General features: G+C 59.2%; 85 protein-coding genes and 2 tRNA genes (1 of these 87 only partly in view). 41 read left to right on the top strand and 46 right to left on the bottom strand.

Annotated elements, in window-relative coordinates; genetic code table 11:
* Positions 1 to 136 precede the first annotated feature (136 nt).
* Positions 137 to 221 (bottom strand) — tRNA-Ser (locus HMPREF2692_RS09485).
* 82 nt (positions 222 to 303) lie between these two features.
* Here HMPREF2692_RS09485 and HMPREF2692_RS09480 point away from each other — a divergent pair.
* Positions 304 to 1263, top strand: coding sequence for an NAD(P)H-quinone oxidoreductase (locus HMPREF2692_RS09480; protein ID WP_070497508.1), 960 nt, complete (start codon positions 304 to 306; stop codon positions 1261 to 1263).
* 24 nt (positions 1264 to 1287) lie between these two features.
* Here HMPREF2692_RS09480 and HMPREF2692_RS09475 read toward each other — a convergent pair whose 3' ends face one another.
* A complete protein-coding gene (locus tag HMPREF2692_RS09475) occupies positions 1288 to 2544 on the bottom strand; it encodes an aminotransferase class V-fold PLP-dependent enzyme (RefSeq protein WP_070497506.1) in 1257 nt (418 codons plus the stop codon).
* 240 nt (positions 2545 to 2784) lie between these two features.
* Here HMPREF2692_RS09475 and HMPREF2692_RS09470 point away from each other — a divergent pair, with 240 nt between their 5' ends.
* From HMPREF2692_RS09470 to HMPREF2692_RS09460, 3 genes are all read left to right on the top strand, one after another.
* Positions 2785 to 3636: a galactan export ABC transporter permease subunit Wzm/RfbD gene (locus HMPREF2692_RS09470; RefSeq protein WP_061920156.1), complete on the top strand. Its 852-nt coding sequence runs from the start codon at positions 2785 to 2787 to the stop codon at positions 3634 to 3636.
* A 28-nt stretch (positions 3637 to 3664) separates the two neighbouring features.
* Positions 3665 to 4459 (top strand): galactan export ABC transporter ATP-binding subunit Wzt/RfbE, encoded by a 795-nt coding sequence (locus HMPREF2692_RS09465; RefSeq protein WP_061920004.1) that lies wholly within the window; start codon positions 3665 to 3667, stop codon positions 4457 to 4459.
* Between the two features lie 168 nt (positions 4460 to 4627).
* Positions 4628 to 5533, top strand: a complete 906-nt coding sequence (locus HMPREF2692_RS09460; protein ID WP_062036276.1) for a galactofuranosyltransferase GlfT1 — start codon at positions 4628 to 4630, stop codon at positions 5531 to 5533.
* Here the strand turns inward: HMPREF2692_RS09460 and HMPREF2692_RS09455 are convergent, their stop codons facing one another.
* The 4 genes from HMPREF2692_RS09455 to HMPREF2692_RS09440 all read right to left on the bottom strand — a co-directional run bounded on the left by HMPREF2692_RS09455 (position 5534) and on the right by HMPREF2692_RS09440 (position 7866).
* Positions 5534 to 5995, bottom strand: coding sequence for a GtrA family protein (locus HMPREF2692_RS09455; RefSeq protein WP_070823467.1), 462 nt, complete (start codon positions 5993 to 5995; stop codon positions 5534 to 5536).
* Positions 5995 to 6384: a GtrA family protein gene (locus HMPREF2692_RS09450; protein WP_061920154.1), complete on the bottom strand. Its 390-nt coding sequence runs from the start codon at positions 6382 to 6384 to the stop codon at positions 5995 to 5997. Before HMPREF2692_RS09450 ends, HMPREF2692_RS09455 begins: the two co-directional genes overlap by 1 nt.
* A 71-nt stretch (positions 6385 to 6455) precedes the next feature.
* Entirely contained in the window at positions 6456 to 7346 is an 891-nt protein-coding gene (locus HMPREF2692_RS09445) for a plasmid pRiA4b ORF-3 family protein (protein WP_070823464.1), read from the bottom strand.
* Between the two features lie 55 nt (positions 7347 to 7401).
* Positions 7402 to 7866, bottom strand: a complete 465-nt coding sequence (locus HMPREF2692_RS09440; RefSeq protein ID WP_061919995.1) for a hypothetical protein — start codon at positions 7864 to 7866, stop codon at positions 7402 to 7404.
* A gap of 34 nt (positions 7867 to 7900) precedes the next feature.
* On the opposite strand from HMPREF2692_RS09440, the gene HMPREF2692_RS09435 reads away from it, so the two are divergent.
* From HMPREF2692_RS09435 to HMPREF2692_RS09415, 5 genes are all read left to right on the top strand, one after another.
* Complete coding sequence (locus HMPREF2692_RS09435) at positions 7901 to 8179, top strand: hypothetical protein (protein WP_061919993.1); 279 nt, start codon at positions 7901 to 7903, stop codon at positions 8177 to 8179.
* 144 nt (positions 8180 to 8323) lie between these two features.
* On the top strand, positions 8324 to 9739 hold the full coding sequence (locus HMPREF2692_RS09430; RefSeq protein ID WP_061919991.1) for a decaprenylphosphoryl-beta-D-ribose oxidase: 1416 nt from the start codon (positions 8324 to 8326) through the stop codon (positions 9737 to 9739).
* 47 nt (positions 9740 to 9786) lie between these two features.
* A complete protein-coding gene (locus tag HMPREF2692_RS09425; RefSeq protein ID WP_061919989.1) occupies positions 9787 to 10545 on the top strand; it encodes a decaprenylphospho-beta-D-erythro-pentofuranosid-2-ulose 2-reductase in 759 nt (252 codons plus the stop codon).
* A 37-nt stretch (positions 10546 to 10582) separates the two neighbouring features.
* Positions 10583 to 12553: a galactan 5-O-arabinofuranosyltransferase gene (locus tag HMPREF2692_RS09420; RefSeq protein WP_070455680.1), complete on the top strand. Its 1971-nt coding sequence runs from the start codon at positions 10583 to 10585 to the stop codon at positions 12551 to 12553.
* A 30-nt stretch (positions 12554 to 12583) separates the two neighbouring features.
* A complete protein-coding gene (locus tag HMPREF2692_RS09415; protein ID WP_210385667.1) occupies positions 12584 to 15949 on the top strand; it encodes an arabinosyltransferase domain-containing protein in 3366 nt (1121 codons plus the stop codon).
* Positions 15950 to 16081: 132 nt separating this feature from the next.
* Here the strand turns inward: HMPREF2692_RS09415 and HMPREF2692_RS09410 are convergent, their stop codons facing one another.
* Together HMPREF2692_RS09410 and HMPREF2692_RS09405 are read right to left on the bottom strand one after the other, a co-directional pair.
* Positions 16082 to 17371, bottom strand: coding sequence for a PepSY-associated TM helix domain-containing protein (locus HMPREF2692_RS09410; protein WP_246823441.1), 1290 nt, complete (start codon positions 17369 to 17371; stop codon positions 16082 to 16084).
* Positions 17372 to 17619: 248 nt separating this feature from the next.
* Positions 17620 to 18453: an alpha/beta hydrolase gene (locus tag HMPREF2692_RS09405; protein ID WP_070823460.1), complete on the bottom strand. Its 834-nt coding sequence runs from the start codon at positions 18451 to 18453 to the stop codon at positions 17620 to 17622.
* 30 nt (positions 18454 to 18483) lie between these two features.
* Between HMPREF2692_RS09405 and HMPREF2692_RS09400 the strand changes: the two genes are divergently transcribed.
* On the top strand, positions 18484 to 18990 hold the full coding sequence (locus tag HMPREF2692_RS09400) for a CG0192 family protein (RefSeq protein ID WP_062036293.1): 507 nt from the start codon (positions 18484 to 18486) through the stop codon (positions 18988 to 18990).
* Here HMPREF2692_RS09400 and HMPREF2692_RS09395 read toward each other — a convergent pair.
* The gene (locus HMPREF2692_RS09395; RefSeq protein WP_070586928.1) at positions 18977 to 20914 is read right to left on the bottom strand and encodes a M13 family metallopeptidase; all 1938 of its coding nucleotides are present in this window, start codon (positions 20912 to 20914) and stop codon (positions 18977 to 18979) included. The two genes, HMPREF2692_RS09400 and HMPREF2692_RS09395, sit on opposite strands and share 14 nt — an antisense overlap.
* Positions 20915 to 20956: 42 nt before the next feature.
* On the opposite strand from HMPREF2692_RS09395, the gene HMPREF2692_RS09390 reads away from it, so the two are divergent.
* Positions 20957 to 21532 carry a hypothetical protein gene (locus tag HMPREF2692_RS09390; RefSeq protein WP_070823455.1) on the top strand — a complete coding sequence of 192 codons (576 nt, stop codon included), beginning with the start codon at positions 20957 to 20959 and terminating at the stop codon, positions 21530 to 21532.
* Complete coding sequence (locus HMPREF2692_RS09385; RefSeq protein WP_070586933.1) at positions 21529 to 22377, top strand: PrsW family intramembrane metalloprotease; 849 nt, start codon at positions 21529 to 21531, stop codon at positions 22375 to 22377. The genes HMPREF2692_RS09390 and HMPREF2692_RS09385 overlap by 4 nt, the downstream gene beginning before the upstream one ends.
* Before the next feature lie 4 nt (positions 22378 to 22381).
* Here HMPREF2692_RS09385 and HMPREF2692_RS09380 read toward each other — a convergent pair whose 3' ends face one another.
* Genes HMPREF2692_RS09380 through betA form a run of 8 tightly spaced genes read right to left on the bottom strand, consistent with a single transcriptional unit; the run spans position 22382 to position 27922 of the window.
* Positions 22382 to 22678 (bottom strand): MGMT family protein, encoded by a 297-nt coding sequence (locus HMPREF2692_RS09380; protein ID WP_062036301.1) that lies wholly within the window; start codon positions 22676 to 22678, stop codon positions 22382 to 22384.
* Entirely contained in the window at positions 22679 to 23473 is a 795-nt protein-coding gene (locus tag HMPREF2692_RS09375; RefSeq protein ID WP_070586936.1) for a VOC family protein, read from the bottom strand.
* Positions 23473 to 23760: an RNA-binding S4 domain-containing protein gene (locus HMPREF2692_RS09370; RefSeq protein WP_070497491.1), complete on the bottom strand. Its 288-nt coding sequence runs from the start codon at positions 23758 to 23760 to the stop codon at positions 23473 to 23475. Before HMPREF2692_RS09370 ends, HMPREF2692_RS09375 begins: the two co-directional genes overlap by 1 nt.
* A gap of 10 nt (positions 23761 to 23770) precedes the next feature.
* A complete protein-coding gene (locus tag HMPREF2692_RS09365) occupies positions 23771 to 24694 on the bottom strand; it encodes a CE1 family esterase (protein WP_070586940.1) in 924 nt (307 codons plus the stop codon).
* A 4-nt stretch (positions 24695 to 24698) separates the two neighbouring features.
* Positions 24699 to 25025: a YbjQ family protein gene (locus HMPREF2692_RS09360; RefSeq protein ID WP_062036309.1), complete on the bottom strand. Its 327-nt coding sequence runs from the start codon at positions 25023 to 25025 to the stop codon at positions 24699 to 24701.
* Between the two features lie 10 nt (positions 25026 to 25035).
* Entirely contained in the window at positions 25036 to 25389 is a 354-nt protein-coding gene (locus tag HMPREF2692_RS09355; RefSeq protein WP_062036311.1) for a DUF2218 domain-containing protein, read from the bottom strand.
* A 25-nt stretch (positions 25390 to 25414) separates the two neighbouring features.
* Positions 25415 to 26125, bottom strand: a complete 711-nt coding sequence (locus HMPREF2692_RS09350; RefSeq protein WP_070455692.1) for a LysE family translocator — start codon at positions 26123 to 26125, stop codon at positions 25415 to 25417.
* A gap of 21 nt (positions 26126 to 26146) precedes the next feature.
* Positions 26147 to 27922 (bottom strand): choline dehydrogenase, encoded by a 1776-nt coding sequence (gene betA / locus HMPREF2692_RS09345; protein ID WP_070455694.1) that lies wholly within the window; start codon positions 27920 to 27922, stop codon positions 26147 to 26149.
* 333 nt (positions 27923 to 28255) lie between these two features.
* Here betA and betT point away from each other — a divergent pair, with 333 nt between their 5' ends.
* Complete coding sequence (betT, locus tag HMPREF2692_RS09340; RefSeq protein ID WP_062036318.1) at positions 28256 to 30505, top strand: choline BCCT transporter BetT; 2250 nt, start codon at positions 28256 to 28258, stop codon at positions 30503 to 30505.
* A 45-nt stretch (positions 30506 to 30550) separates the two neighbouring features.
* Entirely contained in the window at positions 30551 to 32128 is a 1578-nt protein-coding gene (locus HMPREF2692_RS09335; protein WP_070823453.1) for an aldehyde dehydrogenase family protein, read from the top strand.
* An 84-nt stretch (positions 32129 to 32212) separates the two neighbouring features.
* Here HMPREF2692_RS09335 and HMPREF2692_RS09330 read toward each other — a convergent pair whose 3' ends face one another.
* Both HMPREF2692_RS09330 and HMPREF2692_RS09325 read right to left on the bottom strand, forming a co-directional pair.
* Complete coding sequence (locus HMPREF2692_RS09330; RefSeq protein WP_070823450.1) at positions 32213 to 32758, bottom strand: NADPH-dependent FMN reductase; 546 nt, start codon at positions 32756 to 32758, stop codon at positions 32213 to 32215.
* Between the two features lie 38 nt (positions 32759 to 32796).
* Positions 32797 to 33486: an alpha-ketoglutarate-dependent dioxygenase AlkB gene (locus HMPREF2692_RS09325; RefSeq protein ID WP_070823448.1), complete on the bottom strand. Its 690-nt coding sequence runs from the start codon at positions 33484 to 33486 to the stop codon at positions 32797 to 32799.
* A 150-nt stretch (positions 33487 to 33636) separates the two neighbouring features.
* Here HMPREF2692_RS09325 and HMPREF2692_RS12765 point away from each other — a divergent pair, with 150 nt between their 5' ends.
* Together HMPREF2692_RS12765 and HMPREF2692_RS09320 are read left to right on the top strand one after the other, a co-directional pair.
* Positions 33637 to 34104, top strand: a complete 468-nt coding sequence (locus HMPREF2692_RS12765; RefSeq protein ID WP_246823440.1) for a MepB family protein — start codon at positions 33637 to 33639, stop codon at positions 34102 to 34104.
* Positions 34105 to 34444: 340 nt separating this feature from the next.
* The gene (locus tag HMPREF2692_RS09320) at positions 34445 to 35155 is read left to right on the top strand and encodes an ASCH domain-containing protein (protein WP_070823446.1); all 711 of its coding nucleotides are present in this window, start codon (positions 34445 to 34447) and stop codon (positions 35153 to 35155) included.
* A gap of 94 nt (positions 35156 to 35249) precedes the next feature.
* Here the strand turns inward: HMPREF2692_RS09320 and HMPREF2692_RS09315 are convergent, their stop codons facing one another.
* Complete coding sequence (locus HMPREF2692_RS09315) at positions 35250 to 35579, bottom strand: hypothetical protein (protein ID WP_246823439.1); 330 nt, start codon at positions 35577 to 35579, stop codon at positions 35250 to 35252.
* 170 nt (positions 35580 to 35749) lie between these two features.
* Between HMPREF2692_RS09315 and HMPREF2692_RS09310 the strand changes: the two genes are divergently transcribed.
* Both HMPREF2692_RS09310 and HMPREF2692_RS09305 read left to right on the top strand, forming a co-directional pair.
* Entirely contained in the window at positions 35750 to 36415 is a 666-nt protein-coding gene (locus HMPREF2692_RS09310; protein ID WP_070823444.1) for a sugar O-acetyltransferase, read from the top strand.
* Complete coding sequence (locus HMPREF2692_RS09305) at positions 36416 to 38683, top strand: ATP-dependent RNA helicase (protein ID WP_070823442.1); 2268 nt, start codon at positions 36416 to 36418, stop codon at positions 38681 to 38683.
* Here HMPREF2692_RS09305 and HMPREF2692_RS09300 read toward each other — a convergent pair whose 3' ends face one another.
* Positions 38684 to 39466, bottom strand: coding sequence for a TSUP family transporter (locus HMPREF2692_RS09300; protein ID WP_083281314.1), 783 nt, complete (start codon positions 39464 to 39466; stop codon positions 38684 to 38686).
* A gap of 99 nt (positions 39467 to 39565) precedes the next feature.
* On the opposite strand from HMPREF2692_RS09300, the gene HMPREF2692_RS09295 reads away from it, so the two are divergent.
* Entirely contained in the window at positions 39566 to 40654 is a 1089-nt protein-coding gene (locus HMPREF2692_RS09295) for an AbrB family transcriptional regulator (RefSeq protein ID WP_070433352.1), read from the top strand.
* Here the strand turns inward: HMPREF2692_RS09295 and HMPREF2692_RS09290 are convergent.
* Together HMPREF2692_RS09290 and HMPREF2692_RS09285 are read right to left on the bottom strand one after the other, a co-directional pair.
* Positions 40651 to 42318, bottom strand: a complete 1668-nt coding sequence (locus HMPREF2692_RS09290) for a DUF885 domain-containing protein (protein ID WP_070455699.1) — start codon at positions 42316 to 42318, stop codon at positions 40651 to 40653. The two genes, HMPREF2692_RS09295 and HMPREF2692_RS09290, sit on opposite strands and share 4 nt — an antisense overlap.
* Positions 42319 to 42387: 69 nt before the next feature.
* Positions 42388 to 42957 (bottom strand): LOG family protein, encoded by a 570-nt coding sequence (locus HMPREF2692_RS09285; protein WP_062039239.1) that lies wholly within the window; start codon positions 42955 to 42957, stop codon positions 42388 to 42390.
* A gap of 96 nt (positions 42958 to 43053) precedes the next feature.
* Here HMPREF2692_RS09285 and HMPREF2692_RS09280 point away from each other — a divergent pair, with 96 nt between their 5' ends.
* On the top strand, positions 43054 to 44115 hold the full coding sequence (locus tag HMPREF2692_RS09280; protein ID WP_070455701.1) for an ROK family transcriptional regulator: 1062 nt from the start codon (positions 43054 to 43056) through the stop codon (positions 44113 to 44115).
* Here the strand turns inward: HMPREF2692_RS09280 and HMPREF2692_RS09275 are convergent.
* The 6 genes from HMPREF2692_RS09275 to amn form a co-directional block, all read right to left on the bottom strand.
* The gene (locus tag HMPREF2692_RS09275) at positions 44112 to 44597 is read right to left on the bottom strand and encodes a ferritin (protein ID WP_070433350.1); all 486 of its coding nucleotides are present in this window, start codon (positions 44595 to 44597) and stop codon (positions 44112 to 44114) included. The genes HMPREF2692_RS09280 and HMPREF2692_RS09275 overlap by 4 nt on opposite strands.
* A 248-nt stretch (positions 44598 to 44845) precedes the next feature.
* The gene (locus HMPREF2692_RS09270; protein ID WP_062036334.1) at positions 44846 to 45664 is read right to left on the bottom strand and encodes an HtaA domain-containing protein; all 819 of its coding nucleotides are present in this window, start codon (positions 45662 to 45664) and stop codon (positions 44846 to 44848) included.
* 103 nt (positions 45665 to 45767) lie between these two features.
* Entirely contained in the window at positions 45768 to 46415 is a 648-nt protein-coding gene (locus HMPREF2692_RS09265) for a biliverdin-producing heme oxygenase (RefSeq protein WP_070455702.1), read from the bottom strand.
* A gap of 102 nt (positions 46416 to 46517) precedes the next feature.
* On the bottom strand, positions 46518 to 47918 hold the full coding sequence (locus tag HMPREF2692_RS09260) for a SulP family inorganic anion transporter (protein ID WP_061919935.1): 1401 nt from the start codon (positions 47916 to 47918) through the stop codon (positions 46518 to 46520).
* A gap of 95 nt (positions 47919 to 48013) precedes the next feature.
* Positions 48014 to 48529, bottom strand: coding sequence for a phosphoribosyltransferase (locus tag HMPREF2692_RS09255; protein WP_061919934.1), 516 nt, complete (start codon positions 48527 to 48529; stop codon positions 48014 to 48016).
* Positions 48530 to 48572: 43 nt separating this feature from the next.
* Entirely contained in the window at positions 48573 to 49976 is a 1404-nt protein-coding gene (gene amn / locus HMPREF2692_RS09250) for an AMP nucleosidase (protein ID WP_070497478.1), read from the bottom strand.
* A gap of 319 nt (positions 49977 to 50295) precedes the next feature.
* Here amn and HMPREF2692_RS09245 point away from each other — a divergent pair, with 319 nt between their 5' ends.
* Complete coding sequence (locus HMPREF2692_RS09245) at positions 50296 to 51273, top strand: esterase/lipase family protein (protein WP_083291043.1); 978 nt, start codon at positions 50296 to 50298, stop codon at positions 51271 to 51273.
* Here the strand turns inward: HMPREF2692_RS09245 and HMPREF2692_RS09240 are convergent.
* The 5 genes from HMPREF2692_RS09240 to HMPREF2692_RS09220 are packed head-to-tail and all read right to left on the bottom strand — an operon-like array spanning position 51270 to position 56286.
* On the bottom strand, positions 51270 to 51518 hold the full coding sequence (locus HMPREF2692_RS09240; RefSeq protein ID WP_070433347.1) for a hypothetical protein: 249 nt from the start codon (positions 51516 to 51518) through the stop codon (positions 51270 to 51272). The two genes, HMPREF2692_RS09245 and HMPREF2692_RS09240, sit on opposite strands and share 4 nt — an antisense overlap.
* Positions 51519 to 51562: 44 nt before the next feature.
* The gene (locus HMPREF2692_RS09235) at positions 51563 to 52372 is read right to left on the bottom strand and encodes a heme ABC transporter ATP-binding protein (protein ID WP_070497476.1); all 810 of its coding nucleotides are present in this window, start codon (positions 52370 to 52372) and stop codon (positions 51563 to 51565) included.
* A complete protein-coding gene (locus HMPREF2692_RS09230; RefSeq protein WP_061919926.1) occupies positions 52369 to 53433 on the bottom strand; it encodes a FecCD family ABC transporter permease in 1065 nt (354 codons plus the stop codon). The genes HMPREF2692_RS09235 and HMPREF2692_RS09230 overlap by 4 nt, the downstream gene beginning before the upstream one ends.
* Positions 53417 to 54469, bottom strand: coding sequence for a heme/hemin ABC transporter substrate-binding protein (locus HMPREF2692_RS09225; protein ID WP_070497474.1), 1053 nt, complete (start codon positions 54467 to 54469; stop codon positions 53417 to 53419). Before HMPREF2692_RS09225 ends, HMPREF2692_RS09230 begins: the two co-directional genes overlap by 17 nt.
* A gap of 29 nt (positions 54470 to 54498) precedes the next feature.
* Complete coding sequence (locus tag HMPREF2692_RS09220; RefSeq protein WP_070455709.1) at positions 54499 to 56286, bottom strand: HtaA domain-containing protein; 1788 nt, start codon at positions 56284 to 56286, stop codon at positions 54499 to 54501.
* 91 nt (positions 56287 to 56377) lie between these two features.
* Here HMPREF2692_RS09220 and HMPREF2692_RS13000 point away from each other — a divergent pair, with 91 nt between their 5' ends.
* A complete protein-coding gene (locus HMPREF2692_RS13000) occupies positions 56378 to 56929 on the top strand; it encodes a hypothetical protein (protein ID WP_141740995.1) in 552 nt (183 codons plus the stop codon).
* Here HMPREF2692_RS13000 and HMPREF2692_RS09215 read toward each other — a convergent pair.
* The 3 genes from HMPREF2692_RS09215 to bioB are packed head-to-tail and all read right to left on the bottom strand — an operon-like array spanning position 56829 to position 59004.
* Positions 56829 to 57752, bottom strand: a complete 924-nt coding sequence (locus tag HMPREF2692_RS09215; RefSeq protein ID WP_062036340.1) for a Sir2 family NAD-dependent protein deacetylase — start codon at positions 57750 to 57752, stop codon at positions 56829 to 56831. The two genes, HMPREF2692_RS13000 and HMPREF2692_RS09215, sit on opposite strands and share 101 nt — an antisense overlap.
* Before the next feature lie 29 nt (positions 57753 to 57781).
* Positions 57782 to 58024, bottom strand: coding sequence for a biotin synthase auxiliary protein BsaP (locus HMPREF2692_RS09210; protein WP_061919918.1), 243 nt, complete (start codon positions 58022 to 58024; stop codon positions 57782 to 57784).
* Positions 58024 to 59004: a biotin synthase BioB gene (gene bioB, locus HMPREF2692_RS09205; RefSeq protein ID WP_070455713.1), complete on the bottom strand. Its 981-nt coding sequence runs from the start codon at positions 59002 to 59004 to the stop codon at positions 58024 to 58026. The genes HMPREF2692_RS09210 and bioB overlap by 1 nt, the downstream gene beginning before the upstream one ends.
* A 77-nt stretch (positions 59005 to 59081) precedes the next feature.
* Here bioB and HMPREF2692_RS09200 point away from each other — a divergent pair, with 77 nt between their 5' ends.
* The 4 genes from HMPREF2692_RS09200 (at position 59082) to HMPREF2692_RS09185 (ending at position 62916) form a co-directional block, all read left to right on the top strand.
* Entirely contained in the window at positions 59082 to 60389 is a 1308-nt protein-coding gene (locus HMPREF2692_RS09200) for a M20/M25/M40 family metallo-hydrolase (RefSeq protein WP_062036344.1), read from the top strand.
* A 106-nt stretch (positions 60390 to 60495) separates the two neighbouring features.
* Positions 60496 to 61638, top strand: a complete 1143-nt coding sequence (locus tag HMPREF2692_RS09195) for an HNH endonuclease signature motif containing protein (protein WP_070823441.1) — start codon at positions 60496 to 60498, stop codon at positions 61636 to 61638.
* 25 nt (positions 61639 to 61663) lie between these two features.
* A complete protein-coding gene (locus HMPREF2692_RS09190) occupies positions 61664 to 62203 on the top strand; it encodes a hypothetical protein (RefSeq protein WP_070455716.1) in 540 nt (179 codons plus the stop codon).
* 56 nt (positions 62204 to 62259) lie between these two features.
* Positions 62260 to 62916 (top strand): YdgH/BhsA/McbA family protein, encoded by a 657-nt coding sequence (locus tag HMPREF2692_RS09185; RefSeq protein ID WP_049151475.1) that lies wholly within the window; start codon positions 62260 to 62262, stop codon positions 62914 to 62916.
* Here the strand turns inward: HMPREF2692_RS09185 and HMPREF2692_RS09180 are convergent.
* The 3 genes from HMPREF2692_RS09180 to HMPREF2692_RS09170 are packed head-to-tail and all read right to left on the bottom strand — an operon-like array spanning position 62913 to position 64812.
* Positions 62913 to 63137, bottom strand: a complete 225-nt coding sequence (locus HMPREF2692_RS09180; protein WP_049062476.1) for a helix-turn-helix transcriptional regulator — start codon at positions 63135 to 63137, stop codon at positions 62913 to 62915. The two genes, HMPREF2692_RS09185 and HMPREF2692_RS09180, sit on opposite strands and share 4 nt — an antisense overlap.
* Positions 63138 to 63139: 2 nt before the next feature.
* A complete protein-coding gene (locus HMPREF2692_RS09175) occupies positions 63140 to 63961 on the bottom strand; it encodes an ABC transporter permease (protein WP_062036348.1) in 822 nt (273 codons plus the stop codon).
* Positions 63961 to 64812 (bottom strand): ABC transporter ATP-binding protein, encoded by an 852-nt coding sequence (locus HMPREF2692_RS09170; protein WP_070455719.1) that lies wholly within the window; start codon positions 64810 to 64812, stop codon positions 63961 to 63963. Before HMPREF2692_RS09170 ends, HMPREF2692_RS09175 begins: the two co-directional genes overlap by 1 nt.
* A gap of 93 nt (positions 64813 to 64905) precedes the next feature.
* On the opposite strand from HMPREF2692_RS09170, the gene HMPREF2692_RS09165 reads away from it, so the two are divergent.
* Together HMPREF2692_RS09165 and HMPREF2692_RS09160 are read left to right on the top strand one after the other, a co-directional pair.
* Entirely contained in the window at positions 64906 to 65301 is a 396-nt protein-coding gene (locus HMPREF2692_RS09165) for an NUDIX hydrolase (RefSeq protein WP_049151471.1), read from the top strand.
* A 97-nt stretch (positions 65302 to 65398) separates the two neighbouring features.
* A complete protein-coding gene (locus HMPREF2692_RS09160; protein WP_141761320.1) occupies positions 65399 to 65893 on the top strand; it encodes a hypothetical protein in 495 nt (164 codons plus the stop codon).
* 97 nt (positions 65894 to 65990) lie between these two features.
* Here HMPREF2692_RS09160 and HMPREF2692_RS09155 read toward each other — a convergent pair whose 3' ends face one another.
* The 4 genes from HMPREF2692_RS09155 to HMPREF2692_RS09140 form a co-directional block, all read right to left on the bottom strand.
* Positions 65991 to 66821, bottom strand: a complete 831-nt coding sequence (locus HMPREF2692_RS09155) for an alpha/beta hydrolase (protein ID WP_070823438.1) — start codon at positions 66819 to 66821, stop codon at positions 65991 to 65993.
* Between the two features lie 81 nt (positions 66822 to 66902).
* Complete coding sequence (locus tag HMPREF2692_RS09150) at positions 66903 to 68309, bottom strand: DUF5129 domain-containing protein (protein ID WP_168168031.1); 1407 nt, start codon at positions 68307 to 68309, stop codon at positions 66903 to 66905.
* Positions 68306 to 68947: a response regulator transcription factor gene (locus HMPREF2692_RS09145; protein WP_005530578.1), complete on the bottom strand. Its 642-nt coding sequence runs from the start codon at positions 68945 to 68947 to the stop codon at positions 68306 to 68308. The genes HMPREF2692_RS09150 and HMPREF2692_RS09145 overlap by 4 nt, the downstream gene beginning before the upstream one ends.
* On the bottom strand, positions 68944 to 69978 hold the full coding sequence (locus tag HMPREF2692_RS09140) for a sensor histidine kinase (protein WP_070823434.1): 1035 nt from the start codon (positions 69976 to 69978) through the stop codon (positions 68944 to 68946). Before HMPREF2692_RS09140 ends, HMPREF2692_RS09145 begins: the two co-directional genes overlap by 4 nt.
* Positions 69979 to 70089: 111 nt before the next feature.
* Here HMPREF2692_RS09140 and HMPREF2692_RS09135 point away from each other — a divergent pair, with 111 nt between their 5' ends.
* A complete protein-coding gene (locus tag HMPREF2692_RS09135) occupies positions 70090 to 70686 on the top strand; it encodes an ATP-binding cassette domain-containing protein (RefSeq protein ID WP_062036358.1) in 597 nt (198 codons plus the stop codon).
* The gene (locus tag HMPREF2692_RS09130; RefSeq protein WP_070823432.1) at positions 70670 to 71881 is read left to right on the top strand and encodes an FtsX-like permease family protein; all 1212 of its coding nucleotides are present in this window, start codon (positions 70670 to 70672) and stop codon (positions 71879 to 71881) included. The genes HMPREF2692_RS09135 and HMPREF2692_RS09130 overlap by 17 nt, the downstream gene beginning before the upstream one ends.
* Here the strand turns inward: HMPREF2692_RS09130 and HMPREF2692_RS09125 are convergent.
* The gene (locus HMPREF2692_RS09125; RefSeq protein ID WP_070823430.1) at positions 71850 to 72545 is read right to left on the bottom strand and encodes a hypothetical protein; all 696 of its coding nucleotides are present in this window, start codon (positions 72543 to 72545) and stop codon (positions 71850 to 71852) included. The genes HMPREF2692_RS09130 and HMPREF2692_RS09125 overlap by 32 nt on opposite strands.
* Positions 72546 to 72684: 139 nt before the next feature.
* Between HMPREF2692_RS09125 and HMPREF2692_RS09120 the strand changes: the two genes are divergently transcribed.
* Positions 72685 to 73926: an adenosylmethionine--8-amino-7-oxononanoate transaminase gene (locus HMPREF2692_RS09120; RefSeq protein WP_062036364.1), complete on the top strand. Its 1242-nt coding sequence runs from the start codon at positions 72685 to 72687 to the stop codon at positions 73924 to 73926.
* The gene (gene bioD / locus HMPREF2692_RS09115) at positions 73923 to 74570 is read left to right on the top strand and encodes a dethiobiotin synthase (RefSeq protein ID WP_070823428.1); all 648 of its coding nucleotides are present in this window, start codon (positions 73923 to 73925) and stop codon (positions 74568 to 74570) included. The genes HMPREF2692_RS09120 and bioD overlap by 4 nt, the downstream gene beginning before the upstream one ends.
* A 432-nt stretch (positions 74571 to 75002) precedes the next feature.
* Here the strand turns inward: bioD and HMPREF2692_RS09105 are convergent.
* Positions 75003 to 75087, bottom strand: a tRNA-Leu gene (locus HMPREF2692_RS09105).
* A gap of 189 nt (positions 75088 to 75276) precedes the next feature.
* Between HMPREF2692_RS09105 and HMPREF2692_RS09100 the strand changes: the two genes are divergently transcribed.
* The 9 genes from HMPREF2692_RS09100 to HMPREF2692_RS09060 all read left to right on the top strand — a co-directional run.
* The gene (locus HMPREF2692_RS09100) at positions 75277 to 76110 is read left to right on the top strand and encodes a DUF3662 and FHA domain-containing protein (protein WP_062036439.1); all 834 of its coding nucleotides are present in this window, start codon (positions 75277 to 75279) and stop codon (positions 76108 to 76110) included.
* Between the two features lie 28 nt (positions 76111 to 76138).
* A complete protein-coding gene (locus tag HMPREF2692_RS09095; RefSeq protein ID WP_062036441.1) occupies positions 76139 to 76591 on the top strand; it encodes an FHA domain-containing protein FhaB/FipA in 453 nt (150 codons plus the stop codon).
* Positions 76588 to 77931: a PP2C family protein-serine/threonine phosphatase gene (locus HMPREF2692_RS09090; RefSeq protein ID WP_070823426.1), complete on the top strand. Its 1344-nt coding sequence runs from the start codon at positions 76588 to 76590 to the stop codon at positions 77929 to 77931. Before HMPREF2692_RS09095 ends, HMPREF2692_RS09090 begins: the two co-directional genes overlap by 4 nt.
* Complete coding sequence (locus tag HMPREF2692_RS09085) at positions 77932 to 79284, top strand: FtsW/RodA/SpoVE family cell cycle protein (RefSeq protein WP_062036445.1); 1353 nt, start codon at positions 77932 to 77934, stop codon at positions 79282 to 79284.
* On the top strand, positions 79281 to 80708 hold the full coding sequence (locus tag HMPREF2692_RS09080; protein WP_062036447.1) for a penicillin-binding transpeptidase domain-containing protein: 1428 nt from the start codon (positions 79281 to 79283) through the stop codon (positions 80706 to 80708). The genes HMPREF2692_RS09085 and HMPREF2692_RS09080 overlap by 4 nt, the downstream gene beginning before the upstream one ends.
* A gap of 2 nt (positions 80709 to 80710) precedes the next feature.
* Positions 80711 to 82144 carry a serine/threonine-protein kinase gene (locus HMPREF2692_RS09075; RefSeq protein WP_070823424.1) on the top strand — a complete coding sequence of 478 codons (1434 nt, stop codon included), beginning with the start codon at positions 80711 to 80713 and terminating at the stop codon, positions 82142 to 82144.
* Between the two features lie 3 nt (positions 82145 to 82147).
* Positions 82148 to 84088, top strand: a complete 1941-nt coding sequence (gene pknB / locus HMPREF2692_RS09070) for a Stk1 family PASTA domain-containing Ser/Thr kinase (protein WP_061925611.1) — start codon at positions 82148 to 82150, stop codon at positions 84086 to 84088.
* A gap of 70 nt (positions 84089 to 84158) precedes the next feature.
* Positions 84159 to 84431, top strand: coding sequence for a cell division protein CrgA (crgA, locus tag HMPREF2692_RS09065; protein WP_061925608.1), 273 nt, complete (start codon positions 84159 to 84161; stop codon positions 84429 to 84431).
* 16 nt (positions 84432 to 84447) lie between these two features.
* Positions 84448 to 84802: the 5' end (the start) of a sensor histidine kinase gene (locus tag HMPREF2692_RS09060; protein WP_061925605.1), read on the top strand. Its footprint extends 734 nt past the window's final position; 355 of the gene's 1089 nt are visible here — the first part of the coding sequence; its start codon is at positions 84448 to 84450; the stop codon falls past the right edge of the window.

Here is an 84802-nt window from a genome sequence, read left to right as displayed (position 1 = left end):
CTGAATCACCAGGTTTCTGGCCGCTATTTACATATATCGGTACATGAAACCACGCCTGGCAATGCGAAGGGCGTTTGAAGGAAACAAAAATCTCGAGACACCATCCAAAGGAACGATGTCTCGAGACTTCACACGGCGGAGACGGCGGGATTTGAACCCGCGGTGGTTTGACCCACGCTGGTTTTCAAGACCAGTGCATTCGGCCGCTCTGCCACGTCTCCTTGTCTTGCGACCCACTAAGCCTACTAAACCTAGCGATGCAGATCATATTCGGCCTCGGAGTTTTCGTTAAGCTGGGTGGGCATGAAAGCTATCGTGCAGACCAACCCTGAAGATCCCGGCGCGCTGGAGCTAGGTGCCGTCGAAAAGCCGCTGCTCCACCCCGGAGAAGTTCTAGTAAAGGTCCATGCCGCGGGTGTGAACCGCGCCGACCTCTTGCAAGCGCGCGGACACTATCCGCCACCAGCAGGCGCTTCCGAGACCATCGGCCTAGAGGTGGCCGGTGAAATCGTGGATGCAAATGGCACCGAGTGCAAAGAAGGCACCCAGGTTGGCGCGCTGCTTGCCGGCGGTGGTTACGCCGAATATGTCGCGGTTCCAGCGGGCCAGCTGCTGCCCATTCCGAAGGGCTTTTCGCTTACCGATACCGCCTCAGTCATCGAGGTGGCCTGCACCGTATGGTCCAACCTCGCCATGGAAGCGAACCTGCACGCTGGGCAGACCATTCTCATTCATGGTGGAGCGGGCGGCATCGGCTTGTTCGCCATCCAGGTAGCCAAGGCGCTGGGCGCTACTGTTGCGGTGACGGCCGGCTCCGCGGAAAAGCTGGAGACCTGCAAGAGCTACGGCGCAGACATCCTTATTAATTACAAGGAACAAGACTTCGCCGAAGAGCTAAAGAACCAATGCGATGTCATCCTCGACATCATTGGCGCGAAGTATCTCAAACAGAACCTGAAGGCACTGGCTACCGACGGCCACATGGTCACCATCGGCTTGCAAGGCGGCACGAAGGAAGAGCTCAACATGGGCATCGTCCTAGCAAAGCGCCTCACCGTGCAGGGCACGACGCTGCGCTCCCGCAGCATTGAGGACAAAGCCGCAATCGTGGCAGACACCGTCGCCAACGTGTGGCCATGGCTGGAAGATGGCACGGTCAAGCACCATCTCCACGGCACTTACCCGCTGGCCGAGGCCGCCGCTGCGCACGAGGCACTAAACTCCGGCGCCGTCACCGGCAAGTTGGTGCTGACGGTGTCTTAAACGTCTTGTGTCTAAGCTACCGGCTTAGGCCAAAGACGCCACCACGCGCGTGAGGTGTTCAATATCGTGGCGGGTGTTGAACGGGCCCAAGGCCACGGTAACGGCGCCGCCGATTTCGTCGGCGCCCATCTCCGTAAGAAGCGGGGTGCGCAGCGCCAACGTCGTGACCAGGCCGTTGTCGATGAGGCGGCGGTGCACTGTTTCTGCCGGTACGTTCTGCACCGCGAAGGTAAGCCGCGGCAGGCGGTCCTTTGAAGCGCCGGCGGCGGCCTCACCCGTCACGCCCAAGATGTGGACGGCCGGCAAGGTCTCCAAGTAGGCGTACATGTCATTGGTCAGATCGCCCAAGTACTCATTCAGCGCCTCCATTGACTTGTGCACGCGCACACGGCGCGAACCAGCTTCACCGCCAGCCAACGCTGCCAAGTGATCAACTAGAGGGCCAACGCCACCGGCCAGGCCGGTAGATACCGGGGTCTCTAGTTTTTCCGCAGAATTAGAAGCCTTCACCGGGCTATGCGCATCGACGCGGCGGAACATCGCTTCATCACGGAATACTAGGGCCGCTAACTGCGGGCCGCCGAGCATTCCGATATCAATGCCGATGATGTCCGCGCCGAGTTCATCAAAGTCCAGGGGACGATAAGGCGCGAGCGCGGAGACATCGACAAGCGTCCACGCGCGCGAGCGCGAACGAATCTTCTCAATAATCTCCGCCGTGGGTGTTACCGTGCCCAACAGCTCATGCGCTGCGGAGAAAGAAACGAGGCGTGTCGAGCCGTCGACAAGCTCGGCGTACTGGAAAGTCGGCAGCTCACCCGTGCCCAGATCCGGCTGTGCCCAACGCACTTCTGCATCAAGCTCCGACAACGCGGAGTACAGCGCCGGCGGATCCAACTTGGACAGAACCACCGAAGAATTATGACGCAACATCGGGCGCAGGCTGCGCGCCAAGGTCTGGTACAAAGCCGGCAGCGAAGGGCCTAAGACCACGCGGCTGGCCTTCGAGCCCACGAGATCCGCAATCGCCATGCGCGCGGCGTCGTAATGCGCAGAGCCCTCCAACCGGCCCGGCGCGCTATTCGCGGAATGCGCGCCCGTGGCATCTTCCTGCGGGGCTACTGCTGGGGACATACGGAATGAGCGAGCCACGCCGGCCGCTACTCGTTCAGAGATCTGCGGCGCAGCATTCGCGTTGAGGTAGGTCCACCCGTCCGATAGGCCAGTGTAAAGACCTCGCACACTGGCGACGTCATACCGTGCTGGCAAGCCTAATGGCATGTATAAAACCTTCCTCTACGCCTTTCATTGGTACCCAAACGCAACGTTTGTAGGGGCCGCTGTGGGGCAGTCGACTCCCTACTCTATACGGCTTTGGGTTTGGTTTCCTAAAAAGGAATTTTTGCAGGTTACAGCCATTCCCCCAGTACAGACGGCGTGTAGATACCCGTTTGTCCAGCACGCGCGCTAGGGTGTTTTGACGTGCAAGATAACAACCAACTGCGCGCCGACATCGCCCGCATGACCTCCACCCCGGAGGAAAGCGCGGTACCGGCCTCCCAGTCCATGACCATGAAGGCGGCTTTTGCCGATCTTATCCAAGGCGCCAAACAGCGCGAATTGTGGTTCATGCTGGGCATTCAGGACATCAAGCAACGCTACCGCCGCTCGGTTCTAGGACCTTTCTGGATCACCATCGCCACCGGTGTGATGGCAGCAGCACTGGGCCTTTTGTACTCCATGCTCTTCCAGATCCCAGTCGCGGAGTTCCTGCCTCACGTCACCGTGGGCCTTATCATGTGGAACTTCATCTCGGGCGCAATCAAGGAAGGCTCCACCGTCTTCATTGACAACGAGGGCCTCATCAAACAGCTCCCGGCTCCCCTATCGGTGCACGTCTACCGCCTGGTGTGGCGCCAAACGCTATTCTTGGGCCACAACCTCATCATCTGGCTGCTGCTCATCCTTATCTTCCCGCGTCACCTGGGTTGGGAGTTCTTCCTCTTCATCCCGGCACTTGGCCTCCTACTGGTCAACGGCGTGTGGGTAGCAATGTTCTTCGGCATCGTGGCAACCCGCTATCGCGACATTGCACCACTGCTCGAGGCACTCACGCAGCTGCTGTTCTACGTCACGCCGATTGTCTGGATGACCAACACTTTGAAGGAGCAAGGCGGTGCCGTGGGCAACCGCGCTCGCATCGCAGAGATCAACCCGCTGTATCACTACATGGAGATCGTGCGTGCCCCCATGATCGGTGAGCCCGTCGCGGGCTACCACTGGCTTATCGTCATCGCGTGTACCGTCGTGGGCCTCCTCGTCGCCGGCCTAGCCATGCGCCAATGGCGTTTCCGCGTGAGCTACTGGGTATAGCGCAAGCTGCACGAAAGGATCTTCAACAATGGTTTCTATCGATACTTATAACGCTTGCGTGGACTTTCCCATCTTTGATGCCAAGTCCCGCTCCTTAAAGAAGGCTGTACTTTCCTCAGCCGGCGGTGCGATTGGCCAAAACTCCGACAAAACCGTCGTGGTTGAGGCCCTCAAAGACATCAACCTTCACCTCCGCGAAGGTGACCGCGTAGGTCTCGTGGGCCACAACGGCGCCGGCAAGTCCACGCTGCTGCGTCTGCTTTCTGGCATCTACGAGCCCACGCGCGGCACTGCCGACGTTCGCGGCCGCGTCGCCCCCGTCTTCGACTTGGGCGTGGGCATGGACCCAGAGGTCTCCGGCTACGACAACATCATCATCCGCGGCCTATTCTTGGGCCAGACCATCAAGCAGATGAAAAACAAGATGGATGAGATCGCCGAGTTCTCTGAACTGGGTGACTACCTCGCCATGCCGCTGCGCACCTACTCCACCGGTATGCGCGTACGCTTGGCGCTCGGCGTGGTTACCTCCATCGAACCGGAAATCCTGCTGCTCGATGAGGGCATCGGCGCAGTCGACGCCGCCTTCATGGCCAAGGCCCGCGTGCGCCTGCAGGAGCTGGTTAAGCGCTCCGGCATCCTCGTCTTTGCTTCCCACTCCAATGACTTCCTGGCCCAGCTGTGCAACACTGCGCTGTGGATTGACCACGGCACCGTCCGCTCTGCCGGCGAGGTCTCTGAAGTCGTGGGCCAATACGAAGGCCCCGAGGTAGGCGAATACGTCAAGGACTTGCGCCGCCGCTTCGACAACGAAGACGACTAAGCCCCAAGCATCTCCTTTAACTCACCGGTTACGCCTTCTACTTCGATGGTGTAGCCGGTGTCGCCGTAAAGCCACTGGCATCAATCCGCACAGCAAACGGCGGCCACATCTGTTCTAATTCCATGTCCAAAGCCTATCCCCGGCGCCACGGGTGGCAGAATAGAGCTCATGACTGCCACCTTGAACGCCGCCGGTTCGACGGCCGCCGTAATCGTCACCCACCAGCGCGTGGAACTGCTTCGCGCCTCATTGGAGCAGGTAGCGCACCAAACCCACCCTGTGCAGTGGATCATCGTGGTGGACAATGGGGCCGAGACCGCAGTCGAGGAATTGGTCAATGAGATTGCCGGTGACCGCGCCGTCTACGTTCCTTCCCAGACAAACCTGGGCGGCGCGGGCGGCTTCGCCCTTGGCTTCCTCACGGCTCTTTCGTTGGGCGCCGACGCCGTGTGGTGCGCCGACGACGACGGCCGCCCCGCCGATAAAAACGTGCTCGCAGAGCTCTACCGCGTGGCAGAAGCCAACGGCTTGCACGAGGTCTCCCCTGCCGTGTGCAACATCAACGAACCAGCCCGCCTGGCCTTCCCGCTGCGCCAGGGCCTCGTGTGGCGCCGCTACATGAGCGAGCTCGAGGGAGACTTCCTGCCAGGTATTGCATCGCTTTTCAACGGCGCACTGATTTCGGCGGAAGCCATGCAGATAATCGGTGTACCGGATTATCGCCTCTTCATCCGTGGCGACGAAGTGGAATACCACCGCCGCTTAGCAGGCTCGGGCCTCAAGTTCGGCACCGCGCTGACCACCAGCTACCTACACCCGGATGGTTCCGACGAGTTCAAGCCGATTCTTGGCGGCAAGATGCACACCCAGTACCCAGACGGCGAGTTCAAGAGGTTCTTTACTTACCGCAACCGCGGCTATCTACTCTGGCAGCGCGGCATGCGCAAGCTCCTGCCCCAAGAATTCGCGCGCTTTGGCTGGTTCTTCCTCGTCCAAAAACGCGATCCACAAGGCTTTGTAGAGTGGCTTCGCCTGCATAACCAGGGCCGCAAGGAAGACTTCCGCCGGCCCTAACTAATCCTCCACCACGAAGGATTTCCGGGTGCGGCGGAAGATTACCCAGCGCTGCACGAAGAAGTTGATGGTGGTGGCCGTGCCCTGCGCAAGAACATACGCCGCGACCAGCGCCAACGTGGATGACCAAGCCAGGTCCTCGTCAAAGAAGTTAAAAGCCCGGCGGTAGATCACCATGTTGACCAAATAAGTCAGGGCGTACGTCGCCGCCACTGCCACAAGGCGGCGTTTGGAGGCTTTGGCGTTGAACGTCCAACGGCGATTGAGCAAGTACGCCACGAGCGTGCCAAAGATAAAGCCAACGGTGCGGGCGCCATCTTTATCAAGCAGCCCCAAGCCCAGCTGCAGAAGCCACGTTAGGCCAGCATCAACGATCGCAGAGATTACGCCCGTAATAACAAACTTGGTTCCCTGCGCCTGCAGGGAATTCGAGCGTGAGAGCTTCTCTGCGCTAGTCACCATTAATCTCCCTTAAAGATGAAGATGCGCTGAATGGCAAAGTTGGTTACCGTAGCCACACCCTGCGCGATGACAAACGCGATGGTGTCTTTGACTGCTCCCTCAAAGCCCATAGAAATCAGCGGCTCGTTGAGCACCCAGTACAGGAAGTTCTGTACCGCAAAGGTCGAGGCATACAACGCCGCCACGGCACCCGCAGTGCGGCCGGAGACCTGCGCGCCGAAAGTCCAACGCGCATTGGCAACGTAAGCAGCGATGGTGCCAAAGACCCAACCGATTGCCTTTGCCGCAGAACGGTGCAGGCCAAAATGGGTCAGCAACAAAGTAAGTCCGTAGTCAATTGCCGCTGTGAACACGCCCACGAATACGAAACGGAAAAGCTGCGTCGCCAGCGAGGTGCGGCGCACCTCGACGTCGCGGGGCGCCGCGTCAGAAGGATTTTTATCAGTCACGGCTAAAAAGCCTACCTGCGCAGTAGGGCACGGTAAATGTCAAGACGATCCACCGGTGCTAGTGCCTCATCCCCATAGGCGCCCACGCTTGCAAGCACAGAAAGCGAAGCGCTACACAACTCGCGTATTTCTTCGCCTGTTAAGAGCTTGCCTTCATCAGAGACCCAACCCAAGGCATCCATCGTGGACTCTGCCACGGAATTGCTAAGCTCCCGCCCGCCCATGCAGGTCAGCGCTAAGACCATGGACCAAAACGAGTCCTGGCCTTCTGCGGTAACTTCCCGCGGCAAAGAATCTAGGACTGATAAAGGCGCGTTTGAATCACTGCGCTCTAAATCGAGCGCCTGCAGCAGCGGCACGAAATCAAAAAGCTTGCTGCGCTGGATGAGCGCACGCACCGGCGGGGTCACGATGTTGAGCACTTCATCGATGGTCTCTTGGCCAGTTAATTGCGCATTGATGGCAGTAAGATCGAAAGGCTGCGTGAAGGCGCCCGATCCGCCTACACACAATGATTCAGGGGTACCGGAATCGCGCGGGTAAATGTCAACCACAACCAGGCTAAAGTCCCACAACCCCCAGGCATAGTCCAGCTGCACGCCCTCACGCCACAAAAACTCGGAGACTTGATGCTTGGGATCGATGCGGGCCCCGCGGGCTTCATGGTGTTCAAAGAAGTGCCACGGCGAATCTTCATCGGGAAGCCCGAAGCAGACTTCGAGCACGTGGTGGAGTTGCTCAAAGGTAAGGGCGTCAGAAAACCCGATTTGGCGGTGGACTTCGACGTCCGCGCTCACGTTGGAAACCTGGCAGATGACGGTGAGAGGCTCGCGGCGCAGGGTCACGACAGAGTTGTCACGCTTGGCGCGTGCCGTACTCAAATCTGTGACCCCGAGGCTCATGAGCCCCACCATACGCAAAGTTGCGGGTCAAAGTTGTGGAGGCAAGCGCGTGAGGCTACGCCGCGCGCTTGGCGATGTCGCGTGCTTCCAGCTCGCTCACCACAAAAAGCAGGCCCGCGCCGATGGCCCCCAGAGTGGTCCATGGCTTCTGCACACCGCGCTTGCGCAGGGGCTTGACCATGGCCTGCGCAACCTTGACGTTGATGAAACCACCGGCGATGAGAACCAGTACCACGGCAACAAATGCTGCCCAGGCCTTCACGTCCATCTCTTGTTCTTGTGCCTGCACCGGCTGCTGTTCTTCCTGCTCGCGCTGCGCATTGGTCACCGCAACCAGCGCGCCGAAGCCCAGAAACGAGCCGATATAAGCGGCAACGAGTGCCTTCTTGTTCTTGATCCAATCTGGATAGGAGGTCATAAGGCCCAAAGCCAGCGATTGCGTTATGCGGCCAGACAGGGTGTCATCGAGTGCGTAGCGGTCGACGCGCTCGGTTTCTTGTGCGGAGTCTTGCTCAGTCATGGGGATTACTTTATGCGGCACTAAGCTAAAGCGCATGTACTCCTCAAAGAAAGAGCACCTAACCCCTGCCCAGCGCGCAGCCCAAGACGAACGCGCTGAAGACGACAAGTACAACGGCCACTTCCTGGCCACCGAGCACACCAATCTCCCGCTCGATGGGTTTATGACGCGCCTGATGGCTGAGGAGCTGCCTATCCTCGATTCCACTTCGCGCCGTCGGGTCTATGAGATTCTGCGTTCCTACAAGGGCCCGGAGATTACCTCCCAGGAGCAGCTCCCAGCAGAGATCCGCGAGCTCATGGATCTGTATTAGATCTGTTTTAGAAGGCCAAATCAACACATTCGGGCACGGCCGATGCCCGAACATGTTCCAAATATCACTAACGTCACGCACGTCACGTGTCCGTGTTGGTGAGTAGGCTAGGAACGACATATCACGTCGAGTAAAGAGTAAGAGATGGAACTACATACCACCGAAAAGTCCCTGCACGGCTGGGGCCGCACCGCGCCGACGACTGCCCACGTACTGTCCACCGAAGACGTCGAGGTCATCAAGAAGGCCGTCGCCCAGGTTGCAGAAGATAACTCCGACAAACCAGCACACCTGCGCCGCGGCGTCATCGCCCGCGGCATGGGCCGTTCCTACGGTGACCCTGCCCAAAACGGCGGCGGCCTGGTCATCGACATGCAGCCGCTGAACAAGATCCACTCCATCGATCCGGAAACCGCAATCGTCGACGTAGACGGTGGCGTAACTCTGGATCAGCTGATGAAGGCCGCCCTGCCATACGGCCTGTGGGTCCCGGTTCTGCCAGGCACCCGCCAGGTCACCATCGGCGGCGCAATCGGCCCGGATATCCACGGCAAGAACCACCACTCCGCCGGTTCCTTTGGCAACCACGTCACCTCCATGGAGCTGCTCGTGGCAGACGGCCGCGTACTCCACTTGGAGCCTAACGGTTCCAAGGATGATCCAGACGGAGAGCTCTTCTGGGCCACCGTCGGCGGCATGGGCCTGACCGGCATCATCCTGCGCGCGCAGATCCGCATGACCAAGACCGAGACCGCCTACTTCATCGCGGACACTGACCGCACCGAGAACCTGGATGAGACCGTAGCCTTCCACTCGGATGGCTCCGAGCACAACTACACCTACTCCTCTGCTTGGTTCGACGTCATCTCCCCAGAGCCAAAGCTCGGCCGCTCCACCATCTCCCGCGGCAGCCTGGCCACCCTGGCGCAGCTCGAAGAGCTCGCACCAAAGCTGGCGAAGGATCCGCTGAAGTTCAACGCTCCACAGCTGATGACGGTGCCGGATATCTTCCCGAACTTCACCATGAACAAGCTCTCCCTGATGGCCATCGGCGAGGCTTACTACCTCATGGGCGCGCCGGCTCGTAACAAGATCAAGAACCTGACGCAGTTCTACCAGCCGCTGGATCTCATCGGCGAGTGGAACCGCGGCTACGGTTCCAACGGCTTCCTGCAGTACCAGTTCGTGGTACCGACCGAGGCAGTTGAGCCTTTCAAGGAGATCATCCGTGACATGCAAAAGTCCGGCCACTACTCCGCACTGAACGTGTTCAAGCTCTTCGGCCCAGGCAACAAGGCACCACTGTCCTACCCAATGCCGGGCTGGAACGTCTGCGTGGACTTCCCAATCAAGCCAGGCCTCGGCGCCTTCCTTGATGATCTGGACAAGCGCGTCATGGAATTCGGCGGCCGCCTCTACCTGGCCAAGGAATCCCGTACCTCTGCGGAGAACTTCCACAAGATGTACCCGGGCATGGAGGGCTGGCTTGCCACCCGCAACGCCATCGACCCAACCGGCGTCTTCGCATCCGACATGTCCCGCCGCCTCGAGCTGCGCTAAACGTCCGCACCGAACACAACGCAGAAGATTTTTAAGGAATAACCCACATGCTCAATGCAGTAGGCCAAGCACAACACATCCTTCTCCTTGGCGGCACCTCCGAAATCGGCCTCGGCATCGTCGAGGAATTCTTGGAGCGTGGCCCGGCCAAGGTCACCCTCGCTGCCCGCGCACAGTCCCCGCGCATCGCCGATGCCACCGCCGCTTTGACCTCCCGCGGTGCTGACGTCGAGGTCATCGACTTTGACGCAACTGACTTCGAGGCCCACCCGGACGTCGTCAAGCAGGCATGGAACCGCGGCGACGTCGACGTTGCCATCGTCGCCTTCGGCACCCTGGGTGACCAGGAAGAACTCTGGCAGGACCAGGCCAAGGCCGTCGCTTCCGCACAGACCAACTTCACCGCCCCGGTCTCCCTGGGCGTGCTGTTGGGCCAGAAGTTCAAGGAGCAGGGCCACGGCACCATCGTCGCCATGTCCTCCGTGGCGGGTATGCGCGTGCGCCGCTCCAACTTTGTCTACGGCGCTTCCAAGGCCGGCGTGGATGGCTTCTTCATCAACCTGGGTGAGGCACTGCGCGGCTCCGGCGCCAACGTCCTCGTGGTTCGTCCGGGCCAGGTGCGCACCAAGATGTCCGCAAACGCTGGCGAGGCACCGCTGACCGTCAACGTTGACGATGTTGCCAAGGCCACCGTCAAGGCAATCTTGAACGGCACGCAGTCCATCTACGTGCACCCACTGTTCGAGTACGTCTCCTTGGCCTTCAAGTTCATCCCACAATCCATCTTCCGAAAGCTGCCTTTCTAATTCCAGCAATCCTCCCGAATGTGGGAAACTAGTGTGCATGACTAGCCCAGCAACCATGCACTCCATGCACACTGAACACACCCGTGCCACGGATTACAACGCCGACGAGCTTTCAACTAAGTCGGCTCTGCTGGGCATAGCGGCGGCTGCCCTTGGCGGGGCGGTCGTCGCTCTCCTCGGTTTTTATGCCTTCAAGACGGTCTCCCTGCCAGCTTTTAGTACCTCCATGGTCACCCGTGCACTGTGCACGGTCGGCATTGTTTTGACCCTCTTGCTGGTCGGCGTGCTCTGCGTGAAGTGGATTTATGACACCCACCGTCCTGCTTTCACACGGCCTAAGTGGCGCACGTGGCTGACCTACGCGGCGTGCTATCTCTCGCCTGCCTTGCTAGTGCTTTCTGCCATCGGTCTGCCGCTTTCCGCCTCCAAGCTGTGGCTGGACGGAGTGCAGGTGGACCAGGTCTTCCGCACCCAGTTCCTGACCCGCACCACGGATCAGATGGGCTACGCCGACATGAACTACGAGGGCCTTCCCACCTTCTACCCCATGGGCTGGTTCTGGCTCGGCGGCCGCGTGGCCAACCTTTTGCACATGCCTGGTTGGGAGGTCTTCCAGCCGTGGGCGCTGATTTCTATCTCGATGTGTGGCTGCCTGCTCGTTCCGCTCTGGCAGCGCTTGGTGGGCTCGCTTCCAGTTGCCACCGCAATCGCGCTCGTGACCACCGCCGTCACGCTCACGGTCAACGCTGAGGAGCCTTATTCCGCGGTCATCGCCATGGGCGTTCCGGCAGTAGCTGTGCTGGCTGCCCGCGCCTTCAACGGCTCCTGGCTTTCTACCTTGGGCGTGGCCCTGTACCTGGGTTTCTCCGCCTGCTTCTACACCTTGTTCACCGGCGCCATCGCACTGACCGTGGTCTCGTTGGTTGCTATCGCCACCGCAATCTACGAGCGCTCCCTGCGCCCCCTCATGCACCTGGTGGTCATCGGCGTCGGCTCGCTGGCCATCGCCGCCGTTGCCTGGACGCCTTATCTGCTCGCCACCTTCCGCGCAGAGGCGCCACTGGAGTCCGCCGCTCAGCATTACCTGCCGGAGGAAGGAACCCAAATTCCGGTGCCTTTCCTCTCCTTCAGCATCATCGGCGCGCTCTGCCTCATCGGCCTTATCTACATGGCCATGCGCCTGGAAGACGCCGCAGTACGCGCCCTCGTCATCGCCACCTTGGGTACCTACCTCTGGGTCGTGATGTCCATGGTGGTCACCCTGGCCGGCTCCACCCTGCTGGGCTTCCGCCTGGAGAGCATCATCGTGCTGCTTTTCGCCACCGCCGGCGTTCTTTGTCTGGCAGAAATCCGCCTGCTGGGCATTCCCACGTTGTACCCGGCGCGCTTTAGTGAGACCACCAACAAGCGCATCACCGCGGTGTTCGCCATCTTCTTGGTATTCGGCGGAATCTACTACGCGCAGCACATCCCGGAAGCCAACGAGGATGCCCTCGACCACGCTTATACCGATACCGACGGCAACGGCGAGCGCGCCGACCGCTTTGCCAGTGATTCCTCTCAGGACTACCTGAAGATCCGTGAGTTCATCGACTCGCACGGCTACGCGCCGAATGCGACCACGGTCATGACGGACGAGAAGCTGTTTATGGCTTATCACCCATACTGGGGTTTCAACGCCTTTACCAGCCACTACGCCAACCCGCTGGGTGAGTTCAGCGCCCGCAACGCGCAGATCGAAGCCTGGGGCAAGGACTCCTGGGAGCAAACGCCGGCCGAGTTCCAGAAGGCGATCGATTCCGCGAAGTGGAATGGTCCCGATGTTGTCATCTTCCGCGGCAGCCTCGAAGAGCCGGGCGATGGCTTCAAGATCCACCTGGCTGAGGATATCTATCCCAATCAGCCCAACGTGCGTTACCGTGCGGTCTTCTTCAACCCAGATGTCTTCGAGGAAGGCTGGGATACCAAGCAGGTTGGCCCATTCGTGGTGGCGGTGCGTTCTCACTAACTCTAGGGGCCGTGCCGTAAACTGATCGCCGTGTCAGTTAGCCTTCCTAGTACCGAAAATACCCGCTTAGCCATAGCGGACGCCCCGCGTTCGCTGCGGCTAACCGCCATTATTGCCGGCCTGATTGGCTTCATTTGTTTTGTAGCGACCCCGCTACTTCCGGTGAACCAAACCCAGTCCTCTTTTGATTGGCCGCAGAATAATTCGCTGCAGTCCATAAACGCCCCGCTGATTTCGGTGGCGCCGGAGGACATCAAGGCCGAGATCCCGCTGAGCGCCGCAGACCAGCTCCATAATGATCAGGACCTGCTCTACGGCACCATCCCGCCGGAATCCACCAAGGCCTCCAACCGCGGCATGTTCGTCCGCGTGAGCGACCAAGGCCTTTCCGTCGTCTCCTTGGACGAGGTGCTGCTTGCCCTTACCCCCAAGGAAGTAGCCGCACTGCCTGACGACGCCGTGCTCAAGATCGACTCCTCCGGCTCCGGCACCACGGTCAGCGTGGATAAGCATTCCGAGACCACGAAGGACGACGTTCGTCCGCAGGTCACCGGCGTCTACACCGAGCTAGAAGATAAGGATGCCGCAAAGCTTGTCGACGAAGGGCTAAACGTCCACGTCGATATCAATTCGCGCTTTACCTCCTCGCCTTCTTTGCTAAAGAAGATTGCGATGTGGCTGGGCGTAGCCATGACCATCCTGAGCCTTATCTGCCTGTGGCGCATTGACCGTCTAGACGGGCGCAAGCTGGGCTTTATGCCTGCCACCTGGAAGCAGATCCGCCCGCTCGACGGCGTGGTTGCTGCCGTCCTCGTCTTCTGGCATATCTTCGGCGCAAATACCTCGGATGACGGCTTCATCCTGACGATGGGCCGCGTTTCCGGTCACGCCTCCTATATGGCGAACTACTACCGCTGGTACGGCGTTCCCGAGGCCCCGTTCGGCTCCCCGTACTACGACCTCGTGGCCTTCTTGTCGGAGATTTCCAGTACGTCAATGTTCGTGCGTCTGCCTGCGCTCATCTCCGCATTCATCGTCTGGTTCATTCTCTCGCGCGAGATTCTGCCGCGCTTTGGTGACCTAGTTAATGGCCGCCGCGTGGCGCACTGGACCGCCGCCTTTATGTTCTTGGCATTCTGGCTGCCATATAACAACGGCATCCGCCCAGAGCCGATCGTGGCTCTCGGTGTCATGGTGACCTGGGCTTCCTTCGAACGCTCTATTGCCGCCCGCCGCCTGCTGCCAGCAGCCGTGGGCACCATCGCCGCAACCTTGACGCTGGGCGCTGGTCCTACCGGACTCTTCGCCGTCGGCGTGTTCTTGGTATCACTGCCGAAGCTATTTGCCTTCATGGCCGAGCGCGCCCCGCACGTGGGCTGGCTCGCCATGATTGCACCTTTCCTCGCTTCCGGCACCGCCATCATGGTCGCAGCCTTTGGTGATCAGACGCTGGCTTCGGTCATGGAGTCCACCCGCGTGCGCTCTGAGGTCGGCCCTTCGCTGCCGTGGTACTCGGAGTACGTGCGCTACACCACGCTCTTCCAGCAGTCCGTGGACGGCTCGATGACCCGCCGCTTCGCCATGTTCACCATGATCTTCTGCTTGGCGCTGATCATCTATGCCTTCATCAAGGATCGCCGCATCGTCGGCGCAGCGGTCGGCCCAACCCAGCGCCTGCTGCTCATCATTGGGCTTAGCACCTTCTTCTTGATGTTCACCCCAACCAAGTGGACCCACCACTTCGGTATCTACGCCGGCGTCGCGGGCGTGATTGCGGCATTGGGCGCGGTTGTCCTCTCCCAGATCGCGATGCGCTCGCCACGCGCGCGCACCTTCGCCCTCGCATCGGTCATCTTCCTGCTGGCTATCTCCATGGCTGGCTGGAATGCCTGGTGGTACGTCTCCTCCTTCGGCATCCCGTGGTGGGATCGCACGGTTCAGCTCAAGGCCATTGAGGCCAACACCGTGCTGCTGTTTATTGGCTTGGTGGTCCTTGCCGTCGGCGTCGTCCAGGCGATGTTCCACAGTTACCGCAAGGCCCAAGCAGAAGAGGAAGGCCGCCTCGAGGAGTTCAAGGCACAGGCCGCCGCCAAAGTTTCGCGCTGGGCAGGCATCATGTCCGCGCCGCTGGCTTTGGCCTGCGCGCTGATTGTGGCCTTCTCGTGTGCATCCTTCGCTAAGGCTTATGCTTCGCAGCAGAATTCCTACTCCGTGGGCAAGGGCAACTTGGCCTCGCTGAAGGGCAACCAGTGCTCGCTTGCCGACGCCACGATGGTAGAGACCAACACCAACGACTCCTTCCTCAGCCCGGTTGAAGGCGAGCTCAAGGACTCGCTGGAGGACCCAAGCGAAGATTCCTTCGGCTTTGGCCCCGATAACATCCCGGAATCCATCGAGCCGGAGAATCTGAACTCGGCGTCGGTTGGCGCAATTGCGAATACCTCAACCGAGAAGGCAGAAAATGCTGACTCTGCCGATGCCGCGCAGTCGGAGGAAAGCAGCGAAAAGTCTGCCAATGAGCAAAGCGGCGGCGTGCGTGGGACCAAGGGCGTAAACGGCTCGACCCGTCACTTGCCTTTCAACCTGGATTACAACAAGGTACCGGTTTTGGGCTCCTACGATGAAAAGCAGCGTTCTACCTCTACCGTAACGACCCAGTGGTACAACCTGCCTGAGGCCAAGGAAAACGCCCCGATTCTGGCTGTTTCTGCGGCGGGCAACATCTACCACCACGATGTCAACGGCATCGAGCAGGACGGCATGGAGCTCAAGCTGGAGTACGCCACCTACAAGGACGGCAAGGCCACCAACAAGGGCGAAGCAGAGCTTTCCGACGTCGGCGCTACCCCGAAGTGGCGCAACCTACGCATCCCGTTGGACAAGCTGCCAGCTGAGGCCAACGTGGTCCGCCTGGTGGCCGTGGATGATTCCACTGACGAGGACGAATGGCTCGCCTTCACTCCGCCGCGCGTGCCGGAGCTTGCGACCATCAACTCGCAGTTCGATTCACAGACCCCGGCGCTGATGGACTGGTCTGTGGCTCTGCAGTTCCCATGCCAGCGCACTTTCGACCACTATGCGGGCGTGACGGAGATTCCGGAATACCGCATCCTGCCGGATGCAGCGGCGCAGACGTCCTTGACTGACTTCCAGTCCTTCTCGGGCGGTGGCGCGATGGCCACGGCTGAGGCAGTCAACTACTCCTACGAGATCCCGAGCTACCTCAACAATGATTGGGCTCGAGACTGGGGCGCAATCGAAAAGTACGAGCTGCGCACCAACTCCAAGGGCGAGGCACCTGCCGAGGCGAACATCGATCATGAGATCGTTTCGCGCTCCGGACTCTGGAAGGAATCTGAGATGAAGATTCGCCCGGAGGGCTCTGAGGAGAAATAACGCTGGGTGGCATAGCACCCAGCGTGTAATAGCACCCAGCGTGAAAAAGCACCCAGCGAGAAGTAGGACCCAGCGAGTACGAGAGAGGGAGGACCAGGTGGTCCTCCCTCTCGTTACTTTATGGCAATCGTCCTAGACAGGTTGCTTGATGCTTTCCCCTTCTTGGGTTTCGCGTGGCTCGGTCTGTTTCGCCTTCTTAGCGCGCTGCACTGCCCAATCCACAAGGAAGAACAGCACCAGGGATGCGCCGAAGAGCGGAGCGATGATGGAATACAGCACCGCGCCCACGACCAGCGCTGGCGAGAGCTTCAGGTGCTGGAGCGAGCGCTTCGGGCGACTAAACCACATCCACAGGCCCATGACGCTGACCGCCAACAGGCCTAGCGCGAGAAGCGCAAGCGCAACCTGGTTGTAGATTCCGAACAAGGTGCCCATATGCAGCTGGATGAGCCATGGGACCACCTTGGCCATGAGCGGCCAGTCCTTAAAGTCCACGCGGTCCACCACTTCGCCAGTGTGCGGGTCGACAGCGATGGCATCGTAGCTCAGCTTGTAGTCTTGGCGTGCCTCAGTGACGGTCCACGCTGGCGTCTCCGCGGAAGGCGGCGTCATGTCGAGGATGCCGGTCAACCCTGCCGAACGCGCGGCCGCCAACGCGTCTGCGCCGCCCATCACGTTCATGTCCCCCGTCATGTCCATATGGTGATGCTCGGCATGCGGGTCCGCGGCGGCAGTTGCTGCGGGCTTGGGCTGCATCCAGTCCATCTTCTCGCGCAGGGTAGAGATGTTTTCACCAGCAACCAAGGACCAGGTCAGGCCAGTGATGGTGAGGAACACGAAGCCGGGCAGCAGCCACGCGCCGATCTTGGAGTGCAGGGTGAGCATCTTGCCCGCTTTCCGACGCCGCTTGAACCACAGGTAGATGCCCATGATCGCCAGTGCGCCCAGCCATGAGGCGGCGAGCTCGGAGTAGATGCGGCCGGCGTCGCCAAGCCAGAGGCGGCGGTGCCCCTCGGAGAGCCAGCTGCGCAACGGCAACGCGCGAGAGGAACCATACTGCACGAGGTCACCCTTGATTTCGAGCGTGGCGGGGTCCACGAACACTGCGTGGGCGTAGCTGGAGGATTTCAGTGCGTCATCCGCGAAGAGCACGCGGGTGTTCTTCTCGTTGTCGTCGAAGGCCTGCACCTTGCTTACTGCGAGATCCGGATAGACCTTCTGGGCTGCTGCGATCTGCTCATCGAGGCTGTGTGCTTCACCGCTTCCTGACGCCACGATCTCATTCTTGTACACCACCGACTCGATGCTGGGGGCCAAGGCGTAGAAGAACCCGCTCAGCGCTGCAACGATGAGGAACGGCGCTATGAGAATACCGGCTGTCTTGTGTAAGCGCGACATCGCACCATGATTGGAAATACTCATGGGTGAATAGTCGCGACGCTATTAGCAATAGTTCCCGATAAAGTTTTCTTGTGATCCTTTCGAATCGCGGGAACTTTTGCCGGCAGTGGTCAGGTTGCCCTCAATTCGGTTTGGTTTCCCTGGTTGGGTCCCCCTCTAATGGTCCCTTTACGAGTAGCGAAGCCGTGCGGGATGCCCCATTGGGTAGCTTTACCCCCAAGGGGATCCAACCAATGGGACCAAACCGCTAAACGCTAAAACCAGGCGGCTTAGACGGAGCGCAGGAAGTCCGCGGTGTCCATGATGCGCTGGCGGGCCACTGCCGGAGTTGAGATGCGGTGAGTGGAGACGTAATCGGCGGTTTCGGCGCCAGGGATGGTGACTCGCTCGGCGATTTCGTCTTGCACCGCAGTCTGGACGAGTGTGCGCGGGTACTCGTTTGGCAGCTCGTAGCCGGCGCGGATCTCCTCGGGGAGATTGGAAAGCGCGGCGAAGTCGGGGAAAGTAAGGATGAGTGCATCGGCGGGCGCGAGTGCAGCCAAGGCGCCGCCCGAGGAGTAGCCCCACACGGTCACGGAAGCCGCACCTTGTTCGCGGGCATAAGCGATGGCCTTGTTGACGGATTCCACCATGTCAGCCACGCTGTGTTCAGGTGCTAGCGGGTAGTCCACGTCGATGATGGTGGTGCCGGACAACTGTGCTGCGGCGGCAACTTCGGGGCGCCACTGCATCTCTAACGCGGTTCCATCACCGCGCCACCAGCCGCCGGAGTGGAGGGAGACTGCCCACTTGCCATTCGGCGCAGTGGGCTCGAAGATGGCGCCAACCTCATGGTCACGCTGCGTGATTCCATCAGTGAACTTGGTACCCGGCAGCGCGTGGTCAACCGCAGTGCCCAAGACCATCATGGAAGCCTGCGTGATGCGATCCGGTAAAAGCGCGCAGTAGCGGTCAGCATCCGGCGAGCCGCCGCCAGCCCACGGCGGACGGAAATCCGGCAGTGGGTAGTGGACCTGCATGTAGGTGTAGAGCTGTTCCAGCTGCTCCTCCTCGCTCAACTGGCGGTCTTGGCCGCCAATCTGCCACTGCTCAATCGAAGTCATGCATTCGAGGTTACCGCTACTATGGCGGCCATGACGAAGGTAGCCAAACTCCACCCCACCGCCGAACTATCCCCCACTAAAGCCGAAATCGCAGCTAAGCACGCCCACATCGACGAGATCATTGGAAGCTACCGCGCAGTAGATCCTGATGACGAAGTTGGCATTGAAGTCCTCCTCGGCCACGATTACGCCGGCAACATCGTCCAATTCCCCGTCACCTACCGCGCCGCCGACAATGCCACCAACAAACCACTGTGCGCCATGGACCACTCCGTGCTCGGAAAGCGCTCGGTAGCCCGCGCCGAAGACGACCCAGTCGCCATCACACAATGGGTCCATCTTGTACAAAACGAGGAAACCTCCGCCGCATACTCCACCGGCCCACAGCGCTTCCACGCCTATGGCACCGGCGGACTACCTGGCGAAATCGAGTTCTTGCCCACCCTTACCGTTACCCCACCGGAGGCTGGGCAATTACGAGTAGTCGACTCCGAGACCGGAACCGACTACCTCGCGGCGCGTCTTACCAGATTGTGACGCGGTCTTCCTCGGCCAGGTAGAACGGAGAATCCTTCTCTACCTCGAAGGCCTCGTAGAACTCCGCCACATTCGCCACGATGAGGTTGCAGCGGAACTCCGCCGGGGAGTGCGGATCGATGGCCAAGTACTGGGTGGCCATCTCCGGACGGATTGCGGTGCGCCAAACGCGCGCCCAGGACAGGAAGAGGCGCTGCAGGCCGTTGTACTCGGCGTCGTAAAGCGCAGGAGATGCGTCCTCCACCTCGAAAGGGGCCACTTGGCCAGCGATGTCGAGGCCGTTGTCCGCGCAGTAGTTCTTGTAAGCCACCACTGCGATGCCCAGTCCACCCAGGTCACCGATGTTCTCACCCAGGGTGAAGCTGCCATTGACGCCCGCGGAATCAGTACCTTCCAGAACGGAAGGCACGCGGCCGTTGAACTGCTCCACCAACTTCGCGGTGAGCTTTTCAAATGCCGCGCGGTCCTCTTCAGTCCACCAGGAGTTCAGGTTGCCCTGGCCATCGTACTGCGAGCCCTGGTCATCGAAACCGTGGCCGATCTCGTGGCCGATGACCGCGCCGATTGCGCCGAAGTTCTCGGATACGTCGCCGCCCTCAGCGGAAGGGACAAAGAATGGCGGGCGCAGGATGGCGGCCGGGAAGGTGATGTCATTGACCACCGGGTTGTAGAAAGCGTTGACCGTCTGCGGGGTGGAGAACCACTCGTCGCGGTCCGCGGGCTTGCCAATCTTGCGCAGCTCGAAGTCGTGCGCCCATGCGTTGCCCGCGCGGACGTTGGCCACGAGGTCCTTGCCCTCAGAGCTGAAGCTCAGATCGGAGTAGTCGCGCCACTTATCCGGGTATCCAATCTTGGCCTTGAACTGGGCAAGCTTCTCCAGCGCGCGCTCACGCGTTGCCGGAGTCATCCACTCGAGCTGGGAGATGCGCTCGCGGTAAGCAGCGGTTAAGTAATCAACCAGGGTGTCCATCTCCGCCTTAGATGCCGGCGGGAAGTGCTGGTCCACAAAGACCATGCCAATCTCCTGGCCCACCAGGGACTCCGCTAGGCCCACGGCGCGCTTCCAGCGGTCACGCTGAGTGGTAGCACCGGAAAGGCGGGTGCCGTAAAACTCGAAGTTCTTCTTGCCCACCTCTTCCGGCAGGTACGGCGCGCGGGACAGCAGGATGTGCCAGGTGGCCCACAGCTGCCAATCTGCCATGCGGTCCGCGGTGAAAAGCATCTCGAAGTGCTCGAGGTAGGAAGGCATCATGTTCACAACGCGCTGTGCTTCCAGGCCACCACCTGAAAGGATGGCGCGTGCCAACTCCGGCAGCTCCTCGAAAGGCATCGGGTTATAAGTCTTCACGGCATCGCGCGTGGAAACGACATCCCAATGACCGGCAGCCAGCTCCTTTTCCAAACCCACGATGCGCGTGGCGGCAACGTCGGCGCCCAAGCCGAACAGGCGGGCAGGATCGAGGAAGCCCAGCATCTGCGCCACGTGCTTTTCATATGCAGCCAGCGTCTCCGCATGCGCTTCCTCGCGGTAATAAGCCTCGTCCGGCAGGCCCAGGCCAGACTGGATGACGTAGGCCACGGCTTCCTCGGAACCGGAATCCTTTTCCGCCCAGAAGGTCACCGGGGCGCCGACTCCCTCGCGCTCGAGTTCGCCGAGGCGCTGCGCCAGCTCTTGAGGGTCGGCTGCGGTGAGGTGGTCGAGGTCGGCGTCAATTGGCGCCATGCCTGCACCATTTACGCCCTCGGTATCAAGGTGCGATGCGTAGAGCGCGCCCGGGCGCCCAGTGTCATTTTTAACAATCTCGTGCACGAGCTCTTCCGCCTCGTCACGCAGGTTGTGGAAGGTGCCATCAACGCCCCGATCATCGGGGATGACGTGGGATTGTAGCCATGGTCCGTTGACAAATTGGTAGAGATCTTTCATGCCAGCCACTCTAGGCGAATCAATCCGGTTAAGGTGTGGACTATGCCAACTTATCGGTTCCCACCATCACAACTCCGCGGATATTTTCTCGCGGTCGTTAGCTTCGTGCTGGTAGTGCTCGTCATCCCCACGCTTATCGCAGCAACGGTGACCCCGCCCGAGCCGAAGACCGAGGAAGTGGTGCTTGATTCTGCGACAACAGGTTTCAGTGAGGATGAAACCTGGACCATTGAGGTCCCGGGTCTGCGTTGCACGCCTAATTCGGAGACCATGGCGAACCAGGCCTGGGACTGCGGTGCGACGCTCGTGCAGGTGGTCAGCACTGAAGGCCTCGACGGTGCCGACGAGGAGGTGGCGATGCATCGCGCCGTCCGCGGCTATGCTTACGGCGAAGTTTCCACGGTAAAGATCCACAGGGAGGGCGATGCACTCGCGCTTTACGACGCCCCCGCCGACGCAATCGTCCTCTCCCGCGACGGAGAGGGCGACTTTACCGACTTTGACTACATCGTGGTGCTCACCGGCGGCGATTTCACCCACGCCGCGGAACTCATCTGGCAGGCCTTTGGACACCGCGAGCTGCCGGTGAAAGCGGAGACGGGAGTAGTGGCATCATGAGCAAACTCTTCCGCAACTCGCTGTGGGTACTACTGGCTCTGGGCATGGTGAGCATCATGGCTAACCTAATCAGCTACCTGCTGATTGCTCCTGCTTTGGTGGTACCCAGCGTGCTCATCGGCGGCGCCTACGTGGCCCTCGTCCTCTTTTTGCTTCGCCTAAGCCCCATGTTCCCGGCGCGCGGATGGGTCTGGGCGGCGCTCCTGTGGGGTGGCGGTACCGCGGTGGGCATGGCTTTGCTCTCCTCTACTCCGCTGATGACGCTGGCGTCATCCTTCGGGTGGCAGGCCGCCACGATGTCGTGGGCGGGTGCCTACCCAGAGGAGATTTCCAAGACCACCGGAGTCTTCTTCATTCTTTTGTCATTCCGGCAGCTCAACCGGCCGTGGCACGGCTGGGTCGTGGGCGCCACCGTGGGCTTAGGCTTTGAGACCCTCGAGAACGTGTTGTACAGCGTCGTCGGCGGCACGATGCACCCGCTTTCTGACTGGACCGGAATGTTTCAGATGTGGGGTCTGCGCCTCATCGCGGGTCCGGCGCTGCACGTCTTGCTCACCGCGCTGGCGGGTTGGGGAATAGGCTGGGCGCTATTCAGCGCGAACAAGACAGTCTGGTGGCGCCTGGGCTCCATCTTTGGCTTCCTTTTGCTAGCCTTTGGCCTGCACTTTTGCTGGAACTACCTGCCGGAGAACACCACGCTGATGCCAGTTCAATACGTGCTGGTGGGGCTGGTGCTCTACCCACTGAACATCTACCTGGTCTATCGCGGCAACAAGTTCGCGCGGGAAGACACCACATACAGCGTGATGCATGCTGGCACCGCGGTCAGCAAGAGAAAGAACTAAGCTCTCAACCGATCAACCCTTCCAAGTCGCGGGCATCTAATCCATGGCGACGCATGCTTACGCGGCCGTCTTTATGAGTAATTCCTTCGGCTTCCCAGCGTAGGATTGAGCGCTCAGGCGCGTGCGAGGTGCCGTCGGCGCGTACCACGCGCCACCAGGGCAGGCCGGGGACCTTCTTCATCACCCAGCCCACGTAGCGGGCATGGCAGCCCGCCGCTTTAGCCACTTCCCCGTAGGTAGAGACGTTGCCGGCCGGAATGCGCCGAACGACCTCCGCTACTTCCTCTACCTTGTCTTTCATCTAAAAGTCGAGGTTGAGAACGTCGTCCGACTCGCGCGGCTCTTCCTCCGGCGCGTCCTCGACCTCGGCCAGAGTGACCGTAGCGCCGGTGGAATCAGCCAGCAGGCATAGGCGCCCGAAAGGCGAATCCCACGGCTCGCGGATAACCTCACCGCCAAGCTCTACTGCCTTGGCAGCAGCCGCCTCGAGATCACGCACGCCGAGGTAGGTCTGCCAGAAGCTCGGCACCTGCGGCGGGAACTGGCCCTCCGCGTTCCAAAAGCCGGCGAAAGGCGCGCCTTCTTCCTCCGCGGTGGCATAAGCATCGCCGCCACGGACCTCCCAGTTAAACAGCTCGCCGTAGAAGTCCAAGGCCTGCTGGTAGCTGGTAGTGGCAGTCAGTTCGTGCCAGACCGGCGTGCCCGGTTCGCCGCCGGCCACGAACTGGTCCGCGCCCGCCGGTTGAATGAGGCCAAACATGCCACCCGCGACGTCGACAAGCAGCGCCATATGGCCCAGCTGCACCTGCGTTGCCGGCACCAGCACCCGGCCGCCAAGCTGCTCCGCACGCGCACAATCGCCGTCGATGTCCTTGCTCAAAAAATAGGTCACCCACGTATCCGGCATGGAAGCCTGCTCTGGCTGCGGAATGAAGCCGGCAATCGGCAGGCCCTGCACGCGGCCCACGCGGTACTCGTTAGTGGAATCTACTTCCCAGCCCAGCACCTGCTCGTAGAAGTTCACGGATTTCCGCGGCTCAGAGGTGGTCAGGTCAATCCAGTAGGGCATGCCTACTTCAGCTTCGAAAGCGGGCATTACATGTTCCTCCACTTCTCCGGATCAAAGTCATCGTCTGCTGTGGCCTCATCGAAGTAATCGTCCTCGTCCTCATCTGCGGCGGCCACGCGCGCAGAAGTGCCATCGATACTGACCTCATCTCCTGGGTACAAGGTGGCGCCGCGCTGGGTTTGCACCTGCCCATTGACCGTGACCTCGCCTTGCGCGATGAGCTCCTTTGCTTCACCGCCGGTACCGACGAGGGAGGCCAGCTTGATGAACTGGCCGAGCTTAATGGAATCGCCCTTGATTGAGACTTCTAACATGCGGCATAGCTTACCGAGAAGGCACCTTGCCGGGATACTCAACCTTAAAGAAGTCCAAAATGGAGTTGGTTGCCCAATCGTGCGGGACAAGCCCGCTGCGATCCGTTACGCCACCGTTCCAGGTGTGCGTACCGCCCTTAATTTTGTAATTCACGGTGGGCACCGCGCAGGAACCCCACGTAAAGCGGGTGACTGCGTCTTCCCGGTGCTCGGCGGGGAAAGGATCGCAGGCATTGTCCTCGGCGACTTCCGCCATGGTCTCCTCCACACCGCGGTAGTGGCCACCGTGGGCGGTGCCGCCACCGTAATTAATAACGACGTCGGCAGTGCCGTGCACCGCAAAATAAGGGGTGGGCTTTCCTCCACAGTTTTCATCCACGGCATCGTAGTTCGCCGCGGAAACCGTGGCGGCGCCGTCCAACTGCCGGTTGCAGGCTAGGGCGCGCACGAAACCGCCGCCATTGGAAAAGCCTGCGGCAAAGACGCGGCCGTCGGTGTTGTAATTCTGTTTAACCCAGGCCAAGGTGTCATCGACCAAAGCGAAGTCTTCCCCCAAGGAAGTCTGCGCATAAGGCGCAGGCGCCCAAGCCTCCCCAATACCCGCCGGAAAGAGCGTGATGGCGTTGGCCTCATAGAGCTCAGTGTCCTGGAAGATGGTCGCGGGATCGCTGTTATATCCATGAAAGACCATGACCACCGGCGCAGGCTGCGCTGCGTCATAGTTATCGGGTACGTGCGCGATGAAGCTTCTGCCGCTGGGCAGCTCGATCGTGCGGTAGTGGCCGGTCTGCGTTGCGCCCTGGGAAGGAAGCTCGGCCTTTTCCGAGGCCGTTTCCATGTCCGCGGGATAATCATAGCGGCCGTGCCCCGGCTCATCGACGTGCGAGCACGCGCTCAAGCCTAGGCACAGCGCTATTAAAAGATACTTGCGCACCTATCTAGAGAGCGCGCAGCTTTACTGCTGTGCCGGTGGCGGTGACCATCAGCATGTCGTTGGCCTGGCCCATAGGCGAGTAATCAAAGCTGATGCCCACGACGGCGTCGGCGCCCAGCTCCTGGCCGCGGTTCCACAGCTCGTTAAGCGCTGCCTCGCGGGCCTTGACTGCCTCTTCCTCATAGCCAGCGGAGCGGCCGCCAGTGAAGCTGCGGAAGGAGGCGCCTAAGTCCTTGAGGAAGTTAATACCGGTCACCGTCTCACCCGCAATGACGCGAATGTACTCGGTGATTTCGTGACCATCGACGTTGTTGGTAGTGGTGAAAATCATGAGCCCTAGACTACCTGCGTTCTGGGGGAAGATCAGCGACGCTGAAGTACACGCCCGGTGTGCCGTCGGCGCGGGTGAACTCGACCTTCAAGTCGTCCTTCTTGCCAAAGCCCACGAGGTGGCGGGCCACAACGTGCTCGACGGACTTGATGCTTTCTGAGTCTGCCTCGACGTTGAGGAGGAGGATGTTGGGCTCAACAGCAAGGTCGAGGGTGCCGCGGGTGTTTTCGCGCTCGAAGACGCAGCGGCCGGTTTCGGTTTCTGGGTCCCAGTGGGCGTCAATCTTGGCAGAGAAATGTGATGCCAGCTGCTTGCCGTAGCGTGCCGGGCGATCGGTTGAAACGCGTGCGGTGGAATTGCTCATGCCGGTCACTGTACGTGATTTAGGTTTACCTAACCAGCGCGAGGATTCCCTCATAAATCATCACGCAGCCCAAGGCGCCGAAAATGAGGCCCGAGCCGATATCGAGATGGGCCGAATACTTCGTGAGGAAACGCGCCGCCGCGCGGACGATGAGCGCGAAGGTAGAAAACCACGCCACGGAGACCACAGTCAGGATGATGGCGATGAACACGGTCCATTCAAGCCCCATGTCAGGGCGAATGAACTGGGCAAAGACGGCACCGAAGAAGACAAGCGCCTTCGGGTTGGAAAGGTTGGTGAGCAGGCCCAGCTTGTAGGCGCGGCCAGCGGTGATGTCCTCGACGTCGCCAGTGCTCACTGCCTGCTCGATGTGCTCCTCGTCGAAGCTTCCCGCGTTTTCTGCCGAGTCCTGTGAAGTACTGCGGGCAGAGCTAAGGGCAGAGCGCCGTTGCGCCAGGCCCGAGCGGATGGAGCCATAGGCCATCCAGAGAAGGAAGCCGCCGCCCACCAGCTGCAGCAAGCCGAGCAGACTGGGGCGAGCGGCGATAAGAGCAGATAGTCCTGCCAGGGAGGCGGTGAGCCAGACGACGATTCCAGTGCAGATGCCCAGCGCACACATAATTCCGGCACGCATGGACCGCGGGGCGACGCGGATGACCTGCACTACATCAGGGCCGGGAGCGACGATCATCGCCACCCACACTCCTAGCAGCGAAACTAATGCAGCTAAAGTCATCCGACCCTTCTTTTGGCTCTTCTAGTAAGCACCCTTTACGGCCTGCTTGTGATCGCGCACTGCCTCGCCTGGGGCGTACAGCGGCATATCCTCGCCAGCCTTGTACCAGGTTACGTCGTTAAGCGGTGCCAAAGGCTTCTTTCCGGCAATCAGATCGGCGGCCTTCTCGCCCACCATCATCGTTGGCGAGTAGATGTTGCCGTTGGTCACGGACGGGAAGACGCCAGCATCAGCGATGTAGAGGCCCTCAATGCCCCAGACCTGCATGGTTTCTGGGTCCACAACCGCCATAGGGTCATCCTTGGAGCCCATCTTGGTGGTGCACGACGGGTGCAGTGCGGTCTCACCGTCGTTACGTACCCATTCGAGGATCTCCTCGTCGGTCTGCACGTCAGGGCCCGGGCTGATCTCGCGGGCGCCCACCTCAGCCATGGCTTCGGTGTCCAGCAGAGAACGCGCAACGCGCACTGCCTCGACCCACTCGCGGCGATCCTGGTCGGTCTTCAGGTAGTTGAAGAGAATCTCCGGCTTTTCGTGGATATCGGCGCTCTTGATGCGGACATGGCCCTTGGTATCGGAGAACATCGGGCCAACGTGCCACTGGAAGCCGTGCTTGACGTCGGCCTTCTGGCCGTCGTAGCGCACTGCCATCGGCAGGAAGTGGAACATCAGATTCGGGTATTCCTCGTTCTCGTTGGAACGAACGAATCCGCCACCCTCGAAGTGGGAGGTTGCGACCGGGCCCTTCTTGGTGAGAATCCACTGCAGGCCCATAAATGGCCAGCGCCACTTGTCCAGGTAAGGCTGGGAAGAAGCGGTGGACTTGGTGGTCTCGTACTGGATGTAGACCTCGAGGTGATCCTGCAGGTTCTCGCCGACGCCCGGCAGGTGCTTGACGACGTCGATTCCGTGCTTGCGCAGCAGTTCCTCATCACCGACACCGGAGACCTGCAGCAGCTGCGGGGTGTTGATGGCGCCAGCGGAAAGGACGATCTTCTCGGCGAATACGCGGTGGACGCCGCCCTTCCACTCGTATTCCACGCCGACGGCCTTCTGGCCTTCGAAGAGAACCTTGGTGGTAAACGCGCGGGTACGAACCTCGAGGTTCTCGCGGTCTAGGTTCGGGTGCAGGTATGCACGCGCGGCGGACCAGCGCTTGCCGTGCTTGATGTTGCGGTCGAAAGGAGCAAAGCCTTCCTGGCGGTAACCGTTAACGTCGTTGGTCAGGTGGTAGCCGGCCTGCTGCACGGACTTGAACAGGGCCTGGAAGAGCTCGCTGGTTGCAGGACCGCGGGAAAGGTAGAGCGGGCCGTCGTGGCCGCGGCGCGGATCGTTATCTTCTGCCGCGGCGGCGTTTTCCATGCGGTTGAAATAAGGCAGGCAGTGCGCGAAGTCCCAGTTTTCCATGCCCGGGTTCTTGGCCCACTTCTCGTAGTCCATGGGGTTGCCACGCTGGTAAATCATGCCGTTGACGGAAGAAGAGCCACCCAGCAGCTTGCCACGGGCGTGGTAGATGCGGCGGCCATTCATCTCTGGCTCCGGCTCGGATTCGTACATCCAGTCGTAGTTCTTTGCACCAATCGGGAAAGAGAATGCGGAAGGCATGTGGACGAAGAGATCCCACAGGGAATCGTTGCGTCCGGCCTCAAGGACCAGCACACGAGTGTTCTTGTCTTCGGTCAGGCGTTCGGCGATGACGGAGCCTGCGGAGCCACCGCCAACGACGACTACGTCGCTTACTTCATCGGTGACCTTCTTAGCGGAACGCTTCTTGGTCAGCTTGTCCATAAAACCCATAAATCCCCTTCTTTCTGTGAAATATTTCACACGTCAAGATTGTCCCACCGGAAGTGAAAACATTGTAATTTATACAAAAGTCTGTATTTATTCACATCGCCTCATGTGCGGGCACTACCTTCAGAGTACACATCCTTCTAGAAGTTTGCCCATCTTAATGTATATTTACCTTGTCCGGATGGATGTCTCTGGAGATGAAATCCGAAGTCTTTGCACATAGGTTGCCCGAATATGATTCATTTCACTCACCTTTCTCTCCCTGCGATCTTGTGAGCATTTTGGGGCACCCGTGCGAAAGATTCGGCCCAAACCAACCAACATTAGGAGAAGTAGATGGCTAACTTTGACCCTCACGATCCTGAGGAGTCTCACACTTCAAGTAAAGTCCCCCAAGAAGGGGGTAAAAACACCTCTCTCGCAACCCCATCTGGAGAGCCCAAGAAGCGCAGCCCACGCTACCAAGTTCGTGCCCTCGTCGGCAGCTACAAGGCTGAAACCGGCGATGCCGTAGGCGCGGATCAGGTCCCTGCTCCCAAGACAAACTGGCCGGTATTTATCATCTCCGGCGTCCTCATTATTGCCATGGCGCTCTATGCCGGGCTCGGCCGCGATTCCGCGGCGGAAACCCTCGCCAGCGTCACCGGCTGGATCGGCCACAACCTCGGCTGGTTCTATGTCCTCACCGCCACCATCGCCGTGGTCTTCGTGCTCTATATTGCCTTTTCCAATGCCGGCAATATCCGCCTCGGCCCGGACCACTCGCGGCCGAAATTCAACACCTTCTCTTGGGCGTCCATGCTCTTTGCCGCCGGCATCGGCGTGGACCTCATGTTCTTCGCTGTCGCAGAACCCGTGACCATGTACGTCACCCCACCGGTCGGGGAAGGCGAAAACATGGAGGCCGCCAAGGAGGCCGTGGTGTGGGCGATGTTCCACTACGGCATCACCGGTTGGGCGCTTTATGCACTGATGGGCATGGCCTTCGGTTACTTCGCCTACCGCCTCAATATGCCGCTGGCTATCCGCTCCGCGCTGTATCCGCTCATCGGCAAGCGCGTACACGGCCCAGTTGGTGATGCAGTCGATATCGCTGCCATGCTGGGCACCGTCTTCGGTGTGACCGCCTCCCTGGGCATCGGTGTGGTGCAGCTGTCCTACGGCTTCCACCTCATCTTCGGCATCGAGCAGGGCCTTGGTCTGCAGTCCGCTCTCATCATTATTGCGGTGGCCATTGCCACACTGTCGGCTGTATCCGGTGTGGATAAGGGCATTCGCTTCCTCTCCGAGCTGAACGTCTATTTGGCCATCGCGCTGATGGTCTACGTCGTGGTCTTTGGCAAGACCGCCTACCTCTTCGATGCCATCGTGACCAATATCGGTGACTACGTCTCGAAGTTCCCATCCTGGACCATGGAGACCTTCGCCTTCGCCGAAGACCAAGCCAACGTAGACACTTGGATGCAGTCCTGGACCCTCTTCTTCTGGGCATGGTGGATTGCCTGGGCTACCTTCGTCGGCCTGTTCCTCGCCCGTATTTCCCGCGGCCGCACCCTGCGGCAGTTCATCTTCGGCGTGCTGACCTTCCCCTTCCTGTTCATCCTGATGTGGATGTCCTTCTTCGGCAACACCGCTTTGGACATGGTTCGTTCCGGCGAATACCCCGACTTTGCCGAAGCCGCAATCAATACACCGGAGCAAGGCTTCTACGACATGCTGGCCGAGTTCCCCGGCGCATCCATCGTCATCTTCTTGACCACGTTCATCGGTCTGCTGCTCTACATCACCTCAGCCGACTCTGGTGCGCTGGTGATGTCCAACTTCACCTCGAAGATTACGGATAGCCGCCAGGACGGCCCGAAGTGGATGCGCATCTTCTGGTCCGTCACCGTGGGCGCACTAACCCTGGCGCTTTTGCAGATCGATGGCATCACCACAGTCCAGTCCGCCACCGTGGTCATGGGCCTGCCTTTCGCCTTCGTGGTCTACCTCATTATGTTCTCCCTGTGGAAGTCCCTGCGCCTAGAAAACGTGCAGCGCGAAGCCCGCACCACCGCTATGCACGGAGTGATTTCCTCCCGTACCGAGCGCGAACCGGCCAATGCCGACCTCTGGAAGAACCGCCTCGACCGGGCCAATACCTTCCCCTCTAAGCAGGAGATGGATACCTATTTGCGCGAAACCGCCACCTACGCCCTCCAGCAGGTGGCAACGCACATGCGTACCCGCGGCTACGACGCCATCTTGCTCACCAGTGAGCTTCCCGACGTCGAACTGCCCCAACTCGACCTAGAAGTAAAGCTGCACAATGAGCGCATGTTCCGCTACCAGCTTTTCCCGGTAGCGGCCGAGCGCCCCGATTTCAGCGCGGGCGAAGGCGACGAGTACTACCGCCTTGAGGTCTACGATATGACCGGTTCGCTGGGCTATGACGTCTACGGCTATTCCGAGAACCAAATCATCAATAACGTGCTGGACCTCTACGAGCGCCACCTGGCCTTCCTCTACATGCAGCAGACCCAGCCGGGTGACTCCGATGTCTCTGATGGCGCCGAGCCCGAGCGCACCTGGCGCGAAGATAGCTAAGCTGGCCACTACAACTACCTCTATGAGAGAAAGGTTGCTTTTCACTTGAGCACCCAGAACACTTTGTTCGACCCCACCCAGACCGACCTGCTGAAGGGCGTGCATGCTGATGGCGCCCCGAAGTCCCTGTTCATCAACGGTAAGTGGGAAGCCGCCCAAAGCGGCGACACCCGCACCATCATTTGCCCGGCCGATGGTTCCACCGTCGGTTTAGTCTCCGAGGCATCCGACGAGGACACCAAGCGCGCCATCAAGGTTGCCCGTGAAAGCTTTGATAACGGCGAGTGGACTAATACCCCGGCCGCCGAGCGCGGCAAGCTGGTCATCCGCGTGGCCGATTTCATCCGCGAGCACAAAGAACTTTTCGCTTCCGCGGAGTCCGCTGATACCGGCAAGCGCTATGAGGAGTCCTTGGGCGATATGGATGACATCGCCAACGCCTTTGAGTACTTCGGCACCCTGGCCCAGCACCAGGCCGGCCGCGTAGTCGACCCGCAGGATCCCAACCTGCGATCGCGCATCGACGCCGAGCCCGTTGGCGTCTGCGGACTGATTACCCCGTGGAACTACCCGCTTCTGCAGGTCTCCTGGAAGGTCGGCCCGGCCCTGGCCGCCGGCAATACCTTCGTCCTCAAGCAGGCGGAACTCACCCCGCACACCGCGATGCTGCTCATGGCCGCCCTCAAGGAATGCGGATTGCCAGATGGCGTAGGCAACCTCATCACCGGCGCTGGCGCTAACTGCGGCAACCCGCTGTCGCAGCATCCAGATGTGGACATGGTCTCCTTCACCGGTGGCCTGGTCACCGGCAAGATCATCGCAAAGAACGCTGCGGAGACCGTCAAGCGCACCGCGCTGGAGCTCGGTGGCAAGAACCCGAACGTCATCTTCGCCGATGCGGACTTCGACGTCGCTGTAGATAACGCCCTCAACGGCGCTTTCTTCCACTCCGGCCAGGTCTGCTCCGCGGGTTCCCGCATCATCGTGGAAGAATCCCTGCACGATAAGTTCATCGAGGCACTGGTGGCGCGCACCAACAACATCAAGATCGGCGGCCCAACCGACGATAAGGCGGAGACCGGCCCGCTCATCTCCGCCGATCACCGCGAGAAGGTCGCCGCTTACGTGGACAAGGCCCGCGAGCAGGGCGCCAAGATCCTCACCGGCGGCCGCGCTGCTACCAGTGAGGACACCAATGGCCAGCACGGTACCGGCAACACGGACCTGGGCAAGGGCGTGTACTACCTGCCGACCATCATCGATGGCGCCACCAAGGACATGGAGTGTGTCCACGACGAGGCCTTCGGCCCTACCGTGACCATCGAGACCTTCACCACCGAGGAGGAGGCCATCGCCATCGCGAATGACACCGAGTACGGCCTGGCTGGCGCCGTCTACACTTCCGACGCCGGCCGCGCCGAGCGCGTTGCCCGCGCCCTGCGCCATGGCACCATCTGGATCAACGACTTCCACCCGTACCTGCCGCAGGCAGAGTGGGGCGGCTTCAAGCAGTCCGGCAATGGCCGCGAGCTTGGCCCCACCGGCTTGGCCGAGTACCAGGAGCACAAGCACGTGTACCAGAACCTCTCCCCTGCCGCTTGGGATCAGTTTGGCCTGCAGTAACTAAGCCGGCCACATAAAAGTCAGCCCCCGCTGCTCGGAAAGAGCGCGGGGGCTGACTTTTTGTATGCGGCCAACGCGAACTGATTATGCAGTAACGGCATCTTCCAGCTCGGCCAGCAAGGAATTGGTGCGTTCTACCTTGGCATCTACAGGGCGGAATTCGCCGTCGGTCCAGTCAGTAAAGAAACCGAAGTCGAGCTGATTGCGCAGCTGTGGCATGGAGAAGTTGACTACGATGGTGCGCCATGCTTCCACGCCGCGGATTGCGCCCGCTGGACCGTAACCGGCGAACGCAACCGGCTTACCGGCCCACTCTGCGGCCAAGCAGTCGAAGGCATTCTTGAATGGACCCGGCACCGAGCGGTTGTACTCCGGGGTAACAAATACGAAACCATCGCAGACATCCACTGCATCGGACCACGCCTGCACCTTTTCATCCGCATACTGCTTATTGGCGGTGGCAGGAATGACGTCAGTGGTCAGCAGTGGAACATCAAACTCCTTGAGATCCAGCAGGGTGTACTCCACCCCATCCTGGCGCCCCTGGGCAAGATCATAAAGCCACTCACCCACGACCTTGCCGGCCGAGTTATCGCGGGTAGTGCCGATGATGATGCCGATACGAGACATAAGAGAACCTTCTTTCCTTCAAGCTTTATGTAACGTCCCTACTTTACCGCTCGTCCCAAAACTTGTCTGATGGTGATGTTGATACGTCCCTCACTCAACCCGCACCCCGCCGGCAACGTGTCGGCATTTACGCGCACTACCCCGTGGTAGGCAAAACGCTTTGGTCCACCAAAGACCACCAAATCCCCAGAGCACAGCGTGATATCATCCCACGGCCGCGTACGCGATTCGGTATGACCCATGCGGAAAAGCGCCTCATCCCCAATGGATAGCGAAATCACCGGGGCGGGTGACTCCTCCGAATCATCCACGTGCATGCCCATGGCCGAGCCCGGCGGATAGTAATTCACCAATGCCATCTCCGGCACAAACGTATCCACCCACGGCTCTAGCTCAGGTGCTACCTCGGCCGCGGCGCGCAGCGCTCCCGGAGCAATCCGCCGCAGACTCTCCGGCACCGGCGGAACCCGCGTACCGTCCATATTGTCTACATACCGATAGCTGGGATAATGCCAATACCTGCCCAGATGCAGCTGAAAAACGCTCATTTGCCCGCCGGATTTCAACCGCGGCCGCACCATCGCCATCGGCGTCGCCGCATACTCGCGCGCAATGCCGCGCATCTCTTCTACCAAGGCCTTCTGCTTATCGACGCCCACCCATCCCGGCACATGCCCCACCCCCGGAGCCACACGCACGCTCGGCCGCGGCAGCGAATCAAAAAGCATGACCTCACCCTAAACCCAACGCCCCAATAAACCGATCCAGAAATTTCCTTCAACAAGGGTAAGAATCGTTTCAAGACAAATCGGACCCAACCCTGGACACTTCAAATAACGTGGGAATTTGTTGCCCTCCGCCGCTTTCCTTAAGCTTCAATGCTGGACGAAAAAGATGCGGATATCGCCTTGAAGATGAAGTTTGATTCCTTTTACCAATTTGTGGCGGCCTTTAATTTAGAAGGCAGCATAAATGAAACAAGTGATAATGCGAATTATGAATCGGGAATAGCCGAGTTGGGAGCTAAAACCTGGCATGTTCGCACAGCACGCACCACGCCTTCTAAGCCGGGAGCCTTCGTAGCATTCTGGCAACGCAACCATGAAGGGGAATCCGTGCCTTTTGAAGATTCTTCCTGCGGCGACGGTCTCCTAGTCTTTGTGATTCAAGGAGATCACCGAGGTGTGTTTCAATTTAGCAATCAAGATTTACAACGTCTCGGTATTACCTCCGGAGCAACCCCAGGAAAGAGAGGATTTAGAGTATATCCGCCATGGAGTGAGGGGCTGAACTCCAACGCTTTAAAGACTCAAAAGCAGCAACAGGCATCGTTTACAGAATTTTGATTTGCGTGTACACAAGCAAATCGATCACAATCTGCACACCCAGTACGCAGAAGGGTGGTAAACGCTCAACTTACGCGCTAACGCGGTTTTCGGCGGATCCACCCACCTGTTAAAGCGCAAAGAAAGAGGACTGCTTCTGTCATTGCTGCGGCACATTGCTTATTCCGACTGCTGTCCTGCATTCTCTGCCCACACGCGCGCTCCCACAAAAGCGGTAGTCATAGCATTCATGAGGACGTCTGTTAAGCCCAGCAGTTTTTTATGCATCCAAGAAACCCCGATGTTCCCGATCTCTGTCTTCACATAGATAAAGCGCGTTGGCGTTTATTACCCTTAAAGAGTGATTACTAACGAACTTCGAAATTTGCTAGCCAAAGCAACTACTCACGCACGGCGCTTTCAGGACGGAGGAGATCACACTGTAGCCGCAGCACTCCTCACCAAATCAGGCAAACACGTACTCGGTTTGAACGCGCACCACTTCCTCGGTGGTCCTTGCGGGGAAGTCTCGGCTTTAGCTAACCATGCTGCTAGTTATCCAGAGGACCCAATCCAAGCAGTAGTCGCCGTATACGGACCTACTGGTCAAGTTATTCCTCCCTGCGGTAAATGCCGCCAGGTGCTTTTTGATGTTGATCCGTCCATTCGGTGCATCGTGCGCGGAAGCAATGGACTTGAAGCACCTACCGTAGAAGAACTCTTGCCATTCGCATTCAACTGGCGAGATATGGAACAAGAGCAGCGCATCTACATGTGGGAAGGCTACGAGGAATCAATTCGTAGCGGAGAAAAGCAACAAACCATCCGCGTAGATGATCCTTTCCATGAAGGAAGTGCCCAAATTGTCTTCGAGAAAGAATCTGGAGAGATCGTCACCATTCCTGCACAGGTCACGGCCGTTTCCTCTACCCAGCGAAGTGAATTGTCGGAAAAGCAAGCTAGAAATGACGGTTTTGGCTCTCTTTCCGAGCTTCAGGAAGCGCTAGATACTCACTATCCCGGATTAGGTGACGATGACGAAGTAGACGTCGTCGAGTTCAAACTGCGGTAATCCATCCATACCGAAAGGTGGAATAGCCCTCCTCCCCACGTGCAGAATTCACCTCATCGATAACGTCATCCTTGCGGGGTGAAGATTGCGGGAGCTACCGCTGGGGGTCTTCTATTTCCCTTATCCAGAAGTTCATCATCTCACCGATAGGATCCGAGGAGGAAAACACTTCGCTCGCTATTTCCCTAGGAGACCAAGTATCCGGAAGGCCTTGAAATCCTGCGCCGATCTTTCCAAGCGTCACTGCTGAAGAGTTTTTGATTGCGCTGAGGATGGTAACGACATCATCATACGTAGCATAAAACGAGTTTTTCCCATTCGCCCCAGTTGCATCAGCAATACAGATCCAGTCGTTAAGTTCCGCCATATCGCTCAAAATATTATCGACGATTTTTCTTGAATCTGTTTCCATATGCTCACTCATTGTGCTTGGCCTTCTACTAACACTCAACCTTAACTCTGAGAATCAGCAACCGCTTTGCCAATGTCGTCTACAAATTTTATCGAGCCAACAAAAGCGGCATGTGAGTTTGTGATTTACCGGAACCTAAGTGATTTCCGCAGATACTTATTAAGCACCACCCACCCTCTACAATGACACCCATGGATGCACAGGAGCGGCAGGACTTGGAACGCTACGGCTCATGGCAGCGGATGACCGGTGGGCAGTGGTTCTTGCCGAGCATGCCGGAGGCGAAGAAAGAGCACCAGCGCACTTTTCGCTTGGTAAAGCAGCTCAACGAGCTGCACAATACGGACCAGGAGCGTGCCGAAGGCATTTTGCACGAGATACTGCCGGAAGATTCCGCGGTGCCAGGCCTGCATGTGCCGTTGAATCTGGAGTACGGCTGCAATCTAGTATGCGGCGAGCGCGTCTTCATTAACTTTGGCGCTACCATTTTGGCCCAGGCCCAGGTGATGCTCGGTGATGGCGTCATGGTGGGCCCCAATTGCTCCCTGATTACGGTGGGGCATCCGGTAAACGATCATGAGATGCGCGCTGGTGGGTGGGAGATAGCCAAGCCCATCACCATCGGTGACAACACCTGGCTCGGTGCCAACGTCACTGTGCTGCCAGGCATCACCATCGGAAAGAACTGTGTCATCGGCGCAGGCACACTTATTACCACCGATATCCCGGATAATTCGCTGGTCCTGGGATCACCCGGCCGCGTGGTGCGCGAGCTGGAAGACAATGAAGAGGTCTGGGAACGCCAGGATCTCAACGGTCCTGTCGAAGGTTTTGGAGCCGCCAAGTAAATGTTTGATCTCGCTCGCATCGGCGATGGTCTGCCCGTCGCCGAGACCATCGATTCGCTGCCGGAAACCGGAAACGTCGTCATCCAGGCCCCGCCCGGCACGGGTAAGACCACACTCGTGCCACCGGCGCTAGCCAATCATGCGGCAGGAGGTGGCAAAGTCATTGTCACCGCCCCACGTCGTGTGGCCGTGCGCGCGGCCGCGCAGCGATTAAGCACGCTTAGCGGCACCCCGGACAAGGTCGGCTTCGCCATCCGAGGCGAGTCCCGCAAGGGCAGCGAGGTCGAGTTCGTCACGCCGGGCGTGCTGCTGCGCCGCCTGCTTAAGGATCCGGAGCTCGAGGGCGTGTCCGCCGTTGCCATCGATGAGGTCCACGAGCGCCAGCTCGATACGGATTTGGTGCTAGGCATGTGCCTGGAGCTGACCGAATTGCGTGAGGACTTTCGCGTCATCGCCATGTCCGCCACCGTGGATGCACAGCGCTTTTCCCAACTTATGGACGCACCCGTGCACGTGACCGAGGCGGTGACCCATCCGCTTGATATCCATTACGCGCCCCTGCCGGGCAGGGCGGCGGGAACGAGGGAGTTTTACGGGGACGTCGCCAAGCAGGCAGCCTGTCAGCAGGAATCAACGCTGGTCTTTGTGCCAGGCGTGCGCGAAGTAAACCTCGTCTGTGAAGCGCTGCAGGGCCATAATGTGTTCCCGCTGCACGGCAAGCAGACCACCGCGGAGCAAGACGCCGCGCTATATACCGATGAACAGCGCATCGTCGTAGCTACCTCTATCGCGGAGTCCTCGCTTACCGTGCCGGGCGTGCGCGTGGTGGTAGATGCCGGGCTTTCCCGCGTTCCCCGGCGCGACACCCAACGCGGCATGTCCGGGCTAGTGACGGTGTCTACCTCAAAGTCGAGTGCCGACCAGCGCGCTGGTCGTGCCGGCCGTGAGGCACCAGGCACCGTGATTCGCTGCTATTCGCAGGACGATTACCAGCACTTTTCCCCACACACCACCCCGGAGATCCTCTCCGCGGACCTCACCCAGGCCGCGCTATTTCTGGACTGCTGGGGCGCAGGCCCGGACTTCCCGCTGCTCGATCCGCCGCCGGCCCAAGCTCTGGCATCCGCGCAGGCGACCCTCAAGCGCATTGGCGCCACGCAGGAACTCGCCCTCCTGCCCACCGATCCGCGCCTCGGCGCCTCCTTGCTCCGCCACGGCAGCCAGGCCGCGCCCATCATTGCCTCGCTTGCCGACGCCCCCTTAACCCCCGATCTCACCCGTCACCGCCCACCTCAAAAAGAGGTCAAGCGGCTTGCACGTCTCGTAGACGATCTCGGCCCCGCCGATCCCGGGGAGGTCGTCGCCACCGCCTTTCCCGAGCAGGTGGCCAAGCGCATGGGCGAGGACTACCTGCTGGCTAGCGGCACCCGCGCGCGCCTGCTCGATAGCTCGGGCCTCACCGGTTCCCCGTGGCTCGCCATCGCGGAGGTTTCCCTGTCTAATGCGGGCAATGCCATCATCCGCTCGGCCGCCCGCATCGAGGAAACCGCAGCTCTGGCGGCCATCGGCGTCACCGAAGAAACCCGCGCCTTCCTGCGCGATGGCCGTGTGCGCGGCGTCAAAGTCAAGGCCGCGGGCGCCATCACGCTTTCTGAAACCCCTGTCAAAGTCACCGGCCCCGCAGCCGAGGGGGCACTTGCCGCCGGCATCCGTGAAGAAGGCCTAGGCCTCTTTACCTTCAGCGAGAAGGCCCAAAGTTTAAAAGACCGCCTGCGCCACCTGCACGCCCACTTTGGCGAGCCGTGGCCAGACGTGGAGCAGGCGGATCCCGCCGAGTGGCTCGGATCCGAACTCCACCGCATCGCGGAAGGAACCCCCGCCGCCAAGCTCGACATGTACCCCGCGCTGCAACGCCTTCTGCCCTGGCCAGAAGCCACCCACCTGGACGAGCTCGCCCCTGAACGCCTCCCAGTCCCCTCCGGCCGGGACGCACGAATCGACTGGTCCGGCGATCGCCCCGTGGTTCACATCAAGCTACAAGAATGCTTCGGCCTGGCCGCATCTCCCGAATACTGCGGCCACCGCGTGCAATTCCACCTGCTCTCCCCCGCCGGGCGGCCACTCGCGGTGACCGATGATCTCGCCAGCTTCTGGTCCGGCCCCTATGCTGGCGTGCGCGCCGATATGCGCGGGCGCTACCCCAAACACCCGTGGCCGGAGGACCCGTGGAACGCGGTTGCTACCGCGCGCACCAAAAACCGAATGTAGTTAGCCCCATTGCTGCCAGCCCAGGTAGCAGCTCATGACCACGACCAAGGTAAGTAACGCGTAGCGGATGAATTTGGCGCCGCCACCAAGTACGGTACGAGCGCCGAGGAGTGCGCCGGCGATATTGGCTACACCGAGCACGATGCCAAGCGTCCACCACACGTGCCCGCCAATAATAAATACGATAAGCGCACCGAGGTTGGTAGCTGTATTGACTACCTTGGCCATGGCCGCAGAGGTCAAAAAATTCTGCGCAAAAATAGAGGTAAACGCCATGATCAAAAACATTCCGGTACCCGGACCGAAGATGCCATCATAAAAGGAAATGATGCCGGAGAGCACCAAGACCACGACGGTCCGCCACCCGCCACGGATACCGGCCGAGTCGCTGTTGCCAAAATCTGGCTTGAAGGCAACGAAGATGCCCACGGCCACCATGAGCACGATGATGATGGGGCGCATGATGTCTTTATCGAGGCTCGAGGCCACGCTGGCCCCCAATCCGGAGCAGACCAGCGCGATGAGGATGAAGCGCGCCATTTCTGCCTTGTCCAGCTTCACCTTGCGAGCGAGGGTCACGGCAGCGGATCCGGTGCCGGTCACCGCGGCGAGCTTGCTAGTGCCCAAAGCAGCGGCCGGAGCAAGGCCCGGCAGGACCGCCAGCAGCATCGGGATCAAGATCAATCCGCCACCGCCGATGACCGCATCGACCCATCCCGCGGCCGCAGTACCAAAGAAGAGAATTATCCACTGCACCACATCGATTTCCACGCCCCCGATCATAAATCTTGAATGATGTAAGGTGATAACCCGCCTACTGCCCTCCCCGTAGTGGAGAAAAGCAGGCATTATACTTTTCCGCAGCAGAACCGGGAGGCTCGCATGGCCGCACAACAGGAAGGCACCCGGCTTAGTGCCCGTACCGTGGCACGGTGGGCCATTGTTATTCCAGCATCAGTCGTACTGGGCTGGCTCTTTAGCATGTGGCACGTACCTGCGGCCTGGATTTTGGCAGCGATCCTTTCCTCCGGCGCCATGGCGCTTTTTACCGGGGAAGATCTGCACGTAAACCGGAGTTTTTATAGCCTGTCGCGCGGCTTTATTGGCATCATGGCTGCCATCCCGCTGACCGTGGTTCCGGTGGGCCAATTGCTTGGCTTCCTGCCTGCCGCCCTGACGATCTCCCTTGTCACTCTGATGGTGGGAGTTATCGGCGGCCAACTCTTACACCGCGCACGGCCACAGGATGTCTCTTCCGAAACCGGTATTTTATCTATGCTGCCGGGTGGTGCTTCGCTCATGCCCGCACTTGCCGACGAACTCGGTGCCGACTTCCGCTACGTCGCCCTCACCCAATACCTACGCCTCTTAGTAGTCTCGGTATCGCTACCGGCCGTGGTCGCCCTATTGGACACGCCCGCCGGCAAGGGAGCGGATCTTTCGGTCGACGGAGAAACCACCTGGTGGATAGTTGCCCTAGTGATCGCCATTGCCTTCATCGGCGAAAAGGTAGGCAGGTTCCTCCACCTCCCCGCAGCCGCGGTGCTCGGCCCCTTGCTGCTGACAGTGCTAGCCTCTTTCGTGTTGCCGGAGGGCCACACGCTCGAGCCACTCTACGCCTTTAAGGTGATGGCGTTTTTGTCCATCGGCTGGGTCTGCGGCGGCGGGCTTTCGCTGCCGGCGCTCAAGGCCTTTGCCAAGCAGCTGCCTGCCACAATTTTGTTCATCGTGGTCATTATCGGCATCTGCGCGGCCACCGCCTGGCCGCTGACCATGTGGCTACACATTTCCTACTTCGAGGCCTACCTGGCCACCAGCCCCGGCGCGCTGGAGACCGTACTCGCACTCTCGGCCGAGGGCGGGGCCGGCCCCGCGGTCATCGCAGTCCAGCTCACCCGCCTCATAGCGGTCCTCGTCGTCGCTGGTTATTTGCCACAACTCCTACGCTTGGCAAAGCGTCTGCGCCCCTAGTCAGTCTCCAGTACAGCCTCGCGCAGCACGGACATGGGTACAGAGCCGAGCGCCAGGGCCTCGGAGTGGAAGTCCCGCACGCTCATTCCCTGCTCCACGGCCTCCTGCCTGGTCTGCTGCCATAGGCGCTCGCCCAAGGCATAGGAAGGCGCCTGCCCCGGCCAGCCCAGGTAGCGGTTGACCTCAAAGTTGAGGTTCGCGTCATCCATCGCGGTGTTTTCGCGCATGAAGGTCTTCACGTGGGCCTTATCCCACTTGCCAGAGTTGCTGCAGTCCGGCAGCTTCTTGCCCAAGTGCAATCCGATGTCCACCACAACGCGGGCGGCGCGGAAACGCTGGGCGTCGAGAAGCCCCATGCGGAATCCCGGATCCTCCATATAACCCAGCTCCGCCATGAGCGCCTCAGCGTAAAGCGCCCAGCCTTCGCCGTGGCCCGAGTTCCAGGTCACCGCACGGCGCCACAGGTTGAGATCATCTTGGACCAGCGCAGAACCCAGCTGCAGATGATGGCCCGGCACGCCCTCGTGGTGAACCGTGGTCAGCTCTTGCCAGGTGTGGAAACGCTCCTGGCCAGCCGGAACTGACCACCACATGCGGCCGGGACGCGAGAAATCATCTGAAGGCGGGGTATAAAAGATGCCGCCTGTACCGGCAGGATCGATGCAGCATTCGATATCGCGGATCTGCTCCGGAATGTCGAACTCGGTGCCATCCAAATCCTTGATGACTTTCTCCGCCGTGCCCTGCATCCATTCCACGAGCGCATCGGTGCCCTCCAGCACGTAGCGCTCCTCTTGGTTGAGGTTGCGCATCGCGGCCTTCACGGTGCACTCAGAGCCATACAACTCGTGCGCGATCTTTTCTTGCTCAGCGCGGATTTCTTGGACACGCTCCAGGCCCCACTCGTAGGCCTCATCAAGATCGACGGTATCGCCGACGAAAAGCTTGGAAAACCGCTCATAGCGGTCGCGGCCCACCGCATCCTCGGTGGAAGCCTGCGGCTGTAGTTCATTGGAGAGCCAATCAGCGAACTGCCCAAAAGCGCTCTTTGCCGCCTCGACCTCAGTACCCTCGACGCCAAGGCCCTCCAGCATGGAACCGGCGTCGGCAAGCCGCTCACACTGGACGAAGACTTCGTTGATCTGGCGATGCGGCGGAATCAGGCCATGTGCCGCCGACTCCTGCAAGGAATCCTTGTATCCGCTTAGTGCGCCACCGACCTTGGACAGGCGCGAGCGAATGGCATCAAGCTGCTCAGGGGTATCCTGCGGCATCAGCAGCAAAGTATCGCGAATGGTCTGCACCGGGGAGGCGATGTTGTTGAGGCTGCGCATATCCTCGCCGTGGTGGTGCAAGTCCAGCTCTAGGCAAAGGCGATCGCGCAAGACGGCTGCGGTCACGTAATCCACATCGTCGAAGTCATCTTCATCATCGGACTCGTCAGTGGTGTCATCCAGAGCATCGACGTCAGCGACCATGTCACGGGTGCGGTCAGCAATAGCCGCGTAGTACTCCGGCGAGAAATCCTGCAGCTCGCCTTCGAATCCCGGGATGCCCCACGCCGTTGCTTCGGTAGGGCTTAGCTCCGCAAGATCGTGCACAAAGTTATCGCAGGCCGCGTCCAAGAGGGAAGGATGGCGGCTCTGGTTTGGCTCTGAACTCATGAGGGTGAAGTCTATCCTTTACCTGGAGCCTAGGGCCAACCTAGGCGCCAAACGTTGTCAGCTTGTTAGCTACTTGTTATCCCACTTCATCCCGGGATTAGTCCAACCCGCAAAGGCATCCAGAACCTGCGCTGGCGTTGGCTCAAGCACGATCGCATCCACAAAGCGGCGCTGCACGAAGCCCGCCTCTGACATGCCCGCGTACATGTCCACGAAAGGACGCCAGAATCCGGCGACGTCCACCAAGCCAACGGGGCCGTCGACGTGGCCTAGTTGCTGCATGGTCAGCACCTCCGCGAGCTCTTCGAGGGTGCCCACGCCGCCCGGCAGACACACGTAGCCATCTGCCAAGTCCTCCATGCGGGTCTTGCGCTGCGCCATGGTCTCCACCACTTCAAGTGAGGTCAGGCCAGGATGTGAAAGCTCTAGGTCCACCAGCTGTTCGGGGATCACGCCGGTGACCGTTCCGCCTCCTGCCAGACATGCATCCGCTACCACGCCCATGAGCCCCACGTTGCCGCCGCCGTAAACCAAGTTGATTCCACGATCTGCCAGCTGCCCGCCCAGCTGACGGGCTGCTTCGATATATGCTTCCGAGTTACCGGTGGCCGAGCCGCAATAAACCGCAATTGAATCCATGGACACCACACTATAGAAAGAATCCCTTAGACAATGTTGTCTAATCTTGCGGATACCTGCTAGACAATACGGTCTAGAAAATCTATACTTCTACTTATGCTCAAACCTGGTCCCGTGTTCACTCGCCCGCGCACCCCAGCGGCTAAGTGCCTTCACCTCGTGCGTTTAAACCCCATCATCACGCGCAGTGAGCTCGTCGAGGCGACAGGACTTTCCCAGCCCACCATCACCCGCGCCACCGCGGCACTGCTCCAGGCGGGCCTCGTCCAGGAAAGAAACGATCTCACCCGTTCCCGCGGCCGCGGGCGCCCCACGGTTCCGCTCGAAGTTGCCGAAAATGACTGGATCCTGGCCGGAATCGCCGTGGGCACCTCGCAAACCCACATCGGCTTCTACGACACGCTCGGGCGCACCATCCGCGAAGATGACGTACCTACCCCCGTCGCGCAGCTGAGCGAGGAGGACTTCATCGAGCACATCATGGCCGGCGTCCATCGCCTAAGCGCAGGCCTCGACCGCAAACTGGTCTCCGTGGGCATTACCACCTCCGGCACTGTCGACGCCGCGGGCCGCGTCACCGCCGCAAACCTGGGTTGGGTCGACGTCGACATCGCAGAGCGCCTGCACTATCAGTTCAGCGTGCCCGTTGTGGTTTCCTCCGCCGTGCCCGCAATCTTGGGCTCCGAAACCCAAGCCGCGGAACTTGGAAATACCGATCCGGTTCTAGTGCTTTTTGCGGATGACTCGATCGGCGCCGCGCTTTCCACTGGCGACGAAGTCTCCCAGATCATCCCCCTGCCTTCCATCGCAGAGGTGCCCCACCCAGAGGAAACCTTAACTACCGCCGCCGTGCAGAAAAAGCTAGACAACGTCGATACCTCCGCGCACCGCGAAATCCTCGATGAACGCGCTCGCCATCTAGGCCTTGTCGCGGCACAACTCATCAAGGAACATGAGCCCACCACCGTTGTGCTCGCCGGTGGAGCATTCCTTGATGACCCTGCTGCGCCGAAACGTTTCGCGGCAGTCGTACGAGAAAAAGCCGGAAAGTCCGCCCAGCTACGTCTCATCCCCTCGCATCAGGAGATCGTGGGGGCGATTACCCGCGCAATTGCGCTCGATCCCCTGCTGCGCGTGCCGCTCGAGCTAAAGGCTTAGCCGCGGGAGGAAAGCTCTGCGTCGATGCGCAGGAGGCCAGAGCCATCGTTGCCCACGAGCTTGATCTGGTCGACGATCTCGCTGACGGTGGACTCCTCCTCGATCTGCTCCTCCAGGAACCAGTTGATCATGGAGCGGGAATCCAGATCGCCGGCCGCATCAGCGGTGCGCGCGATCTCGCGAATCTGCTCGGAGACCTTCTGCTCGTGCGCGAAAGCCGCCTCGAAAGCATCCAGCGGGGTAGCTGCCTTGATGGAAGGAACTGAGATGTCAGAAAGCTCAACGCGGTAGCCGCGGTCCAGCAGGTGCTGCGCGAACTTCTGCGCGTGCGCGCGCTCCTCTTCTGCCTGCGCGTAGAACCAGTCGCGCATACCTGGGAAGGAGAGGTTATCCATCTCGTATGCCAGCTGGGTGTAAATAAGAGCAGCGCCGTGCTCGTTGTTGACCTGATTGTTCAGGAGGGTTTGCAGCTTCTCGTCCATGTCAGGAACCTTTCTCTAAGACACCCCGGAAAGTACAATTGCCTATCAAACCGGGGCGATTCATTAAGTGCAACACCAACAATACAGATTTATTTCCGTCGCGCTAGGAAGGTTTGCTTTAGCAAACATGCCGGTCAAGGCAACTTTTTGGGTTGGATCTCCTAACTTTGCTCAGGATATCCACCACTGCATTCCCCCTTAGAACAACCGCGACACAACCAAGCCACGCTTGACGACGCCGCCCTTGCCTAGAACAGCTTCGGCAGTTTCAGGCCCGGAATCGCACCAGAGAAGGCAGCACCGACTGCAGCCAGAATCGCAACAATCGCGGCTACAATGCCGCCGATTGCACCCGCGGAAGAACCCGCGTCAGGCTTTGGATCTGGTTTCGACTCTGGCTTCGGCTCTGGCTTCACTTCTGGCTCAGCAGCCGCCTTGCCATAGGTGACAGTGAGGTCAGTGTTTCCGTCCTCTAGCGGTCCCGGCTCGTAGAAGCCCAGCATCGCGTCGGAGCCAACCTTGGTGATGGACGTCTGTGCATCTGTGGTGGTGTAGGTCTTCTCTGCTGCCGGAACAATTGCTTCGCTCAACTTAAAGGTGGAGATTTCTGCGTCATCCAGGTCGGTTTCAATTGCCTCCTTGCTGCCTGGCCCCTTGGCACCGGTGGTCTTCAAGTCCGCCGTGATGGTGGCATCAGTGCCGGAAACCACCACCTTGATGTCGCTGAACGTCATATCGAGGCCATAGCCGCCATCTGGGCCCATGCCCGGGTGTGCTTTGAAGTGCAGCGAGCCATCAGTGTCGATGGTTCCGTTACCCTTTTCGTCAACCGTGGATGCGGAAGCATTCACTGGAAGCTTGAAAGAATTGTCAGCGAAGACGGCACCATCAGTGGTCTTAATCTCACCCTGCGCAAAAGGCTTTTGCAGGTAGGAAATGAAGGACTCCTTGATGGGCCAGCTGAGCTCACCGGAAGCGAGGGCAGGAATTTCCGCAGCGGAAGCAGTGGGTACTGCGAGAGCACCGGCCACGAGAGTGGTGGCGGTGAGTACAGAGATTGGCTTCATTTAGTTCTCCGAATCAGAAAGAGTGTAGATGAGAGTATGCAAACTGAGCTTTGCTATACCTAACAGAGGTTAGGCAAGGCTAAGCTTAAAGTCAAGACCTGTTTTAGTGTCGCCGATCTAACTCAGCAAAGATGCCCGAATTAAACGCAAAGGCCGCCTGGGCCTCAGAGATAAGCGCCGCCCGCTCTGCTTCTGCCAATCGCATCTCATCAATACGCTGTCGGTAACCATTGCGGTAAGGAGGAATCTTCCCGATCGCGGTGAAGTCGTAGAAGTTAAGCGCATCCGGATCAATCCCATACAGTGCACCCAACCGCGCCGCAATAACCTGGCCGCCGGAAATGTCACCGAGGTAGCGCACATAGTGATGCGCCACAACCTCAACTGCATGCTCAGGTGTAGCCAACTGCTCAAGGCGGGCCACATAAGCCGCGGTAGCCGGCAAGATGCGAACCTTATCACGCCAATCCCCTCCCAGCTGCTGAGTCAGATCGACCTCGAGAGCATCGCGGCGCTCCAAACGCGGATCGGCCACAGCGCCCGCGGTGGCCGTTTCCGCCACAGCACGCACTGTTCGCTCCAATGTCTCATACACAAACCACAGCTGACCGGTCAGATCGGCGACAGCTTTGGCATCTAGCTCTCCCGCCATGAGCCGCTGCATAAAGCTCGATCCCTCCGCCGCCCCGTGGGCACGCGCAGTCTCCTCGCGCAAAGCCAGCGATAACGGTCGATCCAGCGCAATGGTCATAAATTCTCCTTAGAAAAGTAATGCTTACCTAACTTACCGAAACCAACTTAAAGTTAGGGTTACCTAAAAATCAATATTTAAGGAGAAAATCAACCAAAAGAACTACCTGTCTAACTTGCCGCTCAGACGCTCCAAGCGCTGCAAGCTCGCACCATCCAAGCCCCGGAATTCCACCTCGACCCCGCGGTCGGCATACTTTTCCTGCACCGAATCCAGCGTCGCCACCGTGGAGGCATCCCAAATTTCGGCGCCATTTAGGTCAATAACCACGTGCTCTTCCGGCAACGTGTAGTCGAAGGCATAAACCAGATCGTTCGAGGACGCGAAGAAAAGCTGCCCACGCACAAAGTAGGTGTTTCCCTCCAAGTCCACCGACACGAAATGCGCCACGCGGCGAGCAAAAGCCACCGACGCCGCCAGCACACCGGCGACCACACCCACTGCCAAGTTGTGGGTAAGCAAGGTGCCCACCACGGTTACCAGCATGACCACTGTTTCCGAAAGCGGCATAAGCCGCAGCGTGCGCGGGTTAATCGAATGCCAATCCACGGTCGTACCAGCGACAATAATCATCACCGCTACCAACGCCGCCATAGGAATGCGGCCGACGGTCTCCCCCAAGACCACGACGAGGATGAGCAGGAAGACGCCGGCGAGGACCGTCGACAAGCGCGTGCGTGCCTGCGCGCCCTTCACATTGATCATGGTCTGGCCAATCATCGCGCACACACCCATTCCACCAATCAGTGCGGACAAGATGTTTCCCACGCCTTGGCCTAAGGACTCGCGCGTCTTATCGGAGTGCGTGTCCGTAATGTCGTCGACGAGCTTCGCCGTCAGCAGCGATTCCATCAGTCCCACCAGAGCCACGCCAACCACGTAAGGAGCGATGAGCTCGAGCGTCTCCAGATTCAGCGGCACGTTCGGAATAAACAATCCCGGCAGGCTCGTAGGCAGCTCACCTTGGTCGGCCACGTCCGGGACCTTCCACCCGAAAGCAATAGCCAACACCGTGACCACCAGGATGGTCACCAAAGGCGCAGGGATCACCGTGGTCAGCCGCGGCAGCACCAGCATGATCACCAGCCCCATTGCCACCAGCACGTATACCATCCACGGCACATGCTTAAGATGCGGCAGCTGCGCGGTAAACATCATGATGCCCAAAGCGTTGACGAATCCGGTCATCACCGAGCGCGGGATGAAACGCATAAGCTTGGCGACGCCCAGCATCGCCAAGATGATCTGCAAGATGCCGGCCAGCATGATGGTGGCCACCACATAGTCAAGGCCGTGACTGTGCGACAACGGCGCAATAACCAAGGCCACCGCGCCCGCCGCCGCAGAAACCATCGCGGGGCGTCCGCCGGTGAACGCGATGGAGATTGCCATGATCACCGAGGCAAACAAACCTACGCGCGGATCGAGCCCCGCTAAGATGGAAAAACTGAGAACCTCAGGAATCAGCGCCAGCGCTACCGCGAGGCCGCCGAAGACCTCCATACGAAAGCGCGCTGGCGAAGAAAATGCATATTTAAAACTGCCGAGAACAGAAGTAGGTGCGGGTTGTTGAGACACCGCACATACTCTAGCGGCCCCTAGGCCCCTTCCCTAAAAGAACCGTCAACAGTGATAACAGGCAGAACCGACCACGCAAAATTGATCCAGGCATCTGTCTTTTTCCACGAGAAATCCGGCTCAAAGATGGTCGTGGGCTTGGTGTAAATAACGGCTGACTTCACCTCAGCGGCCGTTTCCGCCAGCAGGTTGACCACGAGATCGAGGGTCTTTCCAGAATCGGCCACGTCATCGACCACCAGAACCTTCTTGCCCTGCAAGGATTCGATATCCAGCTGCGGGTTAAGCAGAACTGGCTCGGGCAAGGTCGCACCGATGTCGGTGTAGAACTCCACGTTGATTGCGCCCATTTCTTTGACGCCGATTGCATAGCCGATGGCGCCTGCTGGGATGAGGCCGCCACGGGCCACGCCCACGATGAGATCAGGGAACCACCCAGAATCAATGACTTGTTGGGAGAGCGCTCGGCTTGCCTCGCCGAATGTTTCCCACGTGAGGTTCTCGCGTTCTGAGTTAAACCATTCTGGGACGCTCATGCGGCTTGCCTGCTCCTTCGACCGACGAATCTTTTCGTATAGTCTATCGGAAAGGAACCTCGCCCAAAGTTCTTCTGAGCTTTCTTGTGTGCAAACGGGAGGGATTTCCTGCTAGCTGCTCCACTGCGCGCACCGCGCACATCACGTGCGCTTCCTTAGAGTTCGAGTAAAAGGCCTGCGCTTGTGCGGGCAGCTTGGGGACGGCATGCAAAGGCAAATCGGAGACGGACAGAAGCGTGCCATAAGGAACGCGGTAGCGGTAACCGTTTGCCGCCAGCGTGCAGGACTCCATATCCACCGCCACAGCGGTGGAGTGCTGTAGCCACTCCCACAGGTCGCGGGAGGTGCGCCATTCCCAGTTGCGGTCGTCGGTCGAGAGCACCGTGCCGGTACGCATCAAAGGATTATCGTCACCGTAGACCTCCCGCACGGAGGCCTCCAGCATGCGCTGCACTTCAGGTATAGCGGGAATCGGATTCCCCGCGCCCACCTTGCGGTCGAGAATGTGGTCCTCGCGCTGATAGGCGTTACCCAGGATGAGGTCGCCGATACGCATGCGGCCGTCCAGTCCAGCGCAGTGCCCGATCATGATCCACGCCTCGGGGCGCAGGACAGCAAGGCAGTCCGTGATTGTCTTGGCGTTGGATGGACCAACGCCAATGTTGATCATCGTGATTCCGTCCCCGCTGGCCGTGATGAGGTCAAAGCGTGGCATCTGATAGCGGGAGGTTAGGGTGAGCTCGTCGACGTCGAGAAGCACGGCGTCATTCGAGTGGATCGTCTCCCCAGTAGGCAACACCAGCGCCGTGTAGCGGGAATCCTCTTTGGTGAGCTCGCGCAGGCCAAACTTCACAAACTCCGTGGTGTGCATGGCATAGTTGGTGAACAGGATGTACTTCTGCACCGTGTCGACCTCGATGCCGGTGTAGTGCTCGATGCGCGCGCACGCGATGTCGAAGCGCTGCGGGCCAAAGTGGAAGAGCGGTTTTTCCTTACCGTGGAAGGCCTTCCACTCGCCGTCGATGATGGCATCGTTGACCTCGTCCAGAGTGGGGCGCGGTATCTCACCGCGGTTCTCGGGCACTGAGCCGGCGTCACGGATGTACTCCGGTGGAATGAGCTCATTCGACTGGCCTACGTAAATGTCACAGGGATAGTTCTCCGTCAGCCTTGATAGCTGCTCCGTGAGGTAATCACGCAGGAGCTGAGGTTTGGAAATGACGGCAGAAAAGCGGCCAGCTTGGTCCACATATCCAAAGGGTTCGGAACGGTCGATGGGCTGCCATTCGCGCACGTGCACAGTGATTTTGGGATAGACCACGTGCCTATAACGATCGAAATCCCCCGTCGCGAGGGATTTACGCGCGACGGAGCACGAGCTGTCATAGAGCTCGATGAGATGGCATACTGCCTCTTCAACAAAGTGGGCATGCTGCAGGTCAGTCATGCCAGCGAGTGTAATTCGGGTACACCATTTCGGCAGCTTCAACGGTGCCGGGAAACCGTCGAGGGACCGCTAGACTGCCCCAAGGCTATTGAATTAACGAGGGCCCGCCAGCTGCGCACTGGCGGGCCCTCTCCCCATGACTAATCTTCGGCACCTGGTAAAGAAGTGGAGCGCATCTTCCCAAGTAACCGCCCGTGATTAGGCAAGCCTTAGTTTATAAAACTTTTGGATGATGGTCAAGCGTTTTCCAAAATTTTTAAACTGCTTCATAAAACTGCCCATGACGTGCATAAATGGATCAAGGGTACAATTTTGACACATGGCACCAGATCCGATCGTTGAATTGCGAAACTCAATCTCCGCGCAACTCGGGAAGTTTTGGCGCCCCAGTGAAGACTCACCGCGCTATGGAATCGCAACCCCTGCAACCGCAATCGCGTTGCGCGAGGACGTCTCCCAAGAAATCGCCTCGCGCCTCCACGCACGCCCCGACTCCACGCCCGGAGAAAAGATCCTAGAAGCGGACACCGCAGCCACCCTCCCCCTCGGCGCACGCATCAAACCCCGCGGCATCTTCGAGGACGATTGGTCCGCCCACCCAACGCCGGAGCGGCCCTGGCCAGTAATCCTCATTCACGGCACCTGCGACACTAAAGGCATCTGGCAGCTGCTCGGCACCCAACTCCGCGAGGACGGATGGGCAGTTTTTGCCCCTGACTACGGCAACCGAGCAACCCAGCCCATCCCTGAGTCTTCTCAACAACTGGGCTCCTACATTGATGCAGTCCTCAACGTTACCGGCGTAGAAAAAGCTATCCTCGTCGGTCACTCTCAGGGTGGGCTGTTAGCCCGTTACTGGATGCGCATCGATGGCGGCGCCGAAAAGGTCCGCCATCTCATCTGCCTAAGCTCCCCCAACCACGGCACGACGCAGGGCGGAATCGTCAGCCGACTTGTGCGCAGCGGACGCCAAGAAGCGGTGATGCGCTCCATCATTGATGGTTGGTTCGGACCAGCCGGCATGCAGCAAATCGTCGGAAGTAAGATCCTCCTCGATACAAACGTCGACGGCGACCTCGAGCCCGGCGTGACCTACACGTGCATCGCCACGAAGAACGACGCCGTGGTGGTTCCTCCCGAGACGTGCTTCCTAGACGGCAGCAAGGTCAAGGACGGCACCGTGCGCAACATCTACGTTCAGGACTTCGACAAACGCGCCGTCGTCATGCACGAGGACATGCCACTGGACAAGCGTGTGCACGCCATCGTACGCACGCTCCTTAAGCTCATTAACTAGATGCTCGGCAGCGCTGGCATTGCGGGAAGTAGCCCCGATTTCATGATCGCATGACCGATGATGGCAAACATTCCACCGAGCGCGGTCAAACCCAAGATGTAATTCCATGCTTCAGCGAAGCTGGAGGTCTGTTGCGGTGCTGGTTCCGCACAGGTTTGGGTGGGGTCGCATGTTTGCTCGGCGCTCGCCTGCGGTGCCAAGAGAAGGGAGCTGGAGAGCGCGACAACAAGGGCTAGTTTTCGCATGATTTTTCCTTAGACAAAGTGTTGAGATTTGAGTATTGGTCGATTTAAATGTTGGACAATTTGTATGTGGAGATAAGTGAGTCGATGCCCGTGGGCGGACAGCGCTGCGGCAACACGCACAGCCGGCCATCGATCTCAGCTACCGTGATGTCCCATCCATAAACCTCGGACAAGACCGCATCGGCGTAGACCTCCGGCACGGTTCCGTGGGCCACCACCTTCCCGTCCGCCATGCACACGATGTGATCGCAATACGCGGCAGCAGCGTTGAGGTCATGCAGCACCACAAGGACTACAATTCCGCCTTGCTTAGCCAGTGCTTGGGCCAAGGAAAGTACCTGCTCCTGATGGTGGATATCCAGGGCAGCGGTGGGTTCATCGAGCAAGATAACCGGGGTTTGCTGCGCGAGCACACGGGCCAAAGCAACCCGTGCCCGCTCACCGCCCGACAGCGTAACGACGTCACGGCCGGCCAGATGCGCGACGTCGGCAGCAGCTAAGGCCGCGGCGACGATCTCTTCATCCTCAGCCTCAGATGAAGTGCCCGCCCACGGACTTCGGCCCATCGCAACCACGTCGCGCACTAAGAACTCGAAGGACACTCCAACATCCTGCAGCATCACTGCCCGCAGACGGGCCAGTTCGTTTGGGGAAAGCCCCGTGGGGTCAAGCCCAGCCAGCTGTACGCTTCCGGAGTATTCAAGGTCTCCCGCGACCGCGGCCAATACCGTCGATTTGCCGGCGCCATTCGGCCCGATGAGACCCGTAACCTCGCCAGGTTGTGCGTCGAAAGAAACGGCGTCGACAAGCTTGCGGTGCCCAATTTCAACAGTAAGTCCCCGCACCGAAATCATGAGTGCATCCCCTTTCGCATCATCCGCCGCAACAACACAAAGAAACAGGGGCCACCCACTAGCGCGGTGAAGATTCCGATGGGCAAGTCCGCAAAGGGAATCAGCGTACGTGCAGCAACGTCGGCAAACCCGATGAGTACCGCGCCAGCAAGAGCCGAGGCTGGTAACAAGATTTTGTTCGCAGGCCCCACGATGGTGCGCAACAGGTGCGGCACGATGAGTCCCACGAAACCGATGAGGCCAGCAAAGGACACTGCGCCCGCGGTCAGCACCGCAGAAGCAACGATCGCGGCGATACGCAACCTTTGGACGTTGATGCCGATATGCCCCGCCGCGCGTTCGCCCAAGGCTAAGGCGTCGAGCTGCTCACCCAAGCGGAAAGCCACGAACGCTCCTAATGCAGCCACTGGCAGCACCACCCAGACGTGCTTCCACTGCGCGCCGTTGAGGGATCCCATTTGCCAGAAAATGATCTGCTCCCGGTTGGCGGTGGGCGCCAGATAAACCATGAAGGAGATGACCGCATTGCACACTGCGTTAATAGCGATGCCGGTCAGGATCAGGTTGACAACGGCCACGCGTCCGCCATGGCGAGCGAGTTGATAGATCAACGCGGTAACGGCAAGTGCCGTGAGAAAAGCTGCGGCAGGCACGATGAAGGTGCCCAGCAAGGAGACGTTGAAGACGATGACCACGGCAGCGCCCACGCCAGCGCCGGAGGTCACGCCGATGATGGAGGGCTCTGCCAAGGGGTTGGCAAAGACGGCCTGCATCAAGGTGCCAGCCACGCCAAGCGACGCCCCGACCAAAAAGCCCAGTGCGATTCGTGGAAGGCGAATCTCCCACACCACATTGGCGGACAAGGCCTCTTGGTGCGGACCGCCGGCAAGGATTGGAAACAGATCCTGCACAGGCACGTAGTACTGGCCCAACACGATGGAGACCAGCGCAGCGGCACACAGCAGCACCGCCAGGACGATGAAGACCCACGTTCTTTTGCGCTGGCGCTTCTCAAAAACGTCAGGCTGTGCGTTCAGCGTTGTATTAAGCGTCTGGAGCATAAACTGCCTTCGCCAATTTGATGAGCGTCTGCCCCGTCATCGGCCCGAAAGCCAAGGATTGCCCATCCGGGATGGTGACGATTCTCTGCTTCTTTCCGGCAGTGGTCTGTGCGACACCTGGGCGCTGCATGAGGCCGTCGATTCCGCCGGTCGACTCCAAGCCGTTGGTCATCATGATGATCACCTCGGGGTCGATCTTGGCCAAGGCCTCGGCGTTTGCTGGTTCGGCGTAGGACAGATGGTTTTCGGTTCCGAGATCCACGCCACCGACTCCCTCGATGAGGTCGCGGGCGCCCGTGCCCTCTCCCATGATGAAGAAGACACCACCGTTGCCACGCGCGTAGAGGAATGCCATGCGCATGGGCTCGTCTGGCACCAGCTCGGCGATGGCGGCCTTCGCCTCATCGATTTCCTTAATTGACCTCTCCCCCAGCTCCTTTGCTTCTTCGGGCAGGCCGACGACCCCGCCAAGCTTCGCAATGTCCTCGCCAACCGAATCGATGGTGCGCTGCGGTTCCATGACCACAGTGGTCACGCCAGCGGCGCGAATCTGATCGATTGCGTCGCGCGGCCCGATGGAGTGATCGACAATCACCAGCGTGGGCTCGAGCGAGAGAACAGCCTCAACATTGATATTGTGTCCGCCTTCGGTAACCACCGGCAGATCCTGCAGGTTGGGTTCGGTTGAGGAAACAGTGCGACCGACGATGTTGTCCGCTAGGCCTAAGCCAGTCAGCGATTTGGTGTAGGTGCCATAGATGTCGAGAGCCAAGATGCGCGAGACGTCATTGACGGTCACATCGTTGCCGTCAGCGTCCGTGAGTTCTACTGGCAGCTGCGGTTCCACGGAATCCGCCACTGGTTCGATGTCTTTGAAGTCGCTGACGTTACTTAGTCCGGTAAAGGAACGAGGGTCGCTCACGCTATCTGCTGCGGGCAGTTCACTCGTTAGGTCCTCATACCCGCCTTGGACGCCACACGCGCCGAGAGTCAGCGCGCACACCAGCGTCAGAAAAATAGCGGAGAGTTTTTTCATGTTTTAGGTCTTTTCTCTTTTTAAGCTGGTTAAGCCGGGTTCTGCATGACCAAGCGGCTGGTAGAGCCGCCCGCGATCACGAGTCCGGCGATGAGCAGCAGCAGGTAGGTGCGGGAGTCGCCCCACTCAAAGCCCTTGTCCTGCGCTGCGGCAGACTTGATCTTGAAGTTGCCAGATCCGTCCTGGTAGCCCTGCGACTCGCCGCCTGTCAGCGATGCTGCGTCTGCGTTCTTGCCTGCCGCGCCAGCACCAGTAGATCCGGATTTAGATCCGCCGGAGGTGCCCGCGGCGCCAGAGCCACCGCCTGTGACGGCAGCGCAATCTGCGCTGCCTCCTAGGTCTGCACTGATGGAGAGCGGATCCAGCTGTGTGCCTGGCTCATAGAAACCAGCAAAAGCCTCGGAGCCGGTCTCGCTCAGGGCCACGCTCGCCTCACCTTGTAGGGAGTTTTCTCCCACGTCGAGGGAGCTGAAGCTGAGATCACCGATTACGGTTCGGCCAAAGTCCTTCTTTTCGCCTTCCATGTTGGAAGAGCTGACGTCACCAATCAGCTGCCCGGAGTTGCCGTTGAAGGTGACCGCGAGATTGGAGATATTAAGATCGAGTTTGCCGTGGTGACCGCTAAAGTGCATCGAGCCGGAGTACTGAATGCTGCCTGCGTTCCCGTTTACAGCGCCGGAGTTGCCGTTAAAGGTGAAGCGCTCATTTTCGTAACCCACTGCGTTAAGGTCCCAGCGGCCCTGCGCAATCGAGCCAGTGATGTAGGACTGGAAGGACTTCTTTACACCCCATGCAGCGCTAGCTTGGGTAACGCCAGTGGCCTCGCACTTCTCGTCCCCGTTGCCAGCGCTTCCTGCAGCCGCAGCTCCTGCAGCCTGCGTTCCCGTTTCGGCCTTGGTTCCTGCGGACTGGCTTCCGTTTCCGGAAGCTGTAGACGCACCCGTACTCTTGGTGTCACCACCTTTTTGCGCTGCGCTGTGCGATGCCCCGTTGGAGCCGCCTGCCGCAGTACCACCGGAATTACCAGCGGAATCGCCATAAAAGGACTTGAGCTGGCTCAAGAATTTCTCGGTGTTACCCATGAACGTGGTGATGCCATTCATGGTGTCGTTAGTCTCGGACAGGATTGCCATGGCCTCTTTGTTGAAGCCGGTAAATTTACCAGTGATCGACGTTGGGACATCGCCGGTGCCTTTGCCTGCCGCGCAACTACCATCAAGGCCCACGGTTCCCGAGGAAGGATCCAAGGCTTCGCCGGGCTCGTAGAAGCCGGTGAAGAGGCGATTTCCGCCCTGCGTCAAAGTGGTGGAGCCGGTGAGGTTGACCGAGCCGCTCTCGGGTTTGACCGGATTCTGCAGGTCAATAATCGCAATGACTTCATTGTCACCCCGGATTTCCTGGCCTCGGGCCATGGCGGATCTATCGAGCTCGTAAGAGACGTAGTCCACCGAGATCTCTGCGCGGTTTCCCGAGGCGTGGACTTGGAAGTCGGACAAGTTCATGTCAAGGACGCCGTTGTGCCCCTTGAAACTGAGGTTTCCGTTGAAGGGGATCACCACCGAGTCCCCTTCCACACTGGCCTTTGTCGGCGTGAAGGTAAACGCACCCTGACCGCGTTCATCACCTGTGAAACCAATGCCATTTGCGCCCCACGAACCATGTGCAATGTTGCCTTTGATGTAGTTGCGGAATGATTGCTTAATTCCCCAGTTCCAGGTGCAGTTTTCTGCCGCATGGGCTGTTTGGGGTGTCAGCGCAGCGGCCGGACCTGCAACCAAGAACGCGGAGGCAAGGCATGCAAGAAGGGTTCTTTTCATGAGAGTGAGTCACCTTAACGAAGAGATTTAGATAGGCTAGGCTTACTTAATGCATGTTATACTTACCTAACTTAAAAGGCAGGCGTCAACCGTGTACCCCTCTTTGACCACAGAAAACACCCCCTCCGTGGACGCTTTCCGCAACATTTACCCCGATGTAGATCCAGCAGTCGGCCTACCGCTCACGGTAGGCGAACGCATCGCCATCGCCGTGGCCGTAGCCACTCTCGTATTCGGCGGAGCAACCGGGAACCTCATCGTTGGGGCCGCTGGGCTCGCATTTGTCCTTTTCTGCGCCGTGGCTCAAACGCACAAACCGCAGCGCCGCATCCGCGCGGAAGCACGCGGGCGCTTCCCCAACCTCAATTGGTATGAAAACACCACCGTGGCATCCGGCTACGTCATCCCCTCCCTGTGGTTGTTGATCATCGCGGGCACGCTGGCGGCGTGGTGGTTCACGCCGGTCAAGTACTTACTTCACGTAGGTGTACTCAGTGCACTCGTTGCGGCACTCATCATTTGGTTTATGCCGGGACTGAACCCTATATGGACAGCTCGTCGAGCAGCTCGTCAAAAGCCGGACCAACCTGCGTCCGCCACAGCGTATCCACACGATTATCCCCACGCCCCGGACCACCGTTAATCACGGATACCCGCTTACCCGCTTTCTTGGCGTCGAGCACAAAACGGAAACCGCTCATCACGGCCAGCGAGGAGCCCACCACCAGCAGGGAGCGCGATCCAGCCAGAATCTCATAGGCCGCATCCTTCTTCGCGGCCGGAACCGGTTCCCCAAAGTAGACCACGTCCGGCTTGAGGAGCAGTGAGCCGCACACAACGCAGGGCGGCATCACAAACTCATCGACGGCCTCCTGCGAAAGCGCCACGTCACCGTCCGGGTTGACCTGGTCCTCGCTGACCCCCCAGCGCGCTAAGAAGCCCGGGTTGAGGGTCTCCGCGCGGACATCGAAAAGCTCGCGCTCTTCCACGTTCCCGCAGTTCAGGCAAACCACGTGCTTCATGTCACCGTGCAAGGCAACGACATTTTTCTGCCCCGCCTCCTTGTGGAGGCCATCGACGTTCTGCGTGACAAGCCCACTGAGCAGCCCGGCGCGCTCGAGCTCCACCAAGGCGTAGTGCGTGCGATTCGGGCGCGCAGTATCCATCACGCGCCAGCCCACAAAGGCACGCGCCCAGTAGCGGTGCGAGGCCGCGGGATCGTGCCGAAACTCCTGGTAAGTCATGGGTCGATGCCTGCTCAACGAACCTTTCGGGCCGCGATAATCCGGCACGCCCGACTCCGTGGACACCCCCGCCCCCGTGAGCACCATGACGCCACCTGCACGCAGTTGCTTGGCGACGTCGCTAAGCGCAAGCCCTGGCTGCGTCGGTTCCGCGGTCTCCGTGACGACGCGCTCAATAGAACGCAACGCGGACTTGTGGGCTAATTCAACGGCGGGATCCATGCCTCCAATTTAGGACAACTCGGGCCAAGCTAGGGAAGGGTCTCCACGTAGAGCCAATCCGAATCCAACTCTCCGTGGCGCGAACACTTCGTGCTCCATCCGTCCGGGCGGACCTGCGCCACCATGCGGCGGCCACAGATCTGGCAAAAACGCGGCACGTCCAAGCCGGCGGCCGCCGCTGGATGCAGGTGCGCGTCTTTAAACGGCTCGCCGGTATTCGGATGGAAGATTGGCTCCTCCCCTGCCAATACGGCAGCAGCCAACTCATCCATTACAGAGCCTTGATCGGCAGATCGATGCGGCCCAGCATGTCGACGTCCTTTTCAATCTGACGGCCAAGCGTGGTCAGGTAGTTGCCCGCAATGATCGCGTTGATGCCGCCGAGCAGACCCTTCTCCGTGCCGTCGTCGCCAAGCGAAAGCTCGCGGCCGCCTGCAAAGCGCAAGGTCACAGCCGGCATCGCCAAGCGGAAAGCGGCAACGGCGCGCAGCGCTTCACCCAGCGGAACCAGCGGGTAATCCGCAAATGGGGTGCCAGGGCGCGGATCGAGGAAGTTCATTGGGACCTCGCAAGGCTCGATCTGCGCGAGCTGGTACGCGAACTCGGCGCGATCCTCCAAGGACTCACCCATACCGATGATGCCGCCGGAGCATACTTCCATGCCCACCGCGCGCACGTTCTCCAGGGTCTCCTTGCGTTCATCCCAGGTATGCGTAGTCACCACGTTGGGGAAAAAGGAACGGGAGGTCTCCAAGTTGTGGTTATAGCGCTGGGCACCCATGTCCTTCAGGCGCTGCGCCTGTTCGCGGGTCAGCGTGCCAAGGGAACAAGAAATCTCGATATCGACTTCATCCAAAATCGCTGGGATTGCCTCCGCGACCTGGGAAAGCAAGTTCTCATCCGGCGACTTTACAGCGGCAACGATGCAAAACTCCGTCGCACCAGTCTTGGCGGTCTTCTTGGCGGCCTCCACCAACTCCGGAATGTTCAGGCGGGCCGCACGCACCGGGGATTCAAAAAGACCGGACTGTGAGCAGAAATGACAATCCTCCGGGCAACCGCCGGTCTTAATCGAGATGATTCCCTCCACGGAAACATCCGGGCCACACCACTTCAGGCGAGTCTGGTGCGCAATGTCTGCGATTTCCTCGAGCTGCTCATCCGGAACCTGCAGCACTTCCAGCAATTCTTCTTGGCTGAGACCAATTCCCTGGCCTAGGGCTTTATCACGGGCGATATCGATAATGCTCATGGAGAGCAGCGTACTTGAACGTCGTTCAATTTTTGTTAAAAGAACCGAAATTTCACCCGGCGACTACCCTTAAACGCATGACGCTTTACGACGACACCCTGGAACTACTGCAAGAACTCATCCGCAATGCCTGCGTCAATGACCTCACGCCGGACTCCGGCAACGAGGTGCGCAACGCCGACACCTTGGAGAAGTTCTTCGCGGGCACCGACGTCTCCATCGCGCGTTATGAATCCCACCCCTCGCGCGTAAGCATCGTTGTCACCGTCCCAGGCGATCCAGAAAAAGAGCCGCTTACCCTCATGGGACACACGGACGTGGTTCCCGTTGACGAGCCAAAGTGGACCAAGCCGCCTTTCGACGCCCTCATTGAAGACGGCAAGCTCTACGGCCGCGGCGCCGTCGACATGCTCTTTATTACCGCCTCCATGGCGGCGGTCACCCGCAAGATTGCTCAGGAGGGCAACCCGGGCGGCACCCTTGCATTCGTAGGCATGGCCGACGAAGAAGCCCGCGGCGGGCTCGGAGTGAAGTTCATGTCGGAGCAGCACCCGGATGCGTTTTCGTGGAAGAACTGCCTGTCCGAGACCGGCGGTAGCCACCTACCCGACGCAGTGGGCTTTAATGTGGGCGAAAAGGGCGCCGGCCAGCGCCGCATCCACGTGCATGGCGACGCCGGCCACGGATCCACGCCCTATGGCAAGGACTTTGCAATTTTGAAGATCGGCGAGGTCGCACGCCGCATCGCCGCTGCTGAACCGCCGGTTGCTTCGAATGAGATCTGGGAGGGATTCGTCAAGACCTTCAAGTTCGATCCAGAAACAGAGGCGGCACTAATTGCAGGTACCGGCGATTACTCGAAGTTCGGCGATCTTGCCGCGTACGCTCACGCCTTTAGCCACACCACCATCGCCGAGACCGTCCTACGTGCTGGCGGCGCAATCAACGTGCTGCCTTCCCACGCCTACCTGGAGATGGATATCCGCCCCTTCCCAGGCCAGACCCAGGATGAGCTCGATGACTTCCTGCGCGAGGCGCTAGGAGATCTTGCAGACGAGGTTGAAATCGAGCACCTGATTACGGAAGACGCCACGCAATCTTCTACCGATACGAAGCTCTGGCACGCGATTGAGGCAACCTCCAAAGAGTTCTTCCCTGATAAAGATGTGGTTCCAGTCCACGCCACGGGTGGTTCCGATCTGCGTTTCGCGCGCCGTATGGGCGGCAACGCCTATGGCTTTGCCATGCACGCCGAAGCCCGCGATATGGCGAGCGCCAACTCCCAGCTACACAGCCACGACGAACATCTTTATCTCGAGGATTTGGAGCTTACAGTACGCGCTTATGACTCACTTGTAACACGCTTCCTCTCTTCCGAAAAGTAGGTCACTACCTGGGAAAATCGGCGTCGGCAAGCCGTGTCCGGGGCATGTTTTAAAGTGTGATTCGTAAGTTAGTTCGAAACACTTTAACGGTGAGGAACCTCTTGCTATGAAAGTGCCCTACCACTCTCACACCAACCCCGAAGACGAAATAGCCCAAGCCGCCGCACAAATCCGGCATGCAGAGCTGCGCTTCTGGCGCGAGCATCTGCCGGAATTCGATAACGAAATTGAGCTCGCGGTGCAGAGAATGTTTTCTGCCACCGGCGTTAGCCCTACGCGCATATCCAAAATTTTCATGGCTTTAGATCGCCTCGAATCCATGCCAGAACTACATGCTCTCCAAGAGCGCTACCTCCACCTAGATTTAGATCGGCTTATCGCCATCAACGAGTCCTTAGACAAGCTTGGGGAACCGCTTGCCGACGCCCTCGCCCGCATCGACGCAGGCATCACCAAGTACCTCACGCCAAAGCGTGCGAACCAAGTCCCGCCCACGCAAGCAAATATCAAGCGCAAACTCAATGAGCTCATTAGCGCCGAAGATGACACGATTGCCCTGCAAGATACGCGCCGCCATGGTCGATACAGCACCGACCCATTCTCCGTAACGCTGGAAGCAGATCCAGAAACCATCGCGAGCGTCGACCAGGCGGTACGCGCCTTCGCCGAGGCCGAGCAGATTCCACTCGCTCAGGCCATGACGCGCCTCATCCTCGGCGAGGCCAAGCCAAAGGTTATCCTGCACACCTACCAAGCAACTGACATCCCCGGCGCGCCAACCTTCATCCAAGGCCACGGTTGGTCCCGTACTCCCGTGTCCCCTTCGGAGGTCCACGAGGTCGACCCATACGCCGAGAGCAAGAACTACATCACTCCGGCGAACATCCGAAAGTATGTTGAGGGCCGCGACGGCACCTGCCGCTACCCGGGCTGCAACCATCCGGCCTATAAATGCCAAACGGACCATCGCGTCAATTTCGCCGACGGTGGCCCAACAACCCCCGCAAACCTTGCTTGCTTGTGCCAACACCACCACAACATCAAGACGGATGGCACAGCCTTCTACATCATGGACCCATACACCGGGGATATCTTCTGGCTCTTCGAAGATGGGACGTGGAAAGCCACCGAGCCCACCGGCCCCATCGCGGAGAAGAACTGGACGCAGACTTTCGCGCAGGCCATCGCAAGTAGGCGCCGCCGTGCCCACGAGCAGGCCGCTGCTTTAAAGGAGGAGATAAAGAGCTAGTCACAACCATGCCTCGCACACTGCTTTGATTGCTGCCGCGGGACCTATCTTTAGCCTGCTCAGCGGTATCATCTGCTCGCTGCTACAACCGAGACGCCTGGTGTGGATCTGGTTCAGCTTTGCTTCCATCATGGAAGGCGTGTGTTATTTCGTCATCACGCCCGCTGGCGCTGGTGACACAGCAACGGTTGTGGATGCACTCGGTTGGCCCGCATGGGTGCAATTAGTCATGTGCGCGGTGGGTGTGGCAGGCATGTTCGCCACCGCTTGGCACTTTGCGCCGTACATCAAGCGCTTCGCCGGGGATGACCGCAAAGCCCAGTGGGCAATGGCATTCTGGCCGTGGCTCATTGGCGCCGCAGCGATGTGTGCTCTGCAGCTACTTTATGTTGCTGTCAGTAACGTATCGCTGAGTATCGGCGAAAAATCCTCGTCGGCATTTCCGACTTCGGCGTGCTCACCTTCGCCCCGATGGGTTTCATCTTCCGCGGCCGGTGGAGCGAGGTTGAACAAGAACCGCTGCGAACAAACCTCATTGGCGGAATCATCGTGCTTGTTGCCTTGATTTCAGTGAATATCTGGATCTCTACTTAAAACAAAAATTCCATTTATAATTTTTGCATGAAAAAGATCTCTTTCATTCTTATCGCCGCACTTCTTTCTGGTTGCTCCCAGCAAGAACCCGCAGCACCAAAGCCGCCAGTTTCCGCCCACGATCACATTCTCGCTGCAGAAGATGCGCCAGAAGGATACGAGTATTCAAACATCAACGAGCTAATGAGCACCGAAGACCAAGCTCTCACCGAGGACCTCGTCTCCAGCGACTCCGAAAAGACCACGACCCCCGAGCAATGCGCACCGCTTGCCACCTCAGCGATGGATTTCATCGCCAAGATTTACAAGAATCCGGATACATTCTCCGCCGCCGATTTCAGCGCCGGGGACGTAAATGCCACGGTCTCTCTCAGCACGAACCCAGAGACGCTCCCCTTCCCCGCTGACCTCGCGGAGTGCGCTTCCTTTTCCAATGACGTCAGCGGAATCGTCAGCGATTACTCCACTACACCGCTCGACATGCAAATCGAAGGCGCCGAAAACCTGCAGGCCGCAAAGGTAACCATCGAAAGCGCCGGAAATCCACTAGTCGGCGAGCCCGGGGAGAGCGAATTCGTGGCGCACGCGCTTGTCGACGGCGCCGTCGTCAGCGTCAGCTCGCACGATGAGCAAGCACTCCGCCAGCTCATGGAAAAGCAAGTAAATAAGGTGGCAAACCGCTAAGACAACGGCGGGAATTCATCCAAGGAAAAAACGGATTCCACCGACACTCCAAAATACTGCGCAATACGCAAAGCAAGATGCAACGACGGTGCAGACTCGCCGCGCTCTAGGTACCCAATCGTCTGATAGTGAATGCCTAGGGCCTCGGCGAGTTCACGCCGGCTGATTCGCCGGTCAGTACGCATCACAGCGATGCGGTTGTGAACTATGTCTTCAGTCATTTCTAAATTCCGATTTGGGCCCGAGTCTTGGATTGGATATTGGCGAGGGAGCCAAAAGTCTCCTTGCGGAAGCTATAGCGTAGCAAGGCAATAACAACTATAAATCCAACGATGATCCAAGTAAGAAGAACCCCCACAGCTAGCACAGGGGTGAATTCTCCGCCGTACTCCCACTGCGCAGGATTATCCGAGATCCACCGCGATAGGTGTCCGGACCAGTAGAAGGGCAGGATGAGCTGCGGAATCTGTATCCAGCGAGGAACGTCAGCCAAGGAGATAAAGCTGCCGCTGGTAGAAAACAGCGCTATGACGATGGCATAACCGACAAGCTGTGAATATGTCCCACGCATGAACGCACCGAGCACCAGCCCCAAAGGTGCTGCGGCTAGATTCGAGAGCAAAGCGATGCCCAGCATGGGAACAATACGACCCCATGAAATTTCTAGGTTCGGCAAGATAAAAAGTGCGGCAAAGAGCAGTACTGCCTGCATGATGAATACGACGCTTACACAAGAGATTGTCTTGCCGATTGCCCACACCCACGAGCCATTAGGCAACATTCGCGCGCGCACTAAGGCGCCGCCTAATCTGTCGCTATAGAACTCGGCAGCAATCTGCATTATCACGAACGTCGAAAAGCTGCCGACCAAACCAGCGAGAATTACCGACGAAGTCGAAGTTTGCTCAATCATCTCCTGCGAGCTTTGGCGAACCATCACCACGATAAACAGAACGGGCGCGAACACCATGAACGCTCCGACGCCTACAAGCTGCGGCCGAATGTCACTTGCCGCCTGGCGGAGGGCTGCTTTGAAGATTTTCATTACTGTTCCCCATTCTTTTTCACGATGGAAAGGTAGGCATCCTCTAGCGTCGGACGCGTCACGGTTAATTCAGAGATGGAACTAAGAGGAAGGCTCTGCAGAAATTTCTCTGGCGTTTCCGTGGCATGAACGTTGCGCACCCCATCTGCAACCCACGAGACCTCCGCAGTTCCCAAATGTGCTGAGCGCAGCTGCATAGGGCTGCCGTTTGCTAAGACTTTTCCCTCACCCAAGATGATGATTCTGCTGGCGAGCTTTTCAGCTTCAGCGAGATCGTGGGTGGTCATAAGGACCGTGGTAGAACGATCCACGTGGTCCATAATCACGTCGTGCATTTGTGTCTTCGAGACCGGATCGAGCCCCGTCGTCGGCTCATCTAGGAGTAACAACTCAGGCCCACCGATGAGCGCTGCCGCAAAATCTAGGCGACGCCGCTCGCCACCGGACAGGCTCGAAATCTTCTGATTTTCCTTATCCCCTAAAGACACCAACTCAAGCGCCTGCTCAACCCCCATTGCTGCCGGTGAGTGGGTTTCATGGATGCCACCAACCCATGCCAACTGGTCTTTAACGCGCCACTTGGGGTGGTCGGACCAATTCTGCTGAACCAAACCCACACGAGACCAGAACCCGGCCTTTACCCTGCGAGGGTCCTGCCCGAAAACACGAACCCTGCCGGCAGTTGGAGTCAACGTGCCCACAATGTTTTCCAGCAGCGTGGTCTTTCCCACACCGTTTGGGCCAAGCAAGCACACCACCTCGCCGGGGTCAACATGCAAGTCCACTCCGCCCAGAGCTTTCTTCGCACCATAGGAGAAAGCCAGGCCGTCGATTTCAATTACTCGAGTCATTACACTCCCTTCGGTTCAATCCTCACTAAAGAAGATAGCACATGTACTACATATTGGAAGGGGGTTACTTCATGTCCTGATAAGCTCGTCTCCATGCCAACACAAGAAATTCACGTAAGCGCTGTCATTTTCCACAACTCAGAAGGCCATGTCCTTTGCGTGCGAAAGAAAAACACCACCGCGTTTCAGTTTCCGGGTGGTAAGCCAGACCCCGACGAAACGCCCCTCCAAGCTGCAGTGCGCGAGGTAGGAGAGGAAATTGGCGTCACGCTTGATGGTGCCCTACTTAGCCCACGCGGCACCTTCCGCGCAGCCGCCGCCAACGAGGAAAATCATGAGGTCATTGCAGATGTCTTCAGCTATCCATCCCCTGTCATCCCAAACATTGCAGCGGAGATTGCCGAGTACGCATGGGTAGATTTGGCCGAACCTCACGTTGAACTCGCACCGCTTCTGAAAACCCCTGCACTACGCGAGAAGCATTGTTAGATTGCGGTCATGAGCAGCACAGAGCGATATGTTGAAGATGCTGTCCTTGGCCGAGTAAACCTTCCACTTACTGCACTTTCATGGCACAATGGCCTGCATGAGCAAAGTACGTAAGTCCGCACTGTTGACTGCAGCCACCGCAATCACCGTTTCCCTTGCCACCCCAGCCGCCTCCGCCGACATGGTGGATGACTACCTCGCGAAGGTTCCTGCGGGCCAGATCTCCTGCGATCAGGCAAGCCGCTATTACACCAACGCTTCCGACTACAACTCCAAGAAGTCCCAGGCGCTCGCCGCTGCTAATTTCCACCCGCGTGGTGGCAAAATCCGCGATGCCATCGCGCGCGCGGATGAGGCGATCGCGCGTTGTGGTCTAAATGGTGGCGCTCCGGCTCCAAAACCAGCCCCAGCTCCAGCTCCAAAACCAGCACCTGCCCCAGCAAACGTGATTTCGGTTGGTGTGGTTCCGGGCCAGCCTACGGTTGATGTGCCGGTTGGCCCGCAGGTCTTCCGTATTCCGGACATCAACAAAATCATCCAGGATCTCTTCTCCCAGGCACAGTCCCAGGTTTCGCAGCTTTCTTCCTTCTAGGAGGGCAGAAAGTACTCGTCCGCGTGCAGGCGAACCACTCGCGGCAGGTAGCGCATTTGTTTGCCACGACGTCGACAAGCGAGTGCCCCATGAATCATTAGCGGGTAAGACCCCACATAACCTGATCGAGCGCGCAAGAATCGTGCGGCAGATCTGGATGCGCTGCTGGGGCCTCACAGACGTCGCCCAAGCTGACGTTTTCAACGTCGGCGCCTGGTACCGCAGTAAGCTTCGAGGTTTCGTTCGGCGTGACGGTGGTATCCGCCGGGCTATAGATCGAGGTGTACTTAACCCCCGGCGCGGTATCGGGCAGTTTGTTCATTTTCTCAATAAAGTCCGAGCCCTGCAGCTGCTGAATGCCGGCCGTAGTGCCCAAGAAGGCAGCCAGCTTCGGCATAACCTTGGCAATATCACTCAACGCAGGTCCCATACCGTTCAGCGTAGTGCCGTGATAGTTGCCACCGATTGCGACAACACGGGAGACCTCCTCTGGGGAACCGTAGAGCTGCGTGAAAGTCTTGGTGTGCAGCCCGCCCTGGGAATGGCCCACGAGGTTGACCTTGTCAGAGCCAGTAGCGGACCGAACATACTCGATTTGCTCTGCAATCTCGCGAGCAGAAGCATCAAGATCCCCAATCGCCTTCATGGCCGGGATAGCATTCTGCAACGTGACATCGTCCGCGCCGTAGTCGAATGCCCACACGCACATGTTTTGCTCCTGCAGCCGCGGAATCAGATCCGTCCACGCCGAGGAATTATCGCTGGTGCCATGAATGAGAACCACTGGCTCAACATCAGAAACGCAACTCGGATCGTTGATGCCGTAGCTCTCTGGCACTGAGGTCTCAAAAGTGGCGGCTTGAGCAGGTGCGATGGACACGGTAGCGGCTAGAAAAGAAGCCGTGAGGAAGGTGGTAATTCGACGCATGCCCCACAGAATAGACCCTGCTCACGGATTTTATTCAAGATAGGGTAGCCGGGTGTGTACGTTCGGATAATACTCAAAGTGTCAGAAACTCGAGGCACCACCAGCGCCGGAGAACCCCGAACTAAAGTTGCTGCTCACATTGGGTGAAGAAGCTACGGAAGCGCTATTCCATGAGCTGATCGCCATAAAAGGTACGAATCCGTGATAACCCACTCCCGGATAAAAGGAAGACTCGTCAATACGCGGGCGCGCCGCCAACTCATCCGCTTCGTTTTCCTTTTGTAACTGCGTTTGGATCTGCCCAAAGAGCGTGGCTGCGCGCTCCACTAGCTCGAGGTAACGATCCATAAATTCAGGCGCGGCCGCATCGATCTCCTCGGAAACGGCAATCAGCCGGGATGCTTCTTCCGCGACCCCGCCCGTGGATTCCGTGCGCGCTTCAATCAGGTCCTTGCGTAGCTCATAGAGTTCCTTGCGGCGCGCGTTAACGTCAGCATGCTCGACGGCATACAGACGGTCGATGTTGTGTTCTGCGGTATCTACGCGGTCACAGATGGATTTCGCTTCCTCGATTCCACTCGCCGCTTGTTCGAAGTCCTCGTCGGAAGACTGCTCGTTCAGGCTGGCAAAAGCGCTAACTTTATCGTCGAGGTTGAGGAACTCGTCGCGCAGTTGCTCCCATTCCTCGCGCATCCGGGCGTCGACAAGCGCTGATTGCAAAGAGTGCGCACGCACGTCGATGGCATTCAAGCGTTGAGCGATATCCCCATAAGCCCGTGAAACGTATTTCCAATCCTCACGGGCGGTCGCAATACGCTGCGCTTTCCGACGCCGCGTAGCGCCCACCGCAGCCACGATTCCTCCAGCAGCCGCACCCGCGCCGAAACCACCAAAGCCAATGCCGAGACCGCGGTTAGCCTTAGCATCGGAATAAAGCTCCTCACTGACCTTGTCCGCATCGGCAGCATAGTCAGCGCCAGCGAAAAGACCTGCCGGGATATTTCCTGCCTTCACGCCCAGTTTGATCTCTTCGATTGCGTCTTCCAAATGACCATCTTCTAGTTCCAAGGACAGGTCCTTCGCCACATCGTTGCCCGCGAAGATAAAGGCTTGACGTGGATCGAGGCCCACGCCGACGAAGAGCTGGCCATCGGTGAACTGGTCATCGCCGATGAGGTCTGGGTGATTATCGCGTAGATACTCTTCGACGGAATCTTCTACCTCGTCCTTGTTCTTTTTGAAGACAAGGTAGTTCAGCTGCTTGACCGGAGCCGCGAAGTGGATTCGCTCAACGTCACGACGCATGCGTGCTTCGTCATCGGGGTTTAAGACATCTTCGGGATCCATGATCTCGACCCTGACGTCTGCGGACCGCTCGACGGAATAATCTGCTTGCTCCGGAGATTCCACAAACGTGGCAGCGCCGAAAGCAGTGCCGCCGCCAACCAAAAGCGCTGCTGCTGCAGATGCCGCCAGAATCTTTTTCATTCCAATCTCCATTCTCGCTTGGTGCGCAGCCATGCCAGGACTGCCTTGACGCGGCGGTTTTCGTCTTCGGGGCTGAACCCGAGCTTCATGAAAACATTCGCCACGTGTTTGCTTACTGCACCGGCAGTGAGCACGAGCTTGCCTTCGATCTCGCGATTGCTGGCGCCTTGTGCCATCAAGGCTAGTACCTCGCGTTCTCGGGGCGTGAGCTTATCGACGCCCATCTTCCGGGAGGAGAGCAAAGTGCTCACGACTTCCGGATCTACCACGGTGCCACCTGCAGAGACCGTATCCAGTGCATGGATGAACTCATCCACATCGGCGATTCTTTCCTTGAGTAGATAGCCGAATCCGCCGTGTTCGATGAGCCCGTCCAAGTAGCTGGCAGCGACGTATTGGCTCAACACCACGACGGGCTGCTCGGGCGTACGTTTGCGAATCTCATTGACTGCTCGCAGGCCGTCGTCCTGCAAAAGCGGCGGCATCCTGACGTCGGTGACAATGATGTCGAATCCTTCTGCCGCAGCACGCAATTGATCAGCATCTTCGACCGTGGTGACCTCATGGTCCAAGGAACGCAGGAGTTGTTCGATTGCCGCACGCAGCAGGGCGGAGTCTTCAGCAAGCAAAATTTTCATGGCAGTTTCATCCTTAACCGTGCGCCCTGATCAGTGTCTTCTAGTTTCACGCTTCCGTCCAGGGCTATGGCGCGCTCTTCCAGGCCGGCGATGCCGGTTCCCTCGCCTGCGGTTAACCCGTGCCCGTTATCGGTGATGGAAATTTTTATTCCTTCTCGGTAATCCAGCTTCACAGTCGCTGCGGTGGCCTCACCGTGCTTTACGGCGTTGGTTAGCCCCTCTGCCACGCAGTGATAGGCCAACAAGGCGCTGGTTTCATCAAGGGAGCGTTCTTCGCCTTTGCATTCGAGGGTGGTCTCCAGCCCGGAATGGACGAGGAGTTCTTCGAGAGCCGCAATCAGGCCATTATCGAAGAGGACCTGCGGCGCGATGCCACGGACCGTGTCGCGCAAGGCAGACAGAGCAAGGCTGGCGTTGTGGTCGGCGGCGTCGAGAGCCGCGGTGTCTCCCCTTTTCGCCGCGGCTAGGTTGAGCTTGAGCGCGGTGAGGTACTGCTGCGGGCCGTCGTGTAGCTCTCGTTCGATGCGGCGGCGCTCGCCGGAGAAGGCGTCGATAAGCGTGGCTCGCGCATCGCTCTCCAACGCCAGGCGAGTGGTGCTCACGGAAAGAAAGGTCAAAAACTTCGCGCCGAAGATAAGGACCAGCAAGCACAGGCGGCCAAACGTCCAGCTCACCACGATAGCCAGGGCTCGATTTTCAATGACGAGGCTACCGATGTTGAACCTATCCGTGAAGAAAGGAGCGATGAAGAATACCACCGTCATAGACCCCACGAACAGCCACAACGCCATGCTCAAAATCGAGAGCAAAAGCTGAATCAGAAGGTGATAAAAATGCTGCCAATCAAACCAGCGATGTGGGGTGCGGTAGCGAATCTTCACGCCCAACCACCGTGCGCCGCCGCGGGTAATGACGGCCATGAGGGACGCAACGAGCGGAATCCATGGCAGCATGACAACGGAAACCACAACAGCGGGAATACACAGCAGCGCTAGCACTAGATTCCACGCCACGGATTTGAAAGTTGCCATAGAGTACAACCCTAATCCGCACTTCGGACACACGCAGTGGAGCTAGCTCCCCTAAATTTCTGGGAGTCTCCCCCATCGGAATCCTGCGCCTTTCAACGTGAAATCGAAAGCATGACACTCATCGCAAAAAATCTCACGAAGAAATACGGCAAGAATCTGGTGCTAGACCACCTCTCGCTGCGCATTGAACCGGGCGAGTTCGTGGCCATCATGGGCCCTTCCGGCAGCGGCAAGTCAACGCTCCTCGGCCTGCTTTCTGGCCTCGACAAACCTACAACCGGCAAGGTCAATGCACCGGGGCGCAAGCACCGCGCTTTCGTGTTCCAAGACTATAACCTCCTGGAATCGCTTAACGCCCAGCAGAACGCGGAACTTACGGCGAAGTTCTCTGGCCGCAAATGCGGCCCGGCGAAGCTGCACCAGACCTTTGAGAGCTTGGGCATCGGCGGGCTGGAAAAGCGCTTACCGGCACAGCTTTCGGGCGGACAGCAGCAACGCGTCGCGGTGGCGCGAGCATTGCTTGCCGACGCCCCCTTCATCTTCGCCGACGAGCCCACCGGTGCGTTGGACGACGACACGGCGGACGTGGTCATGGATCATCTCGTCCGCGTACCCAGCACGGTGGTAATGGTCACCCACTCGCACGCGGCCGCCGCGAAGGCCGATCGCATCTACAAGCTGGAGGAACACCATGTCCGTATGGCTTAAGGATCTACACAGCAATTGGCCTTCCTGGCTGGCGGTGGCGCTGACGTGTTTTATCTCCGGAATGGGATTCTCGCTCGCCGTAGCGCTCATTAACGCAACCGGTGATGACACAACTTCTCTGGGCGGAACCATCCTCGGGCTGGCTATCTGCTCCAATACTCTCGTCATTTTCTCGCAGATGAAGCTCATCATCGACGAGCACATCCACATCTACCGCAGCTGGCGCATGGTGGGCATGCCCAATTGGCTCATCTTTGTACTCGTGCTGGGTCAGATTGCGGCGGTCTCTACGTGCGGTGCGGTTCCTGGCGCCTTTTGCGCTACATTTCTCACGGACTTCGCACTCGATGCTTTCCACCGCGACAACATTCGAGTGGACGGTATCTCCGTGACGATGGGCGGTGTTGTGCTTGCTAGTGCGGTGTGCGTACTTGCCGCAGTACTGGGTGGATTCTTGTCATTGCGGCGTATCTACCGTTCGGGGATGCCACGGTGGACAGCTGCCAAGTGTGCGCTCGCTTTAATCCTTGGTGCCGGGATCTTGTTTGCCTGCACCTTGATCGAAGATCCGATAGATGCAATGTCCGCGTGTTTGGGCCTTATCCCCTTGTTCGCATTCCTGGTTCCATGGATGTTGCCACTGCTTATGCAGTGGACCCGACCTCTCGGCATCGCTGGCGCGAACGTGCGCGTACGCAGCAACTTCACCGCACCACATATCATGCCGTGGATCTTGTTCGGCGGCCTCATCATCGCCGTGGGCTCAGGTCTCCGCGCCATGTTGAGCATGGAGGAGGAGTTTACGATGTCGCCGTGGCAGGTGTTCGTAGTGGTACTCGGGCCGACGATCGCGCCGAGCGTGATGGCGGCGTTTACTACTTCGCTGTTAATGCGCAAGCGGATCGCTCACGACGCAGGGGCGCTAACTTTGGCGGGTGCTGCCAGGAACAGCATTTTCCGGGTACAAATCGGTGAAGCCTTCGCGCTGACAGCAACCACGACGGGATTACTGTCCGCGCTCACGCTCTTCATCGTCTTGCTCATGAACCACGGGATGACAGGAGAATACGCGCTCACCGGCTTCTGGTGGCAGGCGTTACTTGTGCAAGCTTGCGTGATGTTTATGGGTCTTTCCGGCTTCAAATGCGGGTTGGCCACAAACTTTAGGGATACAGCTGCGCACGTCCGTCCGTAAAGGACTTGTACTGCTCAATGTCTCCGCCAACTGGGACCAATTGATCATCTTCAACCTCTAGGCGCACGCGTGCGGTTTCGGTAATTCCCTCTGCAGTAGAACGGCCGCGATTGCCCACGGTGAGCTCGATTTCATCGTCTCCCACCACGGAAGCCTCTTCCACGGAAGAAGCGGTAATACCGTGGCCGCCGACCAATTCACCCTCGGACCAAATGAGGATTCCGTCTGCGATTGATGCACCCGTTCCGGCAGGACCGTTTTCATCACCGAAGGCGCCATCCAGTACGGCGTAGCTAAGCTCCGCGCACGGATCATAGGCGCCGTCACTGACCGTGTAGTGGAACTTAAAATTATCTTTATCCGTGTTGAGGACGCCCTTTGCGCCGTTGGCGAATCGCTTCTGCAAATCAGAGCCGCCGTCCGCGCACTCTTCCTCTTCATTTTCTTTATTTTCCGCAGTTACCGTTTCGGTTACTACCGGCTGCGGGTCTGCTTGCTGCTGGGTCTGTTCTGTGGACTCAGTTTTCTCAGTGGACTCGGTTTGTTGTTCGGCAGTCTCACGGAAGACCGGCTTCGAAGAATCGCTTTCGGATTCCGATGAACAACCGGCAACGCTCAACGCAACTACAGCTACAGCACTCGAAACAGCAACGAATTTCCTCATGATTTCAAGATACTTGACTGCTTGCTAGAGAAGTTCCGATAGCCAAGGAAAGAAAGAACAGCGCGGGAGCTACACCCGGCCTTGAACGTTGTTCAATTACAGTCTTAAAAGAGATTATTGCTGTGGTAGAGATAATTCCATGCCTTTTTTGAACAGTGTTCAAGTCGCTGCGATCGACTCCACCCATATCTGGCACCCCTATGCCGCGCCCGGCGCGCCAGCCTTGCAGGTATTGCGCACCGATGGTGCCTATTTAGAACTCGCAAATGGCCAACGCGTCATCGACGGCATGAGCTCCTGGTGGGCGGCATGCCACGGCCATTCGCACCCGCGGCTGGTGGCGGCGGCGAAGGATCAGATCGATAGGTTCAGCCACGTCATGTTCGGCGGGCTCACTCACGAACCGGCGGCGCGGCTTACCGCAAACCTCATGGAGTTGACCAACCACCAGTACGCGCAGGTCTTCTACTCCGATTCCGGATCCGTCGCGGTGGAAGTGGCAGTAAAGATGGCGCTGCAGTGCTCGCCGCCCGGCCGCACCAAGCTTTTGACCTGGCGCTCGGGCTATCACGGCGATACCTTCGCCGCGATGAGCGTGTGCGATCCGGAAGGCGGCATGCACACTATGTGGAAGGGCATCCTTGCCGAGCAGATCTTTGCCCCAGCTCCGCCCACGGAAGGCGCCTCGGCTAAGCAGCGGGCGGAATACTTGGATAAGTTCGAGTCCTTTATCACCGAAGAAGTCGCCGCGGTCATCATCGAACCCGGCGTGCAGGGCGCGGGCGGGATGCGCTTCCACGACCTAGAGCTGGTCGCAGGCGTGCGGGAGCTATGCGATAAGCACGGAATCTTGCTCATCGCGGATGAAATCGCCACCGGGTTTGGTCGCGCAGGTGAGCTCTTCATGACGCAGGCGGCAGGAATCACGCCCGACATCATGTGCGTGGGCAAGGCGCTAACGGGCGGGTTTGTCTCGTTGGCAGCAACCCTGGCCACGCAAAAGGTGGCGGAGACGATGCAGCCACGCGCATTGATGCATGGGCCGACGTTCATGGCCAATCCCCTGTCCTGCGCGGTGGCGGCCGAGTCCACCGCCATGATTGCAGAAGGCACCTGGCGCGCGGACGTCGCACGCATTGAGCAAGGTTTACGCGCAGGGCTTAGCGACGCCCCCGGCATCACCCGCGTGCGCGGCGCCATCGGTGTACTGGAAATGGACCATGACGTGGACATGGAAGCGACCACCGCGGCGGCCCTTGAAGAAGGCGTATGGCTGCGCCCATTCGGCAGGCTCATCTACACGATGCCGCCATATATCTGTACCGATGAGGAAGTAGCGCGTATTTGCCGCGCCGTCGTTGCCGCCGGGGAGGTCGCATGATCTATTGCATCACCGGAACCAATACGGATGTGGGAAAGACCATTGCCACGGCGGCCCTGGCCGCGCAGTACCAGGCGGCGGGCAAGCATGTGGTGGTGGCGAAACCGCTGCAAACAGGAGATACGAGCGATTGCGCCACGATCACACGCTTTACCGGCGTGGAATCCCGGCAATTCAAGCACTATCCGGAGCCTCTAGCGCCGAACCTTTCTGCCCGGCGCGCGGGATTACCGCAGGCCGAAAAAGAGGAGGTGCTGGCGTGGATTCGCAGCATCGATGCAGACGTCGTACTCGTGGAGGGCGCGGGCGGCCTGCTGGTTAGGCTCGCAGATAGCTTCACGCTTGCCGACGTCGCCCGTGACCTCGGCGCCGAACTTTTCATAGTCACCAGCTTGATGTTGGGAAGCCTCAACGCCGCTGAGCTCACCGTGGAAGCTGCCCGCGCCCGCGGCATTCACGTCAAAGGGCTGATTGGCGGCATGCTGCCACAAGAGCCGGACCTCGCCACTCTCCTCAATATCGCGGAGCTTCCCAAGGTCACCGGCGTGCCACTGCTCGGCTGTATTCCTGCCGGCGCAGGCTCGTTAAGCAAGGAGGAATTCTGCGCCCAAGCAGCGCAGTGGGATCTCTTAGGTGGTCTCTAGATCGGCCCACGCAACCGGAACGGGTCTTTCATGACTCGGCCTCCTCATCCCCTGGAACAATCTTGCTGTCTATGGCACTCAAGATGCAGCCAGCCAAAATGTAACCACTCGCCTGCATATGGGTGGCCCAGTTGCCTCCGCCTCCGGCCACAACCAAAAAGATCATGAACCCCACAGCAATGAGACAATAAACAATGAATCGACCATGCGCACCAAGCCGATATCTCCGCGCAGAAATGACGCTGATGGCCCAGCTGAGCCCTAGGAGAATTGCATAAACTAGCCCTCCGGCCAACGCACCCGGAACCATGTACAGCATTCGCTATCCCTTCCAACAATCATCTGCGGGGCCTTGGAAGCACTTTCTAAAAGGTAAAACGAAAAGTCTCGAGAAACCATCCAAAAGGAACGATGTCTCGAGACTTCACAGCGTGCCCGGGGCGGGACTTGAACCCGCACGTCCTATAAGGACACTGGCACCTGAAGCCAGCGCGTCTGCCAATTCCGCCACCCGGGCTGGGTATTAAGTGTCTTGGCGACCAACTAACATTAGCATGCAGGAGCTAAGAATCTACAAATCCGCAGGCAAACACGAAGTTTTCTGGGGAAAAGCCCCCTAAAAGCATCGGAACTTTAGGCGGCGCGGCTACGTTTAGAAGGGGTAGGCACCCTATAATTAGCCTGTCATAGAAAAGGAGGACAGCACGTGGCAATTTTTGAAAAGCTCGCGAAGCTGGATTCCGCCATGCAACGAGGCTTGGACAATGGCATGGCCTTTGTCTTCGGAGGCAAGGTCGTTCCCGCGGAGATTGAAGAGCTCCTCAAACAGGAGGCGCAGGACAATCTCGCACGCGGTGATGACGAGAACCTCTACAGCCCCAACGTCATGACAGTAGGCGTATCTTCCAAGGACTTGGAAAACCTCTCCCGTGACCCAGATCTGCCCGCAGATTTCGCCGACCAACTCACCCGCTTTGTTAGAAACCACGGCTGGTCATTCGCCGGCCCGGTCATCGTACGCATCGCGGAGGAATCAGGATTACGTACAGGACAGCTTCGAGTGTCTTCGTTTATTGATCACGAACCCGCCGAGGAAACCGGATTCGACGCAATCTTCCACGAAGACGATGGTCAGGAGGACCACATGAGTAACCCGTTTAATGCAGACGAGGCAGCAACCACCACCTTTATGGCACCGGATCAAAATCCAGAGCAGCCACACTCGCAGGGCCCCGCAGTGAACTTGATGCTGCAGGATGGTTCCTCCCGCGTGTACCACGTGCGGGAAGGTTCCAACATCATCGGTCGCAGCAACGACGCTGACCTTCGCCTGCCCGACACTGGCGTTTCCCGCCAGCACGCGGAGATTACGTGGAACGGACAGGATGCCGTCTTGGTAGATTTGCAATCCACCAACGGCACCACTGTCAACGAGACGCCAATTGAAAACTGGCTGCTGGCCGACGGAGACGTCATTACCATGGGACACTCCCACATCGAGGTCCGTATCACCGGCACCGAGAACAACCACAACTACTAAACCCCGCCGAGAAAGTAAGGAGGTCACCATGGATTCAGTCGTTTTGCTAGCTCTTCGCATCGGCCTTCTGGCACTGTTGTGGCTTTTCATCCTGGTGGCCTTGAACGCAATGCGCCGGGACGCCAATAAGGCTGCCGGCGTCTACCAGCCTTCGGCGCAGGCGAAGGCCACTCCGCGGCGTCGCGAAGCGCCCAAGCAGATCAACATCGTGGACGGGCCCCTGCGTGGCTCCCACATGCAGCTCGGCACCCTCGAAGAGTGCACCATGGGCCGTGCGCAGGACTGTGACTTTGTCACCGGCGACGACTTTTCTTCCGGTCATCACGCGCGCCTGTTCCGCCGCGGCAGCGAGTGGTTTGTGGAAGACTTGGAATCCCGCAACGGCACCTTCGTCGGTGGCGTTCGCATCGATCAGCCGGAGCGAGTTGGCGTTGGCACCGACATCAAACTTGGCCGCACGACCGTGAGGTTGATGGCATGACTTTAAGCCTTAAATTCACCGCGATCACAGATCGCGGTCTAGTACGCCAAAACAACGAGGACAGCGCCCACGCTGGTCCCCATCTTTTGTTATTGGCAGACGGAATGGGCGGCCACGCCGCCGGCGAGGTGGCCTCCCAGCTCATGGTTGAGCACTTGGAGCACCTCGACCAAGACCCCAAAGACAATGACATGCTCGCGCTGCTGGGCGCCGCGGCGGAGGATGCAAACGCGTCGATTTCCGCACACGTCGAGCAGCATCCAGAGACCGAGGGCATGGGCACCACGCTTACCGCGATGATGTTCAACGGCACCGAGTTCGGCGTGTGCCACGTGGGTGACTCCCGCGGCTATCGCCTGCGCGACGGCAAGCTGACCCAGGTAACGCGCGATGACACATATGTGCAGTCCCTGGTGGATGAGGGTCGCCTCGACCCCGAGGACGTTTCCTCCCATCCGCAGAAGTCGCTGATTCTCAAGGCCTACACCGGTCGCCCGGTGGATCCCACCTTGTTCATGCTGGATGCCAAGGTCGGAGACCGCCTGCTGCTGTGCTCCGATGGTCTTTCGGATCCGGTTACGGCAGCCACCATCGAACTCGCACTTTCGCAAGGCACGCTTGACGACGCCGCGGTTACCCTCCGCGATCTCGCACTGCGTTCTGGTGGCCCAGACAACGTCACCATCGTCTTGGCCGAGGTAGTCGAGGGCAAGGGCGATAGCTCGCCGGTCAAGGTCGGCGCCATCGCAGGCGTCGTGCCTGAGCCGACGCACCCGGATTCCTCCGCCAGCCGGGCGGCTGCGCTAACGAGGCCACGGGAGGCGTCGCCTGCGCCCCAAGAAGAGGAAGACGACACCGAGGAACCTCACAGTCCAAAGAAGAAAGTTGGTTGGAAGGTAATCGGCGCCCTCGTCGTGGTGCTCGCGCTCGTCATCGGCGGCGGATTCTGGACCAAGAACGAGATTTCTAACAACTTCTACGTCGCCACCGACGAAGAAGGGGCACTCAGCATCGAGCAAGGCGTAGATTTCTCAGTCTTTGGGCGTTCTTTGCACCACAAGTACCAAAATGCGTGCGTCGATAAAGCGAACACGCTGCGTCTCGGGTCCACTCCGTGTGAGGGGGACTTCGCCCCGTTCAAGGTAACTGACCTGCCAGATTCCGAGCGCGCAGCCGTAGATAACCTGCCTTCGGGTTCCTATGCCGAGGTACAAACCCAGCTTTCGAACCTGTCCTCCAAGGCACTCAAGCCGTGCATCAGCACGCCGAGCAAGAAGACGGACGAGAAGCTAGAGAAGAAAACCGCTAAACCAGGAATCACGTGCCGGGAGGTGAGCTAAGTGAAGAAGATCTTTTCCCGCGGCACTGAGCTCGGACTGCTGATTCTGGCGGCCGTGGTCTTTGCCATCACCACCGTCAGCCTGGAACTTTCCCAGGGCAACATCTTGACCATGGACGTCCTCTACCTCATCGGTGGATTCATCGGCGTCTTCACCGTCGCCCACCTGGTGCTGTGCTTTTTGGCACCGCATTCGGATCAGCTCATGCTGCCGATTGTGTCTCTGCTCAACGGCACCGGCCTGGTCATGCTGGCGCGCCTCGACCTCGTCAATGATGGTGTCCTGGCGCGGCGGCAAGTGATGTGGACGATCGTCGGCCTTATCCTCTTCGTGCTGGTGCTGGTTGTATTGCGGGATCACCGCTCCCTTACCCGCTACTCCTACATCCTGGGCGCAGCCGGCCTCATCCTGCTGGCGCTGCCGCTGGTGTGGCCGCAGCCGCCGGGAGTCGAGGCGCGTATTTGGCTGTGGCTGGGTCCATTTTCTATCCAGCCTGGCGAGTTCTCGAAGATCATGCTCATCTTGTTCTTCGCCATGTTGCTTACCCAAAAGCGCTCACTGTTCACCGTTGCCGGTTACCGCTTCTTGGGCCTTTCCCTGCCGCGTCTGCGTGACCTCGCGCCGATTCTGGTGATTTGGGGAATCGCCATCGTGATCATGGGCATCTCCAATGACTTCGGCCCGGCGCTGCTGCTGTTCAGCACCGTCCTCGGCATGCTGTTTATGGCAACTGGCCGTGTCAGCTGGCTGCTCATTGGCCTGCTCTTGGTAGGCGTTGGTGGTTTTGGCATCTACCAGATCTCTTCGAAGATTCAAACGCGCTTTTCCAACTTCCTGGACCCGCTGGGCAACTACGACAACGGCGGTTACCAGCTTTCCCAGGCACTGTTCGGCATGTCCTCCGGCGGCATCTCCGGAACCGGCTTGGGCCAAGGCCACCCAGAGATCGTCCCAGTGGCGCACTCCGACTTCATCCTCGCCGGCATCGGTGAGGAGTTCGGCCTCATTGGCCTAGCCGCCGTGCTGGTCATGTTTGGCATGCTGGCTTCTCGCGGTTTCAATACCGCGCTGAAGTCCCGTGATTCCTACGGCAAGCTGGTTGCATCCGGTTTGTCGCTGACCCTGGCAGTCCAGGTCTTCGTGGTCACTGGCGGTATTTCCGCCATGCTGCCGATGACCGGCCTGACCACCCCATTTATGTCGGCTGGCGGTTCCTCGCTGATGGCTAACTACATGCTTCTGGCAATCCTGCTGCGCATCTCTAACGCGGCTCGTCGCCCAGCGCGTGAGACCAGCAGCAATGCGCCTACCGATACTTCCATGTTCCCCGCCGTACAGGAGGCAACCCGATGAATAAGTCGATCCGCCTCGTCTCTCTCTTTGCCATCCTCTTGACCGCAGTGTTGCTCGTAAACCTCACCGTGGTGCAGGCATTTTCAGAGGACAAGTACGCACATAACCCGAAGAACATGCGCGGTTTCTACGCCATGCAGACCACCCCGCGTGGCCAGATCTTCGCCGGCGATACGGTGCTGGCTAAGTCCACCGAGGATTCCGAGGGCAAGTACTCGCGTTCCTACCCCACCGACTCGCCGGCCTTTTCCAACATCACCGGCTACCTTTCCACCCAGTTCGGTGCTTCCCAGTTGGAGGCTTCCCAGAATGAGATCCTCAACGGCACCGACGATTCCCTCCTCACCCAGAACTGGCTTGACACCATTTCCGGCAAGGAAAAGGTAGGTGCCAACGTCGAGGTCACCATCGATCCTGCGCTGCAGCAGGCCGCCTATGATCAGCTGGTTGGCCCGGGTTACAACGGCGCGGCGGTGGCCATCCAGCCTTCCTCTGGCAAGATCCTGGCCATGGCTTCCTCGCCGAGCTACAACACCAATGATCTCCTCGGTGAAAACGCCGACGAAACCTGGAGCGCGCTGCAAGAGCAGAAGGGCACCCCGCTGCTCAACCACGCCACGCAGGAAACCCTGCCTCCTGGTTCCATCTTCAAGATCATCACCACGGCCGCCGGCCTCAACAATGGTTTCAACCCCGGCTCCTCGCTGACGGGTGCTAATTCCATCGTGCTGCCGGACTCCGTGACGGAGCTGACTAACTACGGCAACCAGATGTGCGGCGGCTCCCAGTCCGTTACCTTGCAGACTGCCTTCGCCCTTTCCTGCAACACCGCGTTCGTGGAGATGTCCGAGTCCATCGGCGCTGATGAGCTGCGCAAGTACGCGGAGGCTTTCGGCGTGGGCGAAAAATATGATCTCGGAGTTAACAGTGCTGCCGGCAATTTGGGCGAGCTTGCCGACGGCGCGCAGGTTGCCCAGTCCGCGATTGGTCAGCGAGACGTGACCATGTCTGCACTGCAGGCGGCCATTATGGCTGGCACCGTTGCCAACAAGGGCAAGCGCATGGAGCCCTACCTCATCAACCGCATCACTGATGCGCAGATGAATGAGATCCGCGCGACCAAACCTCGCCAAGCCGAGCAAGCGGTAACGGAGGATGTTGCGAACACGATCAAGGAATTGATGTACGGCTCGGAGCACTCGACCTTCGGCTACGATGGCAACTCCTTTGCTTCCAAGACCGGCACCGCAGAGCACGGCGATGGCCTTGCCCCGCACGTGTGGTACGTCGCGTTCGATCCGGACCGAGACATTGCCGTCGCCGTCGTAGTCAAAGACGGTGGCAATCTCGGCGAGTCTGCCACCGGCGGCCAGGTTTCTGCCCCTATCGGACGCGCCATCCTGCGCGCATATGGAGGACAGTAAAAGTGAGCAACTCAGATAATAAAGAGCATCTCCAAGCCCTCATCGGTGATGATTACCAGCTGCAGTGGATCATCGGCCACGGCGGCATGTCCACGGTGTGGCTGGCTGACGACGTCCACGGTGACCGCGAGGTAGCAATCAAGGTACTGCGCCCTGAGTTTTCTGATAACACCGAGTTCCTCAGCCGTTTCCGCAACGAGGCTCAGTCGGCAGAGTCGATTACCTCTGAAAACGTGGTGGCCACCTATGACTACCGCGAGCTCGAGGACAACGGCCGTACCTTCTGCTTCATGGCGCTCGAGTACGTCCGCGGCGAGTCGCTCGCTGATCTTCTAGCCCGCGAGGGCGCCCTGCCGGAGACCCTCGCGCTCGATGTCATGGAGCAGGCAGCGCATGGCCTCGCCGTGATCCACCGCATGGGTTTGGTGCACCGCGATATCAAGCCCGGCAACCTCATGATCACCCAGAACGGGCGGGTCAAGATCACCGACTTTGGCATCGCCAAGGCAGCAGCTGCGGTTCCACTCACGCGCACCGGCATGGTGGTCGGCACTGCGCAGTATGTCTCCCCAGAGCAGGCACAGGGTCTCGATGTCACGCCGGCTTCCGATGTCTATTCCTTGGGCGTCGTGGGCTACGAGATGCTCGCCGGCAAGCGCCCGTTTAGCGGCGATTCCTCGGTGTCCGTCGCGCTCGCGCACATCAGCCAGGCGCCGGAGCCACTCTCGACGTCGATTAGCGCCCCTGCTCGTGAGCTCATCGGGATTTCTCTGCGCAAGGATCCCACCACCCGTTTTGCGGACGGCAACGAGTTCACCAACGCCGTCGCCGCAGTGCGCAACGGCCAGCGCCCGCCACAGCCTAAGTCGGGGGCATTGGCACCAATGGCGGCCGAGCCTTCCCCTTCCGCGTCCACGGAGATGCTCGCCAGCGTGGCCAACCCCAAAACCGCCACCCCGGAGCGCGCCCCAGTCAAGGACACCCCACACCCCGTGCCAAAGGAGAAAAAGAAGAGCTCTGGATTTGGTGTAGGCCTTCTTATTGCTGCCGCATTGGCCGCCTTGGCGGCATTGGGATTCTTCGCGGCAAACTTCTTCAAAGGCGCAGGTGAGTCCACGGAGCCCACCACTCCGCCGGAATCCATCGTGGTTACGGAGTACCGCGATCCCGTAACAACCGAGGTCGTTACCCCCGAAGAAACCACGGAAGATACCCCTGAGCAGGTCACTGTCACCACCACGCACTCGGTTGAGGAGGAGACACCTACGCAGGAGAAAAACACCCCGACCCGGCCAGTTCATACCCCCACGCAGCAGGAAATCCCTACTACTGTCCAGCAGGAGACCGAAGTCAATGAAACACCAACGTCTCCAACCGCAGTAGACTCGCTGCCTGATAACCCCCTAGAAAATCTACTACCCCAGGATGGTGCCTAGAACATGGTCAATGACCGCTACCACCTTCGCCAGGTCATCGGATCCGGCGGCATGTCTGAGGTTTATGACGCCGAAGACAAGGTTCTGGGGCGCGCGGTTGCTGTCAAGATGCTGCGCCCCGAAATGGCGCGTGACATTAATTTCCGCGAGCGCTTCCGCCGCGAGGCTCAAAACTCCGGCAAACTGAACCATCCCAACATCGTCTCTGTTTTCGATACCGGTGAAAAGACCGTCGATGGCATGGCGATCCCCTACATCGTGATGGAGCTGGTCAACGGCCGTACCCTGCGCGATATTGTTCGTGAAGACGGCCCACTTCCAGCTCAGGAGGCAGCGCAGCTACTGGCACCCGTGGCAAATGCACTGCAGGCTTCCCACGAGGCCGGCATCATTCACCGCGACATCAAGCCCGCCAACATCATGCTCACCAACACCGGCCAGGTGAAGGTGATGGACTTCGGCATCGCGCGTGCGCTCGATGATTCAACCTCCGCCATGACACAGACCTCTGCGGTCATCGGCACCGCTCAGTACCTGTCTCCTGAGCAGGCCCGTGGAAACCCAGCGGATGCACGATCCGATGTCTACGCATTGGGCTGCGTGATGTACGAGGCCGTCACCGGCCGCACCCCTTTCGAGGGCGAGACTCCGTTCGCGGTGGCGTACCAGCACGTTCAAGAAGAGCCGATTCCGCCTTCGCAGTACATCGACACGACGCACCTGACTAATACCCAGCGCCTCAACATCGATGCGGTCATTCTGACTGCCATGGCCAAGCACCCGGCGGATCGGTACCAATCCGCCTGGGAGATGAGCGAAGACCTGCAGCGCATGGCCAATGGCCAGCTCACTGAAGCTGCGCGCGGCCACGTTAGCGAGGAAGAGCAAGCGACTTCGATGGTCTCTCCCGTTGTGGGTGCACATCGCGCTCCTGTGCAATCCACTCGCCCGGAAGAGGAAGAAGAGGGCGGCAATGGCTTGAAGTGGCTCGCGCTTTTCTTGGCGGGCCTGTTGGTTGCCATCATGGGCTACTTTGCTTGGGACTTCTGGAATGCCTCGCGCGAGGAAGATCGTGCTGCTCAGCAGCAAGAGGAGGCGACCGCCCGCGCCAATATGGTCGTTGTTCCCGAGGTAGAAAAGCGCCCACGCAACGAGGTCGTCGCCGAACTCGAGAAGATGGGCCTGCTGGTTACCGTCAACGAAGAAGCTAACCCGGATATTAAGCGTGGCCAGGCAATCCGCGTGAACCCTGCGCCGGGTTCGGAGCTGCAGAAGGGTTCCTCGATTACGTTGACTGTTTCCTCCGGTGACGAGATCACCGATGTGCCGGATCTCTCCGGTATGACCTTGGAAGAGGCGGGCAAGGCGCTTAGCGACGCCGGGCTTTCCCTCAACGAGCAGGTCGAAGAGAAAAACGACGATGCTCCTGCCGGCCAGATTATTTCTCAGAATCCCGCCGGCGGCTCGCAGCTGTCTAAGGGCTCAAAGGTCAAGGTCACCGTGTCCAAGGGCAAGGAGGAGGCGAAGGTCCCTGACGTAACCGGTATGCCACAAGACCGCGCTGTCAGCATGCTGGAGTCGGTGGGCTTTGAGGTCAACGTCAACGTCGTGGACTCCCAGGAACCGGCAGACCGCGTTCTATCCGTCAGCAGCCAGGGCGGCAAGCTGGCCAAGGGTGAGACCGTCACGATTGAGGTCTCCAATGGCATGCTCATCACGGCACCGAACCTGTTGCACAAGACGCCTTCTGAGGCTGAGTCCGCACTGCGCTCTGCCGGCTGGCAGGGTAGCGTGCGCACCGGCCCCGTTGTTCCTACCGGTGCGCTGGTGGATAACGGCCGCGTGGGCTGGGCTTCTGTGAATGCGGGCGATACTATTCGCAAGAACGCAACCGTGGAGCTCCGCGTCTGGGAGTTCACCACCACGGAGCTGCTCCCGCGCTAGTAGCAAGCGAATTTCGCCTGCTAAAGTAACCGTTAAAAAGAATGCCTAAAGAAAAGTTGAAGGTTTAGCAATGCCAAAGTCAAAGATCACCCAGAGCTCGGGCGTTCCGCAGTCCTCTAGCTCTGCGGCCAACCGCACTCCGGTCAAGATCAATTCCGAGGGCACGCCAAAGTGGTACATCGCCATCATGCTGGGCCTGATGATCATCGGCCTGCTGTGGCTCGTGGTCAACTACTTGGCCGGCGAGTCCATCCCATTCATGCAGGAACTGGGCCCATGGAATTACGGCATCGGTTTCGGCCTAGCCATCATCGGCCTGCTCATGACGATGGGCTGGCGCTAAACTTCATCACCCTGCCATGAGCTCTACGAGGTTCTATAGCTTCGCCGGCGTCGGCTTCATCATCGCCGTGATGCTGACCGTGGCCATCGATCCACTATTCCTCTCCCCCGGTGCGCTGTTGCTCGCCGTCCTTGGTGTGGCACTTACCCCGCTCGGTATGAACCACCCGCTGTGGGCGGCTGCGGCTTATAGCGCGCTTTTTGGTATTTGCACATGGCATACTGAATGGCGCTCGTTCTTATTGGTCGCATGGAGCGCAGTCATCGTTGGGCTAATTTCCTACCGACGTCCATGGACTCACGCCGTTATCCCAGGACTGGTGCTGGTACTTCTTTCCATTATCGATCCTGCACAGGGCATCTGCACCTCGC

The organism is Corynebacterium sp. HMSC036D03 (assembly GCF_001836185.1).
GTDB classification, from domain to species: domain Bacteria; phylum Actinomycetota; class Actinomycetes; order Mycobacteriales; family Mycobacteriaceae; genus Corynebacterium; species Corynebacterium simulans.
Note: the sequence above shows the minus strand (reverse complement) of the source record. Positions and strands in the feature narration are given on the sequence as shown.

Excerpts from the sequence above, each read along its gene's own strand:
- HMPREF2692_RS09480 (WP_070497508.1), top strand. The coding sequence starts at position 304 with ATGAAAGCTATCGTGCAGACCAACCCTGAAGATCCCGGCGCGCTGGAG.
- HMPREF2692_RS09475 (WP_070497506.1), bottom strand. The coding sequence starts at position 2,544 with ATGCCATTAGGCTTGCCAGCACGGTATGACGTCGCCAGTGTGCGAGGT.
- HMPREF2692_RS09470 (WP_061920156.1), top strand. The coding sequence starts at position 2,785 with ATGACCTCCACCCCGGAGGAAAGCGCGGTACCGGCCTCCCAGTCCATG.
- HMPREF2692_RS09465 (WP_061920004.1), top strand. The coding sequence starts at position 3,665 with ATGGTTTCTATCGATACTTATAACGCTTGCGTGGACTTTCCCATCTTT.
- HMPREF2692_RS09460 (WP_062036276.1), top strand. The coding sequence starts at position 4,628 with ATGACTGCCACCTTGAACGCCGCCGGTTCGACGGCCGCCGTAATCGTC.
- HMPREF2692_RS09455 (WP_070823467.1), bottom strand. The coding sequence starts at position 5,995 with ATGGTGACTAGCGCAGAGAAGCTCTCACGCTCGAATTCCCTGCAGGCG.
- HMPREF2692_RS09445 (WP_070823464.1), bottom strand. The coding sequence starts at position 7,346 with ATGAGCCTCGGGGTCACAGATTTGAGTACGGCACGCGCCAAGCGTGAC.
- HMPREF2692_RS09440 (WP_061919995.1), bottom strand. The coding sequence starts at position 7,866 with ATGACTGAGCAAGACTCCGCACAAGAAACCGAGCGCGTCGACCGCTAC.
- HMPREF2692_RS09435 (WP_061919993.1), top strand. The coding sequence starts at position 7,901 with ATGTACTCCTCAAAGAAAGAGCACCTAACCCCTGCCCAGCGCGCAGCC.
- HMPREF2692_RS09430 (WP_061919991.1), top strand. The coding sequence starts at position 8,324 with ATGGAACTACATACCACCGAAAAGTCCCTGCACGGCTGGGGCCGCACC.
- HMPREF2692_RS09425 (WP_061919989.1), top strand. The coding sequence starts at position 9,787 with ATGCTCAATGCAGTAGGCCAAGCACAACACATCCTTCTCCTTGGCGGC.
- HMPREF2692_RS09420 (WP_070455680.1), top strand. The coding sequence starts at position 10,583 with ATGACTAGCCCAGCAACCATGCACTCCATGCACACTGAACACACCCGT.
- HMPREF2692_RS09410 (WP_246823441.1), bottom strand. The coding sequence starts at position 17,371 with ATGAGTATTTCCAATCATGGTGCGATGTCGCGCTTACACAAGACAGCC.
- HMPREF2692_RS09405 (WP_070823460.1), bottom strand. The coding sequence starts at position 18,453 with ATGACTTCGATTGAGCAGTGGCAGATTGGCGGCCAAGACCGCCAGTTG.
- HMPREF2692_RS09400 (WP_062036293.1), top strand. The coding sequence starts at position 18,484 with ATGACGAAGGTAGCCAAACTCCACCCCACCGCCGAACTATCCCCCACT.
- HMPREF2692_RS09395 (WP_070586928.1), bottom strand. The coding sequence starts at position 20,914 with ATGAAAGATCTCTACCAATTTGTCAACGGACCATGGCTACAATCCCAC.
- HMPREF2692_RS09390 (WP_070823455.1), top strand. The coding sequence starts at position 20,957 with ATGCCAACTTATCGGTTCCCACCATCACAACTCCGCGGATATTTTCTC.
- HMPREF2692_RS09385 (WP_070586933.1), top strand. The coding sequence starts at position 21,529 with ATGAGCAAACTCTTCCGCAACTCGCTGTGGGTACTACTGGCTCTGGGC.
- HMPREF2692_RS09380 (WP_062036301.1), bottom strand. The coding sequence starts at position 22,678 with ATGAAAGACAAGGTAGAGGAAGTAGCGGAGGTCGTTCGGCGCATTCCG.
- HMPREF2692_RS09375 (WP_070586936.1), bottom strand. The coding sequence starts at position 23,473 with ATGCCCGCTTTCGAAGCTGAAGTAGGCATGCCCTACTGGATTGACCTG.
- HMPREF2692_RS09370 (WP_070497491.1), bottom strand. The coding sequence starts at position 23,760 with ATGTTAGAAGTCTCAATCAAGGGCGATTCCATTAAGCTCGGCCAGTTC.
- HMPREF2692_RS09360 (WP_062036309.1), bottom strand. The coding sequence starts at position 25,025 with ATGATTTTCACCACTACCAACAACGTCGATGGTCACGAAATCACCGAG.
- HMPREF2692_RS09355 (WP_062036311.1), bottom strand. The coding sequence starts at position 25,389 with ATGAGCAATTCCACCGCACGCGTTTCAACCGATCGCCCGGCACGCTAC.
- HMPREF2692_RS09350 (WP_070455692.1), bottom strand. The coding sequence starts at position 26,125 with ATGACTTTAGCTGCATTAGTTTCGCTGCTAGGAGTGTGGGTGGCGATG.
- betA (WP_070455694.1), bottom strand. The coding sequence starts at position 27,922 with ATGGGTTTTATGGACAAGCTGACCAAGAAGCGTTCCGCTAAGAAGGTC.
- betT (WP_062036318.1), top strand. The coding sequence starts at position 28,256 with ATGGCTAACTTTGACCCTCACGATCCTGAGGAGTCTCACACTTCAAGT.
- HMPREF2692_RS09330 (WP_070823450.1), bottom strand. The coding sequence starts at position 32,758 with ATGTCTCGTATCGGCATCATCATCGGCACTACCCGCGATAACTCGGCC.
- HMPREF2692_RS09325 (WP_070823448.1), bottom strand. The coding sequence starts at position 33,486 with ATGCTTTTTGATTCGCTGCCGCGGCCGAGCGTGCGTGTGGCTCCGGGG.
- HMPREF2692_RS12765 (WP_246823440.1), top strand. The coding sequence starts at position 33,637 with ATGCTGGACGAAAAAGATGCGGATATCGCCTTGAAGATGAAGTTTGAT.
- HMPREF2692_RS09315 (WP_246823439.1), bottom strand. The coding sequence starts at position 35,579 with ATGAGTGAGCATATGGAAACAGATTCAAGAAAAATCGTCGATAATATT.
- HMPREF2692_RS09310 (WP_070823444.1), top strand. The coding sequence starts at position 35,750 with ATGACACCCATGGATGCACAGGAGCGGCAGGACTTGGAACGCTACGGC.
- HMPREF2692_RS09305 (WP_070823442.1), top strand. The coding sequence starts at position 36,416 with ATGTTTGATCTCGCTCGCATCGGCGATGGTCTGCCCGTCGCCGAGACC.
- HMPREF2692_RS09300 (WP_083281314.1), bottom strand. The coding sequence starts at position 39,466 with ATGATCGGGGGCGTGGAAATCGATGTGGTGCAGTGGATAATTCTCTTC.
- HMPREF2692_RS09295 (WP_070433352.1), top strand. The coding sequence starts at position 39,566 with ATGGCCGCACAACAGGAAGGCACCCGGCTTAGTGCCCGTACCGTGGCA.
- HMPREF2692_RS09290 (WP_070455699.1), bottom strand. The coding sequence starts at position 42,318 with ATGAGTTCAGAGCCAAACCAGAGCCGCCATCCTTCCCTCTTGGACGCG.
- HMPREF2692_RS09285 (WP_062039239.1), bottom strand. The coding sequence starts at position 42,957 with ATGGATTCAATTGCGGTTTATTGCGGCTCGGCCACCGGTAACTCGGAA.
- HMPREF2692_RS09280 (WP_070455701.1), top strand. The coding sequence starts at position 43,054 with ATGCTCAAACCTGGTCCCGTGTTCACTCGCCCGCGCACCCCAGCGGCT.
- HMPREF2692_RS09275 (WP_070433350.1), bottom strand. The coding sequence starts at position 44,597 with ATGGACGAGAAGCTGCAAACCCTCCTGAACAATCAGGTCAACAACGAG.
- HMPREF2692_RS09270 (WP_062036334.1), bottom strand. The coding sequence starts at position 45,664 with ATGAAGCCAATCTCTGTACTCACCGCCACCACTCTCGTGGCCGGTGCT.
- HMPREF2692_RS09265 (WP_070455702.1), bottom strand. The coding sequence starts at position 46,415 with ATGACCATTGCGCTGGATCGACCGTTATCGCTGGCTTTGCGCGAGGAG.
- HMPREF2692_RS09260 (WP_061919935.1), bottom strand. The coding sequence starts at position 47,918 with ATGGAGGTCTTCGGCGGCCTCGCGGTAGCGCTGGCGCTGATTCCTGAG.
- HMPREF2692_RS09255 (WP_061919934.1), bottom strand. The coding sequence starts at position 48,529 with ATGAGCGTCCCAGAATGGTTTAACTCAGAACGCGAGAACCTCACGTGG.
- amn (WP_070497478.1), bottom strand. The coding sequence starts at position 49,976 with ATGACTGACCTGCAGCATGCCCACTTTGTTGAAGAGGCAGTATGCCAT.
- HMPREF2692_RS09245 (WP_083291043.1), top strand. The coding sequence starts at position 50,296 with ATGGCACCAGATCCGATCGTTGAATTGCGAAACTCAATCTCCGCGCAA.
- HMPREF2692_RS09240 (WP_070433347.1), bottom strand. The coding sequence starts at position 51,518 with ATGCGAAAACTAGCCCTTGTTGTCGCGCTCTCCAGCTCCCTTCTCTTG.
- HMPREF2692_RS09235 (WP_070497476.1), bottom strand. The coding sequence starts at position 52,372 with ATGATTTCGGTGCGGGGACTTACTGTTGAAATTGGGCACCGCAAGCTT.
- HMPREF2692_RS09230 (WP_061919926.1), bottom strand. The coding sequence starts at position 53,433 with ATGCTCCAGACGCTTAATACAACGCTGAACGCACAGCCTGACGTTTTT.
- HMPREF2692_RS09225 (WP_070497474.1), bottom strand. The coding sequence starts at position 54,469 with ATGAAAAAACTCTCCGCTATTTTTCTGACGCTGGTGTGCGCGCTGACT.
- HMPREF2692_RS09220 (WP_070455709.1), bottom strand. The coding sequence starts at position 56,286 with ATGAAAAGAACCCTTCTTGCATGCCTTGCCTCCGCGTTCTTGGTTGCA.
- HMPREF2692_RS09215 (WP_062036340.1), bottom strand. The coding sequence starts at position 57,752 with ATGGATCCCGCCGTTGAATTAGCCCACAAGTCCGCGTTGCGTTCTATT.
- HMPREF2692_RS09210 (WP_061919918.1), bottom strand. The coding sequence starts at position 58,024 with ATGGATGAGTTGGCTGCTGCCGTATTGGCAGGGGAGGAGCCAATCTTC.
- bioB (WP_070455713.1), bottom strand. The coding sequence starts at position 59,004 with ATGAGCATTATCGATATCGCCCGTGATAAAGCCCTAGGCCAGGGAATT.
- HMPREF2692_RS09200 (WP_062036344.1), top strand. The coding sequence starts at position 59,082 with ATGACGCTTTACGACGACACCCTGGAACTACTGCAAGAACTCATCCGC.
- HMPREF2692_RS09195 (WP_070823441.1), top strand. The coding sequence starts at position 60,496 with ATGAAAGTGCCCTACCACTCTCACACCAACCCCGAAGACGAAATAGCC.
- HMPREF2692_RS09185 (WP_049151475.1), top strand. The coding sequence starts at position 62,260 with ATGAAAAAGATCTCTTTCATTCTTATCGCCGCACTTCTTTCTGGTTGC.
- HMPREF2692_RS09180 (WP_049062476.1), bottom strand. The coding sequence starts at position 63,137 with ATGACTGAAGACATAGTTCACAACCGCATCGCTGTGATGCGTACTGAC.
- HMPREF2692_RS09175 (WP_062036348.1), bottom strand. The coding sequence starts at position 63,961 with ATGAAAATCTTCAAAGCAGCCCTCCGCCAGGCGGCAAGTGACATTCGG.
- HMPREF2692_RS09170 (WP_070455719.1), bottom strand. The coding sequence starts at position 64,812 with ATGACTCGAGTAATTGAAATCGACGGCCTGGCTTTCTCCTATGGTGCG.
- HMPREF2692_RS09165 (WP_049151471.1), top strand. The coding sequence starts at position 64,906 with ATGCCAACACAAGAAATTCACGTAAGCGCTGTCATTTTCCACAACTCA.
- HMPREF2692_RS09160 (WP_141761320.1), top strand. The coding sequence starts at position 65,399 with ATGAGCAAAGTACGTAAGTCCGCACTGTTGACTGCAGCCACCGCAATC.
- HMPREF2692_RS09155 (WP_070823438.1), bottom strand. The coding sequence starts at position 66,821 with ATGCGTCGAATTACCACCTTCCTCACGGCTTCTTTTCTAGCCGCTACC.
- HMPREF2692_RS09150 (WP_168168031.1), bottom strand. The coding sequence starts at position 68,309 with ATGAAAAAGATTCTGGCGGCATCTGCAGCAGCAGCGCTTTTGGTTGGC.
- HMPREF2692_RS09145 (WP_005530578.1), bottom strand. The coding sequence starts at position 68,947 with ATGAAAATTTTGCTTGCTGAAGACTCCGCCCTGCTGCGTGCGGCAATC.
- HMPREF2692_RS09140 (WP_070823434.1), bottom strand. The coding sequence starts at position 69,978 with ATGGCAACTTTCAAATCCGTGGCGTGGAATCTAGTGCTAGCGCTGCTG.
- HMPREF2692_RS09135 (WP_062036358.1), top strand. The coding sequence starts at position 70,090 with ATGACACTCATCGCAAAAAATCTCACGAAGAAATACGGCAAGAATCTG.
- HMPREF2692_RS09130 (WP_070823432.1), top strand. The coding sequence starts at position 70,670 with ATGTCCGTATGGCTTAAGGATCTACACAGCAATTGGCCTTCCTGGCTG.
- HMPREF2692_RS09125 (WP_070823430.1), bottom strand. The coding sequence starts at position 72,545 with ATGAGGAAATTCGTTGCTGTTTCGAGTGCTGTAGCTGTAGTTGCGTTG.
- HMPREF2692_RS09120 (WP_062036364.1), top strand. The coding sequence starts at position 72,685 with ATGCCTTTTTTGAACAGTGTTCAAGTCGCTGCGATCGACTCCACCCAT.
- bioD (WP_070823428.1), top strand. The coding sequence starts at position 73,923 with ATGATCTATTGCATCACCGGAACCAATACGGATGTGGGAAAGACCATT.
- HMPREF2692_RS09095 (WP_062036441.1), top strand. The coding sequence starts at position 76,139 with ATGGATTCAGTCGTTTTGCTAGCTCTTCGCATCGGCCTTCTGGCACTG.
- HMPREF2692_RS09090 (WP_070823426.1), top strand. The coding sequence starts at position 76,588 with ATGACTTTAAGCCTTAAATTCACCGCGATCACAGATCGCGGTCTAGTA.
- HMPREF2692_RS09080 (WP_062036447.1), top strand. The coding sequence starts at position 79,281 with ATGAATAAGTCGATCCGCCTCGTCTCTCTCTTTGCCATCCTCTTGACC.
- pknB (WP_061925611.1), top strand. The coding sequence starts at position 82,148 with ATGGTCAATGACCGCTACCACCTTCGCCAGGTCATCGGATCCGGCGGC.
- crgA (WP_061925608.1), top strand. The coding sequence starts at position 84,159 with ATGCCAAAGTCAAAGATCACCCAGAGCTCGGGCGTTCCGCAGTCCTCT.